The organism is Bacillus sp. PPSBB_2, assembly GCF_045291115.1.
GTDB classification, from domain to species: Bacteria; Bacillota; Bacilli; order Bacillales; family Bacillaceae_G; genus Bacillus_A; species Bacillus_A cereus.
Window position 1 is genome coordinate 4,578,889 of the sequence record NZ_CP147983.1, and the last position, 115,343, is coordinate 4,694,231.

Here is a 115,343-nt window from a genome sequence, read left to right on the forward strand (position 1 = left end):
TAGACAGTATTTGCTTTACTTCTTTATCATCTGTCAGTTTTATAAAACCAGTTAATTCATTGGTTAATTTATCAATTGTAACGCTAACTAAATTATTATATTTCAACATCGGTAAATGCTTTTTAAAGAATTCATTCATTAAATATGGATTCTTTTCTTCTTTCTGTTTTTGTAATTCCTCTTTCGGAACAAATTTCATCCTTATTTCATCATCATTTTCCGTCTCATCTACTTTTGTAAAACCTTCTTTATTCCAGTCAAATAATTCGAATATGTCACCTCGTTCGTTACCTTTTCTCGATTTTCCAACAGCTACAGCCGAAGGCAATTTATAATGATCTGGCTCATATAAATCTTTACCTGTACTTGCATCAATAAACGCATGACTAGGCTCTGGTTCATATACAAGATGGTACCCTTTTACTTCTTCCCCGCTTTCATACTCACATGAAGAGTATGTTAAATCTATAAATACAAGTCTCATATCTTGTCTAGCTTTCAAATTTTCTAAAACGATATTCTCCTCAACAATTTCACTTGGCCATAACGGTTTTTTCTCTATAGCTTTTTCTCTATAGCTTTTTGTCCATTGTAATGAAATTGCACAACATTACCTGAAGGGTTCACTCGCACAACGCACCCTGTATTCGGCAATGGATAGCTATTCACTTCTTGCATATAATTTACTTCTTTCCAACCACGCCTGTCGTCCTTAACCGTTACATATGTATAGAATTCATATCCTTCTTTTGTATATTTTTTCAAGAACGCATTTGCAATCTCCCTTGCCTTCTTCTCCTCTATCGCTTCCTTACCACTTGAAAAAGAATTTTCATCATCTATCCTAAACTCAATTAAATTACCAGTATGTCTATTCAATGTAATTTGTATCGTTCTCTCCTGATCCTCTTTATGCTCCCACCATAATAGATGATACGGGTCATCAACCCCTTCTTGATCATCTACAACAAGACTATATTCATCTGGAATGTTAATAATATGAGCCACTCGCTCTTTTCTTTCTTTATCTTTTTGATTCATCATACCGCTCCCTTTATTACATTTTAAGGTAATTATAACAAACAAAACCAAAGAACTATAAAAAAAAGACTAGAGATATCTCTAGTCTTTTACTTCGTCTCACGATGTAACGTTACTCGCTTTAATCGTGGACAATATTTTTTTAGTTCGATGCGTTCTGGATTGTTTCGTTTATTTTTTTTAGAAATGTAATTACGATCGCCACACTCCGTACAAGCTAATGTAATATTTACACGCATATTTAATTCTCCTTTCTTTCAAAGATTGCAACTAAAACGTAATGATTACGATTTATATATTATAAAACTTCATTCTATTTGTCAATTGCAAAAACAAGAAGATTCCATTTAGAATCCCCTTGTTTTTTATAGTTAAATAAATTTTGTCCCGCATTAACGGCCAATAAGACCCCTACTGATTTAAAGTTTCACTTTATTAAAACGATTCGTATGTAACAAACTCACTAATCGGCTTTCGATATCCTCGTGGACGAGTTTTAGTCGTATCACTTTTTCCTATCGTAATCATTAAAACAGGTACTATATGCTCCGGCATATTTAATTCACTTTGTACTGCTTTTTCATCGAAACCAATCATTGGACATGTATCATAGCCATAATATTTAGCTGCGTACATAAAAGTCATCGCGCTTAACGAAGCATTTCTAATCGCTTCATCCTCCATGAAACGCTCTCCTTTTCCTTCATATAAACCTTTCGTTTTCCTAATTGTATCTTCATATTCACATTCATCAATCATCTTTAAAACTTTCATGCCGAAGTAAATATTTTCAACATTTTGGTATGCTTTTTTATCACCACAAACGAACACTACCGCTGATGCACTCGATACTTTATATTGACCGAAAGCTAATTCTTTTAATCTTTCTTTTCGCTCTTGATCACGAATTACAACATAATGTGTGTGCTGCAAATTATAGCAAGATGGAGAAAGCTTAGTTAACTCAAATATTTTTTTAAAATCCTCATCAGGGATTTCTATACCTTGTATAAATTTCATTGCAGAACGTCTAGCAATTGCTAATTCTTCAAAGTTCACCATATATCCTCCTCAATAACCATAAATTTAAATATACATTAATTTATACAAATAGATAAATCAAATAAAAACACTTTAAATCCGAATAATAATTATGATTAACAGCAAAAAAGACAAAAAGCTGAAACAATTAGTTCATACGAAATTCACACGAATCTATTACTATAGAAACTGTACATAGTGAACTTATTAACAATCACGTTTATTAATATAAAATCTTACTCGAAAGGAGTTGAAAGTATGAAAACTAAATATCGCTTTATGATCTCATCATTTGCTGCTTGCGCTTATATGATTTGGTATTTAGTATAATAACGACCTCACTTGCAAATAGGAAAAGGTGTGTATATAAATGGAATATAATCAATCAACAGTTAACTACTGGAAAGCTTTTGTATTACCATATACATTTGCTTTAGAAGAGTTAAAAACTAAATTTGAAATTATGAACCGGGAAGCTCAATTTCTAGAGGATTACAACCCGTTTGAACATATAAAAACAAGACTAAAACAACCTGAAAGTATTATTAAAAAACTAGAGCGCAAAAACTTATTACCAACAGTTGAAAATGCTCAAACACATTTACAAGATATTATTGGTATTCGTATTACATGTTGCTTCGTAGAAGATATCTATCATTTGAAAGAAGTCATTCAAAAACGCGAAGATATGGAAGTCATAGAAGTAAAAGATTATATCGCTAACCCAAAACGAAACGGATATAAAAGTTTACACATGATCATTAAATACCCTTTATCACTAAATTCTGGTACAAAAGATGTATTTGCAGAAATTCAGTTACGTACACTGGCAATGGACTTTTGGGCAAGTTTAGAACACAAACTTTATTATAAATATGAAGGGAAAATACCGGAGTATTTAAAAGATGAACTACATGATGCAGCAATGAAAGCTGAAGATCTGGATAATAAAATGGCCACAATTCGTCAAGATATTGATGATATTGAGGCATGTTCAAATCAAATTATGCTACCACTATAAAAAAAGGTTCTCGCCAATGAGAACCTTTTTTCTATCATTTTTGGGAAGTACGACTCCACACTTATTAAAGTTTCACTTTATTTTTTCTCTATCGTTCGAACCTCTTCAATCTTCCATTTATCATCTTCTTTCCCAAGAGCATACTGTACTTTCTTTTGAAGAGTGATACTGTCGTCTACTTCCTTTTCTTTCGTTTCAACAATAACATACCCTACTTTACTAACTTTCATATCTATATGTTCCAATTCAATTTTCTTATTTCCCTTTTGAAATGCGGCTTCTTTTTGTGTTTTTAAGTCTTCAGCACTAGGCATCTTCTTTGAAAATAACTCCATATGTTCTGCAAGATTTTTTTCATTCGTCGTTCGCACAAATGTATGAATAACATCTTGAATAGATCTCTCTTCTTCTTTTGTTATTTGTACCTTTTCCTCAGTTTTTTTAGTAGTAGATTTTTGTTCTACGTTATTCTCTTCTTGTTGACATCCAACTAGTAGTACTACAAACACTAGAAGGAATCTTAATTTCCTAAATAACTTTTTCATATTCCCAACTCCTAAAAAGAAAAGTGAGGCATTTCGCCTCACTTTCGCTCTTAATTAGCGTCTTCCTTTATTCGGATCGCCACCGCCAACAATATCAAAGACACGTTTCGCTATATTTGTATTCTCTTGAACGCCAGAGAACAAGTATTTACCTGGACCAAATGCATATACGTTCACATCTTCCCCTGTATGTCCACCCGTTGTCCAGCCTGTAACCGAGCGCTTATTGAAAATATCTTCAATTGCATTATCAACCTTTGTTACATCTTTTGACGGAGCTATATCATTTACAGCTTGAATTTCTTCTGGAGTTAATTGTAAATCAATATACTTTTTCAATGTTTCTTCTACATTTGCACCTTTTGCAATCTCATTTGCCATAAAGTCTGGTGTGCGCTTTGCAGCTTTAATTGGTTCTACTTTAAAGTTATACTCGCCATTGGCACCTAAAGATAAGCCACCAGTAGCGTGATCTGCCGTTGCAACAACTAACGTATTTTTATCTTTTTTCGCAAACTCAATCGCTGCTTTGAAAGCTTTTTCGAAGTCTTCCATTTCACTCATTGCACCAACAATATCATTATCATGTCCAGCCCAGTCGATTTGACTTCCTTCCACCATTAAGAAGAAACCATTTTTATTTTTGTTCAAACGCTCAATTGCTGCATTAGTCATTTCTTCTAATGAAGGTGTTTTCTCATTACGGTCAATCATTTTATCTAATCCACCTGGTGCAAATAAACCAAGAATTTGGTCATTTTTATCATTTAACAATTGATCTCGATCCGTTACATAGCTATAACCAGATTTCTTAAACTCTTCTGTAAGATTACGATCTTTTCTAACAAAGTTCTTTACGCCGCCGCCAAGCATAACATCTACTTTATGCTTCCCTTTAATTTTCTCATCAAAATAATCATTTGCAATTGCGTCCATATTTTTACGGCTAATGTCATGCGCACCGAAAGCAGCTGGTGTTGCATGTGTAATTTCAGAAGTTGCAACGAGTCCCGTTGATTTCCCTTTTTCTTTCGCTTGCTCAAGAACTGTTTTCACTTCCGCTTTATCATTATCAACTGCAATTGCAGCATTATATGTTTTAATCCCTGCTGACATAGCTGTTGCTGCCGATGCAGAGTCTGTAATATTTTCATGTTCATCTTCTGGGTATGTTTTTTGTGTTCCTACAAGATGCTTATCAAATTCTGTAGATTCCATTTCAAAGGTTTTTGGATTATCTTTCATATAACGGTGAGCCGTCATATATGAAGGACCCATACCATCCCCAATTAATACGATAACATTTTTAATCTTTGCATTGCTTCCGTTCTCATCTGCATTAACCTCACTAGAACGAGTAAAATTCCATGTTGCTACCGAAGTAACTGCTAATGATGCCACAACTGCAAATGGCCATGCTTTTTTCACAAACTTTTTCACTGTCTTGTCCCCCTAATTAGGTTATTCATTTCCCACTATCAAATTTAACGGAAGACTATTAAGAGAAAATTAGCTGTATGTAATTTTTTTGTTAACTTATGTAAATATCAGTTATAATTTGTATAACTTTGTCTTTTTGTATCAATCATCCCGCCCTTTACAATTTAAATATAAACAAGTTGGATTTCATTTAACGTAAATCTCTTTTTTACATTTTGACTCTATTTTTATGAAAATAAATAGAAATGCGGTGAGCCTTTATGAAAATAGTAAAGCTAAATGAGTCTTTTATTTTTGAATTACTTAATCTTTGCAAATCTGTTGGATGGTTACACGATGAAATTTTTATGAAAAAACAATTCGAAATGTATCTTTCTATCGGCACACTTGTAGGTTACATTCATGAGAACAAACTCATTGCGACTGGAGGAGTATTTCCCTTTACAAGTAACTTCGCTTCCATTGGTATGTTAATCGTTCACCCTAATTTTCAAGGACGCGGAATAGGGCGCATGTTGCTAAATCATTGCTTGGAACAAATTCATCCAAAACAACCCATTGCACTTATTGCGACAAAAGCTGGCGAACCTCTATACACATCATGCGGATTTCAAACAGCAACAACGATTCATCGTTTTGAAAAGCAAACTATTAAGACGTACCCTTCTCACTTACAACAAGTACAAGAAGAAGACCTTATATCTCTTACTTCTCTGGATCAAATTGCAACTGGTATGAATCGTTCTCTACTTTACTCTTTGCTATTACCAAGGGCTGTACACTCTTTTAAAATTGAAAGAAATAACTGTATAGAAGCTTTTTCATTATGCATACAAAAGGGCAATATATTATGTATCAATCCACTTATCGCCAAGCAAGCAGAAGATGCTATTCAATTATTAAAAAAGATATGTGAATGTTGGAATGGTATAGTACGAATTGATGTCCCACACTCACAATTTACATTTCGTAAATTTCTTCAAACAGAAAATTTCCAAGAAACGCTCCTTTCACCTCTTATGATAAAAAATGGTAGCCGACTTCCTGGAAATCGTAATATGCTATTTGCTATGATAGATACAGCGTTATGTTAGAAAGGAGACACCTAATTGAAGCGATTTAGCTATTTTATGGTAGGTTGTCTTACTCTTACACTATTAGTAGGATGTAGTGCAGCAGAAAAGCCAGTAGAACAAGTAAAACAAGTTAAAAATACAATTACAGCGAAACTAGCTACCGAGGAAAAAATGGTAGAAATAGATGGTCAAACCATTTACTTTAAAAAGATTGGTAATGAAAAACCACCTTTACTTATGATTCATGGCTTTGGAGGGTCATCAGATGGTTTTCAAAAGATTTACCCCGATTTAGCAAAAGATCATACAATTATTTCTGTAGATGCTTTAGGATTCGGGCGCTCATCTAAGCCAATGGATTTTTATTATTCTTTTCCAACTCATGCAAATTTGTATTATAAATTAATGAAAAAACTAGGGTATGATTCATTCGCAATACTGGGGCATTCCATGGGGGGAGAAATTTCTCTAAATTTAACATATTTATATCCTGAAGCAGTTACTCACCTTATTTTAACTGATGCTACAGGTGGCCCTCATACATTCGTTACTAAACAAGGCTCACCAAAACCACAATTGTCGACTGATTTAAATGCAGTTTCTTCTATTACAGATTATGATGAAAGCAAAGTGAAATTCAAACGTAATGATGAAGAGCATTATAATAAAATGAAATTATGGCCTAGACGTCTTAAAATTAATGCAAATGAAATAAAACAGCCAACTTTAATTATATGGGGCAGAAATGATAGTAGCGTTTCCTGGAAAGAAGGAGAAACGTATCATCAATTCTTAAAAAATAGCACTTTACATATTATTGAAAAAGGTTATCATGCACCATTTCGCCAAGAACCACAAGAATTTGTCGGGTATGTAAAAGATTTCTTTAAGAACAATCCGATCAAAGTTGAAAAATAACATAAACGGGTATCTCATTTTGAGATACCCGTTTTCATATATTAAGCAGCTTGCTTTTGGCGTTTTTGAGTTTTTGATCCTAATACTTTCGGGATAACAAAGCCATCCATTCCAAATTTCCCAGCGTTCATACCGGAAACAAGAACAAACATAGATAAGATAACCATCTCAGGGTTCACACCAATTGACCCACTAAACATATAGGAAAAGTTCATTACAAGACCAAAAAAGACCGCTGTTTTTGTTAAACAGCCTACAATTAAACCAATTCCGACTAAAATTTCCCCCCATGTTACAAGTGTATTAAACAAATCTACATTTGGAATTGCAAATTCTTGTAAGAATGATGCCCACCAAGATTGAACAGCCGGTTGTGCACCTTTAGATTTTTCAATTGCACCTTGCAAATAACCTGTTGCATCGAATCCTTTTCCTTGTAGTTTACCGATTCCAGCCATTAACCATGTGTAACCAAGATATACTCGAATTACTGCTAATACAAAAGAAACTGCTTTGTTTTCTCTTAAAAATTGAATAACCATATCTTCCTCCTAAAGTTGTAATTAAGTTAGTTACAGATAATACAATAACATTAGTTACTTATTTTTAAAACGTTAATTATGAATAATTTATGACATGCGTATGAAACATTCAAAACTAACGTTTATATAGTAACTTTTATTACCTGTAAAAACTTGAACATATCATACCACAGGTGATAATCATTTTCATTGAAAAAAATGTAAAAAAATTGTGAGTTAAATGTGAAACACGTTTATTCGAATATAGAATAAACGTGTTTCACACTAATTATAGAATCGAAATGTATGTGTCTCCTCATCAATTAAACTCGCTTCTTGAAACGCTTCTTCTAACGTTTTCCCATGGTTAATAACCCCATAAAATAAGCGTATAGTAAACATAAGTGCTGCATTTCCATCTACATAATCAATCGATCCAATATATGATTTCGCACCACTATGTAAAAAAGATTTTGCTAGATTTTTCTCCCCTAACGTGCACCCGCTATTTACAATATGTGTATTATGCAATTTTGCATATTCATAAATTTCTTCTGCACCAAAATACCCTCTCGGTTCATCTTGTTCATATACTTCTTCGCCTAACTCTTCCATGACAAACTTCCCTTCTTCACCATGAAAGCAAAAAATAATATAATTAACATCGTTAAATAAGTTCTTTCCAGAAAGAACTCCCACAAAATCTTTCGGTCTACCAATCCAATATGTCACAACCCTTGCACCAAAATATTCAAGAGATGCTCGGATTGATTGCGCCTCTAAATCCGAATTAAAACCAACTACTAATGCAATATTCAACATACAATCCCCATCCTATAATCAGCCCTTGTCAATCAGAATTTTCTGGGATAAATCCATTTCATATATACCCGTTTCTTTCAAAAAATCTGATCTAGTTAAAACGACTTTCTGTAAATATTGCCTATATGCTGTAATTGTTCCATCGTGGGATACAATGCAAATTCTTTCAACACTCAGTTCATAACACCAAAGAAGAAATTCATCTACTATTTGCTGAAAACTATTCTCTGAAATAGTGTTTATACCTTCCTTCCATAACTGATTATTTGAGCTTTTCTCTATCGAAAAATGCGGAAATAACTTTGTTATCATTCCCTGATCTACTATATAATCGCACGGTAATGTTCTCGCTTCTTCTCGATAAGGAAAAATACGCGGAGATACATATGGATGAACGATTTTTTGACAAGCAACTTTCGCACTCCATATTGTCGCCGTTTGCAAAGTTCTAAGTGTAGGACTAGCAATTAATATATCCGTCTCTTGTAATGGCACATTGCATTGAAGTAATTTAGCCTGATTCCTTCCTTCATCCGTCAATGGCGGATGAAGCACTTTTAAACTTGATGGCAAATCCCTTGTATGTTCTCCTTCCCCGTGCCGAACAAAGACGATTTTCATCCCCTTCCTCCTCTCATTATGAAATCCTCTTACATATTTCTTCCCTATCTCATACTTTATTCCTGCTATATGAAAACCAATATGTAAAAAACTTTTTACACAGAAAGGAGAATTACATATATGAAATGGATAATTTTCTTTATTGGAATGATTGTATGGGGATATATAAACGGCTTCTTTAGTAGTGATAAAACTGCTAATCCTTGGATTACAGATGATGAACGTGAAACAAAAATTAAGCAAAAAGCAATTACGGCAAGCTGGTCCGGTGTTTTTATGTTTTGTACCATTAGCCTCTTAAATAAATGGTTAGGTTTAAGCACAAACGATAAATCACCGTACTTACCAGACACTATCGCAGCTATTTTAAAAGAAAATGTAGAGTTACAAGTTTTACTCATGCTATTTGTTATGTATGGAATATTTTACTTACATTATCGAAGAAAATTAAGTGCCTAACTTCTAACTCATGATTATCCTCCTAAATGGTTATAGTAATCATGACAAAATGAAAGGAGAGATATAAACATGAGTAACTCGAATGAATTTTTAGATACACTACATGAAAAACAAGCAAAAGATGAACAAAATAGAAAGCGCCAAGGGAACGGAAACCCAGCGAAAAAAAAGCCAAATAAAACACATAAATAACAATTAAAACTGCCTAAAATGATCTTTTAGGCAGTTTTTTTATTCTTCTTTCACCGAGATAACATTTCCCCAATTCCATTTCTCATAATACCACGCTGGTACATCTATATTTTCAATCCACTTCTTTTCCTGCTTCCGATCTTTATGAGCAAGCCATACATCCGCTTTCTTACGGTCTGAACGTATCCAAATTAATTGATTACTCTTCTTCATGAAGATCGGGTGGTAATCCCCTTGCTTGTTCGTTTTCTTTGTGATTTGATGCTGTGCATTACTTGTACTATCGACCTCATATAAAGATGGTAGTGGCCTTTTTTCTGGTGGAGTTTCTATCCCTGCCTCTTTTGCTCGTGAAACGATAATTACTCTATCGTTCTTCCATACAAAATCCCAATCAACATATCCTTTCGGCGTAAATATGTTCTGCTGAAGTGCTGGCAATTCCTTTACTTTTAAATGTTTATTTTCTAATGCAACTCTTCCGCTCCCTTCAATATAAGCTAATATATTTTTTGATGGTGCCCATTGAAACCATTGTGCGTTTAATAACATTTGATCTACTTTTTCAAACCGACTGCCGTCTGCACGAACTAAGCAAAGCGTATTACTATCAGCTGACCATGAAGCTGTCGGTACTGCTAAAAATGAAATCCACTTTTGATCTGGTGACCACTTAAAGCCACTTGCTACTAGCGCTAGGAAATCATCGTGTTCATTTGGCAATGCATACAAATGCTTCATTTTGTGAGGATTCATATGTGCATCTTTTTGCACTTCATATAGCTGAGCCCCTGTCCATCCTGTTGGAAGTAAGTGCGCTTCAGAGGATACAAGAAAGTTCTTTCCATCGGGGTACCATGCATAATCCCCTACACCAGCCGATACATTTTCAAAATCTGCATTCTTTTTTTCTACATCAAATGTATTTAATGTACCTGTAAATATAAATGCAATTATATTTTCTGTTGGTGACCATTGATAATTCGATGCTTCTGAGTGAAACGGCGTAACTTTCTTTCCATCTTTCAGCCGATATAACTCAAGAATACTTTGTTTCTTCCCTTTTACATACGCTAGCCATTCCCCATCATATGACCACTTCGGCCCTGTTATGTACTCTCCTTTTGTAATCTGTATTTCTTTCCCATCAACTTTAATCCAAAGATTATGATGACGAATAAAAGCAACTTTCACACTATTATTTTCTGCACTAGTAATAGTGATAGAACATAAAAACATAAACAACACTACACTACTACTTACTATTAGCCTTTTCATACCATCACTCCATTTCCCTCATAGCATTCCTCACTTTATCCCTACAATATGTGAAAAATATCGATTCGACATAATCAGAAAAAATTTCCCAAGAAATTTTCAATCCATAGAGGATTGGTATGAATTATGTCGAAAGTATAGTTTAGCCAACATTTATATGTATAATTTCTAACTAAAATGCAAGATTTTATTTCTGAATATTGGCACTTTTATTAGGGGGAGTATCAATGAAAAAAACTACATCTACACTATTAAGCATGGCGCTTGTCTTTTCTAGTTTTGGAGCTTTAAGTGCTCATGCTGAATCACTACAAAAGGAGAAGCAATTTAGTCCACAATTAAAAACAACGATTGAACAGTGGGGAGAACATAAAATCGCTCAAAATGTTGAAACGAAAACAACAAAAGAAATATCAGTAATTGTAGAATTACAACATGCACCTCTCGCTGCTCAAAGTAATATTCAGCATGCTCCAGATTTACAAAATAGTAATGCACAGTCTTATCATGCTGAGCTCAAAAAAGCACAAGAAGATACGACTAAGAAAATAAAAGAAAAAGCACCTGGTGCAAAAATTAAAGAAGTGTATAATACGTTATTTTCCGGATTCTCTATTTCAATTCCTGGAGATCAAATTACCTCTCTTGCCTCTTTACCTGAAGTAAAAGCAGTCTATCCGAACTTAACATATAAATTACATGAAACATCAAAAAGTGCTATTAACGAAGAAGCACCAAATATCGGTGGACCGACAATTGGTGCACCTGAAGCGTGGAATTTAAAAGATCCATTTGGCAAACCGCTTGATGGAAAAGGCATGAAAATAGCCATTATCGACTCTGGCGTAGACTATACACACCCTGACCTAAAGGCAAATTATATCGGTGGATATGACACGGTTGATGAAGATAACGATCCAATGGATGGTAACGTACATGGTACTCATGTAGCTGGAATTATTGCGGGTAACGGAAAAATCAAAGGCGTTGCTCCAAACGCTTCTATTCTAGCATATCGTGTAATGAATGACGGTGGAACTGGTACAACAGATGATATTATCCAAGGAATTGAGCGAGCAATTCAAGATGGTGCGGATGTGTTAAACCTCTCCCTTGGGCAGGATTTAAATGTACCTGATCAGCCTGTAACATTAACGTTAGAACGAGCAGCGAAACTTGGTGTTACTGCTGTCGTTTCAAATGGAAATGACGGACCAAAACCTTGGTCTGTTGATGCTCCCGGTAACGCAAGTAGTGTCATTTCTGTTGGAGCATCTACGGTTTCTATCCCGTTTCCAACATTCCAAGTAACTGGTTCCAGCAAAACATATCAAGGGTTACCATTATCAAAATCCGATTTTCCAATAGAAAATGATTCTCCTCTTGTATATGTTGGTTATGGCAATCCAAGTGATTATGCAAAACAAGATGTGAAAGGGAAATTCGCACTTATTTTACAAGGTACTTCTAGTACATTAGTAAAAGCAGAACAAGCGAAGCAAGCTGGTGCACTTGGTGTGTTATTAATCTCTAGCGAAAAAGAAATTAATATGATGCCGGAATATTTTTCACGTGAACATCTAGCTGTCCCAGTAATGCAATTATCAAATACAAATGGGGAAGAATTAAAAACTTTAATTACAAAACGAAAGAAAAATATAAAAATTGGACAACCAAAGCAAACAGAACTTATCGGTAACTTTAGTTCAAGAGGACCATCACAAGGAAGTTGGCTAATAAAGCCTGATGTTGTTGCACCTGGAGTACAAATTACTAGTACAGTACCGCGAGGCGGCTATGAATCGCATAACGGAACAAGTATGGCTGCTCCGCAAGTAGCTGGAGCGGTTGCCCTCTTGCGTCAAATGCATCCTGATTGGACGACAGAACAATTGAAAGCGGCTCTTGCCAACAATGCCAAAACATTACATGATGTCAATGAAAATACATACCCTGTTATGGCACAAGGATCTGGTTTAATTAACATTCCGAAAGCAGCTCAAACAAATGTATTAGTAAAACCTAACAATGTCAGCTTCGGTCTTATTAAGCCCAATAGCGGAAAAGTAAAACTGACGCAAAATGTTACATTACAAAACCTTTCTAGTAAAAAGAAAAGTTTTTCAACTCGTGTGGAATTACTAGATGCAAACACAAAAACAAAAGTAAAAGCTTCTGTCCCTTCATCGATTAGCATTCAACCGAATAGTAGTACCGAAAAACCATTTACTATCACTGTAGATAGCTCACTACAACAAGGTGTGTATACTGGAAATGTATATGTAAAAGAACAAGGGGCAAAAGAAGAAATTCGAATTCCATTCACATTTAGTATCGATCCTAAAGATTATAAACGTATCGATGGACTTGAAATTATTAATTCTACTTTTAGCCCAAATGGCGACCACGTACTAGATGATAATCTCATCAACTACTATTTAGTTGCGCCTGTGGATGATATCACATTGCATGCAAATTTAGTTACGAAAGAACGTGTAACGTATCAAGGGATTATCCATCAAGCTAAAAATGCAACTCCTGGGTATAAACCTTTCAAATGGAATGGTACAAAAGCAGATGGCACTCCTTTAACTGATGGGCTATATCAAATTGAAGCAGTTGCTTCTAATTCTGGCGGGGAAACAAAGCAAACAGCTGCTGTATTTCTTGATCGAACTGCACCTAAGTTAACACACGAGGTTGACCAAGAAAATCTCGTAATTAGAGGAAAAGTTGATGATATTCTACTAGATTGGATGTCAGAATCTGGTTGGATAGCACCTGGTATTCCAGTGAGAATGCAATATGAAATTAACGGAAATGGTGTATGGGAACAGGCATTCCTGAACCCTTGGGAGAAAAGCTATGACATTTATTTCGATCGCACTCAATTACAAGAAGGAAAAAATACTATTCACATTGTAGCAACTGATGCAGCTGGCAATACCTCTAATTTAACTGTTAATTTAGAAGTGAAATAAAGTAAAATTTTAATCAGTGGAGATTTCGTTCATCCCCACTGATTATTAGCCTTCACCAATCGGGAGTTACGGGCAGTTAATCTCCCATCTCACTTCTTTGCTCCAACCGAATTTTGAGGTAGGAATTTTACTGCTCATTAACACGGGATAAAAAATTTTTGTTGACAATTTTTTTAATATAGTTTTATAATACAAAACATAGTTTAGTTGAACGAATTATATATCGGCTTTGAAGGAATACTAGTAGCGACTTATATCACTGTCTCAGAGAACTGATGGTTGGTGCGAATCAGTACATATACAAGCGTGAATTACAATTCTGGAGCTTCTTTCCCGTAATGCTTTTTATGCATGAAGAGAAAGACGGATCTTTCCGTTATCGTAAAGTGAGTGGTAAACAATTAGTTGTTTACAAATAGGGTGGTACCGCGATTTTTATCGTCCCTATCGGATTTTCCGATAGGGACTTTTTTGCGTCCATCCTCTTACACAATTTCATATATACGCGTTGAAAGAATCGCAGTAGTATCTTATATCCCTGTTACAGAGAGCTAATGGTCGGTGGAAATTAGCACATATATAAGTATGAATTACAATTCTGGAGCTTCTTTTTCGTAGTGCTTTTATGCATGAAGGAAAAGACGGAATTTTTCCGTTATCATTAATTGAGATGTAAGTATATTTTCACTTACAAATAGGGTGGTACCGCGATTCTTTCGCCCCTATCGGATTTTCCGATAGGGGCTTTTTCTATTTCTCACAGAAACAGATGTTAAATAATTCCGAATCTTATGATAAAATTTTATAAGCGCTTACAAATAATGAAGGGAGGTGATACAAGCTATACGAAATCGATATTCAATTTTATAGAAAAAAAGGAGGATGTCTAAATGACAAAGAAAACAGAAATTCCATCGCATTTAAAACCATTCGTATCCACACAACATTATGATCAATACACACCGGTGAATCACGCTGTGTGGCGTTACATTATGAGACAAAATCATAGCTTCTTAAAAGACGTTGCTCATCCAGCCTATGTGAACGGACTACAATCATCTGGTATTAATATAGATGCAATTCCAAAAGTAGAAGAAATGAATGAGTGTTTGGCACCAAGTGGCTGGGGCGCTGTAACGATTGACGGACTTATTCCCGGCGTAGCATTCTTCGATTTTCAAGGACACGGATTACTACCGATCGCAACAGATATTCGGAAAGTAGAAAATATCGAGTACACACCAGCTCCAGATATCGTACACGAAGCTGCAGGACACGCACCGATTTTACTTGATCCTACATATGCAAAATATGTGAAACGTTTTGGGCAAATTGGTGCAAAAGCTTTCTCTACAAAAGAAGAACATGATGCATTTGAAGCTGTTCGTACATTAACGATAGTGAAAGAAAGCCCTACTTCTACTCCTGATGAAGTTAAGGCTGCTGAAAATGCTGTAATTGAAAAACAAAACTTAGTTTCTGGTTTATCAGAAGCTGAACAAATTTCACGTCTTTTCTGGTGGACAGTAGAATATGGATTGATCGGAAATATAGATGATCCAAAGATATATGGTGCTGGTCTCCTTTCTTCTGTTGGCGAAAGCAAACATTGCTTAACAGACGCTGTAGAAAAGGTTCCATTTTCTATCGAAGCATGTATAGGGACAACTTATGACGTAACAAAAATGCAACCACAACTATTTGTTTGTGAATCCTTTGAAGAATTAACAGATGCGCTTGAAACATTTTCTAAAACAATGGCCTTTAAAACAGGTGGAAAAGAAGGTTTAGAAAAAGCAATTCGCTCTGAGAACTATGCAACAGCTGAGCTAAATAGCGGATTACAAATTACAGGTACATTTAGCGAGACAATTGAAAACGATGCAGGTGAATTAATTTACATGCGAACAAATTCGCCAACGGCATTAGCACTTCATAATAAACAGTTAGCGAATCATTCTACTTCTGTACACAGTGACGGATTTGGAACACCGATTGGATTACTCACTGAAAATATTGCATTAGAAAATTGTACAGACGAACAACTACAATCATTAGGAATTACAATTGGAACTATCGCTGAGTTTACTTTTGCAAGTGGTATTCATGTAAAAGGAACAGTAACAGATATTGTAAAAAACGATAAGAAAATTGCTCTTATTTCCTTTATCGATTGCACAGTTACTTATAACGCCCGCGTTTTATTTGATGCTTCATGGGGCGCATTTGATATGGCTGTTGGCTCACAAATCACTTCAGTATTCCCAGGTGCCGCAGATGCCGCAGCATTTTTCCCAATGGATGAAGAAGTTCACGAAATTCCTGCTCCACTTGTACTGAATGAACTTGAACGTATGTATCAAACAGTTCGAGATATTCGAAGTGAGGGGATTTTACACGACGCGCATATCGATCAATTAGTAGCAATTCAAGAAGTATTAAATAAATTTTATGCGAAAGAATGGTTACTGCGCCTTGAAGTATTAGAGTTACTTTTAGAGCATAACAAAGGGCATGAAACATCGGCAGCATTACTACATCAACTTTCTACTTTCACAACTGACGAAGCTGTAACACGCCTTATTAACAATGGTCTTGCGTTACTTCCAGTAAAGGATGTGAAAAATGATGCTAAGATTAACTGAAGAAGAAGTTCACGAAGAATTATTGAAGGTAGATAAATGGATGGTAAAAGATGAGAAATGGATTGAACGAAAATATATGTTTTCCGACTACTTAAAAGGAGTCGAATTTGTCTCTGAAGCCGCCAAACTATCAGAAGAACATAATCACCATCCATTTATCCTTATCCAGTATAAAGCAGTTATTATTACTTTGTCATCTTGGAATGCAAAAGGTTTAACGAAACTAGATTTTGAGCTTGCAAAACAATTTGATGAACTATTTTTACAAAACGAAAAAGCAATTATAAGAAAATAAAAGGAGAAGCCTTTTTAGGCTTCTCCTTTTATTTTGAAATGGATACAATGTCCAAATGGATCCTCGACTTGTAATATTCCATCTTTGTACGTAGCAATCTTGCCAATATTTTTTAAGCTTTCACATACTTGCTCTTTTTGTTTTTCATTCGCTAGTACAACTGTGAAATATTTCAAACCAACAGAACCTGGCATTTGCGGTGGTACCCCTTCACCTTGCCATGTATTTAAACCGATATGGTGATGATAACCACCTGCAGATACGAACAATGCTCCATTACGAGATGGAATCGTTACTTCAAAACCAAGACCATCAACATAGAAACGTTTCGCTTCCTCTAAATCAGCTACATGAAAATGAATATGCCCCATCACAGTACCAGCTGGAAAGCCATTCCATGTACTTCCTTGCTGTAATAATTCTTCACCAGCTAACGGGTTACTAACAAATGGGAGTTCTCCATTCTCATCACGCCAAACTTCTTTTTGTCGATCATGATAAATTTCAATCCCGTTTCCATCTGGATCAGCTAAATAAAGAGCTTCACTAAAGTAATGATCGGCTCCGCCATGTAGTGGATATACCATCTCTACAAGATGACGAAGAACATTCGCTAAATCCTGTCTACTTGGTAATAAAATTGCGTAATGATATAACCCTGTTCTTCCTCTTTGCTTCGGAAAAGCTTCTTTCTTTTCTTCAATGATAAGAAGTGGTTCATCATTTTCATTCCCAAATGTAACGACTGCTTCTTCTTCTCTTAGCACCTTCATACTTAGTACTTCCGTATAAAACTCTAGTGATTTCTTTACATTAGATACGTATAAATGAACAACATCAAGTGTTGTATCGGGATGAAGTTGAAAACTCATCTTGTTAGCCCCCCCATTTAAATTAGTTCTTCTTTGACATTTTTTCTTTTAAGAAATTATCTACAAAGCCATCAGCTTTTGCAACAAATAAGTATGCACCCATTGCTAATAATGCAAGTTCTAATTCGAAACCAGGATTTTTTCCATCTCCCAATAAACCAGCTGACCATTTCACTTTTACGATTGCTCCAACCATAACAAGTGCAAATAATAATCCAATATATCTTACACCTAAACCTAGAATTAATAATAGACCTCCAACTAATTCAAACGTTGCTACACCGTATGCAAGTCCTCCTGGTAAACCAATACTTGTAAACCATCCTGCAATATTGTCAATTCCTGATTGGAATTTTGTTAAACCGTGCATGAAGAATGTTACCCCTAACACGATACGAATAATTAAGTTACCAATATGTTGATTCATTTCATTCTCTCCTTTATAGTTTTCTTATACAAAACTTTTATTTACATTACAAACATACACTAATTTTTTTTATTCGTCAATTCATTTTCACTGGGAAAAAATATATTTTTTTTGCTATGATACAAATAGTTGTTTACAAAAAGGAGCTTGATTTTATGAATATTGGTTCTGCAATACGTGAAATTCGTCAACGTAGAGGCATAACAATTGCACAAATTTGCGAGGGAACAGGTCTTTCTAAAGGATTTATGAGTCAGGTTGAAAATAATAAAACATCACCATCTATCTCAACTTTAGAAACGATCTCCAATTTTTTAAACGTTCCCCTTCCCTATTTATTGTTAGAGCAAAAAGATCGATTAAAAATTGTCAAAAAAGAAGAACGGAAATACAGTGTATACGGCAAAGATGAGCAAAGAATTGAACATGTTGCGGAGCAAGGGGGCCTTCGCCTATCTTTAGTAGAAATCCCTACTGGATTCCCGAAAGAAAATTCACCAAATGCCCATGAAGGGGAAGAATGTCACCTTGTATTACGCGGAAAATTAGAAGTTCAGCACGGTGAAGATATTGCAATTGTAGAAGAAGGTGATTCTTTCTCATGGAATGCATGCGTTCCTCATATTGTTCGTAATATAGGAGAAGAAACTGCATTATTACTCATCTCTAGTTATGCAGAAAATCGAAAACGTGTTTACTAAATAATAAAAAAGAAGCCTGTTAAACAGGCTTCTTTTTATCCCCTTATAATTCCATAACTTGTCCCAACTAGTACAGTCTTCTCATGCTGATTGCGATAAACTGACTCGATTGAAACTTTTTTATAGCCTTCCATTTGCTCAACATTTGTTAAAGTTAGTTCACAAGTGATCGTATCTCCTGTGAAAACTGGTCTAATAAACTCACTTACTAATTCTCTTGCTATGTAATGTAACTCTTCTCCCACTTTCGTCCCAATGCTAGCAGTCAATAAACCATGAACCATTAATCTTCCATTTTCATCGTATTCCACATGGTGTCTACCTTTATCACCGGTAATATTTGCAAATTCAAAAACTTCTTCCTCAGTAAATCTTCTTTCATATTTAAATACATCCCCAGCTTTTACACTCATTTTTATCCCCCTAATAATAAACAGAATTTTCTTTTATTTTATCATAAAACGAGCCTCAATCCATTCTCTATTATCAAAAGTCTCAAAATTACCTCGCTATACTTTTTTACTTTCCATTCATTTATCGGTGACCATCTCTTTTTGCGACTTGATATCCATAATACGCACATGTTCCATTTCTCGATAGCTCTCTAACTTCAAATCCACAGCTTCTATAAAAATCAAAATTGTTCGCTGATGTATGCGCAAACCAATCACCGTGGGGGAAGTTTTTGCAGGCAAAGAGCTACAAGCTTCTTACCTAATCCCTTCCCTCTATATTCACACTTCACAACTAAATTTACTATGTTCGCAATCATAATTCCATCAGAAATGACTCTAACCATCGCAATCATCTCTTCCTCATCCCAAATTGTGAAAGCCCATGTTGAATTTTCGAATGCTATCGTAAATTTTTCAATTTGCCAAGAAGGGATATTATCATTACTCCAACCGGCATCTTCAAATAAAGCTTTAATTGCATATGCTGGTACACTACTCGTTCCCTCACGAATAATAAGTCCATTATGATAAATGTACATGTAACCCCTCCCTTTATTTTCATATACCATTCTTCAAAAAATGCAATTTACCTTTAAAAAAGTAATTTTTTCATCCAACACGCTTAATAGAATAAACTAGAGCATCGATTCCATGAAATGACGTTGTTTTCTCGTAGCTGAGCCCAGTTTTTCTAGCAACAAATATTGAGGCGGGATGATTCGGATTAATAAGAGAAATTAATTTATTCATTCGTAATGCTTGGAAACCATAGTCACGAAATGCTGCCGCCGCTTCTTTTGCATACCCTTTTCCCCAATACTGAGGAAGTAACCAATAACCAATTTCAATTTCCTCTTTTCCATCTATTTTCTGCTTTACCAGCCCTGCATGACCAATTCTTGTTCCCGTTTCCTTTTCAATCAATACAAATAAACCGAGACCGTTTTTATAGCTAGGAATCACCCATTCCTCCAGACTTTTTTTACACTGTATATATGTTTTTAATGTCCCATTTCCAATATAACGCATTACCTTCTCGTTCCCCCATAGTGAAGCGTAGAACTGTAAATCATCCATTGTATATTTGCGAATTTGTAAACGTTCTGTATGAAACATGCTGGCACTCCTTTCCACTAATTTATTCTTCATTTCACGATCATGTTTTGTATGTATACGGTATGTTACTATTTATTATAAAGGAAACTTTAATCAGTGGGGAATTTTGTTCACCCCACTGATTATTAGCCTTTACCAATCCGACGTTTACAGGCAGTGGATCTCCCGTCTAACTTCTTTTCTTTAACTGAATTTTTAGGCGAGAGTCTTACTGCCTGGAAAATAGCGGGATAAATGAACCAATGATAAAATACAGAATATTCATTCTAAATAACTAAAAAAAGCAGTAGACAAATATTGTCCACTGCATCCATATCATAACTAGCATAAAGAAAACTACAATTGAGGGGGGTGTAGGATTTTCAAATATACTAGATACTTATCCCGTTCTAACGGGCGGTAAACTTTCCAATTGTTTCAAGTGAAAAGTTTACCGCACATAAGAACTTCCTTCGTTCATTAAGATAGTATTGCTAAATAATCATATACACGCTTAGATTTCTCTCCACCCATTCGTGCATGTTGAAGAAGAGAAATACCATGAGGGCCAGATGCACGCAATGCTTCTGGTTGAGCTACTAAAATAGCTTGTACAACTTCTAATTCACCAAGCATAGCTGCTGCAAAAATATCCATCCGAGCACCCTTTTCTAGTAAATAAAGAGCAATATCTTTACGACCTACATGTGCCGATGCGCCTAACGCACTTTCCCAATCTGATCCACCCCAATTATAAGAGGCGTGAAGTAAGCTTGGTGATTCAACCAATAGCTCTTGTACTTTCTCTAAATTCCCGTGAGCTGCCATAACAAATTCTCTTACTAATTCCGTGGTAATACGCTCTTCTGTTTGCATCGCTCTTCTCCCCTTTTAGAAATTCGTTTCGGTGTAAAAAAAGGCTTGTCACTTCCTTGAAAAATATCTACATCTATGCCAAATACATGTTGAAACATTTCATGGCATAGTACTTCTTCTGGTATACCATCATACTGAATCTTTCCTCGCTTTAATACAAGTAAACGATCGCTATATTGAGCAGCTTGGTTAATGTCATGTAAAACCATTATAATTGTCATTCCAAACTCCTCATTTAATCGTTTCACAAGTTCCATTACTTCCAACTGGTGAACGATATCTAAAAAGGTTGTTGGTTCATCCAATAATAAGACATTTGTACGTTGCGCTAACGTCATCGCAATCCAAGCACGTTGCCGTTCCCCTCCTGATAAAGAATGTAAAAGACGATATTCATACCCTTCAAGATTTGTAACAGACAATGCCCAATCAACAATTTCTTCATCTTCTTTATTTAAGCGGCTACTCCATGATTTATGTGGACCTCTTCCGAACTCAATTAGTTCTTTCACTGTTAAATCTAATTGATGATCATGCATTTGCGGTAACATTGCTAATTGCTTCGCTACATCAGCACTCTTCATCATATGAATATTTTTCCCATCTAAAATGATGTCCCCTTCGCTTTGTTTCAGTAGCCTTGCTATTAAACGAAGCAAAGTAGATTTTCCCGATCCATTCGGACCAATTAAACTAACGATTTCTCCAGCCTTAATATGTACATTCATATTTTGCATTTGAAATCTTTCAGAGTGTGCGTAAAACACTTTGTTAACGGAAATCACTTTGTTTTCCTCCTCTATGAATTAAATATAAGAAGAACAGACCACCTAAGAAGGACAGTAAAATACCAACAGGCAATTCGATTGGGTCAAACCAACTTCGAGCTATTGCATCCGCAAAAACAAGTAATACCCCGCCGCCAAGGCATGATAAAGGTAGCAAATATCTATAATCATTTCCAACTAATAAACGTAGCATATGTGGTACGACAAGACCGACAAATCCAATAAGACCAGACACACTTACTGCAATTCCAGCTAATAATGTACTTACTACGATTAAATAAAACCGACTTTTTTCCACATTATGTCCTAATAACTTTGCCATTTCATCTCCAAGCATTAACACTCGAATATGCTTAATACCAAAGAAAGCTAATATAATGGCGAATATTGCATAATAAATAATCATGTTTAAATGTGCCCAACTTACACCACCAATACCGCCCGCTAACCACGGTAACACCGATTGTACTTTGTCACTATGTAATAACATTAATGCTGACGTTGCTGCACCAATTAATGCATTGATCGACACCCCTACTAAGACGATTCTTGAAGGTGGTGCCCCTTTTTGCCATGATAAAGCATAAATAACCATCGCTGTTATGAAAGCTCCTAAAAACGCCCCTAGTGGTAAAAAAGCTAGATGCTGTGGGAATAAAATCATGATGACAATTGCTACAAGGCCTGCTCCAGATGAAACTCCGATAATACCAGGATCTGCAAGAGGGTTTCTCATAACCCCTTGTAGCAGTGTACCAGATGCAGCTAAACATGTTCCTACTATAAACCCAATAAGCACTCTCGGTATGCGAAGATCCCATACAATTCGATGAACTGTCGAACCTTCCTCTTGTATACCTGTTAAAATATCTCGTATAGAAAAGGATAAACTTCCTGCGAAAAGACCGTACAAGAGACCTAGGATTGTTAATATAACTAAAGTAACTGCTATTATCCATCTTTTTTTCGCAAAAGGATGTTCCTTTTCTCTTACTACTTCACTACTTTCCATACGTATCATTTCCTTACATCTTGTATACTTTTATACATAAAATCCATTGCTTCTGTAACTTTTGTACCAGGATTAGATCCAAATAAATCAGGTGGCAAAATAACTACGCGGTTTTGTTTTACTGCCTCTAAATTTTTCCACGCTTCATTTTTCATCATTTCGCCTTCGAATGCTTTTTTCACACTTTTTGGATCTCCGTGTGTAATTAAATAAATCACATCTGGATTCGCCTCAATAATACGTTCTACACTTAGCTGTGCATATTGCGGATATTCTTTCGTTTCTGGAAAATCAGAAGCAATATTTTTTCCGCCTGTTTTTTCTAAAATATCACCTGATAAAGATGTTGGTAATGCCGCTAAATAAGTACCTGGTGCGCCATACACTAGCAATGCTTTCACATCGCTCTTTTTCTCATATTTCTTCATTTGATCATTCATTTTTTGATTAATTTCTTTTGCTTTATCTTCTTTCTTCATTACCGTTCCATATAATTCAATATTCTTTTGAATATCTTGTACAGAATTCGCAGAAGAAATGATAACTTGCGTTCCTTGTCCTTCAACCGTTGGCACATTCTTTTGGAATCCATTGTTAGCAACAAGTACATCGGGCTTTAAACTAGCAATTTGCTCAAAATTCGGTTGATGTGCATTCCCAATTACTTGTGCTTTCTTTAACTCCTCTGGAAGAGTTAATTTCGTATCCGGGCGACCTACTATTTTTCCACCTAAAGCATGAATAATATCCATGTCCCCCATACTTAATGTTGCAAAATTTTCTGGCACTTTATCGAATGTTACCTTTCTTCCTGATAGGTCGGTAATTTCGATTTTCTCTTTTCCTTTTTCTGTTTTGGTTGCAGACGCTTTTTCGTCCCCTTTGGCACTGCAACCTATTAACAAGAAAAAAATAGATAAAATCGCTGTAAATAGCGTAATAGATTTTTTCATTCCTTCACCTCTAATTGATAATGATAATCATTAACCACTATTCTACTTTAATTGATAAGGATTATCATTGTCAACACGAAACGCATACATTTTTCTACAAAAAACAAAAAGCGTGACAAAAAGATTTTTTCTTTTCGCCGCGCTCTAGTTAACAATATTATTCACATTCATTTTCCTCTAGCTGGTCACGCATCACTTTCACTCGCTGAAAGAAAAAGAACGATAAACTTAAAAATATAACGATGCTCCCCATCATAACAAAAAATTGGATTGTCTCTTTTGCTCCATTCGGAATCAACAAGCCAACCATTAACAATGTACTTACAGCGAGAAGAATTTGTCCGAACCGAGTATAGTCTTCTATTTTTCCTTTTAATTCTTTCATTATATTCTCACTCCTCCATTTCACTGTATCATATTCTATGAAACTGAAAGACCAGTAAATACAGCCATTCTGGGAGATGTTTTCCAATAAAAAAAGAGCCGCTTTACTGCGGCTCTTTTGTAATCATTATTCACCTTTATATGCTTCCATATAAATTTCTTTCAGTTCTGAAATAAGCGGCAACTTTGGATTAGCAGTTGTACATTGATCTTCAAAAGCTCTTTCTGCTAATACTCCAACAACCTCTTCAAATTGCTCTTTATCTACTCCTTGTCCTGCAATACTCATATTAATATTTAAGCTTTTTCCAAGCTCAATAATTGCTTTGACGAGTGATTCCACCCCTTCTGCTGCCGAGCTTGCTGGAAGCCCGAGCATTCTCGCTATATGTGCATATCTTTCATCTGCCACAAAGTGCTCATATTTTGGGAACAATGCGTGTTTTCTTGGCTTAATAGCATTATAGCGGACTACATGCGGCATTAGAATGGCATTTGCGCGTCCGTGCGGAATATGGAATTCTGGTCCAATTTTATGTGCTAAGCTGTGATTAATACCGAGGAAAGCATTTGCAAATGCCATACCTGCAATTGCAGAAGCGTTATGCATTTTTTCTCTTGCTTCTTCATCATTTCCATCTTTATATGCTCTCGGTAAATATTTGAATACGAGATCAATAGCTTTTAATGCTAATCCATCTGTATAGTCATTTGCCATAACAGACACATACGCCTCAATTGCATGTGTTAAAACATCCATACCAGTATCTGCTGTTACATGTGGTGGTACTGTCATTACAAATTGCGGATCAACAATTGCTACATCTGGTGTTAATTCATAATCTGCAAGCGGATACTTTATATTATTTTTCTTATCTGTAATAACCGCAAATGGTGTCACTTCTGATCCCGTTCCTGATGTCGTTGGAATCGCAACAAACTGCGCCTTATTTCCTAATTCCGGATATTTACATGTACGTTTTCTTATATCTAAAAACTTCTGTTTAATGCCATAGAATGTCGTTTCTGGATGTTCATAGAATAACCACATTCCTTTTGCTGCATCCATAGCTGAACCACCACCAAGTGCGATAATTACATCTGGCTTAAAGCTTCTCATCATTTCCGCACCTTTAAAAACAGTTTCATCTGATGGATCTGGTTCGACCTCAAAGAAAACTTCAACTTTCACATCATTTGCATGCTTGTTTAAATAGTGCGCGACTGTATCGACATAGCCATGTTCAACCATTCCAGGGTCCGTTACAATAAATGCACGTGAAATGTTAGGTATATTTGCTAAATAAGCTGTAGCATGTTTTTCAAAATAAATTTTTGGTGGCAATTTGAACCACTGCATATTCTTTTTTCTATTTGCCAGCCTTTTTATATTTAATAAATGAGTGGCTGTTACATTTTGGGAAACTGAATTCTTTCCGTATGAACCACAACCAAGTGTAAGTGATGGAATAAATCCATTATATATATCACCTATTCCACCTTGTGATGAAGGTGCATTTACAATGAGACGGCAAGCTTTCATACGTAATCCAAATTGCTTTTGCACATCTTTATTTGTAGAATGGATAACTGCTGAATGTCCTAAACCACCGAGGTTCAACATTTCTTCGCAATATGTAAATCCTTCTTCTAATGAATTCGCCTTCACACAAGCTAATACTGGACTCAGTTTCTCACGAGATAACGGATATGCTGCTCCGATACCTTGAATTTCAGCTACAAGCATTTTTGTATGTTCAGGAACAGTAATCCCAACTAAATCGGCAATATACTGTGCTGATTTCCCTACAATATCACTATTTACTGCACATGTATTTTCATTTATAACAAGCTTTTCTAATTTTTTTCTTTCTTCTTCTGTTACAAAGTAACAATTGTTTTCAATCATTTCTGTTTTAACATCATCATAGATTTCTTTATCGACAATGATTGCTTGTTCCGATGCACAAATCATACCGTTATCAAATGTTTTCGATAAAATTAAATCATTAACAGCTCGTTTTACATGTGCTGATTTTTCTATATAACACGGTACATTACCAGGCCCAACGCCTAACGCTGGTTTTCCAGTAGAGTAAGCTGATTTCACCATACCAGCGCCTCCAGTTGCTAGAACGAGTGCTACACCATCATGGTTCATTAATTGTTTCGTCGCTTCAACAGACGGTCTTTCAATCCATTGAATACAGTGTTTTGGTGCACCAGCTTTCATCGCTGCATCATATACTGTTTTCGCCGCTGCCACAGAACATTTTTGTGCGGAAGGATGAAACGCGAAAATAATTGGATTTCTTGTTTTTATCGCAATTAACGCTTTAAACATTGTTGTCGACGTTGGATTCGTTACTGGCGTTACCCCAGCTACTACACCGACAGGTTCCGCGATTTCTATTATTTCTTCATGAGAATCTTCGTGAATAATTCCTACCGTTTTATCTTGCTTTATACTATGCCAAATATATTCAGTGGCAAAAATATTTTTAATGCATTTGTCTTCATATACACCACGGCCAGTTTCTTCAACTGCTAATTTTGCTAGCGGCATATGTTGATCAACACCTGCTAATGCCATTTCATGAACAATGTTGTCAATTTCCTCTTGTGTAAAACTTTCTAATGCTTGTAAAGCTTGTTGACCATTATTTACTAGTGTATCAATCATCTTTTTTACTTCCTGCATTTCATTTACAACTTTCTCTTTGACTACCATGTAAATTTCCTCCTATTCTACTATCACGGTCCCTATATGTCCCTATAGGTCAAAATAAGTCCCAATTAACATAAAAAAATAGAGATGCTTTCCTACATGAATTTCATTGTTTGTGAAATGTTTCACAAGTTTGTTCGTGAGTAACATTTCCTGAATTCAATATACATGAAATCATTTCGTTTGTGTATGTCTATTTTGTGAAATGTTTCACAAAATAATGTAATAAAAAAACGCACTGCTCTATATTAGCAGTGCGTTTTTTTATTATGCTAGCGCTTGTGCTAAATCTTCAATTAAATCTTCACCATCTTCAATACCGACAGAAATACGAATTAATGTATCTGTAATTCCTAATTCTTTGCGGCGATCAGCTGGGATTGATGCATGTGTCATTTGAGATGGAATAGAAATTAAACTTTCTACTGCTCCTAAACTTTCAGCCAGTGTAAAATACTGCAATTTCTCAAGTACTTTATTTAATGTCTCTTCACTATCTACATCAAATGAGATAATAGCACCAAAACCATTTGCTTGTTCTGTTGCTAATTCGTGGTTTTGATGTGATTCAAGACCTGGGTAATATACTTTATTTACTTTTGGATGATTATTTAAGAACTCAGCAATAGCGCGTGAATTCGTTTCATGTTCTTCCATACGAATTCCTAATGTTTTTAAACCACGAAGTAGTAAGAAGCTATCTTGCGGCCCAAGAATACCTCCTGTTGAGTTTTGTACAAAGTGAAGATCTTCTGCTAGTTGTGGGCTATTTACAACTACTAGACCTGCAACTACGTCACTATGACCTCCTAAATATTTCGTTGCACTATGAAGCACAATATCTGCTCCTAAAGAAATCGGCGACTGCCAATATGGCGTCATGAATGTGTTATCAATAATTGTTAATAAGTCTTTTTCTTTAGCAAGAGTAGATATTTTCTTAATATCAGTAATTTTTAGTAGTGGGTTCGTTGGTGTTTCCACATAAATTGCTTTCGTATTTGGACGAATCGCTTCTTTAACTTCCTCTAAGTTTGTTGTATCTACAAATGTATGTTCAATACCGAAACGGTTTAATACTTTTGTAATAACGCGGTATGTTCCGCCATAAACATCATCTGTTAAAATAACGTGGTCACCTTTTGAGAACAACATAATTGTCGCTGTAATAGCAGCCATTCCTGAACCAAATGCAAATCCAGCATGCCCATTTTCTAATACAGCAATCATTTCTTCTAAAGCTGCACGTGTTGGGTTACCTGTACGTGAATATTCATATCCTTGATGCTTACCAACTGCTTCTTGTTTGTACGTACTTGTTTGATAAATCGGTACGTTTACAGATCCAGTTGAAGGTTCTCCTATGCGAATACCATGAATTAACTTTGTCTTTGCTCTCATTTTTTATTCCCATCCTTTGTATATGTCTTTACTTAAATAGCGCTCACTGCTATCAGGAAAAATGGTTACAATATTTGTACCTGGTGCTGCCTTCTCTGCCTCAAGTAAGCTCGCATGAAATGCTGCTCCTGAAGAGCTCCCAACGAGAAGTCCTTCTTTTTGCGCTAATTCTTTCACTCGTAAAAATGCATTTCGATCAGAAATCGTATGAATTTCATCAAAATAAGATGTCTTCAAAAATGGCGGGATAAATTCCAGTCCAATTCCTTCGGTCTCATGTGAACCAGCCTTACCACCATTTAAAATAGATCCTTCTGGCTCTACGATAACTGTTTTAATACCTATATTTTTTTCTTTCAAATAAGATGCAGTCCCCATAAATGTACCGCCAGTTCCTGCTCCAGCAACAAATATGTTAATCTCTCCATTCAATGCGTCCCACAGTTCAGGTCCTAATGTTTTAAAATATGCACGAGGATTTGCCTCATTTGCGAACTGACTTGGAGAGTATGAATTCGGTATTTCATTTACTAACTCTTTTGCTTTAGCAATTGCACCGGTCATTCCTTGCTCAGTCGGTGTATGCACTACCGTTGCACCTAGTGCTTTCATTAATTCTTGTTTTTCAATACTAAATTTCTCTGGTACACAAACAATAACACGTAAATCATGCTCTAATGCTGCAAGTGCCAGTCCAATACCAGTATTCCCAGCAGTCGGTTCAATAATTGTTCCACCCTGGGTAACAAGCCCTTTTTCTAGCGCATCTTCGATTAATTCTCTTCCTAAACGATCCTTAACGCTTCCGCCTGGGTTATAAAATTCAAGCTTTGCAAATAAACGGACCCCTTTCGGAAGTGAAAAACGAGTAATTTCTACAATTGGTGTATGACCAATTAACTCATGAACTCCACGATATACATTCATCGTGTTCTCCCCCTTGTTTGCCAATAAAGAAAAGGCAACTGTATGTATTTTCTTTATATGAGACAGTTGCCTTTTTGTTACATTACTTTAACTCTTCTAACACTTTTACGATAAAGTTTGTAGAATGAAGAGCTGCTTGATCTAAAAACTGATCAAATGAAACATTTGATTCTTTACCAGCAATATCAGAAAGTGCGCGAATGATAACAAACGGAATTTCATATTGGTGGCATACTTGTGCAACAGCTGCCGCTTCCATTTCTACCGCATAAAGATTTTCAAATTTATCACGAATTGCTGCAACACGGTTCGGATCACTCATAAATGAATCACCTGTTGCAATCATACCTTTTACAACTTGAATATTTTCTTCAGCCTGCATACATTTCTCAGCTAATGCAACTAACGCCTCATCAGCTTTAAATCCAGGCGGCATTCCTGGTACTTGACCATATTCATAGTTAAATGCTGTTACATCTACGTCATGGTGACGAACTTCAGTGGAAATAACTACATCACCAACGTTTAGAGAATGATGGAATCCACCAGCTGAGCCAGTATTAATTACTTTTTCAGGCTTATATTTTTCTAATAAAATTGTCGTTGACATCGCTGCGTTTACTTTACCAATACCAGACTTTAACAAGATTACTTCATGCCCTGCTAATAGCCCTTTCGTAAATTCACAACCTGCAACCGTTTCTGTCTCTGCTTGTTCTAATTTGTCACGTAAAATACGTACTTCTTCTTCCATTGCTCCAATTACAGCAATTCTCAATCTAATCCCTCTTTCTATTGCTTAGTTGCCTCCATTACCCAAACGAAATGATTTAATCTCGTGAACGTTACATGGAAGCCATTGTTTTCAAAAATAGTCTGCATAACTGGAATACGTGTATAGTATTCCGTTTGCAAATCGTTTGCTAACTGGTGGAAACCTCTTTCTTTTGCTGTTTCAACAGTTTTATCATATGCATCTTGATCTGCAAATATCGTATCAGCAAACACTATTTTACCACCTTTGTTTAGCAATTGACTATACTTCGCAATTGCTACATTTTTTTCATCATCTGTTAAATGATGAAATGCATAGGTGCTTACAATGGTATCAATTGAATTTGGAACTTCAAACGAAAGAAAATCACCCTCTGTAATTGAAAATTCTTTTGGCAATTTCTCTTTTGCAATCATGCGCATTTCACGCGACGGTTCTATACCGTAAACTGTGCGGCCAGCAAGTAATAATTTATTTGTTAAATTACCTGTACCGACACCAAATTCTAATACATTACCAAATGACTTGTTAACTACATCCTCTAGAATGTCCTCATAATGGGCGAAAACTTCTTTATATTGTATATCTTCGCCTTGTACAAATGAGTCGTACGTATGAGCCCACTCATCAAATAAACCATTAAATTCTGTACCCATAAAAATCCCCCTTTTTCTTATCGGTTTTATCAGTATGATATTCCCTCTTTCTAAAAATGTCAATTGAAATGTACATGGTATTTCCTTCTTTTCTTTGTTACACTATAGTTGATTACATAGGAGAGGGGCCGTCTTCATGTCATTTACCTTTGAAATGTTAGAAGATAAAGTAGAGTTTTTTGAAGCGGGAGACTTAGCTTCTTTAGAACGAAAAATTAGTGAACAAATTGATAATAATAAAGCACTTATGCTTGAAGTTCATCACATCTCTCATCAAATGGTTATGGATCCTGAAAGCAAAAGACCGTATTATAGCGCGGTTGTTCATTTTAAATTAAAGAAATTGCGTTAACAAAAAAGAGAAGCTCCTAAGGAGCTTCTCTTTTTTAGTTTAGAGTTTGAACAAGTACTGGTTTCCAGCCCTCATTGTCTACCCAATCAATATTTACGTAATATCTTTTCCCACTTTGCTTATCTTGAACATCACCATAAGCTTTGCTCTTTCCAGTTTTGTCTCTTCCAACAAAATGGAATACTAATTGCTCTTTCGGTATCTCAACACCTGCAGCAATTGCACTTTGCATCTCATTCCAATCTGATGACCCTTGTTTAAACGTCATCGCCGGTGATGAACCTTGTTCTGTTCCTACAGCTTTCCAAGAAGGTTTTGTGTAAGCCTCTTTTGCCTTAGATACAGTTTTTTCAGCTGATACTTTCTCGTTAGCTTTCGCTTCTTCTTCAGCTTTTTTCTGTTCTTCTTCAGCCTTTAGCTTCTCTTCTTCAGCTTTTTTCTTAGCTTCTGCTTGCTCTTGTTCTTTTTCTTTTTTCTTAGCAGATTCTTTATCTTCTGATTTTCCAGCTTTCTCATTCTTTGTTGTTTGTTGAGAGACTTTCTTATCAGTAGAAGATGCTTGCTCTTTCGTACTAGGAACGAACAATTGATATGCTACAATAGCTACTAATAGTAATACAATAGCGATTGCAATATTTAAAACACCGTTTTGACGACGTTTTTGTTGTTTCTGTTGGAATCTTGATCCTCCTGCCATTCTCCAAACCTCCATGCAGTTTTTCCTAATTGCTATTGTAACATTAAATCTAGAAAGGTTGAACATTTACAATGATATTTTCATGAAATGAAGACATTTCACTATAAATTGCAAGATTACTTTTCATTCTCCAATTGATAGATTGCTCCCACCATATCTTTAAAAATAGGTGTAACTTTATTCACTTTGCTATCAGTCTCTAGATCAACAACAACTAAAGCATATCTTGGATTCTCATACGGAAAATAACCTGCAAACCAGCGATTCACCCTCGTCCCTTTCCCCGTTTGCGCTGTCCCGGATTTTCCAGCGACACTTAGTGGCAACGAACGGAATGCCGTTCCTGTTCCTTTCTCCCTTGTTACAACGCCTCTTAATAACTCTTGTAATGTTTTCACTGTTTCATACGAAAGCTGTTTTCCATTTAACGTATGGCTCTCAAATGTAAAAAAATCCGCTCCATTTTTATATACTATTTTTTCAACAGCTTTCACTTCCATCTTTTCTCCATTCCTCGCAATCGTCGCCATCATATTGGCAATTGCTAGAGGTGATATACGTACATCTTTCTGTCCAATCGCTGTTTGTTCTACCGCTTTTTTATTACTTTTATTTTCTTCATTTCCCCAAATAGTAGTGCCTTTCTCTTCTGACATTTGCTCAAAATGAGGTGTATGAAATACAGAACCTTTCCATCCAACCTTTTCATTTGCTCCTAGAGCTGCTACGTATGTTTCTAACACCGTCCTATCCTTTTGTAATAGCTCGTTACCTAACTCGGAAAATGTCCTGTTACAGCTCCTAGCAAAGCTCTCTTTAAAGTTAAGCGTACCCATCCTAACTTGCGGGTCGTTTTCACCATATAAATCTTTATTACAGTTAAATGTCCGATTAAACAAATTTACTTTTTGATCAATGACTGCAGCTGCAACTACTGTTTTAAAAACAGAGCCTGGAAAATGTGGCGTTAACATTTGATTTTCAAGTGTAGTTTTATATAAATTCTCATCCCTTACTTGTAAAGACGGCTTACTAACCATCGCTAATATTTCATTTGTCTTTACATCAAGTAATACTAATCCCCCCTTCTTTATTTCGTTTGCTTCAATCACTTCTTCTGCTTTTTGCTGCAACTCTTTATGTAAAGTAGTTTGAACCCTAACTGGATAAAACGGATTTCCTGGTGAAGTGTATTTCGCTTGCTTTCCGAAAATTGGTTCTCCTTGCCGATCTACTTGATATAATACTTTTGCCTCTCCATCAGTCAATAGAAATTCATCAAATGATTGCTGTAATCCTGAAATACCTATCGGCGTTTGTTTTGAAATTTTTTTCAATTCTCCATATCGCTTTTGAAACTCCCTTTCGTTCTCCCCTACATCACCAATTAAATGACTGATTTCTCCAGTTTGTTTTAATCGCACTTCAGCTGCTACAATACCTAATACATGTAATTCATTTACCTTCTCCATCTGCTCTCGTGTCACTCGAAATGGAGCAGTTTCTCCTTGTAGGGTAAATGCATTTTTGTTATTTTTCATTTGTCTTCTAATCTCTTGTCTCGACACACCAATGATATGCGCGATTTTCTCTAACATGTCATTTTTTATTTGTAAAAATGGAAAAATAATTAAAACAGGATATTTTTCCTCACCTATTTCTTTACCATTACGATCTATAAACTGCCCACGTCCATCGTCTACTGTAATGGATTGTGTACGTTGCGTAACACTTTTTTCAATTAAATTTATTTTGCGATCAGTAAATGATTCTGTATCTATAATTTGAATTTGGATTAAACGACAAAGCAATACAAACATAACGCTCATAAAACAAATTAAAACAATTGTAATTCTCCGTTTTATTTTCATAAAAAAACACCTCGTCTATTGTAGTTTAGACGAGGTACTATTTTATTTATACAAGCTCCAAAACAAAAATAGATATTATATAAAGCTATTATTGTTTTTTTGGCTTCTCTAAAAATTTCGTAAGAAGCGATTTAAATTCAGTTTCATTCACTCCAGTGTTTTTAGCAACTTCAATTACAGTAGTTGTTACATTAGCCGCTATTTTTAAATAATCCTTACTAAGATTATCCATTTCATTTCTTTTTTCTTTTGCATTCTCAACTGTTACAGAATCAATACAAGTAATCATCTTATCTACAATATGTAAATAATTATTTTGTGCATCTATTATTTTTTGAATATCATCTTTATTACTTACTTTCGATTGTTTTAAATATGTATATGCTTGATTCACTTCATCTTTTAAAATTTTATCATTATTCTTCGCCTGTTCTTGTAACATATTCTTCATATCATCTATTGTTTTTTGATCCATCGAATCTCGCAATAAATAATCTGGATTCCCAATTGCGTAATCATACTTAATCGTTACATCTTGAAATATTTTCATGACAATTGCTAATTGATACGCTACATCAAAATCATTAAATTCCTTTTTATCTTGTGGATTTTCTAAGGCTTTTGAACTCTCAGTTGCTTTAATATCCTTTTTTTCTTCTTGCTTTACTTTTTCTCCCTTTGATGATGTAGTTTCTTCATTCGTTCCGCATGCAGCAAGTCCTAATATGGAGATACTACAAACCAATCCTGTAAAGATTTTATGTTTCATAATTAGCCCCTTTTCCCTTTTAAAACCTATGGTCTCTAATTATGATATCAAAGCTTAAAGTGTTTTTTTGACATTTTTTGTCGAATCACTCTAAGGTTTACACAATTTTTTTCATTCTACAGAAAAAAAAGATTCTCCCGATAGGAGAATCTTTTTTTTATTTTACAGAGACAATCTCTACTTGCATTTCTCCACCTGGTGTTTGGATTGTTACTTTCTCACCAATTTGCTTACCTAATAAGCTTTTTGCGATTGGAGAATCGTTAGAAATTCTTCCTTCGAATGGATCAGCTTCCGCGCTACCTACGATTGTGTACGCTTCTTCATCTCCGTTTGGTAATTCTTTAAATGTTACTGTTTTACCTAATGTAACAACAGTTGATACTTCGCCAGTATCTTTAATGATAACTGCATTACGAATCATATTTTCTAATTGTGTAATACGTCCTTCTACGAACGCTTGCTCATCTTTCGCTGCATCGTACTCAGAGTTCTCAGAAAGGTCCCCGAAGCTACGTGCGATTTTAATACGTTCTACTACTTCTTTACGTCTTACTGTTTTTAATTGCTCAAGTTCGTTCTCTAGTTTTTGCTTACCCTCTTGCGTCATAGGGTATGTTTTTTCTGTTGACATATTTTCCACTCCTTTTATATACCAATCCCCCGAAAAAAAGAGGAGTTCCATATGAAAACTCCTCCGCTTCCATTGTTAGCGGAGGTTTCTAGTACCCTTGCACTAGCGGAGTTGTCACATACAACCCCGTATTTCCAATTCTTCTTTATATAAAGAAGATATGTATGGAAAGTTGATATAAATATGCCCTCACCTATATATAGATGAGGTTGCATGTTTCATTGTATTCGATAGGAAGGGAAAAAATCCCTTCCTACCGTATATCTTTTACTATGCTATTACAAATTTACTTTTTGTTCAAGAATTGTTGCAATTTTTGTCACCATAATATCAATTGCAACGTGGTTTTGTCCACCTTCAGGGATAATAATATCCGCAAATTTCTTAGAAGGCTCAATAAATTGATTGTGCATTGGACGTACAACATTTACGTACTGATCAATAACTGAATCCATCGTACGACCGCGCTCTTTAATATCACGCTGCATGCGGCGCAGAATACGAAGGTCAGCATCCGTATCAACGAATAATTTAATGTCCATTAACTCGCAAAGACGTGGGTCTTCTAAAATAAGAATTCCTTCTAAAATAATTACATCTTTCGGCTCAACTGGAATAATTTCTTCTGAACGCGTATGCAATGTATAGTCATATACAGGCTTATCAATTTGCTCATATGCAAGCAACTGCTGCAAATGTTCAATTAACAGATCATTATCAAACGCAAGCGGATGATCATAATTTGTTTTTAAACGCTCTTCCATTGGTAAATGGCTTTGATCTTTGTAATAATAATCTTGCTCTAAGATTAAAATAGAATGACCTTTAAAATGGTCAAAAATCGCTTTCGTTACACTCGTTTTACCTGATCCCGAACCACCAGCAATTCCAATTACAACAGGCTTATTCGTCCCCATTCGACTATCACTCTTTCTTATTGAAGTATGCTTTTGCGCATCATATTATTCACATACACTCGTTGATCCACTTTGAATTTCACGATTTGCAACGGATGTCTCGCTGCATCTAATTCGTTTCCATCCTCATCCCAAATTTTCTCCACCGTTTGCGTAAAGTTTTCTATTTCTGGTCCAAAGAACTCCACTTCATGTCCTGGTTTGAAATGATTACGTTGCTCAATCGTTACGATGCCCGTTTCTTCATTATAATCTAACACTAAACCAGCAAAATCATACGTTGTTTTCTTACTATGATTTCCAAACATTTGCTCTTGATGTCCTGGAACCCCTTCAAAGAATGCAGGAGCTGTATCACGATTTGCACATTTATCAAGCTCATCTAACCATTCTTGTTTAAACTCAAAGTTATCTGGATCCGCACAATAAGCATCAATTACTTTACGATATACAGTTGCTACAGTCGCTACGTAATGGATTGATTTCATACGTCCTTCTACCTTTAAGCTATCGATTCCGATTTCAATCATTTTCGGAATGGATAAAATTAAATTTAAATCTTTTGGACTCATCGCAAAGTGAGCATCTCCTTCTTGGAATAGAGGAAGCTCTTTTGCATCTTTATGTTGTGATACTGTTTGAACTAAATCATAATCCCAGCGGCAAGATTGGCAACAACCACCACGATTAGAATCACGCGCTGTCATATGGTTACTTAATGTGCATCTTCCTGAATATGCGATACACATTGCACCATGTACGAATGCTTCAATTTCAATATCCACTTTTTCTTTAATTTCTTTCATTTCTTCATAGCTTGCTTCACGAGCTAATACAAGACGATGTAAACCTTCTTCTTTCCAATACTGTGCTGCTTTCCAGTTGGATAGTGATTGCTGTGTGCTTAAATGCACCTCAACAGAAGGCGCTACGCGTTTACAAGTCTCAATGATAAGCGGATCAGCAACGATAATTCCCGTTACGCCAGCTTTTTCAATCCCTTTTAAATATTCCTCTAGCCCGTCCATATTTTCATTATGCGCAAAGATATTTGTTGTTACGTATATTTTTGCTCCATACTTCTTTGCAAACTCAACGCCTTCTGCCATTTCTTCTAGCGTAAAGTTACCTGCATTCGAACGAAGACCAAATTCTTGTCCACCTAAATATACAGCATCTGCCCCGTAATGGATAGCTACTTTTAATTTTTCTAAGTTACCCGCAGGGATTAACAGTTCAGGTTTCTTCACAATAACACGTTTGCCATCGATCACTCGTGAAATTTCTTGTACAGTCATTTCCTACACCCTCCTCGTTTAGTAAACCGTTTCTTTAAAGAAGAATCCTGTATCTAACGGACGATTTACTGGTTGCATTTCTTCTATTTCTTTATATAGATCATCTTTCACGTCATAATATGCATCACGATCTTCTACGCATAAATCAATCGCTTGACGATATTTCTTCGTTACTTCAATAATGTATTCAGAGCTTTTTAGTACACCGTCGATTTTTAAGCTATCAACTTCAGCTTCGATTAGTTCCTCTAATTCATCGATGAAACAAATATCGTTGGGACTCATAATGTGAGTACCATTTTCATCTTCATAAATTGGATATTTATTGTTACGCTCTGGGTCATATAAGAACATATTCTCTTCATATTTTTTCTTTTCAATGTCAAGATTACGTCCTTGATACTCAAAGTAGTTTCCTACTAATGAACGCTTCGATTGGAACATACAAGTCATACCGTGAATTTGTACTTCTAGTTCCACTTCAGCATTTTCTTTTAAATCAACAATTTCATCTAAGCTCAGCTCACGAGCTAATACAGCGCGCTTCGCTCCTCTTTGTCCCCAGTAGTTACAAGTGAACCAGTTTGTTGCTGTCGTTTCTGTATTCCAGTGCAACTGCATATTTGGTGCTACTTCGCGAACAGCCATTAATACCGCTGGATCTCCGAAAACAATTGCATCTACATTTACTTCGTTTAAAAATGAAACGTAATCTGTTAATTCTTCTACTTTATCGTTGTGGAACATAGCGTTCATGGCTACGTATACCTTCACACCATTTTCATGTGCAATCTTCACAGCTTGTTTTACATCTTCACGTGAAAACTCTCCTGCTAAACGTAAACCAAACTTTTGCTCACCGATCATTACCGCATCTGCTCCTGCTTTCGCAAGTTGTTCGATATCCGCCACCGCTCTTGGCGTTACTAACAATTCAGGTTTCTTCATACCTTGGTCACCCTCTCTTTTTACTAACAGCTACTCCATCACCAATTGGGAAAATCGTTGTATCATATCCTTCATGGTTCATAAGCCACTCATTGTACGTCTTAATACGACGGATTAAACCACGTGTACGTCTGTTTTCAATTTTCTCTTTTGTCGTTACAAGACCGTGGTACATAACATTATCTGAAATAATTACGCCACCAGGATTTAATAACGGTTCATATAAGTCAAAAAAACGACGATACTGTCCTTTTGCTGCATCAATAAAAATAACGTCAAATGTCCCGTGTTCTTTTACTTGTTCACCTGTCTCTAACGCATCACCGTAAATAACTGAAATACGATCTGTTACTGGGGAACGTTCTATATATTCAAGTGCTTTTTCATATCTCTCACGATTGCGCTCAACTGTCACAATACGTGAATTTGGAATAGCTTGCATCATACGAATACTAGAATAACCGATTGCTGTTCCAAGTTCTAAAATGCTTTTCGGTCCAATTAAACGTAAAAATTGCAGCATAAATTCCATTCCAAGTCGATCCATAATCGGCACATGATTTTCTGTTGCATATTCTTCCATTTCAAGAATTAATTTATCTTTCGGATCAATAAATGATAATAGGTACTCGTTAACTGCATCCTCCATAAATGGTCCTCCTTATTTACATGGAGAAGTGCCTCTATGACGTCTTTTCACACATAGAATGCAATAAAAATACAAGCCAGCTTTACCCTTAGCTTGTACGTCCCGTTTTGATATTAAAAACGATTCTTCTGCCAGTTTTTAACCCGATATATTTTACCACAAAAAAGAGGGATGTGCGACTTTTTTCGCTATCCCTCCCCATTTCACTGTTTTTTCGTAATGTATTTTTGCTTTAATGCATTATGCTCTTCTAATGTTTTCGCATAATACACTTCACCACTTGGTGCAGCTAAGAAATAATAATAATCTGTTTGCGCAGGTTCTAACGCAGCTTCCACTGAATGTTTACCAGAGTTTGCGATCGGCCCTACCGGCAATCCTTTTACAACATACGTATTATACGGTGAGTTGACCTTTAAATCTTCGTATAATACACGTTGTTTATGCTTTCCAAGTGCATATAATACCGTTGGATCCGTTTGAAGCGGCATACCTTTTGCTAAACGATTATAAAAGACACTAGAGATCTTTTGACGATCTGTAAAACCAGTTGCCTCTTCTTCAATAAGTGAAGATAATGTTAAAAGCTGATGAACATCCCAATTCTTCGCTTTCATTTTCGCCTCATTTTGAACAATGATTGCATTTGTTTTCTCAAGCATTGGAATTACAATTTCTTCTAACGTCGTATCTTTCTTATAAAACGAATACGTTGCAGGATATAAATAACCTTCTAATGGGTATTTAATATTACTATCAAAGATTTTATCCGTTAATAACTTCGGATACTTTTGCTGCATTTTTTGAATAAATGCTTTATCGTTTAATTGACGCGTAACATCATCTTTATTCCACTTTAGTTCTGTCGCAATCGTTTCTGCAATTTCAGTTACTTGCGCCCCTTCTTTAATCGTCACTTTATAAAGAGCTGGACGATGCACGTTGCCAGATGACATTTGTTCGATCACATCTTCAGCATTCATTGAAGGATTTAATAAATATGTACCTGCTTGTAAACTTTTCGATTTAGCCTTTGTATAAAAACTAAAAACTGTACCGTTTTTTACAGCGCCTTTTTCTTCTAAAATTTCTCCAATTTTACTTGTAGATGATCCTTTCGGAATTTCTACTTCAATCTCTTTTTTATTCCCGCTATCAACTGGTCCTAATGCGGATGAAATATACGCATAGACTGAACCACAAACTAAAAGCAGTGCAATAATCGAAAATAAAAAGATGCGTCTACGCTTCTTTTTCACTTGATTCTCTATCAAAACATTTCCTCCTTACTTAATTGTAGACCGTATGTACACCTTTCTATACAGCACGATGTAAAAACGCAACAAATTCACTTATCTTTTTTAATTGACACTTTATTTTTCTACAATCCGTCTCATTATACTACAAAGACTTACACAGTTTCGACAAAAAATCTTTCATTTTACATATAAATACAAAAAAAGATGGACTGTATGTCGTCCATCTTTTCAGTACTTATTATTCAGCTTCTTGCTCATCAGCAATAGTGTTAAACGTTTCTTGTACCATTTCCCACTCTTCTTCTGATTCGATTGGAAGTAAAACTCCGCCCTCTTCTTCATTTTGCTCATAAGCCATTGCATCATAAATTGGGTCTCCATCTTCATCTACTTCACCGATTGGAGAGAAGATTACGTATGATTTTTTACCAAATTTGTCAGCATCAAAAGTGAAAATAATTTCACATAAATGTTCGTTACCTTTTTCGTCTACAATTGTAATTTGACGTTCTTCCATTTTGGTCACCTCTTATTTTCTATCTAAAAATCCTTGTAAGATTACGACTGCAGCCATCTTATCGATTACTTGTTTTCGCTTCTTACGACTTACATCAGCTGAAATGAGTAGACGTTCCGCTGCCATTGTTGACAAACGCTCGTCCCACATTACAACGTCTAATTGTAACAGCTCTCGTAGGTTTTCTGCAAATTGTTGGCACGCTTCGCCACGTGGGCCAATTGTACCATTCATATTTTTAGGTAAACCTACTACTATTTTGTCCACATTGTACTGCTTTACTAACTCAGAAATACGATCAAAACCAAAGTGACCTCGTTCTTCGTTAATCTTAATTGTTTCTAATCCTTGTGCTGTCCAGCCCATTTCGTCGCTAATTGCAACTCCGACTGTTTTTGTACCTACATCTAAACCTAATATCCGCATAAACTACTCCTCACGATGATGTTTCAAGTAAGACTTCACAAGCTCTTCAATTAACTCATCACGTTCAAGCTTGCGAATGATGCTACGTGCATCTTTATGGCGAGGTATGTATGCTGGGTCTCCACTTAATAAATAACCGACGATTTGGTTAATCGGATTATAGCCTTTTTCTTGAAGTGCATCATACACAGTTAAAAGTACATCATTTACATGGACACTCTGTTTTTCATCTTGAATGCTAAACTTCATTGTTTTATCAAAACCGTCCATTTCAAGCACCTCACTTATATAGTAAGTATAGGGAGAAGAACTTCTCCTCTCCCTACCATTGTACACTACTATCTCTTTATTTTGAAACAGATTTAACGTACTCTTGTACAAATGCTAAAGCTTCTTCGACTTGAGCTGGGTTTTTACCGCCTGCTTGTGCCATATCAGGACGGCCACCACCGCCACCGCCGCAACGAGAAGCTACTTCTTTCACAAGTTTACCAGCATGGTAACCTTGGCTAATTAAGTCTTTCGTTACACCTGCTAGGATGTTTACTTTATCGTCATTAACAGACGCTAATACAACAACTGCTGACTCTAATTTATTTTTCAGATCATCCATCATCGTACGTAAGTTGTTCATATCTGCAACATTTACTTTCGCTGCTAATACATTCACACCATCAACTGTCATTACAGAATCAGTTAAGTTTCCAGCTTCGATATTGCTTAATTTCGCAGCAAGAGATTCATTTTCTTTTTGCAGTTGTTTCACTTCAGCAAATAGACCATCAACTCTTGTTAAAATATCTTTCGGATTTGTTTTCATTTTTCCTGCTGCTTCTTTTAATAAACCTACTTGATCGTTCATTAATTCGTATGCAGACTTACCAGTTACTGCTTCAATACGACGAGTTCCTGCACCAATACCAGACTCAGCAACGATTTTGAAAATACCGATAGAAGCTGTATTATCAACGTGACAACCACCACAAAGCTCTAAGCTGTAATCGCCAACTTGTACAACGCGTACAACATCTCCGTATTTTTCACCGAATAATGCCATTGCGCCCATTTCTTTCGCTTCTTCGATTGCTTTTTGAGAAATCTCAACATCAATACTTTCCCAAATTTTTTCGTTTACCATACGCTCAATTTTTTCTAATTCGTCAGCTTGTACTTGACCGAAGTGAGAGAAGTCAAAACGTAGACGTTCAGAAGTTACAAGAGAACCTGCTTGGTTAACGTGTGTTCCAAGTACGTCTTTTAATGCTTGGTGTAGTAAGTGAGTTGCTGTATGATTTTTTACAACGCTACTACGGTTTTTCGTATCGATAATAGCTTTTACAGCCGCATCTTTCGTTAATGTACCTTCTTCAACAACAACTTTATGCAAGTTTTGGCCGTTTGGTGCTTTTTGTACGTCTTTTACAAGAACTTTCACACCATCTGCAAGAAGGTAACCACGGTCTGCAATTTGTCCACCGCTCTCAGCATAGAATGGTGTTACATCAAGAATTAACTGTCCTTCTTCACCAGCTTGTAAGCTGTCTGTGTATTCGCCGTTTTTCACAAGTGCAACAACGTTACTTTCTGTTGCAACTGTACCGTAACCAACGAATTCGCTCGCTACTTTAATTTCTCCAAGGACACCACCTTGAACTTGCATAGAATCAACGTCTTGACGAGCAGCACGTGCACGCTCACGTTGTTTTTCCATTTCATTTTCAAAGCCTTCATGATCAACTGTCATGCCAGCTTCTTCTGCATATTCTTCTGTTAATTCAATTGGGAAACCGTATGTGTCATACAGACGGAACGCATCTACTCCAGAAATAACAGTTGTTTTTTCTTCTTTTGCTTTTGCAATTACTTCAGCTAAAATCGCTTCACCATCATGAAGTGTTTCATGGAAACGCTCTTCTTCGTTCTTCACAACTTTCGCAATGAAATCTTTCTTTTCAAGTACTTCTGGATAGAAGTCTTTCATTACTTCTCCAACAACCGGTACTAATTCAAACATAAATGGACGATTGATGTTTAATTTCTTCGAATAACGAACAGCGCGGCGTAATAAACGACGTAATACATAACCACGGCCTTCGTTAGATGGAAGAGCACCGTCACCAACAGCGAATGTTACTGTACGGATATGGTCAGCAATTACTTTGAATGCCATATCTTTTTCTAAATCGCCATTACGATATTTTTCACCAGAAATTGTTTCTGTTGCACCAATCATCGGCATGAATAGGTCTGTATCAAAGTTCGTAGGCACATCTTGAACGATAGATGTCATACGCTCTAGCCCCATCCCTGTATCAATGTTTTTCTTAGGAAGTGGTGTATATGAACCGTCTGGATTATGGTTAAATTGAGAGAATACAAGGTTCCATACTTCTAAGTAACGCTCGTTTTCTCCGCCTGGATATAATTCTGGGTCACTAAAGTCATTACCGTAAGCTTCTCCGCGGTCATAGAAAATCTCTGTATTCGGTCCACTTGGTCCTTCACCGATATCCCAGAAGTTTTCTTCTAAGCGAATAATACGCTCTTTGGGAACGCCCATTTTCTCATTCCAAATTGTGAATGCTTCTTCATCTTCTGGATGGATTGTAACTGATAGTAATTCTTTATCGAATCCGATCCATTTGTCGCTCGTTAAGAATTCCCAAGCCCATGTAATTGCTTCTTCTTTGAAGTAATCACCAATTGAGAAGTTTCCTAACATTTCAAAGAATGTATGGTGACGAGCTGTTTTCCCTACGTTTTCAATATCGTTTGTACGAATTGATTTTTGAGCATTTGTAATACGTGGATTTTGTGGGATTACACGTCCATCAAAATATTTTTTTAATGTAGCTACACCACTATTAATCCATAAAAGAGATGGATCTTCATGTGGAACTAGTGATGCACTAGGTTCTACTGCATGTCCTTTTTCTTGGAAAAAGTCTAAAAACATTTGACGAATTTGTGCGCCTGTTAGTTGTTTCATTGTATTTTCCTCCTTAAATATAAAAAACTCCCGTCCCTATAAAAGGGACGAGAGTTAACTCGCGATACCACCCTAATTATGAATTGATTACAATAACAATCAATTCATCACCTCATGGTGCCGTAACGTGGCAAGACGGCAGTGATTAGCTGCTCTCAGGATTAGCTTTCTGTTACCCTTCATCTAAAGCTTCTTTCAGCCATATGGAAGCTTCTCTCTATAAATGGACTGTAACGTACTTGTTCCGTCATTGATTTAATGTATTATATGACTAAATATAATAGAATTCTCTTAAGTTTGTCAATGTAGATAATCATTTATATTGTATTAATTGCTTATTAATCATAGGTATTCTACTATTCATTCTTAACAGCCTTTTCATATATTATGCGTTTATTAACAAATCGGAATCTCCTTACAAGAATGATTTATAAAAATTTCTAAATATTACTTTTTTTGCTATAATTAAATTATTGTTAATAAAATAAAGGAGCGATCACAATGACAACCTTACTTAGCAAAGCTAAAAACATATTAGCGACTGACGAAACGATATTATTTTACGCAGCATGTTCATTAGACATATTTATTTATCGTTCCGTCGCAAGGCCAGGATTGCTAATTTTAACGAACAAAAGACTATTCTTTTATGGGCCAGATGTAAGTAAGAATCCAATATTTGAAGAGTACTCTTTCGCAAAAATTTCTAATCTAAAAGAACAAAAGCGTCTTTTCAACAATCAAATTATATTTATGTATGATAACGAATGGAAAAAAATAAAACATATTCAAACAAATGATGTGAGCTCCCTCGTTCAAAAAATACACGAGCAACTTTCTAAATAAATATATGATTAGCCCTCTATTTCTTACATAGAGGGCTTCTATACTTACACATCTTCTTTTTTCAAGAGCGGTCTCACATGAACAATGACAGTGCGAATAACTGCTAAAATCGGAACCGATATTAGCAATCCTACAATCCCAGCTACCTCTCCCCCAACTAGTAAGGCAAGCATAATAATAACGGGATGCATACGAAGTGACTTACCAACGATGTAAGGCGATAAAATGTTACTCTCCACAAATTGCAAAATCGCAATCGTGATCCCCGCCTTAATAAGTAAACTCGTTGATACTGTTGCTGCAATCATTAACGTCGGGATCGCTCCTAAAATAGGACCGAAGTATGGGATTATATCCGTTACCCCAATAATAATGCCAAGCAATAATGGATATTTCATACCGATAAACCAAAAAGAAAGAGCTGATACTCCCCCTAATACTAAACAAACAAATAACTGTCCTCGAATATAGCTTCCAAGTGACTTATCAATTTCTTTCGCAAGCATTTGCCCCGTACCTCGCCATTTACTTGGGACTAGTTTCCAAAAGATATGATAAAACTCACCATAATCTTTTAATATGTAAAATACAATGAACGGTATTAAGAAAATAATGAGCAATGAATCGAGTACACCACGAGCTGTACTCATCACTTTATTTAAAAGCGCTTGAATCTTCGTTTCCACACCCACAAAAAGTTGTTTCACCTTTTCATGAATGAACGAAGGGAAATTCGCAGTTTGTTCTGTAACGCCATCCATCCACGAATCGTACATCTTTGTAAACTGGGGAAATTGTTCATTAATCTCTTGTAACTGTTTAATAACGACTGGTGTTCCTTTATAAATCCCATAACCAATTCCGCCAAAGAAAAGGATATAAATGAGCAAAATGGCAAGTGTACGAGGCATCCCTTCCTTATGAATTTTTTCAATTAAAGGGTGCAATAAATACGCAATAAAACACGCGATAAGAAACGGCGTGATTGCTACTTTAAATACAAAAATAATCGGTGCCCATAGCGGCTTAATTTTTAAAAAGACGAGCAGACAAAGAAAAACAAGTAACAATAATCCTAAACGATATATCCAAATGATTTTAAGATTCTTCACATGAAAAACCTCCTCCACCTTTATTTTGAAAATAAATGGGGTAGGTTATGTGCGAAACTTTTAAAATCTTTTCATACGGACCATACTGTTTTTTAAAGACGTACATATAAATAACATAACAAGGACAACCACCCCTGAGAATACAGCATGAATTAATATAATCAGGAGGGCTAATTATGGTTTTATTTATGCTTGGATTATCAGCACTTTTTATGATTCTTGAATGGATTTGTATCGGGTTCGGTATTTGGAAGGGGTTCTTTATTCATTCCTCACGTAAAGAAAAAGCGAAGCAATTATGGCAGTATGGAATACTTGGCGTTGGCTGCTACGGTCTATCTTATCTTTTCTCAGAGATCGGACTTTTTTATTTGCATATGGGTGCATAAAAAAACTCCCTTGTCTACAAGGGAGTTTTTCAATTTATCGAAATGATTATAAGTAAGACTTAATCATCTTACGTGCTTTTTTCATATTGCGTTTTGAAAATACATCTTGTTTACGAGCATATTGATATGCTGCAGCTCCAACACCTAATGCGATTAATGAATTGCGTAGATTCAAAGTAAATCCCCCTTTTCGTTATCCGATCGTTCTTTCATTCTCATCAAATAAATCATCAAGAGAGCTTAATGAACCATCTTCCTCAACTTGATGTGTATGGATTTTCCCCTTTGAAACCGATAATTCGATATAACAATTCCAGCAATAAAATTGGTTGACACCTATTTTTCCAATGTCTTTCCCTTTGCAATTTGGACAAATGAACATATGGCTTTCATCTCCTTACAGTCTCCCAGATTCTATTCGCCATTATGTCCAAACTGCATTCATTTATACATTACTGGAGCCTTTCAACGCTATGCGTTTGAAAGTTTCACTATATAATTTCACCTTGTTACATGAAATCATACGGTGAAATGTTTTCCACGTCCATTTCCTCGCCATTAACTGTGACCATCTGTACTTCTCCTTGTGATTCTTGCAAGCGACTAGCTAAAGTTGTTTGACGCATTGCATCATCAAGGCGATTTACACCAGATTGGAAAGCTGCTTCCTCCCCGCAAATAATAAGGAACTTCTTACTTCTTGTAATACCCGTGTAAATTAAATTACGACGTAACATACGGTTGTAACTTTTCACGATTGGCATAATAACAATCGGAAATTCACTACCTTGTGATTTATGAATGGAACAACAATATGCATGCGTAATTTGATTTAAATCGGGCTTCGTATACGTTACCTCAATTCCATCAAATGAAACGATAATCATATCTTGTTGCTCAACGTTCTCTTTAGCATAAAACACCGAAACAATTTCCCCAATATCACCATTAAACACTTGGCTCTCCGGCTGATTCACGAGTTGCAGTACTTTATCGCCTCTTCGGTACACAACATCACCGTAAGCAATTTCTTTACTCTTTTCCCTCTTCGGATTAAATACTTGTTGCAGCGCTTCGTTTAATACATTAATACCAGCAGGCCCGCGGTACATCGGTGCTAATACTTGAACATCCCTTGCACTAAAGCCTTTTGTTTTAGCATTTTCGCAAACTTTTTTCACAACCTCAACAATTTGAGCCCCTGTACAGCTGATAAACGAACGATCTTTTTTGTTTTGCGCTAAATCTGGTGGTAGAGTTCCATTTTTTATCGCATGGGCAAGTTGAATGACTGATGAGCCTTCCGCTTGACGATAAATTTCAGTAAGCTTCACTGTCGGAACTGCGCCTGCATTTAATAAATCTTTTAATACTTGTCCAGGTCCTACAGATGGCAACTGATCTTCATCACCTACAACGATAACTTGAATATTCGTCGGCAACGACTTAAATAGCTGATTTGCAAGCCAAATATCAACCATTGAGAACTCATCGATAATAAGGAGCTTACCTTGGACAGGATCCGTTTCATTACGCTGGAAAGATCCTTCTGGCGTCCAACCAAGTAAACGGTGAATTGTGCAAGCTGGAAGTCCTGTCGATTCACTCATCCGCTTCGCTGCTCTTCCTGTTGGAGCTGTTAATAGTATTGGAAATGGATTATCATCACTGTATTCATTCGGATTTAACGATAATCCGTGAAGTGACGCATACATTTCAACAATCCCTTTAATAACTGTTGTTTTCCCTGTTCCTGGTCCACCTGTCAATAACATCATCGGTTTATGAAGTGCCGTTTGAATTGCTTCTTGCTGAAACGGTGCATATTGTACGTTCAGTTGTTCTTCAATTTCACCTAACGTTTTTAACACTTCCGCTTCTGGAAATGAAGGTGTTTCTTCTTGATTCATAAGCCTGCGAATAGACTTTACAACACCTTTTTCAGAGTAGAATAACGTCGCTAAATACACTCGTTCTTCTTCTATGATGACTTTCCCTTCACTTTGCATCGTTTCAATACAACCTATAATATCTTCCTCAGTCACTCTTCCTTCTTGATTGTTTAAAAGTGACATCGTTTCTCTTACAAGTTGATCTTTCCTCATATAAACATGACCAAGTTGTAATGAGACATTCTCTAATGTGTAAAAACATCCCGCTCGTACACGGTCGTCATGATTACCCGATATCCCTAACGCACGCCCTATATCATCCGCTCTTCCAAAACCAATCCCGTCCACTTCTTCAATAAGTTGATACGGATTATTACGAATCACTTCTAATGTCATCTCTTTATATTGCTGGTAAATCTTAATAGAAAGTTTCGTTCCAAAACCGTAGCCATTTAAAAAGCTCATTACTTTCTCTAATCCTTGATGTTCAACAATTGTCTCATATATTTCCTGAGCCTTTTGTTTATTAACAACACCATTTAATGCCTCAGGGTCATCCATAATTTTAGAAATAGCATGTTCTCCGAGATGGTCCACAATTTTTTCAGCTGTACGCTTTCCTATCCCTTTAAATAAATCACTCGCTAAATATTGCACCATACCTGCTTTTGTTTGCGGCAATTCTTTTTTAAATGTTTCAACCATATATTGTTTTCCATACTTTGGATGGTCCTTAAAATGACCAGTCAATGTAAACACTTCATCTTCATGCATGCGGGGAAAATGACCGTTTATCATTACTTTCTTTTCGTCATACGTTTCATTCGTTTCAATGACTTTCATACTGACAACGGAATAGAGGTTTTCTTCGTTGTGGAAAATGGTATGAAGAACTTGCGCTTTTATAAACTTTTTCTCTTCCTCAAACAAATCCATTGCATGTTGATTTCCCATCTTTCCTCTCCTTTCCGATATTTTCACTTTAATGAGCAGTACATCCCCCACCTTTTTAGATGAGGGATAACTACCCATTAAACTATATTTTTATCTTATTCAGCTTCTTGCTCTAATAAACGAACGCCATTACCCGCTAAAAAGTGATCTGGCTGAATTTCAGTTGCTTTCTTAAATAAAGCGAGAGCCTTCTCATTATTTTCCTCAAATACGTACGCAACACCTAAATTGTAATACGCATCTGCATGCTCTTCATCCATTTCTAATACCTTTTCAAAATAAGGTTTCGCCTCTTGAACATGTTCTAATCGCGCGAAGCAAAGTCCGCACTGGAATACAGCTTCTACATCGTTTTCATCTAATTCTGTTGCTCTTTGTAAGAATGGTAGTGCAAGACGATCATTTCCAAGCTGTACATGTGTGATACCTAACATAAATGTTACATCAGCTGATTGTAATCCAGCTTGCATTGCTTGTTCAAATACAGCTTTCGCCTCAGTAAATTGCTCTTGGCCATAATATACATTTCCTAAACCATAATAGGCAGCTGCAGATTTATCATCTAACTCTAGTGCGCGTTTATAAAATAAAATCGCTCGCTCGCTATCACCTAATACGTCTAATAAATTTGCAAAATTAATGTATCCAAGCGCATCTTTCGGATTTTCTTCGATTGCTTCTGTAAAATTTTTAGCTGCTTCTTCCCAGTTTCCTTCTTGCATATATTGAATACCTGTTTCAAGTTTGTTTGACATGTCCTTCACCTCTACAACAAATTATAACAAAGAATGTATTTTCCAAGCGAACGAAAATTCGCTTTATGTAAAAGAAACCTCTAACCGCTAATCGGCAGAGGCTTCTCGTTTATCCTAAATAATCCAATTTCTTACCACTACGGTATACTTCATCAATTGTAGCACCGCCTAAGCACTCATCTCCATCATAGAAAACGACTGCTTGTCCTGGTGTAATTGCACGAATTGGCTCATCACAAAGAATACGAACTGTATTTTCATCAACGATTTGAACCGTTACTTTATTGTCTTCTTGACGATAACGGAATTTCGCCGTGCACTTAAATTCTGTTTCTTTTTCTTTGTTACTTACCCATCCTACATTCGTAGCAATAACTTCATCACCATATAGAAGTTCGTTATGGAATCCTTGATCAACATATAAAATGTTTTCTTTTAGATTTTTCCCAACAGCAAACCATGGATCACCATTACCACCAATTCCAAGGCCATGACGTTGTCCAATTGTATAATACATTAAACCGTCATGCTTCCCTTTCACTTCACCAGATAATGTTTGCATTACACCTGGTTGTGCCGGTAAGTAGTTACTTAAGAAATCTTTAAAGTTACGCTCACCAATGAAGCAAATACCTGTACTATCTTTTTTCGCCGCTGTCGCTAAGCCAGCTTCTTTCGCCATTTCACGAATTTGCGGTTTCTTTAATTCACCTAACGGGAACATTGTTTTTGATAATTGCTCTTGGCTTAATTGATTTAAGAAATATGTTTGATCTTTATTGTCATCAACGCCGCGAAGCATTTTATATTCGCCGTCCATATAAGCAACGCGTGCATAATGGCCTGTTGCCACATAATCCGCACCAAGCGCAATTGCATGCTCTAAAAATGCTTTAAATTTAATTTCTTTATTACACATTACATCTGGGTTTGGTGTACGACCAGCTCGATACTCATCTAAGAAGTACGTAAATACTTTATCCCAGTATTGTTTTTCAAAGTTTACTGCATAATACGGAATACCAATTTGGTTACACACTTCAATTACATCATTGTAATCTTCTGTTGCTGTGCAGACACCATTCTCATCTGTATCATCCCAGTTTTTCATAAAAATTCCGATTACATCATAACCTTGCTCTTTTAATAAAAGTGCTGCTACAGATGAATCGACGCCACCGGACATTCCGATGACAACGCGTGTTTCGTGAGGTAGTTTGTTCATCATGTCACCTCCCATGCTAATTTTGTGTTAATCGCTTCACGATTTTCACTGTTTCGTACGCCGCTTTTTCAATTTGCTCTTTCGTATTTCCAAGTCCAAAACTAAAGCGTACGGATGAACGTATTTGATCGGAGTCTTTTCCAAACATCGCTACTAATACATGTGATGGATCAATCGAACCAGCTGTACAAGCAGAACCGCTTGATACTGCAATGCCAGCAAGGTCTAAGTTCACAAGAAATGGTTCAATGTTCATTCCTGTAAAACTTACATTAAGTACATGCGGTAAGCGATGTTCTAAGTTTCCGTTTACCTCGAAAGTAATGCCTTCATTTTTGAAGACAGATACCATTATATCTTTAAACTCTTCATATTGGGCATTTTTTTGCTCACGAGTTTTTTCAGCTATAAGAATTGCATGCTGAAGCCCAGCAATACTAGGCACATTTTCCGTACCAGCACGGCGTTTTCTTTCTTGCTCTCCGCCTATTAATAACGGTTCAAATTTCACATTTGCACCAGCGTATAAGAACCCTACACCTTTTGGCCCATTAATTTTATGTGCTGAAATTGATAATAAATCAATTCCAAACTCTTTCACATTAATTTCTACTAAACCGTAAGCTTGTACCGCATCTGTATGGAAATAAGCTTGATGATCTTTTAGCAGCTTTCCTATTTCCACAATTGGTTGCATTGTACCTACTTCATTATTCCCAAACATAACAGATACAAGAATCGTCTCTTCTGTTAATGCCTTTTGTATGTCAGAAACTTGAATGCGCCCTGTTTCATCGACAGGTAAATATGTCACTTCAAACCCTTCACGCTCTAACAATTCGCACGTATGCAAAATCGCATGATGTTCAATTTGCGTCGTTATTATGTGGTTACCTTTATGACGGTTCGCACGTGCTACACCTATAAGCGCTAAATTATCAGCTTCTGTACCACCGCTCGTAAATATAATTTCATTCGGATTCGCATGAATGCTGCGTGCACACACTCGTCTCGCCTCATCTACTGCATGGCGCGTTTGACGTCCATAAAAGTGAATACTAGACGGGTTCCCGAATATTTCTGTCATATATGGAATCATCTTTTCGACCACTTCTGGGTGAGTCGGAGATGTCGCAGCATGATCTAAGTAAATGCGTTCCATTAAATCTCCTTCTTTCCAAATCGTTTCACAAGGAATTAAATGTAAAACATATAGCCCCCGTGATTTTCTTCCTCATAACGTACTAAATCTTCTAACGTTGTACTATCTAACACTTCTTGTACCGCATCACGAACACGCATCCATAACTGGCGTTGTGCTGGTTCTTCTTCTTCTATCATTTCTACAACACTAATCGGCCCCTCTAATACACGGATTACATCCCCAGCTGTAATGTTAGCCGGTTGATCTGATAGTACATATCCGCCATATGCTCCGCGTGTACTCTTTACTAGACGCGCGTTACGAAGTGGTGAAATTAATTGCTCTAAGTAATGTTCCGATAAGTCATGTGCCTGCGCAATTGATTTTAATGAAATCGGACCTTCACCAAACTTTTTTGCAAGATCGATCATAATTGTTAAGCCGTAGCGGCCTTTCGTTGAAATCTTCATCTATTTTGCACCTCTTTTCAAATTTTCACTTCTATTGGTTATATCTTATTTATAAAAGAACACAATTTAAAATCCTATGAAATTATAGCATAATATAGTATTATAAGAAATTTCAACTTGTGTATCAAAATGATAACATAAAATCACATTGAAAAACTCGGAAATTATTACAATTGAAAGAAAAATGAAAATATTCGTATTCATTTTTCCCATAAAACAGCATCCTATTTCAAATTCCGTAGAAAAAAATGATACGATAGAACGAGATTATATATTAAGGGAGACGGTCCAAATGAAACAACCACTCGCACATCGAATGCGCCCTACAAATATTCAAGAAATTATTGGGCAACAACATTTAGTTGGTGAAGGAAAGATTTTATGGCGAATGGTCCAAGCCAATCATTTTCAATCTATGATTTTATACGGTCCTCCAGGTACAGGAAAAACATCCATTGCCAGTGCAATTGCAGGAAGTACCGGTACCCCGTTTCGTCTATTGAACGCTGTTACTCACAATAAAAAAGATATGGAAGTTGTCGTACAAGAAGCGAAGATGCATCGACACCTCGTTTTAATTTTAGATGAAGTTCACCGTCTAGATAAAGCAAAGCAAGACTTTCTATTACCTCACTTAGAAAGCGGACTTCTTACTTTAATTGGTGCTACGACAAGTAATCCATTCCATGCAATAAACTCCGCTATTCGAAGCAGGTGTCAAATTTTCGAATTACACGCACTAACAGAAGAAGATATTTTAATTGGGTTAAAAAGAGCTTTAGAAGATAAAGAAAAAGGCCTTGGAGAATATGCAGTAACGGTAACAGATGAAGCACTACATCACTTTGCAAACGCCTCTGGTGGTGATATGCGTTCCGCTTATAACGCACTTGAGCTTGCTGTATTATCTAGCTTTACTACAGACGATCAAGCGGCTGAAATCACACTCGAGATTGCAGAAGAATGCTTACAAAAGAAGAGCTTCGTCCACGACAAAGGCGGCGATGCTCATTATGATGTATTATCAGCATTTCAAAAATCAGTGCGCGGAAGTGATGTAAATGCAGCACTCCATTATTTAGCACGCCTTATTGAAGCAGGTGATTTACAAAGCATTGGCAGACGCCTTCTTATTATGGCTTATGAAGATATTGGACTTGCTAGCCCACAAGCTGGACCACGTACACTAGCTGCAATTGAATCAGCTGAACGAGTTGGATTCCCAGAAGCACGCATCCCACTTGCAAATGCCGTTATCGAGCTATGCTTATCACCAAAATCAAATTCAGCTTATAAAGCACTTGATGCTGCATTACACGATTTACGCAACGGTCAAACAGGTGACATTCCAAGCCATTTAAAAGATAGTCATTACAAAGGCGCAGAATCACTTGGAAGAGGCATTGGATATTTATATCCGCACGACCATCCAAACGGCTGGGTAAGGCAACAATACTTACCTGATAAAATAAAAAGCAAGCAATATTATAAACCGAAAACGACAGGAAAATTTGAGCAAGCACTTTCTACTGTTTATGAAAGATTACAAACTTCGAATAAAACGAAAAATAAAGGGTAACATAAACGAAAACGTCACCATTATGGAGGCTTCGCTTATGAAAACACGTCAAGATGCATGGACAAAAGAAGATGATCTCCTTTTAGCAGAAACTGTTTTGCGACATATTCGCAGCGGAAGTACACAAATAAAAGCGTTTGATGAAGTTGGCGACGCTTTAAACCGCACTTCCGCAGCTTGTGGCTTTAGATGGAATGCTGAAGTAAGACCGAATTACGAAGATGCGGTGCAGCTTGCAAAAAAACAACGTAAAGAATTAAAACGTTCTGAAGCTAATATAGAAAAAGATCGGTTCACGAAAACGAAACAACTCGTAATTGACGCCGATTTTTCAGAAGATATTACGTCAAGTAAACAAGATCTTACAATGCAAAATGTCATTTCATTTTTACAAAATTTAGAACATAACAATCCTTCACTTGCAAAGTTGCAAACTGAAAATGATGTATTACAAGCTCAACTCACCTCTCTGCAAAAAACGAATCATGAACTTGAAACGAAATTAGCAGTACTCACAAAAAAACAACAAGCAATCGAAGAAGATTACGCGATGCTTGTTCGAATTATGGATCGTGCTCGAAAACTTGTTTCAGTCGAAGAGCAAGAAGAGCAAATTGCCCCAATTTTCAAAACCGATCAAAATGGGAATTTAGATATTATTTATTCTGCAGAGAATTAAAAACAGGGATGTCACTTTTTTAACCGAGTGACATCCCTGTTTGTTTTCGGTGAACCATATATAGATATCGGTAAATGAAATTATATTAACGGTTTTTCGAATATATCTATCACAACTTGCAATATATCAACGATTTTTCAAATTTATCTATCACAACTTGCAATATATCAACGATTTTTCAAATTTATCTATCACAACTTGCAATATATCAACGATTCAATAAAGGATATCGATTTAACGACAAAGATTGACAATAACATTCCTCCTTGTCATACAAGGAAACTCCTACAACAGATTAGATATTTTTTACTAAAATGTTATTATAAACATATACCTTTAAAGGGAGATGGTTGCTATTTCATTAATAATCTTCAAAATAACTCTTGGCCTTCTCGTCCTAACTTTAGCTCTTTTCACCATTAACAGTCTAAAAAAGACATCCGCCTATAAATCAGATAAATATGATTATTGCTTACTAACCTTACTTACATTTGAACTAGTAGTGATGCAAATATTCATATTTCTTTAATACATATAAAAAAGCATATATCCAAAATGGATATATGCTTTTCTTTTATTCTTGCCCTACACGTTTCACTTCTACGTTTTTAATGCGTTCACGTACAACGTGACTTGCCATAATTAAGCCTGCCACAGATGGTACGAATGCATTTGATGAAGGCGGTAGTTTCGCCTTACGAATTTTTGCATTCTCGTCTGGTACAATTTCTTTACGTACTTCTTCACGAATTACGATTGGGTTTTCGTCAGAGAAGACAACTTTTACACCTTTTTTAATACCCTCTTTACGAAGCTTCGTACGAATGACTTTCGCAATTGGATCTGTATGTGTTTTAGAGATGTCCGCAATACGGAAACGAGTTGGGTCCATTTTATTTGCTGCACCCATACTTGAGATAATTTTAATTTTACGACGTAAACATTGTTTAATTAAATGAATTTTGAACGTAATCGTATCAGATGCATCCACTACGAAGTCTAAACCGTACTTAAAGAACTCTTCATATGTTTCATCTGTATAAAACATTTCTAGTCCAATTACTTCACACTCTGGGTTAATGTCCGCGATACGCTCTTTCATTAATTCTACTTTTGAACGTCCTACAGTAGATACTAAAGCGTGAATTTGACGGTTTACATTTGTAATATCTACAACGTCTTTATCAACTAATACGAGACGTCCTACGCCAGAACGCGCTAACGCTTCAGCTGCAAAAGAACCTACGCCGCCAATTCCTAAAATACCGACTGTACTATTTTTTAATATTTCAAGTCCTTCTTTACCAAAGGCTAATTCATTACGTGAAAATTGATGTAACATTCAGCTCTACACTCCTATTACAAAAATGGTCTACCATGTATTCTAGCGTTTTTCCGACTATTTGTATAGAAAAAGTTATAGAATTCCTAAAAATACATATTTCGAGAATGAAAACATAGACCAGAATTTTATTTCTTCCTAAATACACGTTTAAAAAGGAGGATTTAGAGAACCGAGCAGATTGAGGCGCTGAAGCCAGGAGGAGCGCAGTGTAGAAACACTACTCGAGCACCGGACTGGCGAAGCAACGATGGGATGCGACAGTTATCTAAACCGGACTTTTTAAACAACCTCTCAAAAAAAGTCTAGACGGTTATAGTATAACCATCTAGACCCTATTCTTACTTCTCTTCTTTCAAGCTTAATTTTAAGTTCAGTTCTTCAAGCTGCGCTTCTGCAACTGGGCTTGGAGCTTCTGTTAATAAGCAGCTTGCGCTTGCTGTTTTCGGGAATGCAATTGTATCACGAAGGTTCGTACGGCCTGCAAGTAACATAACAAGACGATCTAAACCTAATGCGATTCCGCCGTGTGGTGGTGTACCGTATTCGAATGCTTCTAATAAGAATCCGAATTGCTCTTGCGCTTCTTCTTGTGAGAATCCAAGTGCTTTGAACATTTTTTCTTGTACGTCACGCTCGTAAATACGAAGTGATCCACCACCAAGCTCATAACCGTTTAATACAAGGTCATATGCTTGTGCACGTGCTTTTTCTGGTGCTGTTTCTAGTAACTCAACGTCTTCACGGAATGGCATTGTGAATGGGTGGTGAGCTGCGAAGTAACGATCTGCATCTTCATCGTACTCAAGTAGTGGCCAATCAGTTACCCATAGGAAGTTAAATTTACTTTCATCAATTAACTCAAGCTCTTTACCTAGACGTAAACGAAGTGCGCCTAAGCTATCTGCAACAACGCTCTTCTTATCTGCTACGAATAGTAATAAGTCGCCAGCAGTAGCTTCTAATGTGCTCATTAACACATTTGCATCTTCTTCACCGAAGAATTTCGCAATCGGTCCTTTTAGTCCGTCTTCTTCAACTTTAAGCCAAGCTAGACCTTTTGCACCGTATACTTTCACGAATTCAGTTAATGCATCGATGTCTTTACGAGAATATTTACTTGCAGCACCTTTTGCATTAATTGCTTTTACTTGTCCGCCGCTTTCTACAGCACTTGTAAATACTTTAAAGCCACAACCTGCAGCAAACTCAGATAAGTCTGTTAGTTCCATTTCAAAGCGTGTATCTGGCTTATCAGAACCGTAGCGAGCCATTGCATCAGCATATTTCATACGAGGGAATGGTGCACTCACTTCTACACCTTTTGCATCCTTCATAACTTTCGTCATCATACGCTCCATCATATCTAAAATTTCATCTTGTGTTAAGAATGAAGCTTCGATATCGATTTGCGTGAATTCTGGTTGACGATCCGCACGTAAATCTTCATCACGGAAACAACGTGCTACTTGATAGTAACGCTCAAATCCGCCGACCATAAGAAGCTGTTTAAATAACTGTGGTGACTGTGGTAATGCATAGAATTCACCATCATGTACACGACTTGGCACTAAATAGTCACGAGCTCCTTCTGGCGTGCTTTTCGTTAAAATTGGTGTTTCTACTTCTAAGAACTCTTCTGTATCTAAGAAGTTACGAATTGTTTTTGTTACGTCGTGACGCATTTTGAATGTGTTGAACATTACAGGACGACGTAAGTCTAAATAACGATATTTTAAACGCACATCTTCTGATGCATCTGTATCATCAGCAATGATAATTGGCGTTGTTTTCGCTGCATTTAGTACATTTACTTTTGTTGCTTGTACTTCAATACGACCAGTTGCCATATTGTCATTAATTGCGCCTTCACCACGTTCAACAACTGTACCTTCTACGTGTAATACGTATTCGCTACGAATTGTTTCTGCTACTTCTAACGCTTCTTTTGATGTTTCTGGGTTAAATACAACTTGTACGATACCTGTACGGTCACGTAAATCGATAAAGATTAATCCACCTAAGTCACGACGTTTTTGTACCCAACCTTTTAATTGAACTGTTTGTCCAACAGCTTCTACTGTTACTTTTCCACATGCATGTGTTCTTTCAGCCACTGTAAGTTCCCCCTATATTAATTTCTCTGCTACGTATGAAGCAAATACATCTAACGCTACTTCTTCTTGTTCACCTGTTGCCATATCTTTTAAGTTAATGATGCCTTTATCTAGCTCATCTTCTCCTAATACAGCTACAAATTTCGCCTTTAGACGATCTGCTGATTTAAATTGTGCTTTCATTTTGCGATCTAAATAATCTTTTTCAACTGACAATCCAGCTTTACGAAGATCGAACGCAACTTTTGCAGCATGGTCTTTCGCTTTTTCGCCAAGCGCTACAACGTAACAATCAATGCTATGTTCAAGTGGTAATTCAATGTTTTCAGCTTTTAGCGCCATAATTAAACGTTCAATACTCATTGCAAAACCGATACCTGGCATTTCTGGTCCACCGATTTCTTGTACAAGTCCGTTATAACGGCCACCACCGCTTAATGTAGTGATCGCACCGAAACCTTCTGCCTCACTCATAATTTCAAAAACAGTGTGTTGATAGTAGTCTAAACCACGCACTAAGTTCGGATCTTTTTCAAATGGAACATCCATCATCGTTAATAGTTCTTGAACTTTGTCATAGTATACTGCTGAATCTTCGTTTAAGTATTCTGTAATAGATGGTGCTGTTCCCATTAATTCATGGTTACGGTCCTTCTTACAGTCTAAAATTCGAAGTGGGTTCTTTTCTAAGCGAGATTGACAGTCAGAACAGAATTCGCCGATACGTGGCTCAAAGTGTGCGATTAATGCATCACGGTGTGCTTGACGGCTCGCTGCGTCACCTAAACTGTTTAATACAACTTTAATATTTTTTAAGCCCATGCCGCGGTAAAATTCAACAGCAAGTGCAATTACTTCTGCATCAATTGCAGGGTCATTACTGCCGATTGCTTCGATACCGAATTGTACGAATTGACGATAGCGACCTGCTTGTGGTCTTTCATAACGGAACATTTGACCGATATAGTATAATTTCGTTGGTTGTGTCGCATCACCAAACATTTTATTTTCAACGTAAGAACGTACAACAGGTGCAGTACCTTCTGGACGTAATGTTAAGCTACGCTCTCCACGATCTTGGAATGAGTACATTTCTTTTTGTACGATATCTGTCGTATCACCAACACCGCGTAAAAATAGCTCAGTGTGTTCAAAGATTGGTGTACGAATTTCTTTATAATTGTAACGACGGCAAATTTCGCGTGCTTGCCCTTCGATATACTGCCATAACTCAACAGTGCCTGGAAGAATATCTTGCGTTCCGCGTGGGATTTGAATAGACATATTCAGTTCCTCCTCAAATTGTTTTAATCTTAATAAAAATAAAAAAACTCCCGCCTCTACTGTTTAAACAGTAGGGACGAGAGTATTATACCCGTGGTGCCACCCTAATTGAAGCACGTATGCTTCCACTTTTTTAATAACGCTTAAATATGCGTTCATCCCTACTAAGCATATATGCCGTTCAAGTTGAAACCTCTAGAGTGTCATTCAATCAGTCATCATGCAGAAATGTTTTCAGCCTAAGACATTCCTTCTCTTTCCATGTGTGTCTCATCTACTCTTCTCTATCAACGGTTATATTCATATGTAAATATAAAATTACTATACGTTTGTTAAGTAGGATTGTCAAGTGCTCTAAGAACGTTCAATCTGCTTCTTTAAACGCTTTACATCTTGAAGAGAAATCCCAAACTCCGAAGCAAGCTCCATTGAAGTATTGTTTTGCTCTTTTGAAATAAAATCATGAAAATTCACGTTAAACAGTTGATTTGCACCATTTGTAACAGAATGCCCTTTTTCATTCATACGCATACGTATATCCCTCACATTCAATATGGATGTTTTACTTTTTATTGTTCCATATTGATGAGAGAGTTATACATAACCGAAACTGCTATTGATTCCAAATAAATGAACAAAACATACAACAATGTATAAAAAAGAGAGGATTATATAACCCTCTCTTTTTTATGAACACTATTTACTTTCTACAATTAAGGTCACCGGACCATCATTGATTAAAGAAACGTCCATCATTGCTCCAAACTTCCCTGTTTCCACATGTAATCCTTGTTTACGAACTTCTTCATTAAAGAAATCGTATAAACGCTCTGCATAATCAGGTTTCGCAGCATCCATAAAGTTTGGACGTCTGCCCTTGCGGCAATCTCCGTATAATGTGAATTGCGAAATAGATAGAACTTGTCCTTCTACATCAAGTACAGAATGATTCATCTTTCCGCTCTCATCTTCAAAAATACGTAAGTTTGCAATTTTTTCCGCAATGTAAGTTGCATCTTTTTCTGTATCTTCGTGCGTAATGCCAACTAGTAATGTTAAACCGAACGGAATTTGTCCTACGATCTCACCGTCTACTGTGACAGACGCTTTCTTTGATCGTTGTAAAACAACTCTCATCTTTCTACACTCCCTATTAATGCATCATGCGTCGTACTGCATAAATTTCTGGAACGCGTTTAATGCGTTCTACTACTTTTTTCAAGTGTTGTAAGTTACGAATCGAGATTGACATATTAATTGTTGCCATCTTATTACGGTCACTTCTACCAGAAACAGCTGAAATGTACGTTTTCGTCTCTGTAACAGCTTGCAGTACTTCATTTAATAAACCGCGGCGATCGTAACCTGAAATTTCAATATCAACGTTATACTCAATTTCTTTTTCAGGGCTACCTTCCCACTCTACCTCTAATAATCGTTCTACAGCTTCTTCTGTATGAACATTTACACAATCACGGCGGTGAATTGATACACCTCGGCCTTTCGTAATATACCCAACGATATCATCGCCCGGAACTGGGTTACAGCATTTCGATAAACGGATTAATAAATTATCAGCACCGCTTACCTTTACACCAGAATCCCATTTTCGAATTTTCATCGGTTTACGGACTTCTTTAACTTCAACAATTTCTTCTTCTTCGCGTTGTTTGCGGAACTTGTCCGTTAGTCGCGTAACAATTTGCGAAGCTGTAATTCCGCTATATCCAACTGCTGCAAACATATCTTCTTCATTTGCAAAGTTAAATTTCTCAGCGACGCGTTTTAAGTTATCCGGCGCCAATACTTCTTTCATCTCATACTCTAGACCACGTACTTCCTTTTCAACAAGTTCACGGCCTTTTTCAATATTTTCGTCTCTACGTTGTTTCTTAAAGAATTGACGAATTTTATTTTTCGCATGAGATGTTTGAGCAAGTTTTACCCAATCCTGGCTTGGGCCATATGAATGTTTCGACGTTAAAATTTCAATGATGTCGCCTGTTTTTAATTTATAATCCAGCGTCACCATTTTCCCATTTACTTTTGCACCAATTGTTTTATTCCCAATTTCCGAATGGACACGATACGCGAAATCAATTGGAACAGATCCAAGTGGTAATTCCATTACATCGCCTTTCGGTGTAAAGACGAATACCATGTCAGAGAATAAATCAATTTTTAATGACTCCATAAATTCTTCTGCATTAGAAGCTTCATTTTGCCATTCTAATATTTGACGGAACCATGTGAGTTTCTTCTCTAATGTACCTGTTGTTTCTGCTGTTTTTCCTTCTTTGTATGCCCAGTGTGCCGCGATCCCAAATTCTGCAATTTCATGCATTTCTTTCGTACGAATTTGCACTTCAAGTGGATCACCTTTCGGTCCAATTACAGTCGTATGAAGAGATTGATATAGATTTGCTTTTGGCATTGCAATATAATCTTTAAAACGACCTGGCATCGGCTTCCAGCACGTATGAATAATTCCAAGCACCGCATAACAATCTTTAATACTATTTACAACGACACGTACAGCTAATAAATCGTAAATTTCATTGAACTGCTTATTTTGCAGTGCCATTTTACGATAAATACTGTAAATATGTTTCGGTCTTCCAGAAATCTCAGGTTGAATTGCAACTTCTTTTAATTTCTCACGAATACCAGTCATTACTTCGTCTAAATATTCTTCACGTTCTGCACGTTTACGCTTCATTAAATTTACAATACGATAATATTGTTGTGGATTTAAATAGCGAAGTGACGTATCCTCTAGCTCCCATTTAATAGTACTAATTCCGAGTCTATGTGCCAAAGGTGCAAAGATTTCTAACGTTTCATTCGCTATGCGACGCTGCTTCTCTTGAGGCAAATGTTTCAATGTACGCATGTTATGAAGACGATCAGCTAGTTTAATTAAAATAACTCGAATATCTTGAGCCATTGCAATAAACATTTTGCGATGGTTTTCTGCTTGTTGTTGTTCGTGAGATTTATATTTGATCTTCCCAAGCTTTGTAACGCCATCAACAAGCATAGCAATTTCTTTGTTAAATTCCCGTTCAATATCTTCTAACGTAATCTCTGTATCTTCCACTACATCATGTAAGAAACCTGCTGATACCGTAGCTGGATCCATGTGTAAATCAACTAAAATACCTGCAACTTGAATCGGATGAATAATATACGGTTCACCCGATTTTCTATATTGTTCGCTATGCGCATCACGTGCATATTCATAGGCACGTGCCACTAGCTCAATATCTTCATCCGCTAAATATTGACTTGCTTTCTCGAGTACCTGTTCAGCTGTTAGTACCTGCTCATTTGCCATCGAATCACCTTTTATTGAAAATTGACTTTATCTTTATTTAATAGAATAAATTATATTCTATCATTATAACCCAATGATTGTGAATTGTGAAAAGGAAAAGATTTTACTGACATTTCACCATAATTTTTTGTTCAATTATACAAAAGTACCCGCTCCTCTCCAAGAGATTCACGGGTACTTTTTATCACCGTAGTTTTACCTATATAGTGATTAGTATTTTTCTAATACTAATACATCGTAACCATCTAACATTTTACGACCATCTAAGTAAGTAAGTTCTACTAAGAATGCAATTCCTGCTACAACTCCGCCTAGCTCTTCAACTAACTTAATTGTCGCTTCGATTGTTCCACCTGTAGCTAATAGATCATCTGTAATTAATACGCGCTGACCTGGCTTAATTGCATCTTTATGGATTGTTAAAACATCTTTACCATATTCTTTACCGTAGTCAACTGTAATTACTTCACGTGGTAATTTTCCTAATTTACGAACTGGCGCAAATCCTACTTCTAACGCATAAGAAACTGGGCAACCGATAATGAAACCACGAGCTTCTGGTCCTACTACAACATCGATATCTCTTTCTTTTGCGTACTCAACGATTGCGTCTGTTGCTGCTTTGTATGCTTTACCGTCATTCATTAAAGGTGTAATGTCTTTAAACACAATACCTTCTTTCGGATAATCCGGTACAATTGCGATATGTTGCTTGAAATCCATATTTCTGAATCCTCCTCAGATCTAAAAGGTTTGTAAATACAAATCCTTTACCCTAACTGTTCTACTTCTTTATGATTACGAATCGTTTCAAACCATGTATATAGTTGCTGATATGTGCTATAAACCAATTCTTTTTCTAATTGTAAGTGGTTCATTTTCTCACGATATGTGTTCGATTCAATTAAATCACGCTTTTGTTTTTTGTCTGCCATAAAAATGACGCCATCTTTTATTGTAACAAATTCTAACTCAAAAAACACCTGTGTCATGAAATTTACTGTATCTTTTGACCAACCTTTATGACGACATAGTTGTTCTCCATATTGTCTTAAAGAAAATGGTGTTTTTTGGCTTAAGAAAGAATAGTACCATTTAAAGTGTTCTCTCGTCGGAACTGTACTAAATAAGTGGTTATTCTCTTGATAAAATAGCGTATAAATTCGTGCTGGGAATCCTACCTTAAATAGCTCACGTAATTCATCTGTTCCTTTTGGTAAATCAAGTAACACGATATATTGATCATCTAAATGCGTTACTTCTGAAGCATGCATGAGCTTTTCTTTATAGCTCTCTAAAGAAAATTTATTCAATACCTCTTCAGAAAAATACACCATTGTTATTTTTTCTTTCGGAAGTTCTGCTAAATTTGCTTCTGCATTACGCATACTACGCCAATCAAATAATTGCCACGCCTCTACAGCAATATCTTGTACCATTAATTGTGGCTTCTTAAAATTATTCCATTCATTGATGGATGCTTCTCCTATTACAGATACTTTTGCAACTGGAGAGATTTCTTTCGCATATGCACCAAAACCAAATCCAATTGTATCCAGTGTTGCTTGTCCATCACGAAGAGCCATTTTTAAATGAGAGCCATCTGATCCGATCGCGCGAATACTTTCTAACTCTGCATCTTTCACTGCAATACGTGGTTTCGGATTTCCAACACCAAACGGGGCTAGTTTTTGCATATCTTCAATTGCCGCTAGTGTTACATCCTCTACTTTACAAAAAACATCAACTGCTGTAATTGGAATAAAATCTTCTTCTGTTAAAATTGCATCTGCTTGTTCATTTAAGCGGCGACGTAATTCATCTACATCATTCATATGTAGCGTCATTCCCGCTGCCATCGGATGCCCTCCAAAGTGTGGCAATAACTCTCTACAATCTGATAAATTTGCAAACAAATCAAATCCTGCAATACTACGCGCTGAGCCTTTTGCTGTTTCTTTTATAGGATCAATGCATAATACAATAGTCGGACGATAAAAACGTTCAACTAATTTAGAAGCGACAATCCCAATTACACCCGGATTCCAACCTTCTTTTGCAAGTACTAACACTTTGTTTTCTTCTGGCGGAAAGTTATTTTCAACTTCAGCGATAGCCTCTTCTGTAATTTGCTTTACAATATCTTTTCGCAGTTTGTTCAGCTCATCAATTTCTTCGGCCAACTCTTTCGCTTCCTCAGGATCATCTGATAATAAAAGGTGTACAGCCGGCGTTGCATCTTCTAAACGCCCGACCGCATTAATACGCGGTGCAATTGAGAAGCCAATACTCTCTTCTGTAATTTCACTTTGCGAAACGTTAGCAACTTTAAACAATGCCTTTAAACCAATATTTTTCGTCATACGCATATGTTTTAAACCGCGTTTCACTAGCAACCTATTTTCACCATGAAGTGACACTAAATCAGCTACTGTACCGATTACTGCAATCTCTAATAAATGTTCTGGTACACGGCCTAATAGTGCATGCGCAACTTTAAACGCAACACCTACACCAGCTAAATAGTGAAACGGATATACACCGCCATCTAATTTCGGATGTATAATCGCAAGTGCTTCTGGCAATTCTGGCGGTGGCTCATGGTGATCTGTAATAATTAGATCTATTCCAAGCTCTTTCGCTACATTCGCTTCATGTACTGCTGCGATGCCAGTGTCGACAGTAATAATCAGTGAGAACCCTGCGCTATGCGCCCAACGAAACGCTTCTTCGTTCGGCCCATACCCTTCTGTAAAACGATTTGGAATATAAAATTCTACTTCTGCACCTAATTCTTGAAGAGCAAGATATAACACAGTTGTACTACTTACTCCGTCTGCATCGTAATCACCAAATATTAATATTTGTTCTCCATTTTGAATCGCCTTATTTACACGTTCTACCGTTCTATCCATTCCTTCTAATAAAAATGGATCATGAAATTCTTGATTTTCTGTATTTAAAAAATCTAAAATCTTATCTTCTGTATCTAGTCCTCTACCGAGGAATAATGAAACGACAAGTGGCGATAACTGTAATTTACTTGCTAATTCACTCACTCGTTCGTCATTATATTCTTTTTCTTTCCAACGCGTCTTCGGTTGTAACACGAAATCACCCCTTAACCTGTTCATTATACAAGACAGATTAAGGGGTGACAATATAATGCAAACTACGATGCAATATCTATATACTAAAATGTTAATGATGTTTAATTTGGAGAATACGGATTTATATGTACGAATACATTTTGTACATTATCTTGTTTCATAAGTATTTCTTTCACATGTTTTCCAATACGGTGTCCTTCTTCTACAGTAATGTATGGATCTACAGACACTTTAATATCGACAATAACATAATGACCATGCTCCCGTGCATATAAAGAACCAATTTTTTTCACACCATCTACTTGAAGGACTGCTTCTCTAAGCGGAATAACATCCTCCTCATGAAGAACATGGTCAAGCGTTGCATGAATTGCTTCCGCTCCAATGCTCCATGCCATTTTTACAACAAGAAGCGAAACAACTACTCCTGCAATCGGATCAGCATATACAAGCCAGTCTATACCAAGCTTACCACCGAGTATAGCTGCACAAATACCGATTAAAGCTGCAATTGAAGAAAATACATCCGAACGGTGCTCATATGCATTTGCAATAATTGCATCACTATTTACCCTTTTCCCTAATCGGAATTTATATTGAAACATTCCTTCTTTCACGACGATTGAAAGAACAACAGCAAAAATCGTAATTCCTTTCGGCGGTTCTAGTTCTTGCGAAAAAGCTTTTATAGATGAAATCGCGATTTCAAGTCCCACAATAAATAATAATACCGCAACAATAATCGCTGAAATCGATTCCGCTTTACCATGACCATACGGATGATCTTCATCAGGTGGCTGCTTTGCCGCTCGCAATCCAAAAAGTACAGCTAGCGAACCAATTACATCTGATGCAGAATGCACCGCATCTGCTAGCAGTGCTTTACTGTTCCCAATATAACCAATTACCGCCTTTACAATTGCTAATATAATATTACCAACGATCCCGACAATAGCACCAAACTCGGCCTGTTTAAAACGTTCATCTTTTTCCATAATTAAAATCCCTTCTTTTCTTAACCTATCTTTTTATTTTAACAAAAACAGCAATAACACCACCACTTTCTTCCATCTTCTTCCCATCAAAAAGTTGCTATCTTATTGTATCCACAAACGAAAAAAGAGATGCCTCATAATAAGGCATCATCTTTTCTATACTTGCGGTTCAGATTCTACTTTCTCAACCTTCTTCTTGTTTTTCCCCTTTTTCAAACGACGGTTTTCAAGCATTAACCAAATTTGAGAGGCAACGAAAACAGAAGAGTACGTACCTACTATTAATCCAACAAGTAACGCAAACGAGAAGTTACGTAGTGACTCACTACCGAAGATAAGCAGTGCAATTACTGGGAATAACACTGTTAATACGGTGTTAATCGAGCGACCAAGCGTTTGGCGAATACTTGCATTTACGATTTCTTCTAGATCTTTTATATCGCGCACTCGTTTTTTCTGTTTGTATAATTCACGGTTTCTATCAAATGTAACAATCGAGTCATTAATAGAATAACCGATGATTGTTAGTACTGCAGCGATAAACGTTAAGTCTACCTCTAATTGGAAAATACTAAACATAACAATCATAACGAATGCGTCATGTAATAATGCAAGTACTGCAGATAGCGCATACGTAAATCGGAAACGAATACTTACGTATAAAATGATAACCGCAGAAGCAATCAGTACAGCGATAAATGCATTTCGTGCAATTTCTTTACCGATTGTCGGTGAAACTGTACTTACGTTTGGATCTGTACCATATTTATCGTGGAAGAATGTTTTTGTTTTCGCAATTTCATCTTTTGATAAAACACCTAATGTACGAACTGCGAAACCTTTATTGTCATCTCCAGTCGGTACAATATTTTCTTCCTTCACATCAATGTTCAATTCTTTAAAATCTTTATGAACATCAGACACAGTAACGGCTTGTTTTGATTGCAAGTCGATACGTGTACCACTCGCAAAGTCAATACCAAGATTCAATTTGAAAATTGGTAAGATAATTGCACCCGCAATTACAACTACAATCGAGAAGATAAGGAATTTATGACCGATATTTACGAAATTAATACGATCAAATCTCGTTGGCGGATGTACTACACCTTTTGTTAATGGAATAATATCCTTTTGTTTCACACCAAAATATCCTGGTTTTTTATCAAAGTAACGGCTCTTTACAAGTAGACCTAGTAAGAAACGAGTACCGAATACGTTCGTAATAAAACCAACCAAAATACTTACGATTAAACTTGTTGCGAATCCTTTTACAGAGCTATTACCATAAACGAATAACACACCAGCAGCTGCAAGGGTCGTAACGTTCGCATCTAAAATTGTTGCTAATGAACGATGGTTACCAGCACGGAATGCCGACATCATGGACTTACCGATTTTCAGCTCTTCTTTCAGTCTCTCGTACGTAATAATATTCGCATCAACTGCTATACCTACTCCGAGCACTAACGCTGCAATACCTGGTAATGTCAGAACTGCATGCATCCAGTTAAAGACAAGTAATGTAACGAAAATGTATAAACCTAACATAATAACCGCTACAAGTCCTGGTAAACGGTAGAATACAAGCATAAATAAGGAAATAAGAGCGATACCAATCGCACTAGCGAAAATCGTTTGCTCTAACGCTTGCTGACCAAATTTCGCTCCAACAGATGTTGAATACATTTCTTTTAAATCAACAGGAAGTGCACCTGCATTTAATAAAGATGAAAGTTGTTTCGCACTTTCAACTGTAAAGTTTCCACCTACGATAGATACTTCAGCTTGGTTAAATACTTGACTTACTGTTGCCGCTGATAAGAACTTCGGATTCGGTTTTGCGGATTCTGCTTTATACGAATCTTTTCCTTCTTCAAAGTCAAGCCAAATTACCATTAAATTCGTTGGTGGTGGCATTTTTGAAATCTTTTCAGTTACTGCACGGAATTTTTCAGCGCTTTTTAGTGTAAGACCTACGCTCGCACGGCCTTGGTCATCAAATGTTTGTTTCGCTCCGCCGCCTTTTAAATCCGTTCCATCCATAAGAAGGTTATCATCCACATCACGGAATGTTAATTTCGCTTGTGTTGATAACATTTCACGTGCTTTTTGCTGGTCTTGTACACCAGCAAGCTGTACACGAATTCGATCTTGCCCTTCGATTTGAATGTTCGGCTCACTTACACCGAGAACATTGACACGATTTTCAAGAGCACCTACTGTACTTACAAGTACGTCTCGATCGATTTTATCACCTTTTTTGGCTGGTTTTACTTCATACAGAATTTCAAAACCACCGCGAAGGTCTAGTCCTAGACTAATTCCTTTTGCTATGTCTTTTCCTGCCGCACCAATTACTCCACCGATTAATAAGACGATGAGGAAAAAGGCGGCAATTCTTGTACCACGCTTTGCCATATGTACCCTCTTTCTGCTACTAACACTTTCAATAAATCTTTTACGATTCACTGCTATACGTGTGCATACGCCTAGTTAGTAGACTTCCTTTCTATAATTTTTGCTAGTTCATCACTAGCTGTATAGGTAAGCTTTTACACTACCTACACTTTCATCATTTATTTTCCTCTTCACTACCTCCTTTATATATAATCTTAGACATAATTATTTCCTCTTTATCAATACATATCATTATACTGCAAAAGGAAGAACAAACCAATTGCAGTCGGTTATTTATTTTCGTACTCATCAAATGACCAAAGCGGTGCTTGGTACGCTTCAACAGTTAAATATGTCATATATTCATTAGTACTTACTGTTAATACGTCATTAACTAATTCATACAATCTAACATCGCTGTCTATCTTCTTCCACTTTTTCACTTTGAGAAACTTCCAAATGTCATCATCTGTCACTCGGTCGTAACCGAACATTTGAAACTCCTCTACTTTACTTTCTAAAACGACTTGTAACTGTCCGCGGTATGATTCTACCAAAGCCTCTCTATCTAACATTTATAACATCTCCTTCTTATTTCAGCACGAAAAAGTCGCTTTAATCCCGCTCTAATGGACAGCAATAACTACTTTCAAGAGCACTATCATACTTCACTCTCTTAAATGCTTGTCATTCTTGTCTCGTACGTGCATATAAATTATTGTAAATCATTCCATTGATTTTGAGAAGGTAGGAGAAGAACATGACGAGACAAAGCTTTTTAAAAGGCGCATTTATTTTAATGATAGCCGGCTTTATTACAAAAATACTTGGCTTTATCAACCGCATAGTAATGGCACGTATTTTAGGAGAAGAAGGCGTTGGTCTTTATATGATGGCCGTTCCTACATTCATTTTAGCAATTACATTGACACAAATTGGTCTTCCTGTCGCAATCGCAAAGTTTGTAGCAGAAGCGGAAGCTGTAAACGATAAACAAAGAGTTAAAAAAATATTAACCGTATCACTAGCTGTTACATCCGTTATTAGTATCATTTTAACAATCGGAATTATGTTCCTCACGCCTATTTTAGCAAAAACATTATTAACCGACGAAAGAACGTACTATCCATTAATGGCCATTTTGCCCGTTGTCCCGGTTATTGCTGTTTCTTCTGTTTTGCGTGGTTACTTTCAAGGGAAACAAAACATGAAACCTAGCGCTTATGCGCAAGTTCTAGAACAAGTCGTCCGCATTACCATTATCGCTATATGCATCCAGTTATTTTTACCTTACGGCATAGAATACGCTGCAGCCGGCGCTATGTTATCAGCTGTTCTCGGTGAAGTTGCATCCTTATTATTTTTACTCACGTTATTTCAGCGAGAAAAACATTTATCAATACGCTCTGGATTTTTCACTACTGTAAAGGAAAGCAAAGGGACATTTTATTCTCTGATGGATATTGCCCTTCCAACTACAGGAAGTCGTTTAATCGGCTCCGTTTCATATTTTTTTGAACCTATTGTCGTTATGCAAAGCTTAGCAATCGCTGGTGTCGCTGCTTCTGTTGCAACCCAGCAATACGGTATATTAAACGGTTATGCATTCCCGCTTCTATCACTACCCGCCTTTATTACATACGCTCTTTCTACAGCGCTCATCCCTTCTATTAGTGAAGCAATGGCAAAAAGACAACATAAATTAGTGGAGCACCGTTTACAACAAGCACTTCGAATTTCATTAATTACCGGCGGATGGTCTGTCGTTATATTATACGTATTCGCTTCTCCTGTTTTAACTCTTATGTACGGATCAGACAGCGCAACAGCATTCATTCAACTTCTTGCGCCTTGCTTTTTATTTCATTATTTCCAAAGTCCACTTACCTCTGTTTTGCAAGCTTTAAACTTAGCAAGGGCTGCAATGATGAATACATTTATTGGTGCCATCGTGAAATTAATCGTTATTTTTGTACTAGCATCAAGGCCAGAATTTCAAATGATGGGGGTTGCACTTGCTATCGCCGCAAATATTGTAACAGTAACATTTCTTCACTACGCTACTGTTTTAAAAAAGATTACATTTACCATTTACGCAAAAGACTATATTTTCGGCGGACTTGCCATCGGTATCGCAGGCGCCTTCGGTTTTTATCTTCATAAATATATTATTTTCTCTCATTCCCTTGGCATACAAACATTATGGGAAATCACTTTAACAACAATTGTTTATATCGTACTTCTCTTCACTTTCAAACTCATTCGAAAAGAAGAGTTAAGTCGTCTCCCTATCATTCGTAAACTTTCATTTTTGAAATAAGATGAAACTTTAATCAGTGGGGTAATCTCCACTGATTATTAGTTAAACCAATCATTCTTACTCTTTCAAAGGATAAATCTCTAATTTTCTTTTACATCAACAAAAAATTGTCCGTTTTGAAAACTACAGTATAAAATTTGTGTTACATCGTTATAACCTAAGTTTTTTAATTTCTCAATAAGCCATTCATCTGTATGCTCAATCATTTGTAAATGACTAGATTGAATTTCTCCATCAATAATAAGAGGAAGCGTAAACTGTAATGTATCTTGTTTATTTTTTTGTTTTTGAAAGACAGATAACTTCCCAGACGGTTCCAAAATAGCATATTCTACATCCCGAATATCTCCAACTCCTTGTTCCCTTAATTGCATCATTAAATCATCTATATTATACCGTTGCTTTCTCATCTTCTTTTCATCAATCTTCCCCGCGTTTACAAGAATAGCTGGCTCACCTTCTATTAAATGCCGAAAGCGTTGATACTTTAGGGAAATGACTGACAAAATAATTTGGATGCACATAAGAAAAGTCATCGGAACTAATTGATGCCAAAGTGATTTATCGGTATTTTCAATTGCCACTACGGCCATTTCTCCAAGCATAATAAATACGACTAAATCTAATACACTTAGCTCTCCTATCTCACGTTTACCCATAAGACGAAAAATAATTAAGATGATGATATACAAAAGCATTGTCCGTCCAATTATTGATATCCATTCCATTTCTACATCTCCTTTTTTACGTATAGACTCCCCTATAAAAAAGAAACTAGTCTAACTTGGGCAAAAGGAAAATATGCTTGTATTAAAAAGGAGGAATGCATAAATGGATGGAACGAAAAAATTATCAACTGCAATTGGCTTCGGCATTGTTACACTACTAATTCTCGCATCTATTACTAGTATGATTATGGCTCTTTTATTAAAGTTTACAAATATAAATGAAGGGACATTAACCGTTACTATTTTTATACTCGCTCTTTTATCTATGCTTATGTCTGGATTTACTGCCGGCAAAAAGGCTCAAGGAAAAGGTTGGCTAGTAGGTTTCACAACAGGGCTCACATTCACTATACTCGTCTTTCTAGTTAACTATTTAGGCTTTTCTCAAACCTTATCGAACTCACAATTACTTTATCAATTAGCATTAATGGGGGCGAGTACACTCGGTGGTATTTTCGGTGTAAATATGTCAAAGCAAAGTAACTAAAAAAGGCCCTGCACATTTCATGCAGGGCCTTCCACATTAGTTTTTCACAACTTCACGAATCGCATTGCGATCGAAAGTTAAGTGTGAACCACCAGATTTAATAACGATTTTCGTCTCATCTACTGATTCGATTGTACCGTGTAAACCACCGATTGTTACGATAGCATCACCTTTTGCTAACTCACTTTGCATTTGAGCAACTGCTTTTTGACGTTTTTGTTGCGGGCGAATTAATAAGAAATAGAAAATCGCAAACATCGCAACGATCATAACGATATTCATCATACCTGCATTCATCTTTTGTTCCTCCTTTTAAATTATGTATTAGAAGTTTTTAGCATTCGGTTTATTAAAGCCATACTGTTCAAAGAACTCTTCGCGGAAATCGCCAAGACGGTCTTCACGAATAGCTTGTCTCACCTGCTCCATTAAGTTTAACAGAAAATGAAGATTGTGATAAGACGTTAAACGAATTCCGAACGTTTCATCACATTTCATTAAGTGACGAATATACGCACGTGAGTAGTTTTTACATGTGTAGCAATCACAGTTTGGATCAAGCGGACCGAAGTCTCTTGCGAATTTCGCATTTTTTACAACGAGTCGACCTTCACTTGTCATACATGTACCATTTCGAGCGATACGAGTTGGAAGTACGCAGTCAAACATATCAATACCACGAATTGCACCATCGATTAATGAGTCAGGAGAACCTACACCCATTAAGTAACGAGGCTTATTATCTGGAAGAAGTGGTGTTGTAAACTCAAGTACACGGTTCATAATATCTTTCGGTTCACCAACAGATAAACCACCTACAGCGTAACCAGGGAAGTCCATTGAAACAAGGTCTTTCGCACTTTGACGACGAAGCTCTTCGTACTCCCCGCCCTGTACAATACCGAATAAACCTTGATCTTGCGGACGTTCATGCGCTTTTAAACAACGCTCTGCCCAGCGGCTCGTACGCTCTACAGACTTCTTCATATATTCAAAAGTAGCCGGGAATGGCGGACACTCATCAAATGCCATCATAATATCCGAACCTAATGCATTTTGGATTTCCATCGCTTTTTCTGGTGATAAGAATAATTTATCTCCATTTAAGTGATTACGGAAGTGAACGCCTTCCTCTTCAATACGACGGAAGTCACTTAAACTGAATACTTGGAAACCACCAGAGTCTGTTAAGATTGCACGATCCCAGTTCATAAATTTATGCAAGCCGCCTGCTTCACGAATAATTTCATGACCTGGACGTAGCCATAAATGATACGTATTACTTAAAATAATGCCAGAATCCATTGCTTTTAATTCTTCCGGTGACATTGTCTTAACTGTCGCAAGTGTACCAACTGGCATAAATGTTGGTGTATCAAATGAACCGTGCGGTGTATGCACACGACCTAAACGGGCACCCGTTTGTTTACATGTCTTAATAAATTCATAACGAATTGCTGTCATAACTTACTCCTTTTATTTGTTTCTCATTTTAGCGTGAGATGCAACGAACATTGCATCACCGAAGCTAAAGAAACGATATTTTTCTTTTACTGCTTCATTATAAGCATGAAGTACATTATCTCTATTTGCAAATGCACTTACAAGCATGATTAATGTTGATTTCGGCAAGTGGAAGTTTGTAATTAAACCATCAATTGCTTTAAATTCATATCCCGGATACATGAAAATATCTGTCCATCCAGAAGCGGCGCAAAGCTTACCGTCATGATCTGTTGCAATTGTTTCTAACGTACGAGTTGATGTCGTACCTACAGTAATAATACGTCCACCATTCTCTTTCACACGATTTAATAATGCCGCTGTCTCTTCAGACATATGGTAATATTCTGCGTGCATATGGTGTTCTTCAATCGTGTCTGCAGAAACTGGTCTAAATGTTCCAAGCCCTACGTGAAGTGTAATGAATGCCAACTGAACGCCTTTTTGCTTTAACTTCTCAAGTAACTCTTCTGTAAAGTGAAGTCCCGCAGTCGGCGCTGCTGCTGAACCGATTTCTTTCGCATATACTGTTTGATAGCGATCGCGATCTTCTAGCGTCTCTTTAATATATGGAGGAAGTGGCATTTCCCCAAGTTCATCTAAAATTTCATAGAAGATGCCGTCATATGAAAATTCAAGGTGACGTCCACCTTGATCTGCAGTTCCTGTGCAAGTTGCTTTTAATTTCCCTTCGCCAAAAGAGATAACAGTTCCTTCTTTTACACGTTTCGCTGGCTTTACAAGCGTTTCCCACTTATCGCCTTCTTCTTGTTTTAAAAGAAGTACTTCAATGTGCGCGCCTGTATCTTCTTTCACACCGTGCAAACGAGCAGGCATAACTTTCGTTTCATTTAAAACTAAGCAATCCCCCTCATGTAAGTAAGAAAGAATGTCCGTAAAATGTTTATGCTCAATATCACCTGTTTCACGGTCTAACACCATTAATCTTGATGTTTCACGATCTTCTAACGGGACTTGTGCAATAAGTTCTTCTGGTAAATGAAAATCAAACAGATTTATATCCATAGCTATATCCACCTATTTCTTATTTAAATCGATTTATTATATACATAATAAAAGATAATACAATACTTAACACAATACATGTAATGATAGGAAAATAAAAGGTAACGTTTCCTTTTTTCACAAAAATATCGCCTGGAAGCCTTCCAATGAACTTCCAAGCTAATCCAACAACGATGAGTAAGATCCCGGCTGTAATAAGCAGCTTTGGCATCTCCGTCATACTTTTGGTATCTCCATTCCGAAATGTTCATACGCAAGCGGCGTTACAATTCGGCCCCTTGGCGTTCGTTGTAAAAAACCAATTTGTAATAAATACGGCTCATACACATCTTCAATCGTATGAGATTCTTCTCCAATTGTTGCTGAAACCGTTTCTAATCCAACTGGACCGCCACGGAATTTCTCAATAATACCAAGCAGTAATTTATGATCAATATGATCTAGACCTAATTTATCTACTTGCAGTAGCTCTAATGCCATTTGTGTAATTTCCATCGTAACCGTTCCGTTACCACGAACTTGCGCGAAATCACGTACACGTCTTAAAAGACGATTCGCAATACGAGGTGTACCACGAGCACGTCTTGCAATTTCTAATGCAGCTAACGAATCGATTTCAACTTCAAATACTTCTGCTGTACGTTCAACAATCGCAGAAAGCTGATCTACTGTGTAGTACTCTAACCTTGAAAGTACACCGAAGCGGTCACGAAGCGGTGCCGATAATGCTCCAGCACGTGTTGTTGCTCCAACTAATGTAAATGGCGGTAAATCTAGGCGTACAGAACGTGCTGAAGGCCCTTTTCCAATTACAATATCAAGGCAAAAGTCTTCCATCGCAGGATACAATACTTCTTCAATTGATCTATGCAAACGATGAATTTCATCAATAAATAATACATCCCCTGGCTGAAGCGCTGTTAATACAGCAGCTAAATCTCCTGGTCTTTCAATTGCGGGACCTGAAGTTGTTCTAACATTAACGCCCATCTCATTGGCAATAATATTCGCAAGCGTCGTTTTACCAAGACCTGGTGGTCCATATAAAAGCACGTGATCTAACGTTTCTTCACGCATTTTCGCCGCTTCAATAAATACTTCTAAATTATGTTTTGCTTTATCTTGGCCAATATACTGACGGAGCGTCTGTGGCCGTAATGAATATTCTAAATCCGCATCTTCATATGCAGATTCCCCTGAAAGGAGACGTTCGTCCATTATACTCACCTCTTACCATTTAGTAAAAGACTAAGTGCCTTTTTAATATACTGATCCGTCGTTAATGATTCTTTTAATAACTCTGGTACAACACGAGAAACTTCGCGTTCTGCGTATCCAAGTGCGCGCAGAGCTTCCAGTGCCTCATCAAGCTCAGCTGATGAACCTTTCTTCTCATCAAAACGTTCTGTGTCTGAGAATAAATCAACAAATGCATCTGGTACGACATCTGCTAGTTTTCCTTTTAAATCTAAAATCATTTGGCGTGCTGTTTTCTTTCCGACGCCTGGGAATTTCACTAAAAACTTCTCATCTTCATGCTCAATCGCTTGAACGACCTGTCCTGTTTGACCAGAAGCTAAAATTGCAAGAGCTCCTTTTGGCCCAATGCCAGACACGCCTAACAACTTTGTAAATAATAAACGCTCTTCACGTGTTTTAAACCCGTAAAGTGCCATAATATCTTCTCTTACATAATGATATGTATAGACACGGATTTCTTGCTTACTTCTTTGAAATACATACGGATTCGGTGTGAAAATTTGATAACCAATTCCATTATGATCAATTACGACATATTCCGGCCCTACATACTCCACGTAACCTGTAACATATTCAAACAAAATACGATCTCTCCCTCTTAAATCATGTATTCCATTTTAACATATTTAATGATAGAAAAGCGAGACTACCCCAACAAATGTTCTCCACTTGAAACTTCTGTTATTTTCCATTGACAGAAAGGTTAAAGCACCTTAATATACAGAAGTCGATAATGATTATCAATACTAATTAAAGGGGTTACATCAGGATGAAACGTAAGCTATTTATTTTATTTACTATTATGCTCGTTGTTCTTTCTATCGTTGGCTGTTCTTCTCAAAAAGAAGAATCGAAGGCAAAAGAACAACCGAAAACAAAAGTTGTAAAACATGCTAAAGGTGAAGCTACAATTCCAGTAAATCCAAAGAGAATTGTTGACTTATCTGGATCAACAGAAGAACTATTACTTCTTGGACACAAACCTGTTGGTACAGCAAATACATATAAAGATAAAATCCAAAATCACTTAACAGACAAGTTAGATGGAGTAAAAGCAGTAGGTTGGTACTGGGCACCTAAAGTTGATTTAGAAGCTGTTACTGCTTTAAAACCAGACTTAATTATTTTAAACAACCGTCAATTAAAAATTTATGATCAACTAGAAAAGGTTGCACCTACAGTTGTTCTAGAAACAAACTTAGAAGACTGGCGTGGTAAGTTTAAAGAAGTAGGTAAGCTATTTGACGAAGAGAAGAAAGCAGACAAATGGATTGCAGACTACGATAAGAAAGCAGACTCTTTATCTAAAAAAATTAAAGAGAAAACAAAAGATGAGAACTTTATGTTCGTTGCAGTTACACCACAAAACTTCCGTGTATACGGTAGCTTCGGATACGGTGACATCATCTTTAATGACTTAAAACTTCCAGCAACAAAAGGTACGGATTTAAAACAAACGATGGCGCAAGTATCACTAGAAGGTCTAGTTGCATTCCAGCCTGACCAAATGTTTATTGTAAACTTCGGCGGCGAAGCTGATAAAGTTTACGAAGACTACAAAAACAGTGCCGTTTGGAAAGACAATAAAGCAGTTAAAAATAATCACGTATATGAAGTATCAAATGAAGTCTTCAATACGAAAGCATTCAATCCAATCGGAAAAGATATGCTAATTGATGAAATCGCAAAAGAAATTTTAGCTAAAAACAAATAAGAAAAAAAGCAGCTCACCATGAGCTGCTTTTTTTCTTACTTTGAACTGCGTATTGCTTCATTTTTTCAATCGTCTTCACAAAACCTTCTTTTGATTTAATACGAATGCCACGTTTCAATTTCGCACGTTCATAGCTCTCAAGCTTTTTCATATCAATTTGAAAGAAAGAATGGATCGCATTATCACTTTTCGGTACACCTTTGAAAATTTGTAATATCCCTTCCTCTGAAACACCAAAATACCCGCTCGTTTTCAATAACGGAGAAATATCATCAACTTTCTTTTGCAATACAATTTGTACATCATCACGATCAACGAGCTGCCATTCTTTATACTGCTGTAAAAACTTTTCTAAATCCGTCACTTTTTCTGTAAGTATTTCTTCGCTTACTTCGCCATCAACATACATACGCTCTAATAAAATTGTAACCTCAGGTTCTTTTTTCGTTACTTCTGGTACTGGCCCTTCCGCCTTCACATTCGTTCCATAAACGAAACAAAACATCATAACGAAAGCTTGCATCGCAATCAGTATCCATTTCATTTCCGTTCACCTCTTTTAGGCAAGATCATACTTTCATTAGTAGTTTTTCCGGAAATGGGGGTTTTATCCACATTACATTTCTTTCGAAAAATAAAAAAATACAGATTAGGATTTACCTCATCTGTATGTATCATTTACTTTTATATAAAATGAAAGACGCCTGCAAAGCAGGCGTCTTGATGCGTTTACGGCGAGAGACCAGGCGACCACATTCGCGTGTTTAGCACTTAAGCATATCTCTCGTCTTACGTAAATTAGCTCATCGCTTTGCTAATATAACATTAATAAAGTATAAGTGCAACATGTTTATAAAAATATTTTATTTCCTCTTTCATCCAAATTATTTTATGTAAATTATAAATTGATAATTGCAATATATATGTTACAATTAATGTGACAGCGAAATCATAATAAGCAGGGGATGAATATTATGAAAAAAATAAAGGATGAACGCCTCATTCTTCAAATGTTAAAAAACATACGTATTGTCTTTCTTTTTCAATACATTGGCGTAGTTGGAATTTTAGGCTATATCGGATTCACTGAAGGCATTGATCAAATTACGAAATCTCCATTGTGGCTATTATTTATGTTTACAAGTATTTTACTTGCTTATTTACAGTTAAGTGTTTCAATCGATGTAGAAGAAGGCGAAAAGGAAATACAGTTAACTCCTTATTACAAACTTGTCTTCCGCTCCCTTATTGTAGGAATCGTTATGGCTATTATTTATATTATTTTCAGTCCAGAAAGACCACTGTTTGAAGCTATTTTAACAGGTAGTATTCTTTTCATATGCTTTTTAGTTTCTTACTCCGTTAGTTATTTTATTAAAAAACGTCGTTTACAAGACAACGATGAATAAAGAGGAAGGGCTCACCCTTCCTCTTTTGTTTTGTTATCGCACTGTACCAGTTAAACCGTAACGAATGTCTCGGAACATATTCACTATGTCACGATTAAAATCGTTTGTAACTGTACCGTTACGTAGACGCGTACTCATTGCATCGACACGAGTAAACATATCATTTCTTACAGAAACATATACGTTTCTGTTTCCAACTTCATTTGCAACAGCTTGACGAATTTCGTTAGCCATCGCCGTTTCATTTGTCACTGTGTTACGTGGTTTTACCGCAATCGCTACATCGTTTCCATATACAACTGTAGACACACGGTCTACGTTATTCATACGTTTCACACGATTTGTTATTCTTTCAGCTGTTTTACCATCATTGTTAATGTATGAATTGTTCATTGTAATATTACGAGTTGGATGCGGATTAGCAATTTGTCCATTGTAATTTACATCTCGATAATAATTGTATCCTGTATCGTTACGACCATTTCTATATGTTACATAATCTGTATAACGATCATTACGCGTCACATTATCACGATACTGGTGTGTATCATTATAAGATGTACGCTCGTAATTGTAGTTACGTCCATCCATTGCATTGTTTTTTGGTGTACCACATGCAGCTAATGCACTAGTAACTAACAAAGAAGCAGCAATCACTTTTACTTTCGTATTCAATACAAAAACCCCCTCTGTTAGAATGAGCTTCTCTACTGAAAAGCTCCCTCTTATGATGAGTAACAGAGAAGGTTTTTACACTGTTAATATTTCACTAGGAATTTTCTAGCACTTCATAAAAAAACTTCATTTTCTTAATTAACAGGAATGTAAAAAAGGCGGGAATACTCCCGCCTTTTTAAACTTCTTCTTCGTCCTCTTCTTCTGAAACGGGCTCTCCAAATACATTTGGTGGATCTGGTTGATAATACATCGTTCCTGGCTGTGGTGCATATGCAGACTGAGTTGGTTGATAATATAAAGGATTCGCATATTGCGGACCGCCTGGTTGTGGACTATATAGTCTACTTTCTCCTCCGCATCCACAATCTTCCTCACCCTGCACAAGCGGCGGCATATTATTATTATCCATTGGCATCATATTCGGATTTGGCATAGACGTATATTGCGGTCCAAACGGCGCTCCTTGCTGATATGGCATTTGATATGGATTTTGTTGTTGATAATACGGATTCGGCGGCATCATGGGCTGTTGATACGGCATCATATTGGGTGGTTGATTGTTATCCATAATTGGCATCATATTCGGCATTTGATTGTTATCCATAATTGGCATTATATTCGGCATTTGGTTGTTATCCATAATTGGCATTATATTCGGCGGTTGGTTGTTATCCATAATCGGCATCATATTCGGCATTTGATTATTATCCATAATTGGCATCATATTCGGCATTTGATTGTTATCCATAATTGGCATCATATTCGGCATTTGATTGTTATCCATAATTGGCATTATATTCGGCATTTGATTGTTATCCATAATTGGCATTATATTCGGCATTTGATTGTTATCCATGATTGGCATTATATTCGGTGGCTGGTTGTTATCCATGATTGGCATTTGAATATTTGGCGGTATGACTTGTGGAATAACTACATTTTCTTTCGATACATTTGGCGATACTATATTCCCTACGTTTTCTTTCTTCACTTGTGGTGACACTATATTCCCTACATTTTCTTTTTTCACTTGCGGTGACACTATATTCCCTACATTTTCTTTTTTCACTTGCAGTGACACTATATTTCCTACATTTTCTTTCTTCACTTGTGGCGATATTATATTCCCTACATTTTCTTTCTTCACTTGCGGCGACACTATATTCCCTACATTTTCTTTCTTCACTTGCGGCGATACTATATTGTTTTTTTTCGTTTGCGGAGAAATGATATTGTTAGGTTTCATTTTACTAATTTGAGGAGCAATTAACTCGCTTCCTTTTTTTATTACATCTGAAATTTTATATTCTTTTTTCGGTTTTATTGGTGGTTGTGGCGGCTGCGGTAATACATTTACCGAAAACTTCGTGTTTTCTTTTTCCGCCGGTTTTTGTTTTTCTATCACAGGTGGTTTTTGAATAACAGACGGTTTTTCAACTGGTTTTTCTTTTTGAATTGGCTGTTCTTTTTGCACCTCTTTTTGCGGTTTCACCTGTACTTCTTTTTGTGGCTTTACCTGCATCTCCTTCTGTGGTTTCACCTGTACTTCTTTTTGCGGCTTTACCTGCATCTCCTTCTGCGGTTTTACTTGCACTTCTTTTTGTGTTTGTTGCATAGCTGGCTGCTGTGTAATTGGTGCTGATTGATACGTAACTTCTTCTTCATCTTCTATTCCAAGCGGAGTTGGTGTTGCTGCAAATTCTTTTTGCTGCACTTCTTTTACGTATTGCTTTGGAGGCGCTGAACCTGCTCCAGCCTGTTGTTTCATGTGAACACTCTTGGATGGCACTTTAATTTTCATACCTGGCATAATTAAATCTGGATTACTAAGTTGTGTATTTGTTTTTTTCAACGTGTCAAAATCCACTCCGTACTTTTTCGCAATTTTCCAAAGGGTATCCCCTTTTTGCACGATATGAATTTTCAAATTTTCCCCCTCCTGTATAACTTATCTATAAGTAACAAATCTCATGAAGTAACTCTTTCTAAATAACATTAACTTCTTTTCACTTTTATCACTTCTTCGATTTTCAATATCATTCGAAGCGGAATAAGCATAAAGAACCACAATGATTTCTTCAAAACAATGTATGCCCATTTCGTTCCCGTTATGATTATATGTATGAAAAAAAGCAACGAGAATACCGTTGCTTTACACACGCTCTAACATACGATTTAATGCAAAAACCGCTTCTGTCGTTACTTGTTTATCTACGCTAATAACGTTAATTTCTTCTCCTCTTTCTATCGTTTCAAGTGCCCATAATAAGTGAGGCAGATCAATTCGGTTCATCGTTAAGCACGGACACATAAATGGATTAAGTGAAACAATTTCTTTATCTGGATGTTGCTGAATAATTCGGTTCACTAAATTCATTTCTGTACCAATCGCCCATTTGCTACCAGATGGCGCTGATTCAATCATATCAATAATATATTTCGTTGAGCCTGCATAATCTGAAGCAGCTACAACTTCATAGCAACATTCTGGATGTACAATAATATTCATATCAGGATGATTTTTTCGTACGCTCTCAATGTTCTTCACTGTAAAATTTTGATGAACAGAACAATGCCCTTTCCATAAAATCACTTGAATTTCTTCTATATCCCCATCGTACTCTAATGAATCTGTGTGTGGGTCCCATACTGCCATTTTATCTAACGGGATACCTAAATCGTACGCTGTATTTCTCCCTAAATGTTGGTCTGGTAAAAAGACAAGACGTTCTTTTTGAGTAAACGCCCAAGATACCATTTGCTTTGCATTAGAAGATGTTACTGTTGCTCCTCCGTTACGACCACAAAACGCTTTAATTGCAGCTGTAGAGTTCACATATGTTAACGGAATCATCGTATCTCCAAATAATTTCGTGAGCTCTTTCCATGCTCTTTCTGTTTGTTCAATATCTGCCATATCCGCCATCGAACAACCTGCACGCATATCTGGTAAGATGACAACTTGATCATCTGTCGTTAACATATCTGCTGTTTCCGCCATAAAGTGCACCCCGCAAAACACAATATATTTTGCGTCTTTATTGCTCGCTGCAACTTGCGCAAGCTGAAGTGAATCCCCTGCTGCATCTGAAAATTGTACCACTTCATCTTTTTGATAATGATGCCCTGGAATGAATAACATTTTCCCCATTTTCTCTTTAATTTCACGAACACGCTTTTCCATATCTTCCGTTGACATCGTGTAATAACGCTCTGGTAACATCGTTTCAATTGGCTGTACTTGTTCTAAAATACTCATATACGTTTCTCCCCTCTAAGCCACTTTCCTTATCCTTCAATATTGAAACTAATATCAAGTGCTTTCACTGAATGTGTTAACGCTCCAAGTGAAATATAATCTACCCCTGTTTTTCCGTATTTCGGTAAATCTTCAATTGTGATGCCCCCTGAAGCTTCTGTAACGATAGCGCTTGGTACAATTTTTGAAAACTCCCGGATTTCATCTGGCGTACGATTATCGAACATAATAATATCAGCACCAGCAGCGACAGCCTCTCTCACCTGTTCCTCAGTTTCTGTTTCTACTTCTACTTTCACCATATGTCCTAACTTCTCTTTCACTGATGTAACAGCTTTTGTAATAGAACCAGCAAACGCAATATGATTGTCTTTAATCATGACACCATCATATAAACCGAAGCGATGATTAAATCCACCGCCGCACACGACTGCATGCTTATCAAACATACGTAGTCCTGGCATCGTTTTTCGCGTATCACAAATGCGAGTATGACTGCTATCTAAAGCAAGAACCGCTTTACGCGTCATCGTCGCTATTCCGCTCATACGCTGAATAACATTTAATATAACGCGCTCTGCTGTTAATAACGATGCAATTGGACCTTGCACAGTTGCAATGATTTCGCCTTTTTCTACAAGGTCCCCATCTTTTTTATGAAGCTCTACTTCAATTCTCTCATCAATTAATTTAAATCCTGATTCAATTACTAAACGTCCTGCAAAGACCCCTGTATCCTTCGCAAGAAACGTTCCTTTCGAAAGCAAGTTATCTGGAAAAATAAGCTGAGATGTTACATCTCTTTCCCCTATATCTTCTAAAAAAAATCGATTTAATGCTTCTTTAACTTTTATCGTGTTCATAAAGCCCCTCTTCCCCTCATCACACAAGTTGTCGTTTTCTCTTTACTCGAACAATCTCTTTCTTTCCTATATTTCTATCTGGATAATCACTCCGGTAATGCCCGCCAATACTTTCTTCTCTTTGCAAGGCTGACACAACTATAAGCTCACAAACCGTTAACATATTAATAAGCGTTATCTCTTCATTCGTAAGAACATCATGTTGTAATATCATATTTCGAACACCATACTTACTAAGCCATCTCTTCGCATAAGATAAACTTTGCTCTGTTCGCACAATCCCAACATATTTCATCATGCATTTTTGTATTTCTTCTTTCGTCGGTAAATGATTCAGAACGATAAACTTTGCTTCCTTTTCGGCTAGCATGTTCACCTTTTCTTTTGTCTCTCTAGATAAAATGTGTCGTCCGATTCTTTTTCCAAACACAAGACCTTCTAATAATGAATTACTCGCTAATCTATTTGCACCATGAACCCCGTTACAAGCTACTTCACCGACTGCGTATAAGTTCGGAATAGACGTCTCTCCATCACAGTTCGTTTTCACGCCGCCCATGTGAAAATGAGTACCAGGCACGACTGGAATACGTTTTTTATTTATATCGACTCCATTTGTTTTACATATCGATGACACGGTCGGAAAGCGTTGTTCAAAGTTTTGAATCATTTCGATGTTTAAGTACACTTTTTCACCCGCAAGTAGCTGTTCATGAATAGCCCTTGCGACTACATCACGAGGCGCTAAATCCTGTTCGGAATGTATATCCATCATAAAACGCTGCCCTTTTCCATTTATAAGGACAGCTCCTTCTCCGCGAACAGCTTCGGACACAAGACCAGAACAACGCCCACCCGCGTATAACATCGTCGGATGAAATTGTATAAACTCTAAATCTACAAGCTCTCCGCCTGCACGGTACACCATTGCAAGTCCATCGCCTGTAATCGTCTCATCATTAGAAGTAAAGGCGTATAAACCGCCAATACCGCCTGAAGCTAACACCGTATAATCTGCATTGTAACGTTTCAATTCTCCTTTATTGTTGCGAGTTAAAGCCCCAACACATTTATCTTTTTCTATAATAAAATCGAGCACCATTTCCTGTTCCACTACCGTAACGTATGGAGCTACTTCTTGAATAAGATGCTCTAATAAATTCTTTCCTGTTGCATCGCCACCTGCATGTAAAATACGACGTTTTCGATGCGCTCCTTCTTTTCCAAGATGAGGACCTGTTTCATCTCCATCAAATTTCATTCCATTTTCAATAAGGTTATTAATTTCTTTCGGTCCTTCCTCGACTAAATAACGGACCACTTCTTCATTGTTATAATGACACCCTGCTACTAGCGTATCTTCAAAATGATCATTAGGATTGTCGTATGTAGCTACCGCTGCGGCAATTCCACCTTGAGCTAAATGTGTATTATTATTACGTTTCGTCTCCTTTGTGATAATAATCACATTCTTTTCGTGACAAATCTCTTTTGCAACACGAAGTGCCGCAACGCCACTTCCAATAATTAAGACATCTGCGCTTGGCATAATTGTTGCCTCCTACTTTACACTTTTCAACTGTCTTGACACCTATATTTACATAGTTTTAAAATAATGACAAGAGTTTTTTTATAATTCTTATTTTCACTACCATTTAAAAAGTAAAAGAAATGTAACTCTTACTAGAGAGAGGAACTTACATGATGATATATCTTGACTATGCAGCTACTACACCTATGAGCGAGGAAGCGTTACAAACATATATGAAAGCAGCATCGCAATACTTCGGAAATGAACAAAGTTTACATGATATTGGAGGAACGGCTTCTTCTTTATTACAAGTTTGCCGAAAAACATTTGCGGAAATGATTGGAGGAAAAGAACAAGGAATATTTTTCACAAGTGGTGGATCGGAATCGAACTATCTTGCAATCCAATCACTTCTAAATGCCCGAAATAAGAAGCATATTATTACGACACCTATGGAACATGCATCCATTCGAAGTTATTTTCAATCCCTAAAATCAAAAGGCTATACGATCACTGAAATTCCTGTTGATAAAAATGGACTCATTTGTTTAGTAGATTTAGAGGCAGCTATTACGGAAGATACTGTGCTAGCAAGTATACAGCATGGAAACTCTGAAATCGGAACCGTTCAAAACATTACAGAAATCGGGGCACTTTTAAAAAAATATAATGTTTTATTTCATACGGATTGTGTGCAAACGTTTGGTAAACTGCCTATCCATGTTTTTGAGATGGGGATTGATAGTCTTTCTGTTTCAGCACATAAAATATACGGACCAAAAGGTGTCGGCGCTTGCTACATAAATCCGCAAACTCGCTGGGAACAAGTATTTCCAGGAACTTCTCACGAAAAAGGATTTCGCCCAGGTACAGTGAACGTTCCCGGCATCGCATCTTTTTTAACAGCTGCTGAAAATATATTAAAAACTCAATGGGAAGAAAGTTTACGTTTTAAAGAGTTACGATCCTACTTTTTAGAGCAAATACAAACACTTCCGCTAGAAATTGAAGTAGAAGGTCATTCTACTTCTTGTTTACCACATATTGTTGGGGTTACAATAAAAGGAATAGAAGGTCAATATACTATGCTAGAATGTAATCGCCATGGTATCGCCATTTCCACCGGAAGTGCTTGCCAAGTCGGTAAACAAGAACCTTCGAAAACTATGCTTGCAATTGGAAAAACGTATGAAGAGGCAAAACAATATGTCCGCTTCTCTTTCGGACAACAAACAACGAAAGATCAAATTGATACTACTATTCATGCACTACACACAATTGGAAATCAATTTTATAGAGGTGTTAAATCATAATGAAACAAAATGAACAAAAAAAGATTTTAGGTGAAGAAAGACGACAGCTTATCCTCCAGTGGCTTCTTGCTGCAAATGAACCGTTATCGGGGAATGAACTATCGAAAAAGACGAACGTAAGTAGACAAGTTATCGTGCAAGATATTTCCTTGCTTAAAGCACGAAACGAACCAATTATTGCAACTGCTCAAGGCTATTTATATTTAAAGCCACAAGAGAAACAACAAACTTTTGAACGCGTAATCGTATGCCAGCACAAACCAGCAGAAGTACGTCAAGAACTTACAATGCTTGTTGACCACGGCGTTACGATTAAAGACGTAAAAGTTGAGCATCCTGTATACGGTGACTTAACAGCATCCATTATGGTAAGCAATCGCTTTGATGTAGAGCAATATTTACAAAAAATCGAAAACACAAACGCTTCCTATCTATCGCAACTAACAGATGGTATTCACTTACATACAATTGAAGCAGATTCTAAAGAGAAGTTAGATGCTGCTTGCGAAGCTTTAGATAAAGCAGGATTTCTCGTTTATTAATGTAAAGCACAGAGTTTTTATCATTCTCTGTGCTTTTTTAATGCTATAATATTGTAATCAATCGTAAAGGAGATCAAATATGGGAATTGAACTCGTTCACTTTAGCATTGGGAAACCGAAACAAATGAAATATAGCGAAGATAAAGAAATGATTACCGGTATATGTAAAGAACTTACCGAAGAAGCTTTCCTATCAAAAGATGGCTTCCTTGGTGATGATGTAGCAGATTTAAAACACCACGGTGGACCTGATCGCGCAGTTTGTGTGTACTCACACGAGCATTACGCACTATGGGAAAAAGAATTTCAAACAACACTTCCAGCTTCCGCATTTGGCGAAAACATTACCGTAACAAATATGTTAGAGCATGATGTTTGCATCGGAGATACATACAAATTAGGTGAAGCGATTATTCAAGTGACACAAGCGCGCGTACCTTGTAGCACAATTTCAAAACGCCTTGGCATCCCTGGCATACTGCCGCGTATTGTAGCAACTGGATTTACTGGCTACCTATGCCGCGTTCTTCAAGAAGGTACTGTACGTAAAGATTCAAAAATTACATTACTAGAACGTCCATCAAGCAATGTTTCTGTTTTATTCTCTAACGAAATTTATTTTCATAATAGAAAAGATAAAGATGGCATCGAGAAGATTCTTGCTGTTCCAGAACTAGCTGATATTTGGCGTGGTCAATTAGAAGATCGTCTTGCGAAGTTGAAATAAAGTGAAACTTTAATCAGTGGGGGTTTTGTTCATTCCCCACTGATTATCAGCCCGATCCCCTCATAACTTCTTCACTTTCGCTGAATTTTGAGGTGGGGCTCTTACTGCCCGGCAAATAGCGGGATAAAGAATCCCACCTTCTGCAGGTGGGATTTTATTAATCTATTAAAAAATATATTAGGCAATGAAATGATATTGACGATTAGACAAATACCAACATTCCATCTACATCTTACAACCAATAAGAAGAATAACTCCCCAGCACAGTAACAGAAAAACCGAGTGCTTCAAGTTCCATCGTTACGCCTGGCAATAATACGTCATCGTATGCTTTATCGACATCGATTAAGAAAAAGTAATTTCCAAGACCTGTTTTCATCGGACGCGATTCGATTTTTGATAAGTTTAATTTTCTCCATGCGAAAGCTGATAACACTTGATATAGGGCACCTGCATAATCTGCAGGTAACGTTATCATAAGCGTCGTTTTCTCTCCGCGGTTCTCTCCATTATTCGGGAGTACTGCTTTCTTTTTCTTATGGAGTACTAAGAAACGTGTGTGATTATTTTTATGCGTATGAATACTACGTCTCACAATTGTTAATCCGTATTTTTCTGCAGCCGCTTCATTTGCAATAGCGGCAATTTTCTCTTCAGGATGTTCTTTCACATATTGTGCAGCAGCACTTGTAGATGTCATATCTCGAACAGTTACTCCTTTTAATTCTTCATTTAAAAATTTATGGCACTGTGCAATGGCATGCGGATGAGAATGCACTGCATATACTTCATCCCACACTTCTGCATACTGCGGATGTACAAGTAAATGCTGCTGAATTGGTACTGTAATTTCTCCTACAATGGAAAGCGGCTGCTCATGTACAAGGTAATCAACCGTTATATTCACTGAACCTTCTATTGCATTTTCTAACGGTACAACTGCGAAGTCTACATTTTCATTTGCAGCTGCATCTATACAATCTGGAATCGTTCGATACGGTACATGCTCTGCTTCCGGAAAAAAACGACTCACCGCCATATTTGTAAATGTTGCTTCTGGTCCTAAATATCCTACTCGAATCATCGTCTTTTCCCCTCTTTTTCGTTTTCTTACTGTTATACCATACTTTTTTATATTCTTCTATGTAAATTTCGAATATTTAAAAAAGACTAGCATTCGCTAGTCTAAATGTTTCTTATACTCTCTTTGAGCGAAGAAGAAATAAATGATACATGCTGCGATATAAAACAGAATGAACAAACCTACTTTTCTTAATGATCCATCCATAAAAAGCGTATTATGAAACGTATATAATGCAACTGCACTATGCATACTCCCTACTATAATTGGCGCAAAAAATAGCATACATAATTGCCAACGAGAAATTTTCCATACTTCTTCCTTCGTCATTCCAAGTTTAGAGAGTGCACCATACTGCTTTCGGTCCGATGCAATATTATGGAACCATTTAAAATACACGATACTACATGAAGTGAGAAAGAATAATATACTAATAAATGAGCCTACAAATAGAGTAATATCGCCGCCTTCTTTCATATTTACATACAACTCCATATTGCTTCGAAATGCATTATTATTATCTTGTTTTATATGTCTCCGTAAATCTTCATTTAATTTCTTCGTATTTTCTATATTTGATAATGTGTAGCCTCTATATATCATTTTTTCAGAATCAGGAACCTGATTTGCTATACTGTCAAAATCTTCATCATTCATAACGAAGAACAGACCATTAATGTACGAAGGGTGATGGTTAAATTGAACCCCTTCTTTTTGACCGTTAAATACGAATTGATATGGTTGATTCATTACTTGCAATTGAATCTCTTTTTGATTATACACATTCGAATTATTGTATTTATTATAATAAACGAGTGTCACTGTACCTTTTTTAGGACGATACGTTTTCTGTTTTTGTTTCCTTGCTTCTTGGTTATATTCACTTTCTTTTATAAGCGGTACTATTGTTGTTTCTCCCTTATTAGACTGAAAGGATGCATAAACTCCAGCAAAACTCATATATTGAAAATCATCATACTCATATTGATGCAGTAATTTTTCAACCGCACCTTCCTCAAAGACTTCATAAGTAGAAATACCTTTTTCTATGTACGAAAACGAGTGTACCCCTCCAGTTCGCCACATATCTTGCATGCTAGAAAAATATAAGAACACCGTACCTGTTGCTGTAACTACAAACGTCGTTGCCATAGACATCAGAAAGAAAAAGCGACCATTTTCCTTCATTCGATGTGACAATTGATTCACTATAAATAAATACGGATATGTATACATAATCTTTTTATTTCGCTTTATCATTTCTAACACTTGGGTAGCTCCATGTGTAAAAGAAAAGTACGTTCCAAAAAAGACAAGTATAGACACAGGGAAAAAGTATATTGCTATCGTAGTCATCGTCACTTGTAGCGCCAACGCATACCCGCCCACTAAACAAGCAAAACCGAATAAACAAAGCCACTTTGATGTTTTCTTCTCTTTTTTATCTGTTCGAAATTCTTTCAATAACCGAATGATTTTTATATTCCATATACGTAAAGCACTTATAAAAGATAACAAAATAAAAACAACCATATATGTAATAAATGTTACACCAATCGCCCTTACGTCAAATATGACAGGGAGTTCTTTCGGAAGCCCCAGTAACATACTAAATACCATAAAAAAGAGTTTTAAAAATATCATACCGAGCACAATACCGAAAATATTCGCGAAGACCCCGATTAAAATTTGTTCGGTCATAATCATTCCTATTACGTTAGATTTCGTTGCTCCCATTAACATATATAACCCTAATTCTTTCTTACGTGCTTCTATGAAAATAGAAGTAGAGTACAAAATAAATATGACGAAAAAAGAAATGATTATAACATTACATATGATAAGTCCCCAACGTACGTTTTGATACCACACCGTCTCTTGCATATACGGATGCACAATGACAGACATATATGCGTAAGAAGCAAATATTGCAAAACAACTACTTAAGAAAAACACTTTATAATTACGCCAATTCCCTTTTATATTTTGCAGCGCTAGTTGCCAAATGTTCATCTATCGTCCTCCTGTAACTTACTACATAGGCAAAAAGCTAGAGGTTCCCCTAGCTTTTTACGTGTTTTAAATATCCTCTTTGCGCGATCATAAAGTAAATGGCAGAAGCTAAAATGTATGCTCCAATTACAAGCGCACCTGATTTCCATAAATCAATATAAAGCATTTTCCCTAACGTATGAAGAGCAACTCCACTATGAATGGAACCGATTAAAATTGGGATAAAGAAGATAACTCCCATTTGTCGAATCGCAATTTTGCGAATTTCTTTATCTGTCATACCGATTCTCTTTAACGATTTAAATTGAATACGATCTTGTTCTTTATCGTTAAACCATTTAAAGTATGTCATACTACAAGCGAAGAAGAAGAACAGTACCGCTACGAAGAAACCGATGAACATTGTAATTGCTCCACCTTCTCTTATATCCTTATACGCAAACACTGAATTTCTCAATTCTCCTTGCTTTTCTGGTGCAATTTCATTTTTCAAATCTAATACAAGATTTTCTGTATTTTTCCAATCCTCGATATAATAACCGTAATATTTCGTCTTTTCTTCATCTGGTACGAGTTTTTCATATTTCTCAAAATCTTGATCATTTACAATAAGATATTCACTATCATTAAAAACAGAATACTGCGTTGGATTATTTAATTGAACAGACTGCTTTTGCCCGTTAATTGTAAATTCATACGGTTTCGTACGATCTATCTTCATCAGTTCATTTGACATATCAACCATAACCATCGTTGCACTACCTGGTGCATTATGAACTTCTGTAGGTTGCTCTCCCTTTTGTTTGCGCACTTCTGCATTATATTCTTTTTCTGAAATAATCGTCATCGGTACTTCATGTTCACTATTAAACAACGTTATTTTCTGTGTTGCCGGTAGTTTAACGTAGGTTACTTTTCGCGCATCTTCAAACCCGTGTCTCTTCACAAGCTCCTGTACCTTTTCTTCATTAATAAGATTATGCGTATTTAACCCCTTTTCCTCATATGAAATAGCATGTGGTGTAAGTTCTACCGTTTTCGCACTCATATTTTCAAAATATACGTACAGTGTACCTACTGCTGAAGATACTACCGCCGTAATAATAGAAATTACAAATAGAAAACGAGCATTATCTTTCATTTTATAAATAAGATTGCTAAGAACAAACATATTTGGATACGTATAGAAAGATTGCTTTCTTTTTTGTAATGCTTTTAATACAACTGTACTACCTTGTGTAAATAATAAATACGTTCCGCCAATTGTCAGTCCTACCACCGGTAAAAAGAGGATGAGGAAATTCAGAAACGTTACTTGGAAGCTAAGTACATATGCAGCAATAATACATCCTATACCAACTACACATAACCATGTAAATGCAAACGGCTCTACTTTTTGCTTTCTAGCTTCTCTTAATAAATCAATAATTTGCAAGCGTCCTACTGTCCAAACACTAAACAATGATAGGATTAAAAATAGGATAAAGTATACGCCTGCTGTAATCAAAACCGCTTTACTATTCCATACGAGTGGAAGTGTCTTATCTATTTTCAATAATACGCTTAACGCTTGGAAAAATAATTTTGAACAAAGCATTCCAATCCCAACACCAATTACAATTGCAATACTACCTAACATCAGTTGCTCTAATATAATCATTCGGCCGAGCTGCGATTTCGTTCCGCCTATTAATGTTAGTAGACCAAACTCTTTTTTTCTTGCTCGTAAAAACGTTGAATTTGCATATAAAATAAAGAGTGCCGAGAAGATGACCACAATATAATTCATCGATTCTAATCCTTTTGTGATCATCTTTCTCATACTAATATTACCGCTTACGACATCTGGATGATAAATAAAAGAAGCATACATGAAAAATACGACAATCGATAAACAACTGCTAATAAGAAACGCTTTATAGTTACGCCAATTTCCTTTTACGTTATTAAGCGCGAGCTGGCGAAAGTTCATGATATTCTCCTCCTAGCATCGCAAGTACGTCCAGAATTTCTTGGAAAAAGGCTTGTTTCGTTCTTCCTTTATGTATTTCCGAGAAAATTTCCCCATCGCGTATGAAAAGGATACGTTCACAATAACTAGCCGCTACTGGATCGTGCGTAACCATTGCAATCGTTACTTTCTTTTGCTCGTGTAAATCTTGCAGAGCGCCCATTAGCGATTTCGCTGACTTCGAGTCTAAGTTTCCAGTTGGCTCATCTGCTAAAATTAACGTCGGTTCATGAATGATTGCTCTCGCTGCTGCTGCACGTTGTTGTTGTCCCCCAGATACTTCGTATACTTTTTTATTTAAAATTTCTTCGATGTTTAAAAACTTCGCAATTTCCAGTACTTTCGCATCGATTTCATTTACAGATTTCTTCGCCATTACAAGTGGTAAAATAATATTTTCTTTAATGGATAACGTATCAAGTAAATTAAAATCTTGGAAGATGAATCCTAAATGTGTACGGCGAAACTCCGCTAATTTTGCAGCACGCATTTGATTAATTTCTTCACCATTTACAAGCACATGACCTGAAGTTTGCTTATCAATTGTTGCTAATAAATTTAAAAGCGTCGTTTTCCCGCTTCCTGAAGGACCCATAATCCCTACAAATTCGCCTTCTTCTATTTTAAAATTTATATCATTTAAAGCAGTCGTCGCTACTGAACCTTTTGATTGGTACACCTTCGTTAATCCTTTTACTTCAAGAACAATCATTTCTAATCCCCCTACGTGTTTTCTTCTTACATTTACTATAAGAAAAATAAGAAAAAGAAACGAGTGATTTCCCTTACAAAACGTTTTGTTATCTTACAGTTTTGTCATTTTTCTCATCAATGTATGATATTCTTCATCTTTTGCAAATTGGAACGTGAATGTTGTCCCTTCTCCTTCAGCCGATTGGACATACATTCCATGATGTAAATTATCGCAAATTTCCTTCGTAATATATAAACCCATTCCAGTCGCTTCTCTCGTTTTACGGCCATTTACCCCCGTAAAGAATGGATCAAATATGCGCTTTACATCTTGCTCTGGAATACCGATTCCATTGTCCTTAATATGTAATAACACCTTTTGGTCTTTCTCTTCAATTTGAAATTGAATTTCCTTTTTCTCTGCTTCTGAAATTTTCGTATACTTAATTGCATTTACAACGATTTGACCTATAGCAATACTTAGCCATTTTCTATCAGAGGCAACCATACAAGTATCTTCTTCAAACATCACTTTCGGAAATACAGACGATTGAATGAAGGATTTCCGATTTTCATTAATAATACCTCGCACGACATCTATAACATTTACTACTTCTACCTTATAATCTTTCGCAAACTGCTCTAGTCTTGCCATATGTAACGCTAAATCTAAACCATTTAGTATACGATTATTTTCTTCACGAATACTTTCAACTGTTGCTCTTGCCTCACGATGCTCTTTGCCAAACTTTTGCAGCAATAATTCAATAACAGATACTGGTGTTTTCATTTGGTGAATCCATTGGTTCATAAATATCATTTGCTGTTGCTCTTTCGCATGCTGTTTATGAACTTCATTCATATATTGCTGTCTTAATAACGTAAAAGATTCAACGACCATTTCTTGCTCTGATGTATAAGATTCATCAATAAGTAAAGAGTCATGTAATGTATTTCCACCAGTAACATACTTTTCGATCCTCTTTAAAAACACACTTCGTTTTCGGTAATCGTAAATGAGGTATACAGTAAACACAACTGTTCCTAATAAAAGTCCATATAACCACGTACTCCAATCAATGGATCGCTTTTCTAAAAGACTTTGCAACTGTAAAACGAGCCCAAATAAACAAAGGCTAACAATATAAGAAAGAATTAAAGAAAAGCGGTCCATGAGGTAATTTTTAACCTTCATGCCCTTCGCCCCACTCCGTAAGAAGCGCATAACCATATCCACGTTTCGTTACAATTGCATTTTTAATGCCTAACTCCTCTAGTTTCTTCCTTACACGTTTTACATTTACGGTTAATGTATTATCATCCACAAATGCTACTTCATCCCATAGAGCTTCTAACAGTTCTTCGCGCGTTACATATTGATTCACCTGTTTCATTAAACACTCTAATAAGTAAAACTCATTTTTTGTCAGTTCAGTTTGTTGTCCTTGCCACTCAACAATATGCTGAGACGGGAATAACAACAGTCCATTTACACCTAAACAATCACTCTCAGCAGCAGAGGCATACTCTCCATAGCCACGGCGAAGCGCACTCTTCACCTTTGCCATTACGATATCTAAATGGAATGGCTTCGTAATATAATCATCGCCGCCATTTTCAATCGCCATTACTTGATCCATTTCCCCTGTTCTTGCAGAAACAAAAATAATCGGCGCATTCGATACAGTACGAATTTGACGACACCAATAAAAACCATCAAAGTACGGTAAATTAATATCAAGTAACACAAGATGAGGATTTATTTTTACAAACTCATCTTTTATATGACGTAAATCACTTGCTCTAAATGATTGATAGCCATACCTTTCTAAATGCTCCTCTAATATTCCCGCAATTTTCTCATCGTCTTCTACAATTAATATTTTATACATGTTCTTTTTCTCCCCATAAAAGAATTCTTCTACATTTACTCCTTTTTCCATTATAAATTGAAAATTTAATTAGTGGGGATTTTTTCCTATATAAATCCGATTTTTACGATATAAAAAAAGACTGCCGTATTTCGGCAGTCTTAATCGATAAATTCAAATTCATATTCAAGAATTTTTACAATATCTCCGTCTTTTGCACCACGTGCACGAAGCGCTTCATCAATACCCATTCCGCGCATTTGACGAGCGAAACGACGTATAGATTCATCACGTGAGAAGTCTGTCATCTTGAATGTTTTCTCGATATCGTAACCAGAGATAACAAACGTGCCATCACTTTCACGTGTAATTTCAAATTTAACACCTTCAGTATCAAATTTGTACATTACACTTGTATCAGACTCATCCGCAACTTCATGTATTGGGAATTCTGGTGTTGTTTCTATTAAGTTTGCTACTTCAAACAGTAAGTCACGAACACCTTGTCTTGTTACAGCTGAGATTGGGAAGATTTTTACTTCGTCTCCCACTTTCTCTTTAAATGCTTGTAAGTTTTCTTCTGCATCTGGCATATCCATTTTGTTTGCAACAACAACTTGTGGACGCTCAGTTAAGCGAAGATTGTATTCTTTCAATTCATTATTAATCGTTACGTAATCTTCATATGGATCACGGCCTTCTAAACCAGACATATCAATAACATGCACGATTACACGTGTACGCTCAATATGACGTAAGAATTGGTGTCCAAGTCCAACGCCAGCATGTGCGCCTTCAATTAGTCCTGGAAGGTCAGCCATAACGAAGCTGCGGTTATCACCAGTTTCAACAACACCAAGATTCGGAACGATTGTTGTGAAGTGATACTCTGCAATTTTCGGACGCGCTGATGATACAACAGATAATAATGTAGATTTACCTACACTTGGGAATCCAACAAGTCCAACGTCTGCTAGTACTTTAAGTTCTAGAATGACATCACGCTCTTGACCTGGTTCCCCGTTCTCAGCGATTTCTGGCGCTGGGTTCGTAGCTGTTGCGAAACGTGAGTTACCACGGCCACCACGGCCACCTTTTGCAATTACAGCAGTTTGTCCATGCGTTACTAAATCGGCAAGAATTTGACCAGTTTTTTCATCTTTTACTACTGTTCCTGGCGGAACCTTTACAAGTAAATCTTCAGATTTACGTCCGTGCTGACCTTTACTCATTCCGTGCTGACCGCGATCAGCTTTGAAATGACGTTGGTAGCGGAAGTCCATTAATGTACGTAAGCCTTCCTCAACTACGAAAACAACATCTGCACCTTTACCGCCGTCGCCACCTGCTGGGCCACCTTTAGGAACATACTTCTCACGACGATACGCAACCATACCGTTACCACCGTCGCCGCCTTTTACATATATCTTGACCTGATCTACAAACATTATTTCACCACACTTTTTTCAATTGGTTGTAATATAACTGAGACTTCTTCGTCTCGCACTGTATAAGAAATGGAATACCATTTATTGTTTTGGGTCGCAAGCCAATTCTGTAGTTCTTCTACACTCGTTAGCTTACCACGAAAATCAAAAAAGAAACGAGCATTCTCCGCGTCACATTCAATTGTGATACAAACATAATTTTCAACATATACGTCTAAACTATGCTGAAGCATTGAGAAAAATTGATTCGTCCATGTACATACAGTCTCATCCAAGTGAGATAAGTTATGTAATTTCCCTAATACTTCGTACTCCAATAAGCACGGCTGCTGTTTCCAATTATATGTTAAAATCCACTCTGAAAATAAAGGCATTGATAGCCCCATCAGATTGGATTCTTGTCTCGCTTCTTGGACAAAACGATCGATGAGACTATGAATTTCTTCCACTTTTCCAAGTGAAAGGTTTCCTTTCACCATCTGCATACGATTGAGCCAATCATGTCTTGAATGGCGCAATGCATCTATAATTGTCCATTTTTCATTCATTTAGATACCCCTTAATATAGAAAAACTCTAACCTGCACTCAGGTTAGAGTTTTCCGTGAGTTCTTATGCTTCTTGAGCAACAGGATATACGCTCACTTGTTTGCGGTCACGGCCAAGACGCTCAAAGCGTACTACGCCGTCAACTTTCGCGTATAAAGTGTCATCGCCACCACGACCAACGTTAACACCTGGATAAATTTTTGTACCGCGTTGACGGTAAAGAATTGAACCACCTGAAACCGTTTGACCATCTGCGCGTTTAGCACCAAGACGTTTTGACTGAGAGTCACGACCGTTCTTTGTACTACCTACACCTTTCTTAGATGCGAAAAACTGAAGATCTAATCTTAACATACGTTACACCTCCTGCACTTTTTCTATTAAACGGATATACTTTCCGTAATCAAGTTCGATCGTCTTAAGCGAAACAACTAATCCTTCTAAAAGGGTTTGTGCTTTTTCTGCTGCATGAACGTCTAAATCATTAGGCAATTCATACGTTAAGAATCCGCCATCACTTCCGAGTTCAATAGTTGCTTGCACATTACAAAGTTCTTCCACTGCATTTATAGAACCAAACACAACCGCTGTAGTTCCAGCACAGACAAGGTCTTGTCCATGTGGCGCATAATCGGCATGTCCAGTCATTTTAAATGATTGGATACTTCCTAATTTCGTGCGACTTATCGTAATTTTAATCATGTTAACCAGAATTAAGCGTTGATAGCTTCAACAACTAGCTTAGTGTAAGGTTGACGATGACCTTGTTTCTTACGATTGTTCTTTTTCGCTTTGTATTTGAAAACGATAATTTTCTTAGCGCGACCTTGTTTTTCAACTTTCGCAGTAACTGTTGCACCTTCTACAACTGGGCTACCAACTTTAACGTTTTCGCCACCAACGAAAAGAACTTTGTCAAAAGTAACAGTTTCACCAGCTTCAACATCTAATTTTTCAATGTAGATTGCTTGACCAGCTTCAACTTTAATTTGTTTTCCACCTGTTTCGATAATTGCGTACATACTTGCACCTCCTCTTAATTACTAAGACTCGCCAAAAACGAGGTAGACATAAATGCCTTTAGGGAACCTGTCTTGTGCGGTTGTAGCATATAGCCGTTTAGGTGCTATAAACTATAACATAAAGATGTTACCATAATTCATTGAGTATTGTCAATGAATCTTCTACTAACTATTTTTTCCGTTCTACAATTTCTTTTTTACTTCCAAAACGGATAATAGCGTACTTTTCGATAATATCATCTTTGAAATAAATTTCAAATGGAATATTTTTTTGTAATTCTTTTTGCAAAAATTGTTTTTGCAGTTCTTTAGGCGCAGCGATTAATACCGCTTCATCTTCTATATTGCCATATGTGATTAGTTCTCTCTCTAACTCATACGCAATTGTTTCATGCGACATCACATAACCCGTCGCTTTGCAAGATACACACTCTTCTAGTAATACGTCACGTAAAGAATGTTTTTTACGTTTTCGTGTCATCTCCAAAATTCCTAACTCAGTAAATCCAAGTATTCTTGTATAAGTACGATCATCTTTCATAGCAGCTATGAGACATTCTCTTACCTTTTCTTTATCTTCTCTTTTTTTCATATTAATAAAATCAATTAATATCATACCACCAATATCACGAAGTCTTAATTGGCGTGCAATTTCTTCAGCTGCCATCTCATTTGTGCGAAGTACTGTATCTTGTAAATTTTGTTTTCCAGTAAACTTGCCCGTATTCACATCAATTACAGTCATCGTCTCCATTTGCTCTACAATTAAATAAGCACCATTTGGAAGCCACACAATTTTTTGGAGTGCTTTCTCAATTTCACGCTCTATTCCAAAATGGTTAAACATCGAAGACTTTTCATTATAAAAAGATACTTTTTCTTTTCCAACTTTGTCTTCTAACTCTTTTACTATACTTCTTGTATCTACAACTACTTTTTCAATTGTTTCAATTGGGTTCTCTTGAAATACACGATCTAAAAAGGTCGCCGGTCGATGAAGTAATAACGGCGCCTTTCCTTGATCCTCTTTTCTTTTTAACTCTTCATACAACTGTTGTAACCCTTGCATTTCAGCTTGTATTTCTTCAATTCCCCCTTTTTCAGAAGCAGAGCGGAAAATGTAACCTCCCGTTCCTTCTACTTCAATTTCAAGTAACTGTTGTCTTCTTTTATTATTTTTTATTTTCCGAGAAACAGCTCGCATCTCATCAAACGGCATATAAACGACATATTTCCCGGTAAATTCTATATTCGCTGTCAATTTAGGCCCTTTCGTATCAATTGCCTCTTTCACAACCTGTACGAGTATCGCTTGCCCTTCATGTATACGATAAGAAGGTGGTACATCATCGTATGAAAGATACGCATGTTTTTCTAAACCTATATTTACAAAAGCTGCGTTCATTCCAGCAATTGTTCTTACGATACGTCCAACATAAATATGCCCAACAATCTCTTGCTCTTCATTACGTTTCCATAAAAACTCAACAATCTTTTTCTTCTCTTCAATTGCAACGCGCTTTTCCGAACCAGCGTAATTCACATATAACGTTTTCAAAATTATTTCCTCACTTTATAATCTTCTTTGCTTTTACAATAATAAAAGGTTAGTGCTATCGTCAACACTAACCGATTAATTCTTCAACTGATGAAGTTGTTCGTTTTTCAGTAAAATATGCATAGAGCAATTCATTTTCATCCAATGTGTAATGCTCTTTATATTTTCCACGGACGATAATAGAATGCTTATATCCTCTACGAAATTTTGTGAAGATCGTATATAAACGATCTTCCGTTTGCACTTCAATAGGTGCAATCTTTTCGATTCCTCTTTTATTTCCATAATAACGTTCTAATAAAAAACGCATAAATGCATACCGTCTTTGTTTCCACTCTTGATATAACGACACTGCCAAAAATATGAGTAGTACCCACATCATAATATTGTTACTATTCCAGAGCAACTGCCATCCTAATATTACACCAAAAAAAACACATGACAATTTCATCATCTTTTCATGTGCTTGTAAATAAGGAAAACGATATGATAGTATATTAAACAATACTTTCCCGCCATCTAACGGCCAAATAGGGAGTAAATTAAACGCTAAAATAATTATATTATTCCACATGAAGAAATAATATAAATCTGCATTCAGCCAACCAGCTTTGAACAACATATAACCTACCAGCATCATCCAAACATGTTGAATCGGTCCTGCAATTACGACAACAAGTTCCTCTTTCAATGACTTATTACCATGTTCCTCAAGCTCGGCAACGCCACCAAACGGCAAAAGCTGAATTCTTTTTATACGCCAATTATAGTGTGCTGCTGCAAAAGCATGCCCAAGTTCATGAATAAGAACAATACAAAATAACAGTAGTAACTCTTTAAAACGCGCAGTAAAAATACCAATGACAATAATAACCCAAAATAATGGATGCACGGAAATTTTCGTTAAAACGTCCCTATATTTAATCAAATGATATCACCTGGATCGGATCAATAAATTTCTCATTCTTTTTTATCGCGAAATAAAACTTTCCATTTTTATCATTTGTATCATTACTCACCGTTCCAATTTTTTGTTTCTTTGAAACGTAATCATATAATTTCACTGACATATCGTTTAAGTTTGCATACCATGACTCCGTACCATCTGCATGTTGAATTTGAACTGTATTTCCAAGTTCCTCTTTCTTGCCTGCAAAAACAACTAACCCTTCATTTACTGACTCCACTTTTGCATTTGTAGCTGTTTGGACAAATACACCTTGGCCATTTTTTTGAAACCCTTGCATTACCTTTCCAGAAGCAGGAATTGCATAATCTTTTTGCTGAATACTTCCTTCTTTTTTCTCGTTCGGCGAATAGAATACAAGCGGTTTTCCAAATTGCTTTTCGTACCATTTCGCTACAGTAGCAAACTGAAATTCCTCTTTCATCACTTTTTCTGTAACAGCTTTAGCTCCATTGAATGAAGAAGGAGCATTCTTATATAAAATAGCAACCGAAAGAACTAATATTGCTGATAATAAAACTTTGAAGAAAAAGACTTCCTTTCGAAATAAAGGATGCATTTCCTTTTCTCCATCTTCAATAAATACTGCTTCACTATCAAAATTCCCTCCGTTAAAATACTGCTCTTCCTCCATCCTTTCTTGCTCGGCCTTCCTTTTTGCAATCCGCTTTTTAATTTCTTCTACGCGTCTATTCTTCATACTGTCTCCTTTCTTTCGTTAAGCTAATTTCATTAAAAACAGTTGTATACAGTTTGTACATATGTATGAGCTAAGAAAGAAAGATATTCGTGTGAAGAAAAAAAGAAAGCACCTCGCATATGTGCGAAGTGCTCTTAACGGATTCCAAAGAAGTTTTTCACCTTTGCAAATACCGATACCTTTTCTTGTTCAAATGCTTGTAATGGTACATTCTCACCTAACAAGCGTCTTGCAATATTACGATAAGCCAACGCTGCTTTTCCGCTTGGTTGCAACGCCACAGGTTCACCTGTATTTGTAGCTCGAATAACTTCATCGTCATCTTCGACAACACCAAGAAGCTCGATTGACAATGTACGTACAATTTCATCAACATCTAACATATCCTGTTCATGAAGCATATGACTACGTACACGGTTAATAACAAGTTTGGGTGGTTCAATATCCTCTTTTTCTAAAAGCCCAATAATACGATCCGCATCGCGCATTGAGGATACTTCTGGAGTCGTAACAACGATTGCTTTATCCGCACCAGCTACCGCATTTTTAAATCCCTGCTCAATCCCCGCAGGACAATCGATTAATATGTAATCATAATCTTGACGTAATACTTGTATTAATTCATCCATTTGTTCAGGTGTTACCGCTGATTTATCACTCGTTTGTGCTGCAGGTAATAAATAAAGATCATCAAAACGTTTGTCTTTAATAAGAGCCTGAGGTAAACGGCAACGCCCTTCAACGACATCAACAAGATCAAATACAATACGATTTTCCAGCCCCATTACTACGTCTAAATTTCGAAGACCGATATCTGTGTCAATTAAGCACACTTTCTTTCCAGATAACGCTAGGGCCGTACCAATGTTCGCAGATGTAGTAGTTTTACCTACTCCGCCTTTTCCAGATGTAATTACTATTGCCTCTCCCACAGCTATACAATTCCCCTTTCTAACTTTGTTAAATTAGGTCTAAGATGAGTGAGAAGTTGCAGGCGATCGACAACAATGTGATTGTTCTCATTAATATACGCACATTCTGCCGCCTCCGCTCCGTCTTCTTTCTCTTCCGGAGCCCGCATTGCCACATCACTAATTCGAAGTTGCATCGGGTTCATAACAGATGCAGCGATTACAGCATCCGAATCCCCATAATACCCAGCATGTGCAATTCCTCTTAATGATCCTACGACAAAAATATTCCCCCCAGCGATAACCGTTCCGCCTGGATTAACATCTCCAATTAACAACAAATTTCCTTTTACATGTAAAACTTGTCCAGAGCGAACAATTTTGGAAATAGGGACAATTTCTGTTTCTTCTTTCCAAGCTATTGCTTCTGCTTTAGTGATAACATCACTTTCAATTGAATCCACAACAAGATTCTTTTTATTACGAATTAACGTACGAATCTCTTCTTGTTGGACTTCTGTTAAATAACGATTTCCTACTTTCACATGCACTTCAATTAAAGAGCGCCCATCACCATCGTAGTAATGTGTAGAAAGTTTTTCGTCTAATTCCATCAATAATTCTGAGAATGAACAACAATCATCTAAATGAAGCGTTATCCCATTTTTTGTCCCTTTTATCGTTACATTTTGTTGCTTTTTTTCTTCCACTAAAGTTCACCCCACCGATTCAATTCGACATAAAATTAGAAAATCCTTTTTTCTTTTTCTTCCATCGCTTTTGAAAGACGCACTATATATCGTCTCAGTGGGAAACAAACTATCAATAAGAAAATAGCATTTAACAATAAAGTAGAAAGGAGACGATCTGTGAAAAAGACATACGCTGGCATATGAGTACGTCCTAATAAAGTTAAGAATCCATACACATAATACTCTAGTGCTACAACGCTAGCTAATATGATAGAAACAACAATAAATAAATTCAATTGTAGTACTTTCATCACACTATATACTAAATAAGCTAAAATCGGATAAGCAAAAATATATATCCCGACAAGTTCTGTGTATACGGTATCAAATAAGAAGCCAAATAATAGTCCGTAATAAATCCCTTGGACCGGACTATAATACACTGTAATAAAACATAAGACGATTATAAAGAAATGCGGTGCTGCTATGCTGTCTTTCCAAAATACATCCGTTGGAACAACAGTAGCAAACATATTTTCAAATAGAAACACAAAAAGGAGCAAAAGAGGAAGAGCTGCTCTTTTTAATATCTTCATCATCTCTTCTTCTCCTCCTATTCTAATGGCGCTGAAGGTGTTGCACGTTTAGCAACCGTAATATGCTCTACGTCATTTAAATCAGCGGCAGGTTTTACATAAGCTGTTTTTGTTAAGCCATATGCATCCGGCTGAACTTCAACGATTTTTCCAATTACAAGACCTTTCGGGAAAATATCACCCAGTCCAGATGTTACAACTAGTTGATCTTTCTCTACCGGTGCATCAGAGCCAATCTTTGTGAAAAGAAGTAATTGCTTTTCTTTGTCATAACCTTCAATCAATCCAAAGATTTTCTCTTGCCCTTGTACAATAGCAGAAACGCGATTTGTTCGGCTCATAGAACTTAGTAATTCTACTGATGATGTAAACTGAGATACACTTTTCACTCTTCCAACTAACCCTTGTGAAGTTACTACAGCCATATCTTTTTTAATTCCTTGCTGTGCCCCTTTATCAATTCCAATTAAATCGTACCATTTATCTGGATTACGAGAAACAACAGTAGCTGGAATTTCAGTATACCCGCTATTTAACTCTTTTTTACCAGTTAGCTCTTGTAACTTCTTGTTATCATCTTCTAATTGTTTTACTTTCCCTGATAGACCTGCATAATTATCTAATTTTGCTTTTAATTCTTTATTCTCTTCATACGTGCGCTTTACATCCTCTACATTTTCGAAGAATCCAGCTACGTATTTCGCTGGCTTTTGGAATACACGTTCTACAACACCGACAGTATCTTTAACAAACTGCTCTGGCCATGTTAAACTGTTCCGTTCTTTCAATGAGATTCCAATCAATGCCACGAGAAGAATAATACTAACCAACAAAACAATTAATCTTTTGTTTAAGAAAAACTGTGGCACGTTCACACCCTCTTAATTTCACTGATTTTTATTTTGCAATATTATCGAGCAGCAGTTTTGAAAAGATCGATATTGTCTAATGCTTTACCTGTTCCAATTGCTACGCAATCTAATGGATCTTCTGCAACAAGAACTGGCATTTTCGTTTCTTCACTAATTACTTTATCTAAATTACGTAGTAATGCCCCGCCACCTGTTAATACGATACCGCGGTCCATAATATCAGCCGCTAATTCAGGTGGAGTTTTTTCTAACGTATTTTTAACTGATTCTACAATCGCATCTACTGTATCTTTTAATGCATCTGCAATTTCTTCTGGCTGAATTAGTACTGTTTTTGGTAAACCACTTACTAAATCACGACCGCGAATTTCCATAGGCTCGATACCTTCTGGCTCACCTGCAGAACCAATTTCTAATTTTAATGCTTCAGCTGTTCTTTCACCGATCATTAAGTTATAGCTTTTCTTAATGTACTGAATGATTGAATCGTCCATATCATCACCAGCAACACGGACTGACTGGCTTGTTACAATACCACCTAGAGAAATAATTGCAACTTCTGTTGTACCGCCACCGATATCAACAACCATACTACCAGTTGGTTCCCAAACAGGTAAGTTTGCACCAATTGCTGCTGCAAATGGCTCTTCGATAGGATAAGCATCACGAGCACCCGCTTGACGAGTCGCATCGATTACTGCACGTCTTTCTACAGCTGTAATACCAGATGGTACACATACCATTACATACGGCTTACGTGAGAAGAAACCGTTTGATTTTTGAGCTTGTTGAATGTAATATTTCATCATTGTTGCAGTTGTTTCATAATCAGCAATTACACCGTCTTTCATCGGGCGAAGTGCCACAACGTTCCCTGGTGTACGACCAATCATTTGTTTTGCATCGCTACCTACAGCAACGATTTGTTTCGTATCAGTTTGTAACGCAACTACTGAAGGTTCACGTAAAACTACACCTTTTCCTTTTACATATACAAGCGTGTTCGCAGTTCCTAAGTCTATTCCAAGATCGCGAGTAAATCCACCAAATCCAAACATATTATTTATCTTCCTTTCTTGTTTTCACGGACTCATTTTTTCTTACTTTATATTATAAAAACAGTACGTTTTTTATATCTTTATCCTTTTTGTAGATAAATTTCTACAAAAAACTCATAAATCACATTATAAAACAAAATAAGTAAAAAGCATAGTCTTAAATATGACCTTTTTCCTTTAAACTCACGAATTTATGGTCACCTATTATAATATGATCAAGCACATATCCCAACAAAAAAGAGCAAGTTATAGAACTCTATTATTTCTTTAAAGAATCCCCTCTAGAGACAATCTGTATAGAGCTTTCTTTTTACGCCCTTTTTGTAAAAATTGTGCTAAAATTAATACAACGTATTCTTAGAATTAAATCATCCTTAGAATAGAAGTAAATTCTTTTAAAACATTTAACTACAAAATAGGAAGAGGTGGACATATGAATTTAGAGTCTAGCGAAGATACAATAAAATTCGTTAAAAGAGAAGTTCCCATATACCGAATGAAAGGCAATGAATACATTTCAGATAGTCGATATATAATTGGTCTTCTGATAGAAGATGAAATTGTAATCCCTCACCCAGTTACAGACTTCCTTGATAAAAATTACTATAATGAATCAGGTTCAATAAACAGCGAAAAGGCAGTTGCAGATACCTTGGTACAATTTCTCAACTATATACTCCATCAAAAGAACAGTGGTCATTCAATATTTAAAAAGATAAGAGGCATCGCTGATTTAAAATTATGCCATATGGAAACTTTCCTAGAATATTGTGGAGAAAAAGGAAACCTACGTGATACTGTTAAACGCAAAGAATATTACCTTCTACACTTTTATTACTTTTTTGGAATCCAAAAAAAAGTTTTAAAGAATACACCTCTGATAAATAGACCAAGCCATTCCAACAATTTAAATGGAAACAAATCATATAGACAAACAAGTACCTTCAATGTAAATCTCTATTATAAGAAGCCCAAACAACAAGACTATGACGTTGACGTAATTAAGAAAAAAGATTTCCTAACCCAAAAGTGGACAACACCACAAGAAAAACAAGCCATACGTTTAAAAATAATAAGAGAATTTTTAATGCTAGCGAAAATAGAATTTCCTCATATAGCATTTGCAGTTTGCTTACAGATATTCGGTGGGTTACGTGCAGCCGAATGTATGAACCTTGATATAAACTCTGTACTACCCCAAAACAACTCACAATATGGGGAAAAAGGAATAATTTTAAAAATTAGAGATAGGCAACCAAATTTATTTCCTTTATATTCTCCTCAAAGTAACAACCAAGTGAAACGTCCACGGGATCAAGCTGTTTTACTAGATCCACTTGTTCCTTACTTATACAAAAAACATTTAGATTGGTTGAATAAAAAGCATCGTTCCATGAAAGGGAAAAGTAAGTTTAAAAGTAATTTAGCTTTATTTATTAATAGTCGTGGGGAAGCGATGCAGACCCATACTTACCGAAATACGTTCAATAATTTGAAACGCTTTTACTTAGGAATGTTAAAAAATACAAATGGACGATATGAAGATTTTAAAGAGTTTCGTGAGACAAAATGGAGTACACACATCGGACGTGGTGCCTTTACCAACCTTTGCTTAGATGCTGGCTACAGTGCTGTACAAACTGCTATCTTAAGAGGAGATAGATCACCGCAAGCAATGTTAGACTACACCGATATTTTAACTGCAACAAGTAGTATTATACGCGCAATAGATATTATATCCCCTAAATCTATTGATTCATCCTATGAATTTGAAGAGATCGAATTGAATAAAACATGGAAGGATGTCATGCACTTTGCTAATCCAGATAACCGACACACAGAATTTACAGATTAAAGAAGCTGTAATTAGTAGTGATCAATTTGCAGAAAGAATCGGCTTAAATCCATCAGCACCTTTTTTTTCAAAACACCTGTATACACAAACACTAAAACAATTAGCCACTGCAAATATTCTAGATGTTTGGGAGACAAACGATACAAAACTTTTTCTAAATCAACATGAAGACTCTGCCTACCTAGAAAAACACATGTCTGGTAAACAAATCATGGATAGCTGTAATATTTCTCCTCAAACATTAAGAAAGCTATGTAAAACACATAATATTCCTCTCCATAAGTTCAACACAATATACAAAGATATTTTTATTCCACTAGAATTCATTGAAAAGTATATAACCGATGATAAATACATTACTGGATATGATTTATTAAGAATAAGCTCTATAGATAAAAAATCAAAAAAATTTTTCCCACGCCGGGCATTACTAAGTGTGATTAACAACATTCAAAAATACAATTTAAATAACTTATTGGGTTACAAGGAACTTACAATACCTTTATATTTCAAAAATATAACTCAACCTCAACACCATGTTTTTCTTCGTAAAAAAATCATTCATTTTTTTGAACAACATGTGAGTATCAACAAAGTATTACATGAATTATCTATGGGGCGCAGTAACTTAGTCACCCTCTTGCATCACATGAATATAAAAATACATACGCTTTATGGCAGTAGCCACGATGGCAAATTTATTTCAAAAAACGATTACCACTACTTACAGACGTATAGAAAAGGAATTACTAGTGGAGGGAATGACAGTTACGCCCAGCGCAATAACAAATATATTGAGTATAGGGAAAAATATTATACAAAGAAGCAAGTAATGAATTATCTTTCACTCAGTAGTGATTACATCAATACTGTATTAGATCACTATGACATTAAACCCGTAGAAATATTAGAATATAAATTCAATACAGATAAGCTAAGTTTTATTTACTTCTTTTCAAAAGATGAGATCCATAACTTAATCGAAAAACAAACGCTTCTAAAACGTCAATATACGCAAGAACATTACACAATCCAGGAGATTAAATTACTTATGGACAAAAATGGTTCTACTACAAATTTTTTGTATTCCTATATACCAAAAAACAATATTCAGCCTACTGAATGTCCCTCTTTATTAATGGGTGTATTAAAAAGATACAATGGCAGTAAGAATTTATTTCGAAAAGAAGATGTTCACCAATATTTAATAAATCGTAAAAACAGTAAAAACCTAATTAGTATCGAAATGGACGACCCTTTTAAAGAGTTCATTTACAAAACAGAAACACTTTTACAAATTTCTTTTTCAAAAAAATTAATACGAACTAAAGATCTATGGCTTCAATATGTTCGAAAACAATTACACGCTACCAGAAGTTCAAATATTAGCATTTACATTAACCAACTCTCAAAAACAAGTTTCCATTTAGCAGATTTATTAACTAAAGAAATCTATAGTTATTCTGCGTCATCCTTAAACAAATTATTTTTTGAAGAAAACTCAAACATACCTCGTACTTACCAGCGCATCCTATATCATTTTTGCCGAGAAGTTTATGCTTCTATTTATGAGGTTACACAAAAACCACCTTACACACTGGACAAACTTACTAATCCTAACCATTTTTTAAATCAACGTGATGTAGACTTATCTAGATATACCTATGAGGAGTACAAAGATTTATATCGATTTGTCAATGACTTATCAATACACAAACTTACTGCAATTCAAGATGTCGAATCTTTTCTTAAGGGAAACAAATACTGTAATTATGACAGTTATTGGTTATACATATTAATACAACTTACAAATAATTGGCGCCATGCAACAGTTATAACTCAAATTCCAGAAGTAGACTTATCGAATACCTCGATTACAGACCTAGATTGGTTAAAACAAAATAACCCTTCCATAGATGATGCTAACTCTATAATCTTCCAGGTAGGTCGTTATGTAAAAAAGATTCACAAAACTGGCGCAGACAGCATTTTTCGGATTGCTGATCCTTTAAAAATCGCTTTTGCAACAGCCATAAGTATTTGTCAATTACGCGTAAATGCTTATCATATCGTTGCTCCAAGTCCAAATCAAAAAAACACATCACCTAAGAGTATTCCAAAAAATGTAGGTGCTTTAATATGGATTAAAACTCGTTATATAGTTCAACCGAGACATACAATACATAAAGTCTTTTTTAAATATTTCAAACATGAATTTAAATTTTCTAATCGAAAAATGAATCGTACGCTTACTACTTTGATTTGGTCTGTATTAAGATCTTTAAACGCCGCTAAAGTTTCAAGATCTCACTTTAATGAAGATTCAACAATGCACTACATTAAATTAGATGAGAAGCAACTTACTCATTTAATAGAGCAAATCTTTGAAAGAAGTTCCTTCGGCTATATAACTCAGCTATTAACTAACAAATTATTTGATGGATTAAACATTGAAAAAAATGTAGAAACACAAAAAATGCTAGCGTTAACAAAGAAATTTGGTGATGTTCAAAAAATAGAAGTCTCTTCTGGTCTCATAGATCGTCTAGCAACTGAACAATGGGAAGTTATAGATGTAATAAACGGCTTAAAAAAAGAGGAAATTCAACATCTCCTCTCTGAAGCAATGGCCAATACATTATATTCTAAACAAGAATATTACCAGTGTGTCTTTTCCAGATGCAAATATGACGATATAACCAGTAATAGAGACTGCACCTGTTGTCCCTTTTCTATTGTTAATGTATTTGCCTTATCCAATTTAATGAACACGTATCTCAAAGGGATCCATCATATAATTTCTCATTTTGATAGTGCTAAAGAAGGAGAAAAGAAAAAAATGGCCAATCATTTCTACTTGCTCTGGCTACAAGTTCAATCAGCTAAAGTACAGTTTGGTGATTTAATATATGATTTTGTTGAAGGTGGCAAAGAAAAATTCACGCTCCTTTCTCAACAATTACCAAAGACTAAAAAATATTTGACAGACGGAATCTATTAAATACAATTTCGTAATGAAGGAGGATTCGCTTGTTAAAAATTAATCATAAAGTTTTAGAAGACCTTTCAACCCCTGATAATGTATTTGATATTAATGAAAATATTATAGAGGCTCAACAATTATTTAACGAGTATTTCGATATAAAATCTTTTAACCAAACAAAGGATTTCGAAAGTAATATCTGGTCATTCACTGAATTAATCAATGGCCAAACTTATTATTTCAATTTTGAATCTTTTCAACCATTGCTTGAGTTTAATAGTAATTTAGTAGTTAATGAATGTATACTAGCTTTAAAATGTTGGATTATTTTACATTTAGATTCTAAATCCCCCTCGGTAACCTATAAACTTTTTAGTAATTTATACTCTATTTGTCGACTAACAAAAGGGTTTCAAACGAACTATGAAAATTTAATCCAATTAATTAACTCCGGTAAAGTCTATAGTAGAAAAAACTCTAGAAGTAATGACTATGTAACCAAAGCTGTGGCTCCCGAAACCATACTACGCTTTATAAATAGTTTTCTTAGCTTTTCAAAATTTTATACAGATCTCCCTATAGATCCGTATTACATTCAGATACTAGAAAATGAAAGAGCTAAAATAAAATCATCTACAAGCAATCGTGATTTGCCTCCACCAAAAGATATCTTAGTCTTTAAAGACTGTATAGAATATTTTTTTATAACCCATCAAGATCAGATAACAGAAAAATTAAAATTCAATAAACTGACTAAATTCTTTCCAGTCATCCTATGGTGGGATATAACATCCATTATACCAATGCGCCCTAGTGAATTTTGTTTAATTAAGAAAGATTGTCTCTCTCTTACAGAGAATACCCTAACTTTCCCTCGTCTTAAGCAAAGACGGAATAAAAAAAACAGAACTGAACTAACATATGACACATTACCAATCCCAAAAGAATTAAACGGGAAAATTACACAATACTTACAGCTAACATCAGAATATGAATCTTCCGAATACCTAATATCTTTCGAAGCTTTTAAGGAACTAACATTAAAGAATATAAAGAGCTCTATAAACTATGAACAAAAAATATTCACTCGAGAATATTTACAAAAATTAATTGAATGTTTTTATATGGAGGTTATTAAAGAGGAATATAACTTAGAGATTAACCATCAACTTAAACCCGGTGATTTGAGACATATAGCTATCATATCACTAATGATGCAAGGATATGACCGAGTCGAGATTGAGAGACTGGCAGGCCACTTTGACCTTAACACACAATATTCTTATGGGAACCATATGAAATTTTGGATTGACACAGATATACAAAGATTAACAAACCAATTTATATTACAAAATACAGAGAACTTCGTGTCACCACATGGTATTCAAGAATATGAAAAACTATATGATGACATTGCTTATAGTGAATGTAACACCTACAATCGTGATGCATCCAGTAATTTTATCGAATTGAACCTGGGTTATTGTAAAGATAAAACAATGCCCTGTCCCTCATTCAATTGGAACTTTACAGGATGTTACTTCTGCAAACATTGGGGTATATCACTACATGAGTTACAAGAAACACGAGAATTAATTATTACAGAAATTAGTGTAATTTATAAAAATATCCAAAAAAAGATTAATTACTTAGTAGGGCTATATAATTTACACCATTTAGATGAATTCGGAAAAATTAATCCTCAATTAAAAACTGAGCTAAGGACAACGTTTGACAGAATAGAATACGACAAAACTTCTATTGCAAGATTACAATACCTATTAGGAGTGGAGATTGATGAACTCAAATAAAGGACCCGGCAGACCAAAAAAATATGAACTCACTGAAAAGCTTAAACAAGAGATACTATATTTACTTAGAGTTTATAACCAAAACCACAACCCTTACCCTCAAATAAAATATAAACATATTTGGGAATATGCTACTAACCTTTATGAACAAGGAACATTCTCTATCAAAACAAGCTATGATTTTTGGAAAAAGAAAGATCGTATTGGCCGTCAGTTAGTCGATACAGTTAATGCTATACAGTCACAAAAAGTTTCTATTTCTCAATCAATAGAACTAGACTTAATTGATATTAAAGAACTGATTGATAAGTATGGTGGGAAAAACAAAGATTTACTGTGGGAGTATTTAGAGCCTTATGATAAACATTTGTACAATATTGCTTCAAGAATTAAACAATTGGAAGATAAAAATAATAAATTACAAAATAAATTAAATAAACAAGAATTGACCATTCAGAGTCTAAAACAAAAAAATTATAGAATTCAAAAATCATTATTAGCCATGTTTACCTATAGTAACAAAGAAAATGAACTCGTAAATATGCTAAATACAGGTAACTCTAAATCACATATCATAAACTTAGCATTACACGACACATTTGAAAATCCAATATCATTTATCCAAGAATTAGAAAAGCATTTAAAGCATCAAGCTAGACAACATTTGGATCCTTCTAAAGTAATCCCTTTACATCCAATCAATAAAAGTCAAGACAATACCCCAGAATATGATTTATGAAACAGATTCAATATATTTGCTTTATTTCATTGTTTATAGTTTTTAAAGGAGTCTGTTATTGGTCTTATGCCTGTCAAGTAGACATATTCAAAAATACTATGCAATCAGTGTGCTCCGATATTCAATTAGTGCACACTGATCTAGATTTTTCTGAAATCGTTCATAAATATAGAACCAAATATAATCCCCCACAGCTCGATAGAGATCGTTTTCTGTTTTGAAGTGTGCAAAGAACGATTCAATGCATGTTCAATGCATGCATTATCTAGGCAATTTCCTTTGCGAGAATGACAACCTATTATCCCCTAATGCCTTCATTTGATTATTGTATGTTTTAGATATGCACTGAAAACCTTGATTTGAATGAAGAATTACTTCTTATACCGCCCTTGTTGTAGCCAGTTTTTCGACAATGCCACTCACCAACTTCAGATCATTTCGTGTTGATAGCTCCCACGCGACAATTTCATCATTAAACAGACTTGGATAGCAAACAGATCATAGAAACGATCTCCAAGATTTAGATAGGTTATATCTATAACAGTAACATAATGACGGTTCGGTTGATTCGTTTTAAATATACGATTGAGTCAATTTGGTCTGTAATTCGAAGGAAACGCCGCTTCACATGCCAAGTGAAGAAGATGTGCCA

Annotated in this window: 111 protein-coding genes, 4 pseudogenes and 5 other annotated features (2 of these 120 only partly in view); of the genes and pseudogenes, 26 read left to right on the forward strand and 89 right to left on the reverse strand. The window is 36.2% G+C overall.

What is annotated here, in order from left to right; genetic code table 11:
• The 3 genes and pseudogenes from V6946_RS23105 to V6946_RS23115 all read right to left on the reverse strand — a co-directional run.
• Positions 1 to 1,041 (reverse strand): annotated as a pseudogene (locus V6946_RS23105) (YcdB/YcdC domain-containing protein) (it extends 467 nt beyond the left edge of the window).
• An 89-nt stretch (positions 1,042 to 1,130) separates the two neighbouring features.
• Entirely contained in the window at positions 1,131 to 1,280 is a 150-nt protein-coding gene (rpmG, locus tag V6946_RS23110) for a 50S ribosomal protein L33 (RefSeq protein WP_001265617.1), read from the reverse strand.
• A gap of 196 nt (positions 1,281 to 1,476) precedes the next feature.
• Positions 1,477 to 2,103, reverse strand: coding sequence for a nitroreductase family protein (locus V6946_RS23115; protein WP_000245977.1), 627 nt, complete (start codon positions 2,101 to 2,103; stop codon positions 1,477 to 1,479).
• Between the two features lie 349 nt (positions 2,104 to 2,452).
• Between V6946_RS23115 and V6946_RS23120 the strand changes: the two genes are divergently transcribed.
• Positions 2,453 to 3,103, forward strand: coding sequence for a GTP pyrophosphokinase family protein (locus tag V6946_RS23120; RefSeq protein WP_000456219.1), 651 nt, complete (start codon positions 2,453 to 2,455; stop codon positions 3,101 to 3,103).
• Between the two features lie 77 nt (positions 3,104 to 3,180).
• On the opposite strand, the gene V6946_RS23125 is transcribed toward V6946_RS23120, so the two are convergent.
• Together V6946_RS23125 and V6946_RS23130 are read right to left on the reverse strand one after the other, a co-directional pair.
• Positions 3,181 to 3,648 (reverse strand): hypothetical protein, encoded by a 468-nt coding sequence (locus V6946_RS23125; protein ID WP_000732795.1) that lies wholly within the window; start codon positions 3,646 to 3,648, stop codon positions 3,181 to 3,183.
• A 54-nt stretch (positions 3,649 to 3,702) separates the two neighbouring features.
• Positions 3,703 to 5,088: an alkaline phosphatase gene (locus V6946_RS23130; protein ID WP_006927323.1), complete on the reverse strand. Its 1,386-nt coding sequence runs from the start codon at positions 5,086 to 5,088 to the stop codon at positions 3,703 to 3,705.
• A 260-nt stretch (positions 5,089 to 5,348) separates the two neighbouring features.
• On the opposite strand from V6946_RS23130, the gene V6946_RS23135 reads away from it, so the two are divergent.
• Both V6946_RS23135 and V6946_RS23140 read left to right on the forward strand, forming a co-directional pair.
• The gene (locus V6946_RS23135) at positions 5,349 to 6,182 is read left to right on the forward strand and encodes a GNAT family N-acetyltransferase (RefSeq protein ID WP_000706693.1); all 834 of its coding nucleotides are present in this window, start codon (positions 5,349 to 5,351) and stop codon (positions 6,180 to 6,182) included.
• A 15-nt stretch (positions 6,183 to 6,197) separates the two neighbouring features.
• Positions 6,198 to 7,082: an alpha/beta hydrolase gene (locus V6946_RS23140; protein ID WP_366981373.1), complete on the forward strand. Its 885-nt coding sequence runs from the start codon at positions 6,198 to 6,200 to the stop codon at positions 7,080 to 7,082.
• Positions 7,083 to 7,123: 41 nt separating this feature from the next.
• On the opposite strand, the gene V6946_RS23145 is transcribed toward V6946_RS23140, so the two are convergent.
• From V6946_RS23145 to V6946_RS23155, 3 genes are all read right to left on the reverse strand, one after another.
• Positions 7,124 to 7,624: a DoxX family protein gene (locus tag V6946_RS23145; protein WP_000236612.1), complete on the reverse strand. Its 501-nt coding sequence runs from the start codon at positions 7,622 to 7,624 to the stop codon at positions 7,124 to 7,126.
• 264 nt (positions 7,625 to 7,888) lie between these two features.
• On the reverse strand, positions 7,889 to 8,425 hold the full coding sequence (locus V6946_RS23150; RefSeq protein ID WP_000931931.1) for a hypothetical protein: 537 nt from the start codon (positions 8,423 to 8,425) through the stop codon (positions 7,889 to 7,891).
• Positions 8,426 to 8,443: 18 nt separating this feature from the next.
• Positions 8,444 to 9,046: a histidine phosphatase family protein gene (locus V6946_RS23155; protein WP_000706239.1), complete on the reverse strand. Its 603-nt coding sequence runs from the start codon at positions 9,044 to 9,046 to the stop codon at positions 8,444 to 8,446.
• Positions 9,047 to 9,166: 120 nt separating this feature from the next.
• Here V6946_RS23155 and V6946_RS23160 point away from each other — a divergent pair, with 120 nt between their 5' ends.
• Positions 9,167 to 9,505 (forward strand): hypothetical protein, encoded by a 339-nt coding sequence (locus tag V6946_RS23160; RefSeq protein WP_006927328.1) that lies wholly within the window; start codon positions 9,167 to 9,169, stop codon positions 9,503 to 9,505.
• A gap of 69 nt (positions 9,506 to 9,574) precedes the next feature.
• The gene (locus V6946_RS23165; protein WP_000071866.1) at positions 9,575 to 9,697 is read left to right on the forward strand and encodes a DUF4023 domain-containing protein; all 123 of its coding nucleotides are present in this window, start codon (positions 9,575 to 9,577) and stop codon (positions 9,695 to 9,697) included.
• Positions 9,698 to 9,736: 39 nt separating this feature from the next.
• On the opposite strand, the gene V6946_RS23170 is transcribed toward V6946_RS23165, so the two are convergent.
• Positions 9,737 to 10,975 carry an eIF2A-related protein gene (locus V6946_RS23170; RefSeq protein WP_000825732.1) on the reverse strand — a complete coding sequence of 413 codons (1,239 nt, stop codon included), beginning with the start codon at positions 10,973 to 10,975 and terminating at the stop codon, positions 9,737 to 9,739.
• Positions 10,976 to 11,202: 227 nt separating this feature from the next.
• Between V6946_RS23170 and V6946_RS23175 the strand changes: the two genes are divergently transcribed.
• The 3 genes from V6946_RS23175 (at position 11,203) to V6946_RS23185 (ending at position 16,896) form a co-directional block, all read left to right on the forward strand.
• Positions 11,203 to 13,956: a S8 family serine peptidase gene (locus V6946_RS23175; RefSeq protein WP_000754151.1), complete on the forward strand. Its 2,754-nt coding sequence runs from the start codon at positions 11,203 to 11,205 to the stop codon at positions 13,954 to 13,956.
• A 220-nt stretch (positions 13,957 to 14,176) separates the two neighbouring features.
• Positions 14,177 to 14,405 (forward strand) — a binding site (T-box leader).
• Between the two features lie 50 nt (positions 14,406 to 14,455).
• Positions 14,456 to 14,683: a binding site (T-box leader), on the forward strand.
• 163 nt (positions 14,684 to 14,846) lie between these two features.
• Positions 14,847 to 16,601, forward strand: a complete 1,755-nt coding sequence (locus tag V6946_RS23180; RefSeq protein WP_000163188.1) for an aromatic amino acid hydroxylase — start codon at positions 14,847 to 14,849, stop codon at positions 16,599 to 16,601.
• The gene (locus tag V6946_RS23185) at positions 16,582 to 16,896 is read left to right on the forward strand and encodes a 4a-hydroxytetrahydrobiopterin dehydratase (protein WP_000979537.1); all 315 of its coding nucleotides are present in this window, start codon (positions 16,582 to 16,584) and stop codon (positions 16,894 to 16,896) included. Before V6946_RS23180 ends, V6946_RS23185 begins: the two co-directional genes overlap by 20 nt.
• A 14-nt stretch (positions 16,897 to 16,910) precedes the next feature.
• On the opposite strand, the gene V6946_RS23190 is transcribed toward V6946_RS23185, so the two are convergent.
• Together V6946_RS23190 and V6946_RS23195 are read right to left on the reverse strand one after the other, a co-directional pair.
• Entirely contained in the window at positions 16,911 to 17,768 is an 858-nt protein-coding gene (locus tag V6946_RS23190) for a VOC family protein (RefSeq protein ID WP_000009849.1), read from the reverse strand.
• Positions 17,769 to 17,790: 22 nt separating this feature from the next.
• Complete coding sequence (locus V6946_RS23195; protein WP_001071553.1) at positions 17,791 to 18,195, reverse strand: DoxX family protein; 405 nt, start codon at positions 18,193 to 18,195, stop codon at positions 17,791 to 17,793.
• Positions 18,196 to 18,350: 155 nt separating this feature from the next.
• On the opposite strand from V6946_RS23195, the gene V6946_RS23200 reads away from it, so the two are divergent.
• Complete coding sequence (locus V6946_RS23200; RefSeq protein WP_001020693.1) at positions 18,351 to 18,896, forward strand: helix-turn-helix domain-containing protein; 546 nt, start codon at positions 18,351 to 18,353, stop codon at positions 18,894 to 18,896.
• 35 nt (positions 18,897 to 18,931) lie between these two features.
• On the opposite strand, the gene V6946_RS23205 is transcribed toward V6946_RS23200, so the two are convergent.
• From V6946_RS23205 to V6946_RS23265, 13 genes and pseudogenes are all read right to left on the reverse strand, one after another.
• The gene (locus tag V6946_RS23205) at positions 18,932 to 19,309 is read right to left on the reverse strand and encodes a MaoC/PaaZ C-terminal domain-containing protein (RefSeq protein WP_000111564.1); all 378 of its coding nucleotides are present in this window, start codon (positions 19,307 to 19,309) and stop codon (positions 18,932 to 18,934) included.
• Between the two features lie 121 nt (positions 19,310 to 19,430).
• Positions 19,431 to 19,890 (reverse strand): annotated as a pseudogene (locus V6946_RS23210) (GNAT family N-acetyltransferase).
• A gap of 70 nt (positions 19,891 to 19,960) precedes the next feature.
• Positions 19,961 to 20,500, reverse strand: a complete 540-nt coding sequence (locus V6946_RS23215; protein ID WP_139848815.1) for a GNAT family N-acetyltransferase — start codon at positions 20,498 to 20,500, stop codon at positions 19,961 to 19,963.
• A 426-nt stretch (positions 20,501 to 20,926) separates the two neighbouring features.
• Positions 20,927 to 21,322 (reverse strand): ankyrin repeat domain-containing protein, encoded by a 396-nt coding sequence (locus V6946_RS23220; protein ID WP_001192770.1) that lies wholly within the window; start codon positions 21,320 to 21,322, stop codon positions 20,927 to 20,929.
• Positions 21,289 to 22,107: an ABC transporter ATP-binding protein gene (locus tag V6946_RS23225; protein ID WP_006926759.1), complete on the reverse strand. Its 819-nt coding sequence runs from the start codon at positions 22,105 to 22,107 to the stop codon at positions 21,289 to 21,291. The genes V6946_RS23220 and V6946_RS23225 overlap by 34 nt, the downstream gene beginning before the upstream one ends.
• The gene (locus tag V6946_RS23230; RefSeq protein WP_366981388.1) at positions 22,094 to 23,122 is read right to left on the reverse strand and encodes an iron ABC transporter permease; all 1,029 of its coding nucleotides are present in this window, start codon (positions 23,120 to 23,122) and stop codon (positions 22,094 to 22,096) included. The genes V6946_RS23225 and V6946_RS23230 overlap by 14 nt, the downstream gene beginning before the upstream one ends.
• Before the next feature lie 5 nt (positions 23,123 to 23,127).
• Entirely contained in the window at positions 23,128 to 24,075 is a 948-nt protein-coding gene (locus V6946_RS23235; protein ID WP_000748452.1) for an ABC transporter substrate-binding protein, read from the reverse strand.
• 157 nt (positions 24,076 to 24,232) lie between these two features.
• Positions 24,233 to 24,460, reverse strand: a complete 228-nt coding sequence (locus V6946_RS23240; RefSeq protein ID WP_000661263.1) for a YrhC family protein — start codon at positions 24,458 to 24,460, stop codon at positions 24,233 to 24,235.
• Positions 24,461 to 24,586: 126 nt separating this feature from the next.
• Entirely contained in the window at positions 24,587 to 27,190 is a 2,604-nt protein-coding gene (adhE, locus tag V6946_RS23245; protein WP_000260507.1) for a bifunctional acetaldehyde-CoA/alcohol dehydrogenase, read from the reverse strand.
• 264 nt (positions 27,191 to 27,454) lie between these two features.
• Positions 27,455 to 28,588: a bifunctional cystathionine gamma-lyase/homocysteine desulfhydrase gene (locus V6946_RS23250; protein ID WP_001201917.1), complete on the reverse strand. Its 1,134-nt coding sequence runs from the start codon at positions 28,586 to 28,588 to the stop codon at positions 27,455 to 27,457.
• A 3-nt stretch (positions 28,589 to 28,591) separates the two neighbouring features.
• On the reverse strand, positions 28,592 to 29,515 hold the full coding sequence (locus V6946_RS23255) for an O-acetylserine dependent cystathionine beta-synthase (RefSeq protein WP_001103878.1): 924 nt from the start codon (positions 29,513 to 29,515) through the stop codon (positions 28,592 to 28,594).
• An 82-nt stretch (positions 29,516 to 29,597) separates the two neighbouring features.
• Positions 29,598 to 30,293 (reverse strand): 5'-methylthioadenosine/S-adenosylhomocysteine nucleosidase, encoded by a 696-nt coding sequence (mtnN, locus tag V6946_RS23260; protein WP_001217024.1) that lies wholly within the window; start codon positions 30,291 to 30,293, stop codon positions 29,598 to 29,600.
• 14 nt (positions 30,294 to 30,307) lie between these two features.
• The gene (locus V6946_RS23265) at positions 30,308 to 30,946 is read right to left on the reverse strand and encodes a class I SAM-dependent methyltransferase (RefSeq protein WP_000536320.1); all 639 of its coding nucleotides are present in this window, start codon (positions 30,944 to 30,946) and stop codon (positions 30,308 to 30,310) included.
• A 136-nt stretch (positions 30,947 to 31,082) separates the two neighbouring features.
• Between V6946_RS23265 and V6946_RS23270 the strand changes: the two genes are divergently transcribed.
• Positions 31,083 to 31,298, forward strand: a complete 216-nt coding sequence (locus V6946_RS23270) for a YrzA family protein (protein WP_000010984.1) — start codon at positions 31,083 to 31,085, stop codon at positions 31,296 to 31,298.
• A 34-nt stretch (positions 31,299 to 31,332) separates the two neighbouring features.
• Here the strand turns inward: V6946_RS23270 and V6946_RS23275 are convergent, their stop codons facing one another.
• The 13 genes from V6946_RS23275 to alaS all read right to left on the reverse strand — a co-directional run bounded on the left by V6946_RS23275 (position 31,333) and on the right by alaS (position 44,272).
• The gene (locus V6946_RS23275) at positions 31,333 to 31,995 is read right to left on the reverse strand and encodes a YrrS family protein (RefSeq protein WP_000897098.1); all 663 of its coding nucleotides are present in this window, start codon (positions 31,993 to 31,995) and stop codon (positions 31,333 to 31,335) included.
• A 116-nt stretch (positions 31,996 to 32,111) separates the two neighbouring features.
• Complete coding sequence (locus V6946_RS23280) at positions 32,112 to 33,866, reverse strand: penicillin-binding protein 2 (RefSeq protein WP_000695153.1); 1,755 nt, start codon at positions 33,864 to 33,866, stop codon at positions 32,112 to 32,114.
• Between the two features lie 88 nt (positions 33,867 to 33,954).
• Positions 33,955 to 34,635 (reverse strand): hypothetical protein, encoded by a 681-nt coding sequence (locus V6946_RS23285; protein ID WP_006926755.1) that lies wholly within the window; start codon positions 34,633 to 34,635, stop codon positions 33,955 to 33,957.
• 157 nt (positions 34,636 to 34,792) lie between these two features.
• The gene (gene greA / locus V6946_RS23290) at positions 34,793 to 35,269 is read right to left on the reverse strand and encodes a transcription elongation factor GreA (RefSeq protein WP_000102591.1); all 477 of its coding nucleotides are present in this window, start codon (positions 35,267 to 35,269) and stop codon (positions 34,793 to 34,795) included.
• Between the two features lie 278 nt (positions 35,270 to 35,547).
• Positions 35,548 to 36,186 (reverse strand): uridine kinase, encoded by a 639-nt coding sequence (udk, locus tag V6946_RS23295; protein ID WP_000537078.1) that lies wholly within the window; start codon positions 36,184 to 36,186, stop codon positions 35,548 to 35,550.
• Between the two features lie 17 nt (positions 36,187 to 36,203).
• The gene (locus V6946_RS23300) at positions 36,204 to 37,484 is read right to left on the reverse strand and encodes a U32 family peptidase (protein ID WP_000217974.1); all 1,281 of its coding nucleotides are present in this window, start codon (positions 37,482 to 37,484) and stop codon (positions 36,204 to 36,206) included.
• Positions 37,485 to 37,502: 18 nt separating this feature from the next.
• The gene (locus V6946_RS23305) at positions 37,503 to 38,432 is read right to left on the reverse strand and encodes a peptidase U32 family protein (RefSeq protein WP_000742806.1); all 930 of its coding nucleotides are present in this window, start codon (positions 38,430 to 38,432) and stop codon (positions 37,503 to 37,505) included.
• A gap of 7 nt (positions 38,433 to 38,439) precedes the next feature.
• On the reverse strand, positions 38,440 to 39,081 hold the full coding sequence (locus V6946_RS23310; protein WP_000389102.1) for an O-methyltransferase: 642 nt from the start codon (positions 39,079 to 39,081) through the stop codon (positions 38,440 to 38,442).
• A gap of 203 nt (positions 39,082 to 39,284) precedes the next feature.
• Positions 39,285 to 40,355 (reverse strand): endolytic transglycosylase MltG, encoded by a 1,071-nt coding sequence (gene mltG, locus V6946_RS23315; RefSeq protein ID WP_000572138.1) that lies wholly within the window; start codon positions 40,353 to 40,355, stop codon positions 39,285 to 39,287.
• 223 nt (positions 40,356 to 40,578) lie between these two features.
• A complete protein-coding gene (locus tag V6946_RS23320; RefSeq protein ID WP_000392730.1) occupies positions 40,579 to 40,857 on the reverse strand; it encodes a DUF1292 domain-containing protein in 279 nt (92 codons plus the stop codon).
• 12 nt (positions 40,858 to 40,869) lie between these two features.
• Entirely contained in the window at positions 40,870 to 41,283 is a 414-nt protein-coding gene (gene ruvX, locus V6946_RS23325) for a Holliday junction resolvase RuvX (RefSeq protein ID WP_001221192.1), read from the reverse strand.
• 3 nt (positions 41,284 to 41,286) lie between these two features.
• A complete protein-coding gene (locus V6946_RS23330; protein ID WP_000348590.1) occupies positions 41,287 to 41,553 on the reverse strand; it encodes an IreB family regulatory phosphoprotein in 267 nt (88 codons plus the stop codon).
• Between the two features lie 76 nt (positions 41,554 to 41,629).
• Positions 41,630 to 44,272, reverse strand: coding sequence for an alanine--tRNA ligase (alaS, locus tag V6946_RS23335; protein WP_000811825.1), 2,643 nt, complete (start codon positions 44,270 to 44,272; stop codon positions 41,630 to 41,632).
• Between the two features lie 40 nt (positions 44,273 to 44,312).
• Positions 44,313 to 44,532 (reverse strand) — a binding site (T-box leader).
• 241 nt (positions 44,533 to 44,773) lie between these two features.
• On the opposite strand from alaS, the gene V6946_RS23340 reads away from it, so the two are divergent.
• Positions 44,774 to 45,118, forward strand: coding sequence for a PH domain-containing protein (locus V6946_RS23340; protein WP_000209578.1), 345 nt, complete (start codon positions 44,774 to 44,776; stop codon positions 45,116 to 45,118).
• 44 nt (positions 45,119 to 45,162) lie between these two features.
• On the opposite strand, the gene V6946_RS23345 is transcribed toward V6946_RS23340, so the two are convergent.
• Positions 45,163 to 46,230 carry an AI-2E family transporter gene (locus V6946_RS23345; RefSeq protein ID WP_000793128.1) on the reverse strand — a complete coding sequence of 356 codons (1,068 nt, stop codon included), beginning with the start codon at positions 46,228 to 46,230 and terminating at the stop codon, positions 45,163 to 45,165.
• A gap of 176 nt (positions 46,231 to 46,406) precedes the next feature.
• On the opposite strand from V6946_RS23345, the gene V6946_RS23350 reads away from it, so the two are divergent.
• Positions 46,407 to 46,619, forward strand: coding sequence for a hypothetical protein (locus V6946_RS23350; protein ID WP_000242535.1), 213 nt, complete (start codon positions 46,407 to 46,409; stop codon positions 46,617 to 46,619).
• Between the two features lie 46 nt (positions 46,620 to 46,665).
• Here V6946_RS23350 and V6946_RS23355 read toward each other — a convergent pair whose 3' ends face one another.
• The 7 genes from V6946_RS23355 to cymR form a co-directional block, all read right to left on the reverse strand.
• Positions 46,666 to 46,794 (reverse strand): YrzQ family protein, encoded by a 129-nt coding sequence (locus V6946_RS23355; protein WP_001053553.1) that lies wholly within the window; start codon positions 46,792 to 46,794, stop codon positions 46,666 to 46,668.
• Positions 46,795 to 46,812: 18 nt separating this feature from the next.
• Entirely contained in the window at positions 46,813 to 47,001 is a 189-nt protein-coding gene (locus V6946_RS23360) for a hypothetical protein (RefSeq protein ID WP_000469281.1), read from the reverse strand.
• Between the two features lie 127 nt (positions 47,002 to 47,128).
• The gene (locus V6946_RS23365; RefSeq protein ID WP_000528082.1) at positions 47,129 to 49,465 is read right to left on the reverse strand and encodes an ATP-dependent RecD-like DNA helicase; all 2,337 of its coding nucleotides are present in this window, start codon (positions 49,463 to 49,465) and stop codon (positions 47,129 to 47,131) included.
• 95 nt (positions 49,466 to 49,560) lie between these two features.
• A complete protein-coding gene (locus V6946_RS23370) occupies positions 49,561 to 50,220 on the reverse strand; it encodes a tetratricopeptide repeat protein (RefSeq protein WP_000066409.1) in 660 nt (219 codons plus the stop codon).
• A 109-nt stretch (positions 50,221 to 50,329) separates the two neighbouring features.
• On the reverse strand, positions 50,330 to 51,445 hold the full coding sequence (mnmA, locus tag V6946_RS23375; RefSeq protein ID WP_001038010.1) for a tRNA 2-thiouridine(34) synthase MnmA: 1,116 nt from the start codon (positions 51,443 to 51,445) through the stop codon (positions 50,330 to 50,332).
• 16 nt (positions 51,446 to 51,461) lie between these two features.
• Entirely contained in the window at positions 51,462 to 52,607 is a 1,146-nt protein-coding gene (locus V6946_RS23380; protein WP_000439882.1) for a cysteine desulfurase family protein, read from the reverse strand.
• A 35-nt stretch (positions 52,608 to 52,642) separates the two neighbouring features.
• A complete protein-coding gene (cymR, locus tag V6946_RS23385; protein ID WP_000704116.1) occupies positions 52,643 to 53,059 on the reverse strand; it encodes a cysteine metabolism transcriptional regulator CymR in 417 nt (138 codons plus the stop codon).
• A gap of 292 nt (positions 53,060 to 53,351) precedes the next feature.
• On the opposite strand from cymR, the gene V6946_RS23390 reads away from it, so the two are divergent.
• On the forward strand, positions 53,352 to 54,638 hold the full coding sequence (locus V6946_RS23390; RefSeq protein ID WP_000812943.1) for a replication-associated recombination protein A: 1,287 nt from the start codon (positions 53,352 to 53,354) through the stop codon (positions 54,636 to 54,638).
• Positions 54,639 to 54,675: 37 nt separating this feature from the next.
• Positions 54,676 to 55,317, forward strand: coding sequence for an RsfA family transcriptional regulator (locus tag V6946_RS23395; protein ID WP_000857710.1), 642 nt, complete (start codon positions 54,676 to 54,678; stop codon positions 55,315 to 55,317).
• 574 nt (positions 55,318 to 55,891) lie between these two features.
• Here V6946_RS23395 and V6946_RS23400 read toward each other — a convergent pair.
• The 11 genes from V6946_RS23400 to V6946_RS23450 form a co-directional block, all read right to left on the reverse strand.
• Positions 55,892 to 56,659 (reverse strand): ThiF family adenylyltransferase, encoded by a 768-nt coding sequence (locus V6946_RS23400; RefSeq protein ID WP_000903179.1) that lies wholly within the window; start codon positions 56,657 to 56,659, stop codon positions 55,892 to 55,894.
• Positions 56,660 to 57,000: 341 nt separating this feature from the next.
• A complete protein-coding gene (gene aspS / locus V6946_RS23405; RefSeq protein WP_000840898.1) occupies positions 57,001 to 58,776 on the reverse strand; it encodes an aspartate--tRNA ligase in 1,776 nt (591 codons plus the stop codon).
• A 12-nt stretch (positions 58,777 to 58,788) separates the two neighbouring features.
• Positions 58,789 to 60,060, reverse strand: coding sequence for a histidine--tRNA ligase (gene hisS, locus V6946_RS23410; RefSeq protein WP_000027084.1), 1,272 nt, complete (start codon positions 60,058 to 60,060; stop codon positions 58,789 to 58,791).
• 69 nt (positions 60,061 to 60,129) lie between these two features.
• Positions 60,130 to 60,360, reverse strand: a binding site (T-box leader).
• A 54-nt stretch (positions 60,361 to 60,414) separates the two neighbouring features.
• Positions 60,415 to 60,591 carry a hypothetical protein gene (locus V6946_RS23415; protein ID WP_001242605.1) on the reverse strand — a complete coding sequence of 59 codons (177 nt, stop codon included), beginning with the start codon at positions 60,589 to 60,591 and terminating at the stop codon, positions 60,415 to 60,417.
• Between the two features lie 165 nt (positions 60,592 to 60,756).
• Positions 60,757 to 61,197, reverse strand: a complete 441-nt coding sequence (locus V6946_RS23420; RefSeq protein ID WP_001266965.1) for a D-tyrosyl-tRNA(Tyr) deacylase — start codon at positions 61,195 to 61,197, stop codon at positions 60,757 to 60,759.
• 16 nt (positions 61,198 to 61,213) lie between these two features.
• A complete protein-coding gene (gene relA / locus V6946_RS23425) occupies positions 61,214 to 63,397 on the reverse strand; it encodes a GTP diphosphokinase (RefSeq protein ID WP_001262795.1) in 2,184 nt (727 codons plus the stop codon).
• 210 nt (positions 63,398 to 63,607) lie between these two features.
• The gene (locus tag V6946_RS23430) at positions 63,608 to 64,120 is read right to left on the reverse strand and encodes an adenine phosphoribosyltransferase (RefSeq protein ID WP_000346215.1); all 513 of its coding nucleotides are present in this window, start codon (positions 64,118 to 64,120) and stop codon (positions 63,608 to 63,610) included.
• Positions 64,121 to 64,167: 47 nt separating this feature from the next.
• Complete coding sequence (recJ, locus tag V6946_RS23435; protein ID WP_006926735.1) at positions 64,168 to 66,507, reverse strand: single-stranded-DNA-specific exonuclease RecJ; 2,340 nt, start codon at positions 66,505 to 66,507, stop codon at positions 64,168 to 64,170.
• Positions 66,508 to 66,608: 101 nt separating this feature from the next.
• On the reverse strand, positions 66,609 to 67,502 hold the full coding sequence (locus tag V6946_RS23440; RefSeq protein ID WP_006926734.1) for a cation diffusion facilitator family transporter: 894 nt from the start codon (positions 67,500 to 67,502) through the stop codon (positions 66,609 to 66,611).
• Between the two features lie 156 nt (positions 67,503 to 67,658).
• The gene (secDF, locus tag V6946_RS23445) at positions 67,659 to 69,923 is read right to left on the reverse strand and encodes a protein translocase subunit SecDF (RefSeq protein WP_366981376.1); all 2,265 of its coding nucleotides are present in this window, start codon (positions 69,921 to 69,923) and stop codon (positions 67,659 to 67,661) included.
• Positions 69,924 to 70,192: 269 nt separating this feature from the next.
• Positions 70,193 to 70,477, reverse strand: a complete 285-nt coding sequence (locus V6946_RS23450; protein ID WP_000886979.1) for a post-transcriptional regulator — start codon at positions 70,475 to 70,477, stop codon at positions 70,193 to 70,195.
• A gap of 185 nt (positions 70,478 to 70,662) precedes the next feature.
• Between V6946_RS23450 and spoVB the strand changes: the two genes are divergently transcribed.
• Positions 70,663 to 72,222, forward strand: coding sequence for a stage V sporulation protein B (gene spoVB / locus V6946_RS23455; RefSeq protein ID WP_006926732.1), 1,560 nt, complete (start codon positions 70,663 to 70,665; stop codon positions 72,220 to 72,222).
• A gap of 80 nt (positions 72,223 to 72,302) precedes the next feature.
• Here the strand turns inward: spoVB and V6946_RS23460 are convergent, their stop codons facing one another.
• The gene (locus V6946_RS23460) at positions 72,303 to 72,950 is read right to left on the reverse strand and encodes a DUF421 domain-containing protein (protein WP_000454821.1); all 648 of its coding nucleotides are present in this window, start codon (positions 72,948 to 72,950) and stop codon (positions 72,303 to 72,305) included.
• 103 nt (positions 72,951 to 73,053) lie between these two features.
• Between V6946_RS23460 and V6946_RS23465 the strand changes: the two genes are divergently transcribed.
• Positions 73,054 to 73,437, forward strand: coding sequence for a TIGR04086 family membrane protein (locus tag V6946_RS23465; protein ID WP_000349148.1), 384 nt, complete (start codon positions 73,054 to 73,056; stop codon positions 73,435 to 73,437).
• A gap of 36 nt (positions 73,438 to 73,473) precedes the next feature.
• On the opposite strand, the gene yajC is transcribed toward V6946_RS23465, so the two are convergent.
• From yajC to ruvA, 6 genes are read right to left on the reverse strand one after another with little or no spacing between them, the layout of a single operon-like run.
• Positions 73,474 to 73,734, reverse strand: a complete 261-nt coding sequence (gene yajC / locus V6946_RS23470) for a preprotein translocase subunit YajC (RefSeq protein ID WP_000991115.1) — start codon at positions 73,732 to 73,734, stop codon at positions 73,474 to 73,476.
• A 27-nt stretch (positions 73,735 to 73,761) separates the two neighbouring features.
• Positions 73,762 to 74,901 (reverse strand): tRNA guanosine(34) transglycosylase Tgt, encoded by a 1,140-nt coding sequence (gene tgt, locus V6946_RS23475; protein ID WP_000125365.1) that lies wholly within the window; start codon positions 74,899 to 74,901, stop codon positions 73,762 to 73,764.
• 12 nt (positions 74,902 to 74,913) lie between these two features.
• The gene (gene queA, locus V6946_RS23480; RefSeq protein ID WP_366981378.1) at positions 74,914 to 75,966 is read right to left on the reverse strand and encodes a tRNA preQ1(34) S-adenosylmethionine ribosyltransferase-isomerase QueA; all 1,053 of its coding nucleotides are present in this window, start codon (positions 75,964 to 75,966) and stop codon (positions 74,914 to 74,916) included.
• A 19-nt stretch (positions 75,967 to 75,985) separates the two neighbouring features.
• Positions 75,986 to 76,186 (reverse strand): DUF2905 domain-containing protein, encoded by a 201-nt coding sequence (locus V6946_RS23485; protein WP_000138162.1) that lies wholly within the window; start codon positions 76,184 to 76,186, stop codon positions 75,986 to 75,988.
• Entirely contained in the window at positions 76,183 to 77,184 is a 1,002-nt protein-coding gene (ruvB, locus tag V6946_RS23490) for a Holliday junction branch migration DNA helicase RuvB (RefSeq protein WP_000344449.1), read from the reverse strand. Before ruvB ends, V6946_RS23485 begins: the two co-directional genes overlap by 4 nt.
• A 5-nt stretch (positions 77,185 to 77,189) precedes the next feature.
• A complete protein-coding gene (ruvA, locus tag V6946_RS23495; RefSeq protein ID WP_000464511.1) occupies positions 77,190 to 77,807 on the reverse strand; it encodes a Holliday junction DNA helicase RuvA in 618 nt (205 codons plus the stop codon).
• A 188-nt stretch (positions 77,808 to 77,995) separates the two neighbouring features.
• On the opposite strand from ruvA, the gene V6946_RS23500 reads away from it, so the two are divergent.
• On the forward strand, positions 77,996 to 78,940 hold the full coding sequence (locus V6946_RS23500) for an iron-hydroxamate ABC transporter substrate-binding protein (protein WP_000823606.1): 945 nt from the start codon (positions 77,996 to 77,998) through the stop codon (positions 78,938 to 78,940).
• A gap of 13 nt (positions 78,941 to 78,953) precedes the next feature.
• Here the strand turns inward: V6946_RS23500 and V6946_RS23505 are convergent, their stop codons facing one another.
• Complete coding sequence (locus V6946_RS23505; RefSeq protein ID WP_000871192.1) at positions 78,954 to 79,484, reverse strand: BofC C-terminal domain-containing protein; 531 nt, start codon at positions 79,482 to 79,484, stop codon at positions 78,954 to 78,956.
• 430 nt (positions 79,485 to 79,914) lie between these two features.
• Between V6946_RS23505 and V6946_RS23510 the strand changes: the two genes are divergently transcribed.
• Positions 79,915 to 80,349, forward strand: a complete 435-nt coding sequence (locus V6946_RS23510; protein WP_006926728.1) for a hypothetical protein — start codon at positions 79,915 to 79,917, stop codon at positions 80,347 to 80,349.
• Positions 80,350 to 80,382: 33 nt separating this feature from the next.
• Here the strand turns inward: V6946_RS23510 and V6946_RS23515 are convergent, their stop codons facing one another.
• From V6946_RS23515 to nadB, 5 genes and pseudogenes are all read right to left on the reverse strand, one after another.
• Positions 80,383 to 81,024 (reverse strand): YhcN/YlaJ family sporulation lipoprotein, encoded by a 642-nt coding sequence (locus V6946_RS23515; protein WP_001093542.1) that lies wholly within the window; start codon positions 81,022 to 81,024, stop codon positions 80,383 to 80,385.
• 1,773 nt (positions 81,025 to 82,797) lie between these two features.
• Positions 82,798 to 82,954, reverse strand: a pseudogene (safA, locus tag V6946_RS23520) (SafA/ExsA family spore coat assembly protein); the annotation flags it as partial.
• Between the two features lie 225 nt (positions 82,955 to 83,179).
• Positions 83,180 to 84,286: a quinolinate synthase NadA gene (gene nadA / locus V6946_RS23525; RefSeq protein WP_006927543.1), complete on the reverse strand. Its 1,107-nt coding sequence runs from the start codon at positions 84,284 to 84,286 to the stop codon at positions 83,180 to 83,182.
• A 29-nt stretch (positions 84,287 to 84,315) separates the two neighbouring features.
• Complete coding sequence (gene nadC, locus V6946_RS23530; protein WP_001092227.1) at positions 84,316 to 85,149, reverse strand: carboxylating nicotinate-nucleotide diphosphorylase; 834 nt, start codon at positions 85,147 to 85,149, stop codon at positions 84,316 to 84,318.
• A gap of 19 nt (positions 85,150 to 85,168) precedes the next feature.
• Positions 85,169 to 86,698 carry an L-aspartate oxidase gene (gene nadB / locus V6946_RS23535; protein WP_001138532.1) on the reverse strand — a complete coding sequence of 510 codons (1,530 nt, stop codon included), beginning with the start codon at positions 86,696 to 86,698 and terminating at the stop codon, positions 85,169 to 85,171.
• A gap of 152 nt (positions 86,699 to 86,850) precedes the next feature.
• Here nadB and V6946_RS23540 point away from each other — a divergent pair, with 152 nt between their 5' ends.
• The 3 genes from V6946_RS23540 (at position 86,851) to V6946_RS23550 (ending at position 89,262) form a co-directional block, all read left to right on the forward strand.
• On the forward strand, positions 86,851 to 87,993 hold the full coding sequence (locus tag V6946_RS23540) for an IscS subfamily cysteine desulfurase (RefSeq protein WP_000973766.1): 1,143 nt from the start codon (positions 86,851 to 86,853) through the stop codon (positions 87,991 to 87,993).
• Positions 87,993 to 88,535, forward strand: coding sequence for a transcription repressor NadR (locus V6946_RS23545; protein ID WP_000812275.1), 543 nt, complete (start codon positions 87,993 to 87,995; stop codon positions 88,533 to 88,535). The genes V6946_RS23540 and V6946_RS23545 overlap by 1 nt, the downstream gene beginning before the upstream one ends.
• Positions 88,536 to 88,614: 79 nt before the next feature.
• A complete protein-coding gene (locus V6946_RS23550) occupies positions 88,615 to 89,262 on the forward strand; it encodes an MOSC domain-containing protein (RefSeq protein ID WP_000510698.1) in 648 nt (215 codons plus the stop codon).
• Between the two features lie 232 nt (positions 89,263 to 89,494).
• On the opposite strand, the gene pheA is transcribed toward V6946_RS23550, so the two are convergent.
• The 20 genes and pseudogenes from pheA to V6946_RS23650 all read right to left on the reverse strand — a co-directional run.
• Entirely contained in the window at positions 89,495 to 90,346 is an 852-nt protein-coding gene (gene pheA, locus V6946_RS23555) for a prephenate dehydratase (RefSeq protein WP_000621701.1), read from the reverse strand.
• 96 nt (positions 90,347 to 90,442) lie between these two features.
• Positions 90,443 to 92,356: an ABC transporter permease gene (locus tag V6946_RS23560; RefSeq protein ID WP_366981382.1), complete on the reverse strand. Its 1,914-nt coding sequence runs from the start codon at positions 92,354 to 92,356 to the stop codon at positions 90,443 to 90,445.
• Positions 92,357 to 92,405: 49 nt separating this feature from the next.
• Positions 92,406 to 94,328, reverse strand: coding sequence for an ABC transporter permease (locus V6946_RS23565; RefSeq protein WP_001011415.1), 1,923 nt, complete (start codon positions 94,326 to 94,328; stop codon positions 92,406 to 92,408).
• Positions 94,303 to 95,079, reverse strand: a complete 777-nt coding sequence (locus V6946_RS23570; protein ID WP_006927538.1) for an ABC transporter ATP-binding protein — start codon at positions 95,077 to 95,079, stop codon at positions 94,303 to 94,305. Before V6946_RS23570 ends, V6946_RS23565 begins: the two co-directional genes overlap by 26 nt.
• Before the next feature lie 93 nt (positions 95,080 to 95,172).
• A complete protein-coding gene (locus V6946_RS23575; RefSeq protein ID WP_033692864.1) occupies positions 95,173 to 96,255 on the reverse strand; it encodes a HAMP domain-containing histidine kinase in 1,083 nt (360 codons plus the stop codon).
• Entirely contained in the window at positions 96,245 to 96,952 is a 708-nt protein-coding gene (locus V6946_RS23580) for a response regulator transcription factor (protein WP_002082113.1), read from the reverse strand. The genes V6946_RS23575 and V6946_RS23580 overlap by 11 nt, the downstream gene beginning before the upstream one ends.
• 140 nt (positions 96,953 to 97,092) lie before the next feature.
• The gene (gene obgE / locus V6946_RS23585; RefSeq protein WP_000497127.1) at positions 97,093 to 98,379 is read right to left on the reverse strand and encodes a GTPase ObgE; all 1,287 of its coding nucleotides are present in this window, start codon (positions 98,377 to 98,379) and stop codon (positions 97,093 to 97,095) included.
• A complete protein-coding gene (locus V6946_RS23590) occupies positions 98,379 to 98,927 on the reverse strand; it encodes a sporulation initiation phosphotransferase B (RefSeq protein WP_001003587.1) in 549 nt (182 codons plus the stop codon). The genes obgE and V6946_RS23590 overlap by 1 nt, the downstream gene beginning before the upstream one ends.
• Positions 98,928 to 98,990: 63 nt before the next feature.
• On the reverse strand, positions 98,991 to 99,281 hold the full coding sequence (gene rpmA, locus V6946_RS23595; protein WP_000944957.1) for a 50S ribosomal protein L27: 291 nt from the start codon (positions 99,279 to 99,281) through the stop codon (positions 98,991 to 98,993).
• Positions 99,282 to 99,284: 3 nt separating this feature from the next.
• Positions 99,285 to 99,629 (reverse strand): ribosomal-processing cysteine protease Prp, encoded by a 345-nt coding sequence (locus tag V6946_RS23600; protein WP_001973720.1) that lies wholly within the window; start codon positions 99,627 to 99,629, stop codon positions 99,285 to 99,287.
• Between the two features lie 11 nt (positions 99,630 to 99,640).
• A complete protein-coding gene (gene rplU / locus V6946_RS23605) occupies positions 99,641 to 99,949 on the reverse strand; it encodes a 50S ribosomal protein L21 (RefSeq protein ID WP_000270907.1) in 309 nt (102 codons plus the stop codon).
• Positions 99,950 to 99,963: 14 nt separating this feature from the next.
• Positions 99,964 to 100,041: a sequence feature (ribosomal protein L21 leader region), on the reverse strand.
• A 77-nt stretch (positions 100,042 to 100,118) separates the two neighbouring features.
• Positions 100,119 to 101,507 carry an Rne/Rng family ribonuclease gene (locus tag V6946_RS23610; RefSeq protein ID WP_000855481.1) on the reverse strand — a complete coding sequence of 463 codons (1,389 nt, stop codon included), beginning with the start codon at positions 101,505 to 101,507 and terminating at the stop codon, positions 100,119 to 100,121.
• Between the two features lie 67 nt (positions 101,508 to 101,574).
• The gene (gene spoIVFB / locus V6946_RS23615; protein WP_006927535.1) at positions 101,575 to 102,435 is read right to left on the reverse strand and encodes a stage IV sporulation intramembrane metalloprotease SpoIVFB; all 861 of its coding nucleotides are present in this window, start codon (positions 102,433 to 102,435) and stop codon (positions 101,575 to 101,577) included.
• Complete coding sequence (gene spoIVFA / locus V6946_RS23620; protein ID WP_000797471.1) at positions 102,428 to 103,174, reverse strand: stage IV sporulation protein SpoIVFA; 747 nt, start codon at positions 103,172 to 103,174, stop codon at positions 102,428 to 102,430. The genes spoIVFB and spoIVFA overlap by 8 nt, the downstream gene beginning before the upstream one ends.
• Before the next feature lie 134 nt (positions 103,175 to 103,308).
• Positions 103,309 to 104,106, reverse strand: a complete 798-nt coding sequence (minD, locus tag V6946_RS23625) for a septum site-determining protein MinD (protein WP_000503309.1) — start codon at positions 104,104 to 104,106, stop codon at positions 103,309 to 103,311.
• Positions 104,107 to 104,108: 2 nt separating this feature from the next.
• Entirely contained in the window at positions 104,109 to 104,795 is a 687-nt protein-coding gene (gene minC / locus V6946_RS23630; RefSeq protein ID WP_366981383.1) for a septum site-determining protein MinC, read from the reverse strand.
• A gap of 35 nt (positions 104,796 to 104,830) precedes the next feature.
• A complete protein-coding gene (mreD, locus tag V6946_RS23635; protein WP_000975766.1) occupies positions 104,831 to 105,376 on the reverse strand; it encodes a rod shape-determining protein MreD in 546 nt (181 codons plus the stop codon).
• A gap of 14 nt (positions 105,377 to 105,390) precedes the next feature.
• A complete protein-coding gene (gene mreC / locus V6946_RS23640; RefSeq protein WP_001135488.1) occupies positions 105,391 to 106,242 on the reverse strand; it encodes a rod shape-determining protein MreC in 852 nt (283 codons plus the stop codon).
• 41 nt (positions 106,243 to 106,283) lie between these two features.
• Entirely contained in the window at positions 106,284 to 107,303 is a 1,020-nt protein-coding gene (mreB, locus tag V6946_RS23645; RefSeq protein ID WP_000466736.1) for a cell shape-determining protein MreB, read from the reverse strand.
• Between the two features lie 157 nt (positions 107,304 to 107,460).
• Positions 107,461 to 107,532: pseudogene (locus V6946_RS23650) on the reverse strand (DNA repair protein RadC); the annotation flags it as partial.
• A 204-nt stretch (positions 107,533 to 107,736) separates the two neighbouring features.
• Here V6946_RS23650 and V6946_RS23655 point away from each other — a divergent pair.
• From V6946_RS23655 to V6946_RS23675, 5 genes are all read left to right on the forward strand, one after another.
• On the forward strand, positions 107,737 to 109,158 hold the full coding sequence (locus V6946_RS23655; protein WP_069356241.1) for a hypothetical protein: 1,422 nt from the start codon (positions 107,737 to 107,739) through the stop codon (positions 109,156 to 109,158).
• Entirely contained in the window at positions 109,118 to 112,159 is a 3,042-nt protein-coding gene (locus tag V6946_RS23660) for a hypothetical protein (RefSeq protein WP_366981384.1), read from the forward strand. Before V6946_RS23655 ends, V6946_RS23660 begins: the two co-directional genes overlap by 41 nt.
• 29 nt (positions 112,160 to 112,188) lie before the next feature.
• Positions 112,189 to 113,952 carry a site-specific integrase gene (locus V6946_RS23665; RefSeq protein ID WP_366981385.1) on the forward strand — a complete coding sequence of 588 codons (1,764 nt, stop codon included), beginning with the start codon at positions 112,189 to 112,191 and terminating at the stop codon, positions 113,950 to 113,952.
• Positions 113,939 to 114,691, forward strand: a complete 753-nt coding sequence (locus tag V6946_RS23670; protein WP_366981386.1) for a hypothetical protein — start codon at positions 113,939 to 113,941, stop codon at positions 114,689 to 114,691. Before V6946_RS23665 ends, V6946_RS23670 begins: the two co-directional genes overlap by 14 nt.
• Before the next feature lie 644 nt (positions 114,692 to 115,335).
• Positions 115,336 to 115,343 carry the beginning of an IS3 family transposase gene (locus V6946_RS23675; RefSeq protein ID WP_321540900.1) on the forward strand. The gene runs 331 nt beyond the window's last position, so 8 of the gene's 339 nt are visible here — the first part of the coding sequence; it begins with the start codon at positions 115,336 to 115,338; its stop codon lies off the right edge, out of view.

Bases quoted from the DNA above. Each gene is read 5' to 3' on its own strand.
- rpmG (WP_001265617.1), bottom strand. From the start codon at position 1,280: ATGCGTGTAAATATTACATTAGCTTGTACGGAGTGTGGCGATCGTAAT.
- V6946_RS23115 (WP_000245977.1), bottom strand. From the start codon at position 2,103: ATGGTGAACTTTGAAGAATTAGCAATTGCTAGACGTTCTGCAATGAAA.
- V6946_RS23120 (WP_000456219.1), top strand. From the start codon at position 2,453: ATGGAATATAATCAATCAACAGTTAACTACTGGAAAGCTTTTGTATTA.
- V6946_RS23125 (WP_000732795.1), bottom strand. From the start codon at position 3,648: ATGAAAAAGTTATTTAGGAAATTAAGATTCCTTCTAGTGTTTGTAGTA.
- V6946_RS23135 (WP_000706693.1), top strand. From the start codon at position 5,349: ATGAAAATAGTAAAGCTAAATGAGTCTTTTATTTTTGAATTACTTAAT.
- V6946_RS23145 (WP_000236612.1), bottom strand. From the start codon at position 7,624: ATGGTTATTCAATTTTTAAGAGAAAACAAAGCAGTTTCTTTTGTATTA.
- V6946_RS23150 (WP_000931931.1), bottom strand. From the start codon at position 8,425: ATGTTGAATATTGCATTAGTAGTTGGTTTTAATTCGGATTTAGAGGCG.
- V6946_RS23155 (WP_000706239.1), bottom strand. From the start codon at position 9,046: ATGAAAATCGTCTTTGTTCGGCACGGGGAAGGAGAACATACAAGGGAT.
- V6946_RS23160 (WP_006927328.1), top strand. From the start codon at position 9,167: ATGAAATGGATAATTTTCTTTATTGGAATGATTGTATGGGGATATATA.
- V6946_RS23165 (WP_000071866.1), top strand. From the start codon at position 9,575: ATGAGTAACTCGAATGAATTTTTAGATACACTACATGAAAAACAAGCA.
- V6946_RS23170 (WP_000825732.1), bottom strand. From the start codon at position 10,975: ATGAAAAGGCTAATAGTAAGTAGTAGTGTAGTGTTGTTTATGTTTTTA.
- V6946_RS23175 (WP_000754151.1), top strand. From the start codon at position 11,203: ATGAAAAAAACTACATCTACACTATTAAGCATGGCGCTTGTCTTTTCT.
- V6946_RS23180 (WP_000163188.1), top strand. From the start codon at position 14,847: ATGACAAAGAAAACAGAAATTCCATCGCATTTAAAACCATTCGTATCC.
- V6946_RS23185 (WP_000979537.1), top strand. From the start codon at position 16,582: ATGATGCTAAGATTAACTGAAGAAGAAGTTCACGAAGAATTATTGAAG.
- V6946_RS23190 (WP_000009849.1), bottom strand. From the start codon at position 17,768: ATGAGTTTTCAACTTCATCCCGATACAACACTTGATGTTGTTCATTTA.
- V6946_RS23195 (WP_001071553.1), bottom strand. From the start codon at position 18,195: ATGAATCAACATATTGGTAACTTAATTATTCGTATCGTGTTAGGGGTA.
- V6946_RS23200 (WP_001020693.1), top strand. From the start codon at position 18,351: ATGAATATTGGTTCTGCAATACGTGAAATTCGTCAACGTAGAGGCATA.
- V6946_RS23205 (WP_000111564.1), bottom strand. From the start codon at position 19,309: ATGAGTGTAAAAGCTGGGGATGTATTTAAATATGAAAGAAGATTTACT.
- V6946_RS23215 (WP_139848815.1), bottom strand. From the start codon at position 20,500: ATGAAGAATAAATTAGTGGAAAGGAGTGCCAGCATGTTTCATACAGAA.
- V6946_RS23220 (WP_001192770.1), bottom strand. From the start codon at position 21,322: ATGCAAACAGAAGAGCGTATTACCACGGAATTAGTAAGAGAATTTGTT.
- V6946_RS23230 (WP_366981388.1), bottom strand. From the start codon at position 23,122: ATGGAAAGTAGTGAAGTAGTAAGAGAAAAGGAACATCCTTTTGCGAAA.
- V6946_RS23235 (WP_000748452.1), bottom strand. From the start codon at position 24,075: ATGAAAAAATCTATTACGCTATTTACAGCGATTTTATCTATTTTTTTC.
- V6946_RS23240 (WP_000661263.1), bottom strand. From the start codon at position 24,460: ATGAAAGAATTAAAAGGAAAAATAGAAGACTATACTCGGTTCGGACAA.
- adhE (WP_000260507.1), bottom strand. From the start codon at position 27,190: ATGGTAGTCAAAGAGAAAGTTGTAAATGAAATGCAGGAAGTAAAAAAG.
- V6946_RS23250 (WP_001201917.1), bottom strand. From the start codon at position 28,588: ATGAGAGCAAAGACAAAGTTAATTCATGGTATTCGCATAGGAGAACCT.
- V6946_RS23255 (WP_001103878.1), bottom strand. From the start codon at position 29,515: ATGAATGTATATCGTGGAGTTCATGAGTTAATTGGTCATACACCAATT.
- V6946_RS23265 (WP_000536320.1), bottom strand. From the start codon at position 30,946: ATGGGTACAGAATTTAATGGTTTATTTGATGAGTGGGCTCATACGTAC.
- V6946_RS23270 (WP_000010984.1), top strand. From the start codon at position 31,083: ATGTCATTTACCTTTGAAATGTTAGAAGATAAAGTAGAGTTTTTTGAA.
- V6946_RS23275 (WP_000897098.1), bottom strand. From the start codon at position 31,995: ATGGCAGGAGGATCAAGATTCCAACAGAAACAACAAAAACGTCGTCAA.
- V6946_RS23280 (WP_000695153.1), bottom strand. From the start codon at position 33,866: ATGAAAATAAAACGGAGAATTACAATTGTTTTAATTTGTTTTATGAGC.
- V6946_RS23285 (WP_006926755.1), bottom strand. From the start codon at position 34,635: ATGAAACATAAAATCTTTACAGGATTGGTTTGTAGTATCTCCATATTA.
- greA (WP_000102591.1), bottom strand. From the start codon at position 35,269: ATGTCAACAGAAAAAACATACCCTATGACGCAAGAGGGTAAGCAAAAA.
- udk (WP_000537078.1), bottom strand. From the start codon at position 36,186: ATGGGGACGAATAAGCCTGTTGTAATTGGAATTGCTGGTGGTTCGGGA.
- V6946_RS23300 (WP_000217974.1), bottom strand. From the start codon at position 37,484: ATGACTGTACAAGAAATTTCACGAGTGATCGATGGCAAACGTGTTATT.
- V6946_RS23305 (WP_000742806.1), bottom strand. From the start codon at position 38,432: ATGAAGAAACCTGAATTGTTAGTAACGCCAAGAGCGGTGGCGGATATC.
- V6946_RS23310 (WP_000389102.1), bottom strand. From the start codon at position 39,081: ATGGAGGATGCAGTTAACGAGTACCTATTATCATTTATTGATCCGAAA.
- V6946_RS23320 (WP_000392730.1), bottom strand. From the start codon at position 40,857: ATGGAAGAACGTCAAATTACAATTGTAGACGAAAAAGGTAACGAACAT.
- ruvX (WP_001221192.1), bottom strand. From the start codon at position 41,283: ATGCGGATATTAGGTTTAGATGTAGGTACAAAAACAGTCGGAGTTGCA.
- V6946_RS23330 (WP_000348590.1), bottom strand. From the start codon at position 41,553: ATGGACGGTTTTGATAAAACAATGAAGTTTAGCATTCAAGATGAAAAA.
- alaS (WP_000811825.1), bottom strand. From the start codon at position 44,272: ATGAAACAACTAACAGGCGCACAAATTCGTCAAATGTTTTTAGACTTT.
- V6946_RS23340 (WP_000209578.1), top strand. From the start codon at position 44,774: ATGACAACCTTACTTAGCAAAGCTAAAAACATATTAGCGACTGACGAA.
- V6946_RS23350 (WP_000242535.1), top strand. From the start codon at position 46,407: ATGGTTTTATTTATGCTTGGATTATCAGCACTTTTTATGATTCTTGAA.
- V6946_RS23360 (WP_000469281.1), bottom strand. From the start codon at position 47,001: ATGTTCATTTGTCCAAATTGCAAAGGGAAAGACATTGGAAAAATAGGT.
- V6946_RS23365 (WP_000528082.1), bottom strand. From the start codon at position 49,465: ATGGGAAATCAACATGCAATGGATTTGTTTGAGGAAGAGAAAAAGTTT.
- V6946_RS23370 (WP_000066409.1), bottom strand. From the start codon at position 50,220: ATGTCAAACAAACTTGAAACAGGTATTCAATATATGCAAGAAGGAAAC.
- mnmA (WP_001038010.1), bottom strand. From the start codon at position 51,445: ATGAACAAACTACCTCACGAAACACGCGTTGTCATCGGAATGTCCGGT.
- V6946_RS23380 (WP_000439882.1), bottom strand. From the start codon at position 52,607: ATGGAACGCATTTACTTAGATCATGCTGCGACATCTCCGACTCACCCA.
- cymR (WP_000704116.1), bottom strand. From the start codon at position 53,059: ATGAAGATTTCAACGAAAGGCCGCTACGGCTTAACAATTATGATCGAT.
- V6946_RS23390 (WP_000812943.1), top strand. From the start codon at position 53,352: ATGAAACAACCACTCGCACATCGAATGCGCCCTACAAATATTCAAGAA.
- V6946_RS23395 (WP_000857710.1), top strand. From the start codon at position 54,676: ATGAAAACACGTCAAGATGCATGGACAAAAGAAGATGATCTCCTTTTA.
- V6946_RS23400 (WP_000903179.1), bottom strand. From the start codon at position 56,659: ATGTTACATCAATTTTCACGTAATGAATTAGCCTTTGGTAAAGAAGGA.
- hisS (WP_000027084.1), bottom strand. From the start codon at position 60,060: ATGTCTATTCAAATCCCACGCGGAACGCAAGATATTCTTCCAGGCACT.
- V6946_RS23415 (WP_001242605.1), bottom strand. From the start codon at position 60,591: ATGCGTATGAATGAAAAAGGGCATTCTGTTACAAATGGTGCAAATCAA.
- V6946_RS23420 (WP_001266965.1), bottom strand. From the start codon at position 61,197: ATGAGAGTTGTTTTACAACGATCAAAGAAAGCGTCTGTCACAGTAGAC.
- relA (WP_001262795.1), bottom strand. From the start codon at position 63,397: ATGGCAAATGAGCAGGTACTAACAGCTGAACAGGTACTCGAGAAAGCA.
- V6946_RS23430 (WP_000346215.1), bottom strand. From the start codon at position 64,120: ATGGATTTCAAGCAACATATCGCAATTGTACCGGATTATCCGAAAGAA.
- V6946_RS23440 (WP_006926734.1), bottom strand. From the start codon at position 67,502: ATGGAAAAAGATGAACGTTTTAAACAGGCCGAGTTTGGTGCTATTGTC.
- secDF (WP_366981376.1), bottom strand. From the start codon at position 69,923: ATGGCAAAGCGTGGTACAAGAATTGCCGCCTTTTTCCTCATCGTCTTA.
- V6946_RS23450 (WP_000886979.1), bottom strand. From the start codon at position 70,477: ATGTTAGATAGAGAGGCTTTGGTAGAATCATACCGCGGACAGTTACAA.
- spoVB (WP_006926732.1), top strand. From the start codon at position 70,663: ATGACGAGACAAAGCTTTTTAAAAGGCGCATTTATTTTAATGATAGCC.
- V6946_RS23460 (WP_000454821.1), bottom strand. From the start codon at position 72,950: ATGGAATGGATATCAATAATTGGACGGACAATGCTTTTGTATATCATC.
- V6946_RS23465 (WP_000349148.1), top strand. From the start codon at position 73,054: ATGGATGGAACGAAAAAATTATCAACTGCAATTGGCTTCGGCATTGTT.
- yajC (WP_000991115.1), bottom strand. From the start codon at position 73,734: ATGAATGCAGGTATGATGAATATCGTTATGATCGTTGCGATGTTTGCG.
- tgt (WP_000125365.1), bottom strand. From the start codon at position 74,901: ATGACAGCAATTCGTTATGAATTTATTAAGACATGTAAACAAACGGGT.
- queA (WP_366981378.1), bottom strand. From the start codon at position 75,966: ATGGATATAAATCTGTTTGATTTTCATTTACCAGAAGAACTTATTGCA.
- V6946_RS23485 (WP_000138162.1), bottom strand. From the start codon at position 76,186: ATGACGGAGATGCCAAAGCTGCTTATTACAGCCGGGATCTTACTCATC.
- ruvB (WP_000344449.1), bottom strand. From the start codon at position 77,184: ATGGACGAACGTCTCCTTTCAGGGGAATCTGCATATGAAGATGCGGAT.
- V6946_RS23500 (WP_000823606.1), top strand. From the start codon at position 77,996: ATGAAACGTAAGCTATTTATTTTATTTACTATTATGCTCGTTGTTCTT.
- V6946_RS23505 (WP_000871192.1), bottom strand. From the start codon at position 79,484: ATGAAATGGATACTGATTGCGATGCAAGCTTTCGTTATGATGTTTTGT.
- V6946_RS23510 (WP_006926728.1), top strand. From the start codon at position 79,915: ATGAAAAAAATAAAGGATGAACGCCTCATTCTTCAAATGTTAAAAAAC.
- nadA (WP_006927543.1), bottom strand. From the start codon at position 84,286: ATGAGTATTTTAGAACAAGTACAGCCAATTGAAACGATGTTACCAGAG.
- nadC (WP_001092227.1), bottom strand. From the start codon at position 85,149: ATGAACACGATAAAAGTTAAAGAAGCATTAAATCGATTTTTTTTAGAA.
- nadB (WP_001138532.1), bottom strand. From the start codon at position 86,698: ATGCCAAGCGCAGATGTCTTAATTATTGGAAGTGGCGTTGCGGCACTT.
- V6946_RS23540 (WP_000973766.1), top strand. From the start codon at position 86,851: ATGATGATATATCTTGACTATGCAGCTACTACACCTATGAGCGAGGAA.
- V6946_RS23545 (WP_000812275.1), top strand. From the start codon at position 87,993: ATGAAACAAAATGAACAAAAAAAGATTTTAGGTGAAGAAAGACGACAG.
- V6946_RS23550 (WP_000510698.1), top strand. From the start codon at position 88,615: ATGGGAATTGAACTCGTTCACTTTAGCATTGGGAAACCGAAACAAATG.
- pheA (WP_000621701.1), bottom strand. From the start codon at position 90,346: ATGATTCGAGTAGGATATTTAGGACCAGAAGCAACATTTACAAATATG.
- V6946_RS23560 (WP_366981382.1), bottom strand. From the start codon at position 92,356: ATGAACATTTGGCAACTAGCGCTGCAAAATATAAAAGGGAATTGGCGT.
- V6946_RS23565 (WP_001011415.1), bottom strand. From the start codon at position 94,328: ATGAACTTTCGCCAGCTCGCGCTTAATAACGTAAAAGGAAATTGGCGT.
- V6946_RS23570 (WP_006927538.1), bottom strand. From the start codon at position 95,079: ATGATTGTTCTTGAAGTAAAAGGATTAACGAAGGTGTACCAATCAAAA.
- V6946_RS23575 (WP_033692864.1), bottom strand. From the start codon at position 96,255: ATGAAGGTTAAAAATTACCTCATGGACCGCTTTTCTTTAATTCTTTCT.
- V6946_RS23580 (WP_002082113.1), bottom strand. From the start codon at position 96,952: ATGTATAAAATATTAATTGTAGAAGACGATGAGAAAATTGCGGGAATA.
- obgE (WP_000497127.1), bottom strand. From the start codon at position 98,379: ATGTTTGTAGATCAGGTCAAGATATATGTAAAAGGCGGCGACGGTGGT.
- V6946_RS23590 (WP_001003587.1), bottom strand. From the start codon at position 98,927: ATGAATGAAAAATGGACAATTATAGATGCATTGCGCCATTCAAGACAT.
- rpmA (WP_000944957.1), bottom strand. From the start codon at position 99,281: ATGTTAAGATTAGATCTTCAGTTTTTCGCATCTAAGAAAGGTGTAGGT.
- V6946_RS23600 (WP_001973720.1), bottom strand. From the start codon at position 99,629: ATGATTAAAATTACGATAAGTCGCACGAAATTAGGAAGTATCCAATCA.
- rplU (WP_000270907.1), bottom strand. From the start codon at position 99,949: ATGTACGCAATTATCGAAACAGGTGGAAAACAAATTAAAGTTGAAGCT.
- spoIVFA (WP_000797471.1), bottom strand. From the start codon at position 103,174: ATGAAGAATAGACGCGTAGAAGAAATTAAAAAGCGGATTGCAAAAAGG.
- mreD (WP_000975766.1), bottom strand. From the start codon at position 105,376: ATGATGAAGATATTAAAAAGAGCAGCTCTTCCTCTTTTGCTCCTTTTT.
- mreB (WP_000466736.1), bottom strand. From the start codon at position 107,303: ATGTTTGGATTTGGTGGATTTACTCGCGATCTTGGAATAGACTTAGGA.
- V6946_RS23655 (WP_069356241.1), top strand. From the start codon at position 107,737: ATGAATTTAGAGTCTAGCGAAGATACAATAAAATTCGTTAAAAGAGAA.
- V6946_RS23670 (WP_366981386.1), top strand. From the start codon at position 113,939: ATGAACTCAAATAAAGGACCCGGCAGACCAAAAAAATATGAACTCACT.